At 64.0% G+C, this 112595-nt stretch carries 112 protein-coding genes, 2 tRNA genes and 3 pseudogenes (1 of these 117 running past the window's edge); 77 read left to right on the top strand and 40 right to left on the bottom strand.

The window, feature by feature from the left end; translation table 11 throughout:
- On the top strand, positions 1 to 772 hold the 3' end of the coding sequence (locus C7G41_RS20025) for a caspase family protein (protein ID WP_106944172.1). Its footprint begins 1079 nt before the window's first position; 772 of the gene's 1851 nt are visible here — the last part of the coding sequence; its start codon lies beyond the left edge, outside the window; the stop codon is at positions 770 to 772.
- A 196-nt stretch (positions 773 to 968) separates the two neighbouring features.
- Here C7G41_RS20025 and C7G41_RS20020 read toward each other — a convergent pair whose 3' ends face one another.
- From C7G41_RS20020 to topA, 10 genes are all read right to left on the bottom strand, one after another.
- Positions 969 to 1886, bottom strand: a complete 918-nt coding sequence (locus C7G41_RS20020; protein ID WP_106944361.1) for an NADP-dependent oxidoreductase — start codon at positions 1884 to 1886, stop codon at positions 969 to 971.
- Between the two features lie 547 nt (positions 1887 to 2433).
- Positions 2434 to 3675: an acyltransferase gene (locus C7G41_RS20010; RefSeq protein WP_106944171.1), complete on the bottom strand. Its 1242-nt coding sequence runs from the start codon at positions 3673 to 3675 to the stop codon at positions 2434 to 2436.
- 112 nt (positions 3676 to 3787) lie between these two features.
- Positions 3788 to 4456, bottom strand: coding sequence for a helix-turn-helix domain-containing protein (locus C7G41_RS20005; RefSeq protein WP_106944170.1), 669 nt, complete (start codon positions 4454 to 4456; stop codon positions 3788 to 3790).
- 194 nt (positions 4457 to 4650) lie between these two features.
- The gene (locus C7G41_RS20000) at positions 4651 to 5205 is read right to left on the bottom strand and encodes a hypothetical protein (protein ID WP_199198489.1); all 555 of its coding nucleotides are present in this window, start codon (positions 5203 to 5205) and stop codon (positions 4651 to 4653) included.
- Between the two features lie 243 nt (positions 5206 to 5448).
- Positions 5449 to 5616, bottom strand: a complete 168-nt coding sequence (rpmG, locus tag C7G41_RS19995; protein ID WP_007603295.1) for a 50S ribosomal protein L33 — start codon at positions 5614 to 5616, stop codon at positions 5449 to 5451.
- Between the two features lie 124 nt (positions 5617 to 5740).
- Entirely contained in the window at positions 5741 to 7066 is a 1326-nt protein-coding gene (locus C7G41_RS19990; protein WP_106944169.1) for an LLM class flavin-dependent oxidoreductase, read from the bottom strand.
- Positions 7067 to 7225: 159 nt separating this feature from the next.
- Positions 7226 to 7978: an NUDIX hydrolase gene (locus tag C7G41_RS19985; protein WP_106944168.1), complete on the bottom strand. Its 753-nt coding sequence runs from the start codon at positions 7976 to 7978 to the stop codon at positions 7226 to 7228.
- Between the two features lie 32 nt (positions 7979 to 8010).
- Positions 8011 to 8445 carry a DUF983 domain-containing protein gene (locus C7G41_RS19980; RefSeq protein ID WP_106944167.1) on the bottom strand — a complete coding sequence of 145 codons (435 nt, stop codon included), beginning with the start codon at positions 8443 to 8445 and terminating at the stop codon, positions 8011 to 8013.
- A complete protein-coding gene (gene rnr / locus C7G41_RS19975; protein WP_106944166.1) occupies positions 8439 to 10790 on the bottom strand; it encodes a ribonuclease R in 2352 nt (783 codons plus the stop codon). Before rnr ends, C7G41_RS19980 begins: the two co-directional genes overlap by 7 nt.
- 7 nt (positions 10791 to 10797) lie before the next feature.
- Complete coding sequence (topA, locus tag C7G41_RS19970) at positions 10798 to 13542, bottom strand: type I DNA topoisomerase (protein WP_106944165.1); 2745 nt, start codon at positions 13540 to 13542, stop codon at positions 10798 to 10800.
- A gap of 226 nt (positions 13543 to 13768) precedes the next feature.
- On the opposite strand from topA, the gene C7G41_RS19965 reads away from it, so the two are divergent.
- Positions 13769 to 14008: a hypothetical protein gene (locus C7G41_RS19965; RefSeq protein ID WP_106944360.1), complete on the top strand. Its 240-nt coding sequence runs from the start codon at positions 13769 to 13771 to the stop codon at positions 14006 to 14008.
- Positions 14009 to 14296: 288 nt separating this feature from the next.
- On the opposite strand, the gene C7G41_RS19960 is transcribed toward C7G41_RS19965, so the two are convergent.
- Entirely contained in the window at positions 14297 to 14767 is a 471-nt protein-coding gene (locus C7G41_RS19960; RefSeq protein ID WP_106944359.1) for a helix-turn-helix domain-containing protein, read from the bottom strand.
- 121 nt (positions 14768 to 14888) lie between these two features.
- Between C7G41_RS19960 and C7G41_RS19955 the strand changes: the two genes are divergently transcribed.
- Both C7G41_RS19955 and C7G41_RS19950 read left to right on the top strand, forming a co-directional pair.
- Positions 14889 to 15662, top strand: a complete 774-nt coding sequence (locus tag C7G41_RS19955; protein ID WP_199198488.1) for an SDR family oxidoreductase — start codon at positions 14889 to 14891, stop codon at positions 15660 to 15662.
- Positions 15663 to 15837: 175 nt separating this feature from the next.
- Positions 15838 to 16020 (top strand): hypothetical protein, encoded by a 183-nt coding sequence (locus C7G41_RS19950; protein WP_106944163.1) that lies wholly within the window; start codon positions 15838 to 15840, stop codon positions 16018 to 16020.
- Between the two features lie 72 nt (positions 16021 to 16092).
- On the opposite strand, the gene C7G41_RS19945 is transcribed toward C7G41_RS19950, so the two are convergent.
- Positions 16093 to 16701, bottom strand: coding sequence for an FMN-dependent NADH-azoreductase (locus tag C7G41_RS19945; RefSeq protein WP_106944162.1), 609 nt, complete (start codon positions 16699 to 16701; stop codon positions 16093 to 16095).
- An 83-nt stretch (positions 16702 to 16784) separates the two neighbouring features.
- Here C7G41_RS19945 and C7G41_RS19940 point away from each other — a divergent pair, with 83 nt between their 5' ends.
- A complete protein-coding gene (locus C7G41_RS19940; RefSeq protein WP_106944161.1) occupies positions 16785 to 17195 on the top strand; it encodes a helix-turn-helix domain-containing protein in 411 nt (136 codons plus the stop codon).
- Here C7G41_RS19940 and dprA read toward each other — a convergent pair.
- Positions 17192 to 18333 (bottom strand): annotated as a pseudogene (gene dprA, locus C7G41_RS19935) (DNA-processing protein DprA). The gene C7G41_RS19940 and the pseudogene dprA overlap by 4 nt on opposite strands.
- An 84-nt stretch (positions 18334 to 18417) precedes the next feature.
- Positions 18418 to 19389: an ABC transporter substrate-binding protein gene (locus C7G41_RS19930; RefSeq protein ID WP_106944160.1), complete on the bottom strand. Its 972-nt coding sequence runs from the start codon at positions 19387 to 19389 to the stop codon at positions 18418 to 18420.
- A gap of 172 nt (positions 19390 to 19561) precedes the next feature.
- Between C7G41_RS19930 and C7G41_RS19925 the strand changes: the two genes are divergently transcribed.
- On the top strand, positions 19562 to 20806 hold the full coding sequence (locus tag C7G41_RS19925) for an amidase (RefSeq protein WP_106944159.1): 1245 nt from the start codon (positions 19562 to 19564) through the stop codon (positions 20804 to 20806).
- Here the strand turns inward: C7G41_RS19925 and C7G41_RS19920 are convergent.
- The 4 genes from C7G41_RS19920 to C7G41_RS19905 form a co-directional block, all read right to left on the bottom strand.
- On the bottom strand, positions 20798 to 22006 hold the full coding sequence (locus tag C7G41_RS19920; RefSeq protein ID WP_199198487.1) for a patatin-like phospholipase family protein: 1209 nt from the start codon (positions 22004 to 22006) through the stop codon (positions 20798 to 20800). The genes C7G41_RS19925 and C7G41_RS19920 overlap by 9 nt on opposite strands.
- Positions 22007 to 22151: 145 nt before the next feature.
- Positions 22152 to 22748, bottom strand: coding sequence for a glycerol-3-phosphate 1-O-acyltransferase PlsY (gene plsY, locus C7G41_RS19915; RefSeq protein ID WP_106944157.1), 597 nt, complete (start codon positions 22746 to 22748; stop codon positions 22152 to 22154).
- 47 nt (positions 22749 to 22795) lie between these two features.
- Positions 22796 to 24097 (bottom strand): dihydroorotase, encoded by a 1302-nt coding sequence (locus C7G41_RS19910; RefSeq protein WP_106944358.1) that lies wholly within the window; start codon positions 24095 to 24097, stop codon positions 22796 to 22798.
- Positions 24098 to 24102: 5 nt separating this feature from the next.
- Positions 24103 to 25050, bottom strand: coding sequence for an aspartate carbamoyltransferase catalytic subunit (locus tag C7G41_RS19905; protein ID WP_007603315.1), 948 nt, complete (start codon positions 25048 to 25050; stop codon positions 24103 to 24105).
- Between the two features lie 179 nt (positions 25051 to 25229).
- Here C7G41_RS19905 and C7G41_RS19900 point away from each other — a divergent pair, with 179 nt between their 5' ends.
- Positions 25230 to 25988, top strand: coding sequence for a M15 family metallopeptidase (locus C7G41_RS19900; RefSeq protein WP_199198486.1), 759 nt, complete (start codon positions 25230 to 25232; stop codon positions 25986 to 25988).
- 47 nt (positions 25989 to 26035) lie between these two features.
- Positions 26036 to 26806 (top strand): CPBP family intramembrane glutamic endopeptidase, encoded by a 771-nt coding sequence (locus C7G41_RS19895; RefSeq protein ID WP_106944155.1) that lies wholly within the window; start codon positions 26036 to 26038, stop codon positions 26804 to 26806.
- On the opposite strand, the gene C7G41_RS19890 is transcribed toward C7G41_RS19895, so the two are convergent.
- Both C7G41_RS19890 and ruvX read right to left on the bottom strand, forming a co-directional pair.
- Entirely contained in the window at positions 26803 to 27726 is a 924-nt protein-coding gene (locus C7G41_RS19890; RefSeq protein WP_106944154.1) for an AEC family transporter, read from the bottom strand. The genes C7G41_RS19895 and C7G41_RS19890 overlap by 4 nt on opposite strands.
- A gap of 3 nt (positions 27727 to 27729) precedes the next feature.
- Positions 27730 to 28221 carry a Holliday junction resolvase RuvX gene (ruvX, locus tag C7G41_RS19885; RefSeq protein ID WP_007603328.1) on the bottom strand — a complete coding sequence of 164 codons (492 nt, stop codon included), beginning with the start codon at positions 28219 to 28221 and terminating at the stop codon, positions 27730 to 27732.
- A gap of 47 nt (positions 28222 to 28268) precedes the next feature.
- On the opposite strand from ruvX, the gene C7G41_RS19880 reads away from it, so the two are divergent.
- Positions 28269 to 28487, top strand: coding sequence for a hypothetical protein (locus tag C7G41_RS19880; RefSeq protein ID WP_106944153.1), 219 nt, complete (start codon positions 28269 to 28271; stop codon positions 28485 to 28487).
- Positions 28488 to 28538: 51 nt separating this feature from the next.
- On the opposite strand, the pseudogene C7G41_RS19875 reads toward C7G41_RS19880, so the two are convergent.
- Both C7G41_RS19875 and C7G41_RS19870 read right to left on the bottom strand, forming a co-directional pair.
- Positions 28539 to 29475: pseudogene (locus C7G41_RS19875) on the bottom strand (cyclase family protein).
- 214 nt (positions 29476 to 29689) lie between these two features.
- Positions 29690 to 30580, bottom strand: a complete 891-nt coding sequence (locus C7G41_RS19870; RefSeq protein WP_106944152.1) for a LysR family transcriptional regulator — start codon at positions 30578 to 30580, stop codon at positions 29690 to 29692.
- A 95-nt stretch (positions 30581 to 30675) separates the two neighbouring features.
- Between C7G41_RS19870 and C7G41_RS19865 the strand changes: the two genes are divergently transcribed.
- The 9 genes from C7G41_RS19865 to C7G41_RS19810 all read left to right on the top strand — a co-directional run bounded on the left by C7G41_RS19865 (position 30676) and on the right by C7G41_RS19810 (position 39535).
- A complete protein-coding gene (locus tag C7G41_RS19865) occupies positions 30676 to 31650 on the top strand; it encodes a nitronate monooxygenase family protein (RefSeq protein ID WP_106944151.1) in 975 nt (324 codons plus the stop codon).
- Positions 31651 to 31667: 17 nt separating this feature from the next.
- Positions 31668 to 32744, top strand: coding sequence for a nitronate monooxygenase family protein (locus C7G41_RS19860; protein ID WP_106944150.1), 1077 nt, complete (start codon positions 31668 to 31670; stop codon positions 32742 to 32744).
- 76 nt (positions 32745 to 32820) lie between these two features.
- The gene (gatC, locus tag C7G41_RS19855; RefSeq protein ID WP_106944149.1) at positions 32821 to 33108 is read left to right on the top strand and encodes an Asp-tRNA(Asn)/Glu-tRNA(Gln) amidotransferase subunit GatC; all 288 of its coding nucleotides are present in this window, start codon (positions 32821 to 32823) and stop codon (positions 33106 to 33108) included.
- A gap of 83 nt (positions 33109 to 33191) precedes the next feature.
- Complete coding sequence (locus C7G41_RS19850) at positions 33192 to 33407, top strand: hypothetical protein (RefSeq protein WP_014494728.1); 216 nt, start codon at positions 33192 to 33194, stop codon at positions 33405 to 33407.
- Positions 33404 to 34879, top strand: a complete 1476-nt coding sequence (gene gatA, locus C7G41_RS19845) for an Asp-tRNA(Asn)/Glu-tRNA(Gln) amidotransferase subunit GatA (protein WP_106944148.1) — start codon at positions 33404 to 33406, stop codon at positions 34877 to 34879. Before C7G41_RS19850 ends, gatA begins: the two co-directional genes overlap by 4 nt.
- Positions 34870 to 35175 carry a hypothetical protein gene (locus tag C7G41_RS19840; RefSeq protein ID WP_106944147.1) on the top strand — a complete coding sequence of 102 codons (306 nt, stop codon included), beginning with the start codon at positions 34870 to 34872 and terminating at the stop codon, positions 35173 to 35175. Before gatA ends, C7G41_RS19840 begins: the two co-directional genes overlap by 10 nt.
- The gene (locus tag C7G41_RS19835) at positions 35172 to 36068 is read left to right on the top strand and encodes an FkbM family methyltransferase (RefSeq protein WP_106944146.1); all 897 of its coding nucleotides are present in this window, start codon (positions 35172 to 35174) and stop codon (positions 36066 to 36068) included. Before C7G41_RS19840 ends, C7G41_RS19835 begins: the two co-directional genes overlap by 4 nt.
- On the top strand, positions 36065 to 37549 hold the full coding sequence (gene gatB / locus C7G41_RS19830; RefSeq protein WP_106944145.1) for an Asp-tRNA(Asn)/Glu-tRNA(Gln) amidotransferase subunit GatB: 1485 nt from the start codon (positions 36065 to 36067) through the stop codon (positions 37547 to 37549). The genes C7G41_RS19835 and gatB overlap by 4 nt, the downstream gene beginning before the upstream one ends.
- A gap of 1719 nt (positions 37550 to 39268) precedes the next feature.
- A complete protein-coding gene (locus C7G41_RS19810) occupies positions 39269 to 39535 on the top strand; it encodes a hypothetical protein (RefSeq protein WP_106944143.1) in 267 nt (88 codons plus the stop codon).
- A gap of 150 nt (positions 39536 to 39685) precedes the next feature.
- Here the strand turns inward: C7G41_RS19810 and C7G41_RS19805 are convergent.
- Positions 39686 to 39778 (bottom strand) — tRNA-Ser (locus tag C7G41_RS19805).
- A gap of 412 nt (positions 39779 to 40190) precedes the next feature.
- Between C7G41_RS19805 and C7G41_RS19800 the strand changes: the two genes are divergently transcribed.
- From C7G41_RS19800 to C7G41_RS19785, 3 genes are all read left to right on the top strand, one after another.
- Positions 40191 to 41531, top strand: a complete 1341-nt coding sequence (locus C7G41_RS19800) for a hypothetical protein (RefSeq protein ID WP_106944142.1) — start codon at positions 40191 to 40193, stop codon at positions 41529 to 41531.
- A 479-nt stretch (positions 41532 to 42010) separates the two neighbouring features.
- On the top strand, positions 42011 to 43579 hold the full coding sequence (locus tag C7G41_RS19790; protein WP_106944141.1) for a porin: 1569 nt from the start codon (positions 42011 to 42013) through the stop codon (positions 43577 to 43579).
- A gap of 124 nt (positions 43580 to 43703) precedes the next feature.
- The gene (locus C7G41_RS19785) at positions 43704 to 44153 is read left to right on the top strand and encodes a MarR family winged helix-turn-helix transcriptional regulator (protein ID WP_158268020.1); all 450 of its coding nucleotides are present in this window, start codon (positions 43704 to 43706) and stop codon (positions 44151 to 44153) included.
- Between the two features lie 65 nt (positions 44154 to 44218).
- Here the strand turns inward: C7G41_RS19785 and C7G41_RS19780 are convergent, their stop codons facing one another.
- From C7G41_RS19780 to C7G41_RS19765, 4 genes are all read right to left on the bottom strand, one after another.
- Entirely contained in the window at positions 44219 to 45034 is an 816-nt protein-coding gene (locus C7G41_RS19780) for a zinc/iron-chelating domain-containing protein (RefSeq protein WP_106944139.1), read from the bottom strand.
- Positions 45035 to 45149: 115 nt separating this feature from the next.
- A complete protein-coding gene (locus tag C7G41_RS19775) occupies positions 45150 to 45530 on the bottom strand; it encodes a hypothetical protein (protein ID WP_106944138.1) in 381 nt (126 codons plus the stop codon).
- A 99-nt stretch (positions 45531 to 45629) separates the two neighbouring features.
- Positions 45630 to 46783, bottom strand: a protein-coding gene (locus C7G41_RS19770; RefSeq protein WP_106944357.1) for an IS3 family transposase whose coding sequence is annotated in 2 segments (ribosomal slippage) — positions 45630 to 46534 and positions 46534 to 46783 — 1155 coding nt in all. Because the reading frame shifts where the segments join, the coding sequence is not laid out codon by codon here.
- A gap of 445 nt (positions 46784 to 47228) precedes the next feature.
- Complete coding sequence (locus C7G41_RS19765) at positions 47229 to 49652, bottom strand: lytic transglycosylase domain-containing protein (RefSeq protein ID WP_199198510.1); 2424 nt, start codon at positions 49650 to 49652, stop codon at positions 47229 to 47231.
- 295 nt (positions 49653 to 49947) lie between these two features.
- Here C7G41_RS19765 and dapA point away from each other — a divergent pair, with 295 nt between their 5' ends.
- Genes dapA through C7G41_RS19745 form a run of 4 tightly spaced genes read left to right on the top strand, consistent with a single transcriptional unit; the run spans position 49948 to position 52440 of the window.
- Positions 49948 to 50838: a 4-hydroxy-tetrahydrodipicolinate synthase gene (gene dapA, locus C7G41_RS19760; RefSeq protein ID WP_007603384.1), complete on the top strand. Its 891-nt coding sequence runs from the start codon at positions 49948 to 49950 to the stop codon at positions 50836 to 50838.
- A gap of 54 nt (positions 50839 to 50892) precedes the next feature.
- Positions 50893 to 51309, top strand: coding sequence for a large conductance mechanosensitive channel protein MscL (mscL, locus tag C7G41_RS19755; protein WP_199198509.1), 417 nt, complete (start codon positions 50893 to 50895; stop codon positions 51307 to 51309).
- Positions 51310 to 51368: 59 nt separating this feature from the next.
- Positions 51369 to 51842, top strand: coding sequence for an SsrA-binding protein SmpB (smpB, locus tag C7G41_RS19750; protein WP_027518360.1), 474 nt, complete (start codon positions 51369 to 51371; stop codon positions 51840 to 51842).
- Positions 51843 to 51846: 4 nt separating this feature from the next.
- Positions 51847 to 52440 (top strand): peroxiredoxin, encoded by a 594-nt coding sequence (locus tag C7G41_RS19745; protein WP_106944135.1) that lies wholly within the window; start codon positions 51847 to 51849, stop codon positions 52438 to 52440.
- On the opposite strand, the gene C7G41_RS19740 is transcribed toward C7G41_RS19745, so the two are convergent.
- Positions 52437 to 53111: a uracil-DNA glycosylase gene (locus C7G41_RS19740; RefSeq protein WP_106944134.1), complete on the bottom strand. Its 675-nt coding sequence runs from the start codon at positions 53109 to 53111 to the stop codon at positions 52437 to 52439. The genes C7G41_RS19745 and C7G41_RS19740 overlap by 4 nt on opposite strands.
- On the bottom strand, positions 53092 to 53739 hold the full coding sequence (locus tag C7G41_RS19735) for an NYN domain-containing protein (RefSeq protein WP_106944133.1): 648 nt from the start codon (positions 53737 to 53739) through the stop codon (positions 53092 to 53094). The genes C7G41_RS19740 and C7G41_RS19735 overlap by 20 nt, the downstream gene beginning before the upstream one ends.
- A gap of 329 nt (positions 53740 to 54068) precedes the next feature.
- Here C7G41_RS19735 and rpoZ point away from each other — a divergent pair, with 329 nt between their 5' ends.
- The 13 genes from rpoZ (at position 54069) to C7G41_RS19670 (ending at position 68217) form a co-directional block, all read left to right on the top strand.
- Positions 54069 to 54461, top strand: coding sequence for a DNA-directed RNA polymerase subunit omega (gene rpoZ / locus C7G41_RS19730; protein ID WP_007603391.1), 393 nt, complete (start codon positions 54069 to 54071; stop codon positions 54459 to 54461).
- A gap of 209 nt (positions 54462 to 54670) precedes the next feature.
- On the top strand, positions 54671 to 56956 hold the full coding sequence (locus C7G41_RS19725) for a bifunctional (p)ppGpp synthetase/guanosine-3',5'-bis(diphosphate) 3'-pyrophosphohydrolase (RefSeq protein WP_106944132.1): 2286 nt from the start codon (positions 54671 to 54673) through the stop codon (positions 56954 to 56956).
- 45 nt (positions 56957 to 57001) lie between these two features.
- Complete coding sequence (locus C7G41_RS19720; RefSeq protein WP_106944131.1) at positions 57002 to 57754, top strand: pyridoxine 5'-phosphate synthase; 753 nt, start codon at positions 57002 to 57004, stop codon at positions 57752 to 57754.
- The gene (gene acpS / locus C7G41_RS19715; protein ID WP_106944130.1) at positions 57751 to 58170 is read left to right on the top strand and encodes a holo-ACP synthase; all 420 of its coding nucleotides are present in this window, start codon (positions 57751 to 57753) and stop codon (positions 58168 to 58170) included. Before C7G41_RS19720 ends, acpS begins: the two co-directional genes overlap by 4 nt.
- A 248-nt stretch (positions 58171 to 58418) precedes the next feature.
- A complete protein-coding gene (lepB, locus tag C7G41_RS19710; RefSeq protein WP_106944129.1) occupies positions 58419 to 59183 on the top strand; it encodes a signal peptidase I in 765 nt (254 codons plus the stop codon).
- Complete coding sequence (gene rnc, locus C7G41_RS19705; RefSeq protein WP_106944128.1) at positions 59180 to 60046, top strand: ribonuclease III; 867 nt, start codon at positions 59180 to 59182, stop codon at positions 60044 to 60046. Before lepB ends, rnc begins: the two co-directional genes overlap by 4 nt.
- Complete coding sequence (gene era, locus C7G41_RS19700; protein ID WP_007611165.1) at positions 60036 to 60962, top strand: GTPase Era; 927 nt, start codon at positions 60036 to 60038, stop codon at positions 60960 to 60962. The genes rnc and era overlap by 11 nt, the downstream gene beginning before the upstream one ends.
- A gap of 21 nt (positions 60963 to 60983) precedes the next feature.
- On the top strand, positions 60984 to 61364 hold the full coding sequence (locus C7G41_RS19695; protein ID WP_106944127.1) for a hypothetical protein: 381 nt from the start codon (positions 60984 to 60986) through the stop codon (positions 61362 to 61364).
- 114 nt (positions 61365 to 61478) lie between these two features.
- The gene (recO, locus tag C7G41_RS19690) at positions 61479 to 62231 is read left to right on the top strand and encodes a DNA repair protein RecO (RefSeq protein WP_106944126.1); all 753 of its coding nucleotides are present in this window, start codon (positions 61479 to 61481) and stop codon (positions 62229 to 62231) included.
- Positions 62232 to 62331: 100 nt separating this feature from the next.
- The gene (locus C7G41_RS19685; protein ID WP_106944125.1) at positions 62332 to 62616 is read left to right on the top strand and encodes a hypothetical protein; all 285 of its coding nucleotides are present in this window, start codon (positions 62332 to 62334) and stop codon (positions 62614 to 62616) included.
- A 61-nt stretch (positions 62617 to 62677) separates the two neighbouring features.
- A complete protein-coding gene (gene parC, locus C7G41_RS19680) occupies positions 62678 to 64936 on the top strand; it encodes a DNA topoisomerase IV subunit A (RefSeq protein ID WP_106944124.1) in 2259 nt (752 codons plus the stop codon).
- A 181-nt stretch (positions 64937 to 65117) separates the two neighbouring features.
- The gene (locus C7G41_RS19675) at positions 65118 to 66668 is read left to right on the top strand and encodes an ABC transporter substrate-binding protein (protein ID WP_106944123.1); all 1551 of its coding nucleotides are present in this window, start codon (positions 65118 to 65120) and stop codon (positions 66666 to 66668) included.
- A gap of 4 nt (positions 66669 to 66672) precedes the next feature.
- Positions 66673 to 68217: a GMC family oxidoreductase gene (locus C7G41_RS19670; RefSeq protein WP_106944122.1), complete on the top strand. Its 1545-nt coding sequence runs from the start codon at positions 66673 to 66675 to the stop codon at positions 68215 to 68217.
- A gap of 929 nt (positions 68218 to 69146) precedes the next feature.
- Here C7G41_RS19670 and C7G41_RS19655 read toward each other — a convergent pair.
- On the bottom strand, positions 69147 to 69560 hold the full coding sequence (locus C7G41_RS19655; protein WP_106944120.1) for a hypothetical protein: 414 nt from the start codon (positions 69558 to 69560) through the stop codon (positions 69147 to 69149).
- Positions 69561 to 69667: 107 nt separating this feature from the next.
- On the opposite strand from C7G41_RS19655, the gene C7G41_RS19650 reads away from it, so the two are divergent.
- Positions 69668 to 70603, top strand: a complete 936-nt coding sequence (locus tag C7G41_RS19650) for a LysR family transcriptional regulator (RefSeq protein WP_106944119.1) — start codon at positions 69668 to 69670, stop codon at positions 70601 to 70603.
- Between the two features lie 63 nt (positions 70604 to 70666).
- Here the strand turns inward: C7G41_RS19650 and chrA are convergent, their stop codons facing one another.
- Together chrA and C7G41_RS19640 are read right to left on the bottom strand one after the other, a co-directional pair.
- The gene (gene chrA / locus C7G41_RS19645; RefSeq protein WP_106944118.1) at positions 70667 to 72052 is read right to left on the bottom strand and encodes a chromate efflux transporter; all 1386 of its coding nucleotides are present in this window, start codon (positions 72050 to 72052) and stop codon (positions 70667 to 70669) included.
- Positions 72052 to 72870: a chromate resistance protein ChrB domain-containing protein gene (locus C7G41_RS19640; protein ID WP_106944117.1), complete on the bottom strand. Its 819-nt coding sequence runs from the start codon at positions 72868 to 72870 to the stop codon at positions 72052 to 72054. The genes chrA and C7G41_RS19640 overlap by 1 nt, the downstream gene beginning before the upstream one ends.
- A 195-nt stretch (positions 72871 to 73065) precedes the next feature.
- On the opposite strand from C7G41_RS19640, the gene dmeF reads away from it, so the two are divergent.
- Together dmeF and C7G41_RS19630 are read left to right on the top strand one after the other, a co-directional pair.
- Positions 73066 to 74016, top strand: a complete 951-nt coding sequence (gene dmeF, locus C7G41_RS19635; RefSeq protein WP_106944116.1) for a CDF family Co(II)/Ni(II) efflux transporter DmeF — start codon at positions 73066 to 73068, stop codon at positions 74014 to 74016.
- Positions 74017 to 74098: 82 nt separating this feature from the next.
- Entirely contained in the window at positions 74099 to 74947 is an 849-nt protein-coding gene (locus C7G41_RS19630) for an N-acyl homoserine lactonase family protein (RefSeq protein WP_199198485.1), read from the top strand.
- Between the two features lie 5 nt (positions 74948 to 74952).
- On the opposite strand, the gene C7G41_RS19625 is transcribed toward C7G41_RS19630, so the two are convergent.
- On the bottom strand, positions 74953 to 75144 hold the full coding sequence (locus C7G41_RS19625) for a hypothetical protein (protein ID WP_106944115.1): 192 nt from the start codon (positions 75142 to 75144) through the stop codon (positions 74953 to 74955).
- A gap of 31 nt (positions 75145 to 75175) precedes the next feature.
- Positions 75176 to 76333: an MFS transporter gene (locus C7G41_RS19620; RefSeq protein WP_106944114.1), complete on the bottom strand. Its 1158-nt coding sequence runs from the start codon at positions 76331 to 76333 to the stop codon at positions 75176 to 75178.
- A 163-nt stretch (positions 76334 to 76496) separates the two neighbouring features.
- Between C7G41_RS19620 and C7G41_RS19615 the strand changes: the two genes are divergently transcribed.
- Positions 76497 to 77756, top strand: coding sequence for an adenylate/guanylate cyclase domain-containing protein (locus C7G41_RS19615; RefSeq protein ID WP_106944113.1), 1260 nt, complete (start codon positions 76497 to 76499; stop codon positions 77754 to 77756).
- 115 nt (positions 77757 to 77871) lie between these two features.
- Here C7G41_RS19615 and C7G41_RS19610 read toward each other — a convergent pair whose 3' ends face one another.
- Positions 77872 to 79116: an MFS transporter gene (locus tag C7G41_RS19610; protein ID WP_106944112.1), complete on the bottom strand. Its 1245-nt coding sequence runs from the start codon at positions 79114 to 79116 to the stop codon at positions 77872 to 77874.
- Positions 79117 to 79283: 167 nt separating this feature from the next.
- Here C7G41_RS19610 and C7G41_RS19605 point away from each other — a divergent pair, with 167 nt between their 5' ends.
- A complete protein-coding gene (locus C7G41_RS19605) occupies positions 79284 to 80636 on the top strand; it encodes an Nramp family divalent metal transporter (protein ID WP_106944111.1) in 1353 nt (450 codons plus the stop codon).
- A gap of 122 nt (positions 80637 to 80758) precedes the next feature.
- On the opposite strand, the gene C7G41_RS19600 is transcribed toward C7G41_RS19605, so the two are convergent.
- From C7G41_RS19600 to hemB, 3 genes are all read right to left on the bottom strand, one after another.
- Positions 80759 to 81535: an arginyltransferase gene (locus C7G41_RS19600; protein WP_027518334.1), complete on the bottom strand. Its 777-nt coding sequence runs from the start codon at positions 81533 to 81535 to the stop codon at positions 80759 to 80761.
- A 149-nt stretch (positions 81536 to 81684) separates the two neighbouring features.
- Positions 81685 to 82224, bottom strand: coding sequence for an RDD family protein (locus C7G41_RS19595; RefSeq protein WP_106944110.1), 540 nt, complete (start codon positions 82222 to 82224; stop codon positions 81685 to 81687).
- A gap of 284 nt (positions 82225 to 82508) precedes the next feature.
- On the bottom strand, positions 82509 to 83570 hold the full coding sequence (gene hemB / locus C7G41_RS19590; RefSeq protein ID WP_106944109.1) for a porphobilinogen synthase: 1062 nt from the start codon (positions 83568 to 83570) through the stop codon (positions 82509 to 82511).
- Between the two features lie 122 nt (positions 83571 to 83692).
- Between hemB and C7G41_RS19585 the strand changes: the two genes are divergently transcribed.
- The 12 genes and pseudogenes from C7G41_RS19585 to C7G41_RS19530 all read left to right on the top strand — a co-directional run bounded on the left by C7G41_RS19585 (position 83693) and on the right by C7G41_RS19530 (position 94259).
- A complete protein-coding gene (locus C7G41_RS19585) occupies positions 83693 to 84190 on the top strand; it encodes a DUF6163 family protein (RefSeq protein ID WP_027518332.1) in 498 nt (165 codons plus the stop codon).
- Between the two features lie 452 nt (positions 84191 to 84642).
- On the top strand, positions 84643 to 85161 hold the full coding sequence (gene ldtR / locus C7G41_RS19580) for a transcriptional regulator LdtR (protein ID WP_007603420.1): 519 nt from the start codon (positions 84643 to 84645) through the stop codon (positions 85159 to 85161).
- 202 nt (positions 85162 to 85363) lie between these two features.
- A pseudogene (locus C7G41_RS19575) lies at positions 85364 to 85599 on the top strand (hypothetical protein).
- A 49-nt stretch (positions 85600 to 85648) separates the two neighbouring features.
- Entirely contained in the window at positions 85649 to 85870 is a 222-nt protein-coding gene (locus C7G41_RS19570) for a hypothetical protein (RefSeq protein ID WP_106944108.1), read from the top strand.
- Between the two features lie 252 nt (positions 85871 to 86122).
- Positions 86123 to 87421: a serine hydroxymethyltransferase gene (gene glyA / locus C7G41_RS19565; protein WP_106944107.1), complete on the top strand. Its 1299-nt coding sequence runs from the start codon at positions 86123 to 86125 to the stop codon at positions 87419 to 87421.
- Positions 87422 to 87450: 29 nt separating this feature from the next.
- On the top strand, positions 87451 to 87933 hold the full coding sequence (gene nrdR, locus C7G41_RS19560; protein WP_007603426.1) for a transcriptional regulator NrdR: 483 nt from the start codon (positions 87451 to 87453) through the stop codon (positions 87931 to 87933).
- Positions 87930 to 89078, top strand: coding sequence for a bifunctional diaminohydroxyphosphoribosylaminopyrimidine deaminase/5-amino-6-(5-phosphoribosylamino)uracil reductase RibD (gene ribD / locus C7G41_RS19555; RefSeq protein ID WP_106944106.1), 1149 nt, complete (start codon positions 87930 to 87932; stop codon positions 89076 to 89078). Before nrdR ends, ribD begins: the two co-directional genes overlap by 4 nt.
- Positions 89078 to 89701, top strand: coding sequence for a riboflavin synthase (locus C7G41_RS19550; RefSeq protein WP_106944105.1), 624 nt, complete (start codon positions 89078 to 89080; stop codon positions 89699 to 89701). Before ribD ends, C7G41_RS19550 begins: the two co-directional genes overlap by 1 nt.
- Before the next feature lie 72 nt (positions 89702 to 89773).
- Positions 89774 to 90265 carry a 6,7-dimethyl-8-ribityllumazine synthase gene (ribH, locus tag C7G41_RS19545; protein WP_106944104.1) on the top strand — a complete coding sequence of 164 codons (492 nt, stop codon included), beginning with the start codon at positions 89774 to 89776 and terminating at the stop codon, positions 90263 to 90265.
- A gap of 2 nt (positions 90266 to 90267) precedes the next feature.
- Complete coding sequence (gene nusB / locus C7G41_RS19540) at positions 90268 to 90765, top strand: transcription antitermination factor NusB (RefSeq protein WP_007611091.1); 498 nt, start codon at positions 90268 to 90270, stop codon at positions 90763 to 90765.
- A 138-nt stretch (positions 90766 to 90903) separates the two neighbouring features.
- On the top strand, positions 90904 to 91902 hold the full coding sequence (gene thiL / locus C7G41_RS19535; protein ID WP_106944103.1) for a thiamine-phosphate kinase: 999 nt from the start codon (positions 90904 to 90906) through the stop codon (positions 91900 to 91902).
- A 236-nt stretch (positions 91903 to 92138) separates the two neighbouring features.
- On the top strand, positions 92139 to 94259 hold the full coding sequence (locus C7G41_RS19530; protein ID WP_106944102.1) for a sodium-translocating pyrophosphatase: 2121 nt from the start codon (positions 92139 to 92141) through the stop codon (positions 94257 to 94259).
- Positions 94260 to 94530: 271 nt separating this feature from the next.
- Here the strand turns inward: C7G41_RS19530 and C7G41_RS19525 are convergent, their stop codons facing one another.
- Positions 94531 to 95532, bottom strand: a complete 1002-nt coding sequence (locus C7G41_RS19525) for a tripartite tricarboxylate transporter substrate binding protein (protein ID WP_106944101.1) — start codon at positions 95530 to 95532, stop codon at positions 94531 to 94533.
- A 79-nt stretch (positions 95533 to 95611) separates the two neighbouring features.
- Positions 95612 to 96097 (bottom strand): outer membrane protein assembly factor BamE, encoded by a 486-nt coding sequence (locus C7G41_RS19520; protein ID WP_199198483.1) that lies wholly within the window; start codon positions 96095 to 96097, stop codon positions 95612 to 95614.
- 98 nt (positions 96098 to 96195) lie between these two features.
- Between C7G41_RS19520 and C7G41_RS19515 the strand changes: the two genes are divergently transcribed.
- The 22 genes from C7G41_RS19515 to C7G41_RS19400 all read left to right on the top strand — a co-directional run bounded on the left by C7G41_RS19515 (position 96196) and on the right by C7G41_RS19400 (position 112456).
- Positions 96196 to 96747 carry a ubiquinol-cytochrome C chaperone family protein gene (locus C7G41_RS19515; RefSeq protein WP_106944100.1) on the top strand — a complete coding sequence of 184 codons (552 nt, stop codon included), beginning with the start codon at positions 96196 to 96198 and terminating at the stop codon, positions 96745 to 96747.
- Positions 96744 to 97307 (top strand): DUF177 domain-containing protein, encoded by a 564-nt coding sequence (locus C7G41_RS19510; RefSeq protein WP_106944099.1) that lies wholly within the window; start codon positions 96744 to 96746, stop codon positions 97305 to 97307. The genes C7G41_RS19515 and C7G41_RS19510 overlap by 4 nt, the downstream gene beginning before the upstream one ends.
- Positions 97308 to 97605: 298 nt before the next feature.
- Positions 97606 to 98667 carry a phosphate acyltransferase PlsX gene (plsX, locus tag C7G41_RS19505; protein ID WP_106944098.1) on the top strand — a complete coding sequence of 354 codons (1062 nt, stop codon included), beginning with the start codon at positions 97606 to 97608 and terminating at the stop codon, positions 98665 to 98667.
- Positions 98664 to 99644, top strand: coding sequence for a beta-ketoacyl-ACP synthase III (locus tag C7G41_RS19500; protein ID WP_106944097.1), 981 nt, complete (start codon positions 98664 to 98666; stop codon positions 99642 to 99644). The genes plsX and C7G41_RS19500 overlap by 4 nt, the downstream gene beginning before the upstream one ends.
- A 133-nt stretch (positions 99645 to 99777) precedes the next feature.
- Complete coding sequence (locus tag C7G41_RS19495; RefSeq protein ID WP_018456841.1) at positions 99778 to 100119, top strand: integration host factor subunit alpha; 342 nt, start codon at positions 99778 to 99780, stop codon at positions 100117 to 100119.
- Positions 100120 to 100146: 27 nt separating this feature from the next.
- A complete protein-coding gene (locus tag C7G41_RS19490) occupies positions 100147 to 100725 on the top strand; it encodes a MerR family transcriptional regulator (RefSeq protein ID WP_007611070.1) in 579 nt (192 codons plus the stop codon).
- A 117-nt stretch (positions 100726 to 100842) separates the two neighbouring features.
- Positions 100843 to 100920: transfer RNA gene (locus C7G41_RS19485), tRNA-Pro, on the top strand.
- A gap of 160 nt (positions 100921 to 101080) precedes the next feature.
- Positions 101081 to 101836 carry a helix-turn-helix domain-containing protein gene (locus C7G41_RS19480; RefSeq protein ID WP_106944096.1) on the top strand — a complete coding sequence of 252 codons (756 nt, stop codon included), beginning with the start codon at positions 101081 to 101083 and terminating at the stop codon, positions 101834 to 101836.
- Between the two features lie 34 nt (positions 101837 to 101870).
- Positions 101871 to 102194 carry a hypothetical protein gene (locus C7G41_RS19475; protein WP_106944095.1) on the top strand — a complete coding sequence of 108 codons (324 nt, stop codon included), beginning with the start codon at positions 101871 to 101873 and terminating at the stop codon, positions 102192 to 102194.
- Entirely contained in the window at positions 102194 to 102514 is a 321-nt protein-coding gene (locus C7G41_RS36975; RefSeq protein ID WP_146159780.1) for a hypothetical protein, read from the top strand. Before C7G41_RS19475 ends, C7G41_RS36975 begins: the two co-directional genes overlap by 1 nt.
- A complete protein-coding gene (locus C7G41_RS19465) occupies positions 102514 to 103569 on the top strand; it encodes a hypothetical protein (protein WP_106944093.1) in 1056 nt (351 codons plus the stop codon). Before C7G41_RS36975 ends, C7G41_RS19465 begins: the two co-directional genes overlap by 1 nt.
- A 41-nt stretch (positions 103570 to 103610) precedes the next feature.
- The gene (locus tag C7G41_RS19460; protein WP_146159779.1) at positions 103611 to 103877 is read left to right on the top strand and encodes a hypothetical protein; all 267 of its coding nucleotides are present in this window, start codon (positions 103611 to 103613) and stop codon (positions 103875 to 103877) included.
- Positions 103878 to 104163: 286 nt separating this feature from the next.
- Positions 104164 to 105363, top strand: a complete 1200-nt coding sequence (locus C7G41_RS19450) for a phage portal protein (RefSeq protein ID WP_106944090.1) — start codon at positions 104164 to 104166, stop codon at positions 105361 to 105363.
- Complete coding sequence (locus C7G41_RS19445; RefSeq protein WP_106944089.1) at positions 105360 to 105869, top strand: HK97 family phage prohead protease; 510 nt, start codon at positions 105360 to 105362, stop codon at positions 105867 to 105869. Before C7G41_RS19450 ends, C7G41_RS19445 begins: the two co-directional genes overlap by 4 nt.
- 3 nt (positions 105870 to 105872) lie before the next feature.
- A complete protein-coding gene (locus tag C7G41_RS19440) occupies positions 105873 to 107042 on the top strand; it encodes a phage major capsid protein (protein WP_106944088.1) in 1170 nt (389 codons plus the stop codon).
- 37 nt (positions 107043 to 107079) lie between these two features.
- Entirely contained in the window at positions 107080 to 107508 is a 429-nt protein-coding gene (locus tag C7G41_RS19435; protein WP_106944087.1) for a hypothetical protein, read from the top strand.
- Between the two features lie 122 nt (positions 107509 to 107630).
- Positions 107631 to 108224 (top strand): hypothetical protein, encoded by a 594-nt coding sequence (locus tag C7G41_RS19430; RefSeq protein ID WP_106944086.1) that lies wholly within the window; start codon positions 107631 to 107633, stop codon positions 108222 to 108224.
- Complete coding sequence (locus C7G41_RS19425) at positions 108221 to 108619, top strand: hypothetical protein (RefSeq protein WP_106944085.1); 399 nt, start codon at positions 108221 to 108223, stop codon at positions 108617 to 108619. Before C7G41_RS19430 ends, C7G41_RS19425 begins: the two co-directional genes overlap by 4 nt.
- Positions 108620 to 109056: 437 nt before the next feature.
- Positions 109057 to 109491, top strand: coding sequence for a phage terminase small subunit P27 family (locus C7G41_RS19415; protein ID WP_106944084.1), 435 nt, complete (start codon positions 109057 to 109059; stop codon positions 109489 to 109491).
- Positions 109491 to 111092: a terminase TerL endonuclease subunit gene (locus tag C7G41_RS19410; protein ID WP_199198482.1), complete on the top strand. Its 1602-nt coding sequence runs from the start codon at positions 109491 to 109493 to the stop codon at positions 111090 to 111092. The genes C7G41_RS19415 and C7G41_RS19410 overlap by 1 nt, the downstream gene beginning before the upstream one ends.
- A 13-nt stretch (positions 111093 to 111105) precedes the next feature.
- Entirely contained in the window at positions 111106 to 111888 is a 783-nt protein-coding gene (locus C7G41_RS19405; protein ID WP_106944082.1) for a hypothetical protein, read from the top strand.
- A 58-nt stretch (positions 111889 to 111946) separates the two neighbouring features.
- Complete coding sequence (locus C7G41_RS19400) at positions 111947 to 112456, top strand: hypothetical protein (protein WP_106944081.1); 510 nt, start codon at positions 111947 to 111949, stop codon at positions 112454 to 112456.
- The last annotated feature ends 139 nt before the right edge of the window (positions 112457 to 112595 follow it).

The following is a 112595-nucleotide window of genomic DNA, read 5'->3' as shown; positions in this document are numbered from 1 at the left end:
GAAGGCCAAACAGGCCGAGGAGGCGAAGGCGACCGCTGCGGAGCAGCGGCGCAAGGAAGCCGAGGCTGCTGTTGCCAAGGCGCTGGCCGACAAGCTCGCCGCCGAAAAGGCGCTCGCCGACAAGATTGCATCCGACAAGGCGGCGGCCGAGCTCGCCGCCAAGCAGGCGGCGGAAAGGAAAACGCAGGCAGACGGCGAACAGAAGATCGCCGCTGTTGCCCCGACCGTATCGCAGCCCGGCATGTCTGCGCAGGAGACGGCGAAGTTGCTGCAATCTGAATTGCGCCGGGTGGGATGCTTCGCAGCGACAGCCGATGGGGACTGGAGCGCGTCGTCGCAGCGCTCGCTGACATTGTTCAACAAGTACGCGGGCACCAAGTTCGACGCCAGGCTGGCAAGCTTCGACGCGCTGGACGCGATCAAGGCGAAGCCGGGTCGGGTCTGTCCTCTGGTGTGTGATCGCGGCTTCAAGGCCGACGGCGACGCCTGCCTGAAAATCGCGTGTCGCTCCGGCTATCGGGTCAACGACGACAACGAATGCGAGAAGGTTCAGGAGAAGAAGCCGGTTGCTACAAGGGATGAATCGAAGGCACGGGACGAGCAGCGCAAGCAGGTCGAGTCCGCGCCGGCAAAGCCGCAGGCGACCGGCCAGATGTTTTGCAATGGAGCAGGGTGCAGGCCCGTGCGGTCCGGCTGCAAGCTAGTCCCCGGCGGCTCTGGTGCGGCTTCTGGCGATGGCAAGCCTAGAGCGATGATGGAGATCTGTGGTTAAGGTCGGCAGTCGCTTCGGATATTCAGTCGCGAAAGTCGAGCGTCTCGGTCGCGGCCGATCGTGAGAGCCCTTTCGCCGAGATGGTCGGCGCGCTTGACGTACGCTCATGAGCGTCCGCTTTGGAGTTTGCAGCGGACGCTGCGCTTGCTTGGTCGTGACCGCCCGCCGGCTGCGTGCATCAATGGGCGTGCGTCTCTCAGGGACGAATGCGGATAATCGTATTCCCCTTGCGTCGCTTGGTCGGATTTAACGCGGCGACGGCATCGTCGAGGGTCGAGACGTTGCCGATGTTCGTCCGCAGTCGTCCGTCCCGCACCCGCCGCACGATCTCACTCAGTTGGGCACGATCGGACTCGACGACGAAGTCGACCGCCAGGCCCTCGGAGGGCCGCGTCTCGGCCGGCCCCACGATCGTCACCAATGTTCCTCCGGCTCGGATCAGTGCTGCGGATCGCTTCTGGATGTCACCGCCGATGACATCGAACACCAGATCGACTTTGCCCACGTCCTTCAGGGTGTCGTTGTCGAGGTCGACGAACTCCTTCGCGCCGAAGTCGAGCACTGTCTGACGGTCGGCGGCGCGTCCAGAGCCGATGACGTAGGCGCCAGCCTCTCGTGCGAGTTGCGTCACCATTGACCCGACTGCGCCGGCCGCGCCGTGTGCGAGGACGCTTTGCCCCGCCTGAAGGCGGCCGTGTTGGAACAGCCCTTGCCACGCCGTCAGGCCCGAGATCGGCAGACTCGCACCCACCGTAAAGTCGACGTCGCCCGGCAGCGGTGCAAGGTTGCGTGCCTCGATCGCCACATACTCGGCCAGCGTGCCGTCGCGATACCAGTCCGCGAGGCCGAACACCCGCTGTCCCACTGATAGCCCCGTCGTGCCATATCCGAGGGCGGAGACCACTCCGGCCAGCTCGTGCCCAGGGATCGACGGTGTTCGGTCACGTTCGCGGCGATCGGTCCAGGTCGAGGGCCACGAAAGCTCAGTCGGTACAAACCCCGACGCATGAACCTGAACGACGACGTCGTTTATCGCTGCCTGCGGCTCGGGCCGGTCCATCAGCTTCATCCCGGCCGTTCCTGCGGCCTGGTCCGTTACAACGATCGCCTTCATGGGAATTATCTCCTCTGTCATTTGTCTCTTGGTCGAATCATGCAGAGAGCGTGGACGCACCGGCTATCTACAGAATGCCAGGCTGTGTGGAACTCCTGTCTCCGTGTCCGCATCTCCGCTGTCCGCATTGATCGGGGCTGCCACTCATCCTGGTGGATCGGGATCGCTCCGGTCGCCGGTGTCAGCGAATAGATGCGTTGCGCCCGGCTATAAAACAGTACCAAGAATGCCGATTTTGGCTGTACCAAGCGCGACGTCCGCCTCCCGATACAACTCGATTGTGCCAAACGGGCTCCATTGGCTGCCGAGACTTGCTCGGTGATCGAGAGCGCCTTTAGACGGCGAACAGGAATCTGGATTGCGGCGGGCTTCAGTCTTTCGAGCGCAGCCCCGCTTCGATGCGCTGGATCAGTAGCTCCCGCAGCGCAGGCACCAGGTTGCCGAGGACGACGAAGGTGCGGACGATAGGGTGCGCTGCAGAGCCGGGGCCCACGCCTCTGTATCGTGTTATGTTGCTTTCTGGGTCCCAGCTCTGCGCAGCAGCGTTTCACGCTGCGGCGCGTGCGGGAGACGAGAGGGAACGTGCGGGGCGTAGTCGCAGTCCGCGAGCCAACGCCGGGCGCCTCGCCGCCGGCTGCCTTTGCGGAAGCTTTCCGAAATGCGAAAGGGTTTGCGTCAGCGCGCCTCTGACGGCCGGTTCGATCTTCGCGCAAATGAACCAGCAGACCAAAACAAGCATGCCCAGCGCGATCCAGAGGGCCGAGGTGGCATCCCAGCCGGCATCGACCAGGGCACGAATGATCGCCGTGCCAATGACGTTGTGCGTGAGATAAAGCGGGTAGGTGATTAGTCCGAGCGTTCTCAAATAGGCTGGTGCTTCAGGAGAAGCTCTGCCCGCAGAGCGCCTGCTTCGCCTCGCGGCAATTGCAATGAGGAGCACCGCGGCCGCCCAGACCATGATCGGCACGAGAGCCGATTGATCCGCGATGGCGGGGATCGACGTCAAGAAGAACGAGGCGAAAAAGTAGATTTCCGCCGCGCCCGAAAGACACGTGACAGCAACCGCCACCTGTTCGAGTGCCGTCAATTGTCTGTTCGCGGAGATGAACAGCCAGATTCCCAGCGCAAAGAAGCAACCATGCGTCAGCAGGAATGCCGCGCACGGCACCCGAAACATCAGAATGACCAGATAAGGCAAGTCGGATGGCGTCGTGCATGACAGCACGAGCAGCGCGATGGCATTGAAGATTGCGCTGTAGATGGTGAGACCCCAGGCCAGGTGCCGCAGGGTGACCTTCTTGGTGAGCATCGCGCAGAACACCAGACCATAAAATGCCGTCTCGGCTGCCAGCGTCCAGTAGACTTCGTCTAGCCACTGACCCGTGACTCCCTTGGGAACCATCAGCATGGCGTGGATGTAGGGCAGAACGAATTCGGACGCCGGTCCGCTCCCGAAGAGGAGCAGGACGAGGAAGGTCGCGGTCGCGCAAACCCAGACCGCCGGATAAATCCTGAGCGCACGACCGAGAAGAAACTCGCCCGGCGAAGATGTGCTCGCGGAATTCGCGATGACGAAACCGGAAATGACAAAGAAGATTTCAACGCCGACCCAACCGAACCATGTGAAGGGCGCGGCGGACGGGTAGAGAACATCGGCGGCGACGGTGCGCTCGAAACCCGGGACGCCAATCGAAACCCAGGCCCAGGACCAGAACATCTGGTGAAACACGGCGACGCCGAGGGCGGCGGCGAAGCGCAGCGGATCCAGCAACGGCAAATGGCTCTTCACGGGAATGGACCAGGTTCATGCAACGATCCCGTTGGAGATATTGAAACTGGTCAAGGCGCTCTGCGAGGTGGGTCACACTTGCTCTGCTCCGGGCCAAATGCATCGATTCCGCTTATTGATCGAAATCGGTCAGTCTTGCTCGATCTCGCAATACGATTTGTCGTTGGGACTGCCCGATGAAGCTGAGAATGTCACGGTCCCTGAGTTGCGACAGGGCACGCGAGACCGTCTCCAGCGTCAGCCCCAGATAGTCGGCGATATCGCGACGGTTCATGGGAAGGCTCATGACTCCGGCCGCAGTCAAGCGGACGTCCATTTCGATCAAGAAAGCGGCGACTTTCTCGATTGCCGTTTTCCTCCCGAGCAACAGCATGTGAGTTTCGGCATGTTGAAGGCTGCCCGTGACGAGCCTGAGCACATTGTTCGTCGCGGTCGCGCCGCCGCATTCTTGCTCGACGACGTTCTGGCGATCGGTCAGACGGACATTCGTTTCGACAATCGCCTCGGCGGTAAATCTATGAACTACACCGTTCTCGACGCCGAAGATGTCACCGGGCAGATGAAAGGCCATGATCTGCCTGCGACCGTCAGCCAACAATTTATAGCTTCGAACCGCCCCGCTCTTGACCTGGTAAAGATATTGGATCGGCTCCGCCTCTCCGAAGATCTCGGTGCCACGCCGATATTTGAATTCACTGCAAAACACAGTGTGCCCGGCGAGCGCGTTCAATTCGCTCGAGCTTGGTCGTTGGGGCGGAATTTGTTGCTTCCTTACGAGCATTCGTTCATCCCCCCGCGTTGCGCGGAACCCAACTGAGGCTATGGGAGAATCCGGCAAGCAAGATTGAGGGAGATCAAATGCGATGTAGTGAGCGCAGCGTTGCTGGAGCAAGGCGAAGAGAAAAGCCGCCAGCTCTTGGGGCGCTGGCGGCCCATTGGGGGAAGTAGCTGTGTTCGCTACGCGGACGGTATGGACTAACGCGTGCGTCCTGACCGCTTGAGATCGGCGACCTTGAACCTGTTGCCGGCGGCCAGGCTGCTGCACAACCAGTGGGCCTTGTTTCGGTTTTCGCCCAGAAACGTCTTGGTTTCGACGCAGTCCAGGTAGGATTTGTGGGTGATGGTGTCTCGGCAGGTCGGCGAGAAAGGTCCGTACTCTATGTTGCCGCCCGACTCGCTGCATCCAACCCAGGGCTCCTTGCCCTGTGGGAAGCTTGATGCGCAGCCACCGTTGCAGCTGCTTGCAACTTTCTCCAGGCTGGCAATCCTGCCCATCACAGAACCCGGCGCATACGAAGGCGTGCGCGCGGCTGACGTTCGAGCTGTTGGCGCCGTCCGACGCAGCGCCGTCGTGTTTGCTTCCCGCTCCGACACGTGCGGCCTTGCCACCTGTTTCGGCGCGTCGACGGTGACAGGGGGAATCGTGGCGGCGGAGCCGGTTGGGATTTGCGACGCTGCCGGCGCGCACAGCAAGATTGTTGACAAGGCAGCGACGGCTGAAGGCACGACAAGGCTTGATGAGAATCTCATGACCATGTCCTTCCAGATCCGGGACGGAAATTCCGCCCGGCAAGTACACGGTAACATACATTTTGAGGTGGGCAACCGAGGGTTGATGAAACGCCTGCGGATGACTCACCGCGCAGAGCTCAGCTCTCGTGCCCCGGACGCGGCGCAGCAGTGCGTCCGGGACACGAGAGGGAGGGCAAAATAAAAACGGGGCCCGAGGGCCCCGTCAAAGTCTGTAACGTTCCGCGATCTGATTTGATCTTCTTACTTGATCTTGGCTTCGCGGAATTCGACGTGCTTGCGCGCCACGGGATCGTACTTCTTCTTGACCAGCTTGTCGGTCATGGTGCGCGAATTCTTCTTGGCGACGTAGTAGAAGCCGGTGTCGGCCGAGGACACGAGCTTGACCTTGATGGTGACCGCTTTGGCCATGTTCAGAACCTCAGGAATGAAGGGAATCTGGAGCCGGCCAAATGGCCCGCGTTGGCCGGCAACCTAGCCAGAAACCGCCTGATGTCAAGATTTTAGGGGTCGAAAACCGCGCAAATCGGCCCGATTACCCCTCGAAGAACCGGTTTTTCGGCCGCGGCAGTCCCAGATTCTCCCTCAAAGTGGGCCCTTCGTACTCTTTCCTGAAAATCCCGCGCCGCTGCAGCTCCGGGACCACCTTGTCGACGAAATCGTCGAGGCCGGCGGGCAGGAACGGGAACATGATGTTGAAGCCGTCCGAGCCGCGCCCGACCAGCCATTCCTCCATCTGGTCGGCAATGGTTTTGGCGGTGCCGACGAAGGATAGCCCGCCATAGCCGCCGACGCGTTGGGCGAGCTGGCGCACGGTGAGCTTGTCGCGCGCGGCGAGATCGACCATGCGCTGGCGGCCGCTCTTGCTGGCATTGGTCTCGGGGATTTCGGGGAGAGGGCCATCCGGATCGAAGCCGGAGGCATCCGTGCCGAGGACCACCGAGAGCGAGGCGATGGCGCTGTCGTAATGCACGCGGCTATCGAGCAGCGCGCGCTTCTCCCTGGCCTCGTCGACGCTGTCGCCGACCACGACGAAGGCGCCGGGGAGAATCTTGAGGTGTTCGGGGTCGCGGCCGATCTTCTCCATGCGGCCCTTGATGTCGGCATAAAGCTTTTGGCTGTCGGCGAGGCTGCCGCCGCCGGTGAAGACGGCTTCGGCGGTCTCTGCCGCAAGCTGCCTGCCGTCCTCGGAGGCGCCGGCCTGCACGATCAGCGGCCAGCCCTGCACCGGGCGAGCGATGTTGAGGGGACCGCGCACTTTCAGATATTTGCCCTGATGGTCGAGCACATGGATCTTCGCGGGATCGACGAACACGCCGTTTTCGACGTCGCGCACGAAGGCGTCGTCGGCGAAGGAATCCCACAGGCCGGTGACGACGTCGTAGAACTCGCGGGCGCGCTTGTAGCGCTCGGCGTGCTCCATGTGATCGTCGAGGCCGAAATTCAGCGCTGCATCCGGGTTCGAGGTGGTGACGATGTTCCAGCCCGCACGGCCGCCGCTGAGATGGTCGAGCGAGGCGAAGCGCCGCGCGACGTGATAGGGCTCGTCGAACGTGGTCGAGCCCGTTGCGATCAGGCCGATCCGCTCGGTGACGGCCGAGAGCGCCGACAACAGCGTGAAAGGTTCGAACGACGTGACCGTGTGGCTGCGCTTGAGCGCGTTGACCGGCATGTTCAGCACGGCGAGGTGATCGGCCATGAAGAAGGCGTCGAACTTGCCGGCCTCGAGCTTCTGGATCAGCGTCTTGATGCGGCCGAAGTTGAAATTGGCGTCCGGCCATGCCCCGGGATAGCGCCAGGCGCCGGTGTGGATGCTGATCGGGCGCATGAACGCGCCAAGCTTGAGTTGCCGTTGTGCCATCGCCCGGTGTCCGTTCTTGGTGTCGTTCCGGAAGACATAGGCATGCCGCGGAACTCCGCCATCGGGGGAGGCGGGAAGATTATTTTGTTTTTCGATGCGCTCTCAGCACATTCGCGTCATTCGCGGGGCGCGCACCAAGGCGCGAGCCGGACGGACAGATCAGCCCAAAATATCCTTCTGCATCTTGCCGCCGTAGAAATGGAAGAACGGCACCGGCGCATCGTGGCGCAAGGGGCCGGTGGCGAGGCGCGCGTCGAGCTCGTTGAGCACGTTGCGCGTCATCGGATGCAGATCGGCGAGCGGCTTCGAGCCGAGCTCGACCCAGACCAGTTCGACAAGCTCGGCATCGGCATGGATCACGCCGTCGACGCGATGGGTGATCGCGGAGGCGTCAGCCGTGAAGAAGCGCGTGTCGAACCGCTTGACGCGGCCGGGCGGGGTGATCGCGCGCGCGATCAGGAACAGGCTGGAAGGATCTGGCAAAAGGCCGGCATCCGCGAACGGCTTCCAGTTGCCGTCGAGCTTGGGTACCTTGCCCTCGACCTTGCGCCCGAGGCAGAGGCCGGTCTCCTCGCAGGCCTCGCGGATCGCGGCGATCGCCAGCGACTTCGCGCGGGAGGCCGGCGTCTTCGGACTGCCCCTGGCGAGATTGGCTTCCAGCTCGGCGGTGACGGGCGCCGCGCACGGCACGCGATAATCGTCCTTGTCGACACGGCCGCCGGGGAAGACGAACTTTCCGGGCATGAACACCACGTTGTCGTGGCGCTTGCCGACCAGGACTTTTGGAGTTGTGCTGCTGCGGTCGACCAGGATCAGTGTCGCCGCATCCCGCGGGCGGAAATAGGGATGGTGGTCCGCTTCCTTGCCCTCGTGGATTTTGGCCTTGTCGGCTGCCTGCGCCGTATCCGTCATGTCCTCACCCAAACTACTTTTGCTTTTTTGGCTTACACCGGTGGAATACCATCCGTCGGGTTCTCGTCAAACCCGTGCATGCGCAGAGCCCATTGCAATCCGACCACGGCTCCCTTCACCGGCTGCAGGAGTGCGAGCGAAGCGACGAAGGTGAAGGGCAGATAGGCCGCGAAGCTGATCCAGACCGGCGTGGTGTAGTTGGTCTCGATCCACAAAATACTCGGCACCACGATGTGACCGACGATGACGATGACGAGATAGGCGGGCAAATCGTCGGCGCGATGCGGCGTGAAGTCGAGGCCGCATTTTGAGCAATTGTCCGCTGTCTTCAGGAAGGCGCGGAACAGTTTTCCCTCGCCGCAGCGGGGGCAGCGGCCGCGAAAGCCGCGCCTCATCGCAGCAAAGACGTCGCGCTTCTCGACGAGGCCGGTCTCGCGGGTCCAGATCTTCGGGGCCGTGCTCACCATGCCTTGCCCTTCTGGCCCTTGCCCTTGCTTTTTCCTTTGGCCTTTTTCGCCCTGCCGGGCTTCGGCTTGTCCGGCTTGCGCTTCTTGTCGGGACTGCGCCCGGGATGGGCCTTGAACGAGGGGCGGCGTTGCGGACCGGATCCCCTGCGGCCCCGCGGCGCGGTCTCGCCGGACGATGACAGCAGCTCGAAGCGCAGCGCGCCTGCGATGGGAGCCGCTTCGATCAGGCGGACGTCGACGACATCGCCGAGCTGATGCATGGTGCCGCTGCGCGTGCCGACCAAGGCGTGGCGGCCCTCGTCATAGTTGAAATATTCCGTGCCGAGAGATCGGATCGGGATCAGGCCGTCGGCGCCAGTCTCGGCGAGCTTGACGAACAGGCCAGCGCGCGTAACGCCGGAGACGCGGCCCTGGAAGCTCGAACCGATGCGGTCGGCGAGGTGATGGGCGATCAGGCGGTCGACCGTCTCGCGCTCCGCCTTCATCGCGCGGCGCTCGGTCACCGAGATATGGGCTGCGACCTCGCCGAGAGTTTCCGGCGTCTCGGTGTCGGGCAGCGCGCCTTCGCCGAGGCCGAGCGCACGAACCAGTGCGCGGTGCACGACGAGGTCGGCATAGCGGCGGATCGGCGAGGTGAAATGCGCATAGCGGCGCAGGTTCAGGCCGAAATGACCGTAATTCTCCGAGGAATATTCGGCCTGCGCCTGGGCGCGCAGCACGACCTCGCTCACCAGCGGAAAGTGGTCGTGGCCTTCGAGCTGGGCCAGCACGCGGTTGAACAGAGCGGGGCGCAACGCGCCGCCCTTTGCGAACGGAACGTCCAGCGTGGCCAGGAATTCCGCTAGCGCGTGGACCTTTTCCAGTGTCGGCTCGTCATGCACGCGATAGATCAGCGGCAGCGATTTCTTCTCGAGCATCTCGGCCGCCGCGACATTGGCGAGGATCATGAACTCCTCGATCAGCTTGTGCGCGTCGAGCCTATCGGGCACGACGACGCGGTCGACCGTGCCATCGCTTTTCAACAGGATCTTGCGCTCGGGCAGATCGAGATTGAGCGGATCGCGCTCGTCTCGCGCGCGCTTGACGCAGGCATAGGCGGCATAGAGCGGCCTCAGGATCGGATCGAGCAGGGGGCCGGTGGTGTCGTCCGGCCTCCCGTCGATCGCGGCCTGCGCCTGCGCGTAACTCAGCTTGGCCGCGGAGCGCATCAGGATACGATGGAAGCTGTGCGAGCGTTTGCGCCCGTCCGGAGCGATGATCATCCGCACCGCGAGCGCGCCCCGCGGCTCGCCCGGCACCAGCGAGCACAGATTGTTGGAGATGCGCTCGGGCAGCATCGGCACGACGCGGTCGGGGAAATAGACCGAGTTGCCGCGATCGAGCGCGTCGCGGTCGAGCGCGGTGCCCGGCCGCACATAGAAGCTCACGTCGGCGATGGCGACATCGACGATGAAGCCGCCCTTGTTGTTGGGATCGGGATCCGGCTGGGCGTGCACCGCGTCGTCGTGATCCTTGGCATCTGGGGGATCGATGGTGACGAGCGGCACGTCGCGCCAGTCCTCGCGCCCCTTCAAATTGGCCGGCTCCGCCGCTTCGGCCTCGCGCTCTGCCGCGGGGCGGAATTGCAAGGGGATGTCGTGCGCGTAGATCGCGATCAGGCTGATCGCCTTCTCCGACTTGACCGAGCCGAGCTTCTCCTTGACGCGGCCTGACGCCAGCCCAAAGCCGCGCGAGCGGATGATGTCGACGCTGACGAGATCGCCGTCCTGCGCGCCGTGGGTCTCGGTCGAGGCGATGTTCAGCTCGCGGTCGGCGGACTTCTTGTCGACGGGAATGATCCGTCCGCCGCCTTCGGGCAGGCTGCGGAAGACGCCGAGGATGCGGCTCTTGGTCTTGTCGAAGACCTTGATGATGTGGCCGCGATAGGCCGGGCCTTCTGTCTCATCCGAGCGCTCGATGCGCAGCAGCGCGCGATCGCCGACGCCGGCCGCGGTGCCGGGCTTGGGCCGGCGCGGCATCGTGATGAGGATCTTTGGCGGTTCGCCGCTTTCGACCTCGTCCCATTCGGTCGGGGAGGCGACGAGCTCGCCGTCGGCGTCGCGGCCGGTGATGTCGGCGACCAGCGTCGGCGGCAGGCTGTCCGGTTCGGAAATCGTGTGGCGCTTTTTCTTGACGAGGCCGTCGTCGGCGAGCTCGCGCAGCATGCGCTTGAGCTCGACGCGATCGGCGTTCTTCAGGCCGAACTCGCGCGCAATTTCGCGGGTTCCGACCTTTCCGGGATTTGCCTTGATGAAGGCGACGATGGCTGCCCGGTCGGGAAAGCCACGGTCATTCTTGCGTTTCACTTAACCTCTATTTGGTGCCGGCACTTTTCTTGGCCGGAGCTTTGGCGCCAGCTGCCTTGGTCGGCGACGTTTTGGCCGACGACGACACGGCGGCGCGCGCCTTGCTGGTGGATTCGGATTTTGGTTTGGCCGCCTTCTTCGCGGCCGGCTTTTTGGTTTTTGGCGCGGCGTCATCGCCGTCGGCGGCCTTGGCCGCAGCCTTCTTGGCCTTGGCGGGCTTCGCCGCCTTCTTCGGCTTCTTGCCGCCGCCCTTGGCCGCGCGCTCGTCGATCAGCGCGATCGCCTGCGGCAGCGTGATGGCATCTTTCTCGATGTCGCTCGGGATCGTCGCATTGACGCCGCCGGCCGTGACATAGGCGCCGTAGCGGCCGCCCTTCACCGTGACGGTGCCGAGGGTGGGATGATCGCCGATCGCCTTGCCGGGATCGGCGCCGAAGCGTCGGCTCGGGCCCTTGGCGATCTTCTCCGCGATCAGCGTCACCGCGCGGTTTATGCCGATGTCGAACACTTCGTCGCCGGCCTCGAGGCTGGCATAGGTCTTCTCGTGCTTCACGAACGGCCCGAAGCGGCCGAGACCTGCGGTGATCGGCTCACCGGTTTCCGGATGCTTGCCGATCTCGCGCGGCAGCGACAGCAGCTTGAGCGCGAGATCGAGCTCGACATCTCCAGGGGAAGTCCCCTTCGGAATGCCCGCGCGCCTGGGCTTCTCGCCCTCCGCATAATCCTTCTGCTCGCCGAGCTGGATGTAGGGGCCGAACCGGCCGGCCTTGACCCAGACATCGCGACCCGTATCAGGGTCCTGGCCGAGCGAACGGTCAGCGGTGGCCTCGCCGTCGGCGGCGAGCTGACGGGTGTAGCGGCATTCCGGATAGTTCGAGCAGCCGACGAAGGCGCCGAACTTGCCGGCCTTGAGATTGAGCCGTCCGTTGCCGCAGCTCGGGCATTGCCTGATGTCGCCGCCATCGGTGCGGGGCGGGTAGATGTGCTGTCCGAGCATGTCGTCGAGCACGTCCAGCACCTGCGCCACGCGCAGATCCTTGATCTCGTCGACCGCGCCGATGAAGCCGGTCCAGAAATCCTTCAGCACCTGCTGCCAGGAGATCTCGTTGTTGGAGATGCGGTCGAGCTGCTCTTCCAGATTAGCGGTGAAGTCGTATTCGACGTAGCGGGCAAAGAAGCTTTCGAGGAACGCGACCACGACACGGCCCTTGTCCTCGCCGTGCAGGCGCTTCTTCTCGAGCTTGACGTAGCCGCGGTCCTTGAGGACCTGGAGGATCGAGGCATAGGTCGAGGGCCGGCCGATGCCGAGCTCTTCCATGCGCTTGACCAGCGAGGCCTCGGAGAAGCGCGGCGGCGGCTCGGTGAAGTGCTGGGTGACGGCGAGCGACTGCCGCTTCAGCGCGTCGTTCGGGCTCATCGCGGGCAGGCGGCGGGAATCCTCGTCCTCCTCGTCGTCGCGGCCTTCCTGATACAGTGCGAGGAAGCCGTCGAACTTGACGACCTGGCCGGTGGCGCGCAGGTCCAGCGTGCGGCCGCCGACCTTCGCCGTGATGTCGACCGTGGTGCGTTCCAGCTCGGCCGATTCCATCTGGCTCGCGATGGTGCGCTTCCAGATCAGTTCATAGAGTCTCGCCTGATCGGACTCGAGCTTGCGGCTCATGCTGTCGGGACGCCGCGACATGTCGGTCGGCCGGATCGCTTCGTGGGCTTCCTGGGCGTTCTTGGCCTTGGCCTGGTACTGGCGCGGCGCGTCCGGCACATAGGCGTTGCCGTAATCCTCGCCGATCACCTTGCGTGCCTGGGTGATCGCGGACGGATCGATCTGCACGCCGTCGGTACGCATATAAGTAATGAGTCCGGTGGTCTCGCCGCCGATGTCGATGCCTTCATAGAGCCGCTGCGCGATGCGCATGGTGTGCGCCGGCGCAAAGCCGTATTTGCGGCTGGCTTCCTGCTGCAGCGTCGAGGTGGTGAAGGGCGCCTGCGGATTGCGCCGGGCCGGCTTGGCATCGACCGTGGTCACGGCGTAGCTGGCGGCTTCCAGCGCCTTCTTGAAGTCCTCGGCTTCCGCGCCGGTGCCGATGTCGAGGCGCTGGATCTTCTTGCCGTCGGCGCCGACGAGACGTGCCTCAAAGGCGTCGCCGCGCGGCGTCAGCAGGGTCGCGATCAGCGACCAATACTCGCGCGCAACGAACTTTTCGATCTCGAGCTCTCGGTCGCAGACCAGCCGCAGCGCCACCGATTGCACGCGGCCCGCCGAGCGGGCGCCCGGCAGCTTGCGCCACAGCACGGGGGAGAGGGTGAAGCCGACCAGATAGTCCAGCGCGCGGCGCGCCATATAGGCGTCGACCAGCGCACCATCGATCTGGCGCGGATTCTTCATCGCGTCCGTGACCGCCTGCTTGGTGATGGCGTTGAACACCACGCGCTCGATCTTGTGGTCCTTGATCGCGCGCTTCTCTTTCAGGACCTCCAGCACGTGCCAGGAGATGGCCTCGCCCTCGCGATCAGGGTCGGTGGCGAGAATCAGGCGGTCAGCGTTCTTGAGGGACTTGGCAATGTCGTTGAGCCGGCCGGCCGCCTTGGGGTCGATCTCCCAGATCATCTTGAAATTGGCGTCGGGATCGACGGAGCCGTTCTTCGCGGGCAAGTCGCGGACATGGCCAAACGAGGCCAGAACCTCGTAGGACGAGCCCAAATACTTGTTGATCGTCTTGGCTTTCGCCGGCGACTCCACAATGACGATATTCATGTAGTTCCAGTAACTTATGGGGAAATTTGGGGCCGAATTCGATGAGATTCGGGTCGGCCCTTTCGTCCCGAACATGGGTGGTGAGGCCGTCGCTGTCAAATCGAGGGGTGTTGAAAGCCATTCCGATGGGAAAAGTTTCATATCGAGAAAGTTGCAAAATACCACCTTTGAGTTGCGGTCGATGTGGGCGTAATGCTTCTGCGGGGCATGGATTCGGGTGGGGCTGGTGACTAAGCCAGGAAAGAAACGGGCGGGCGCCGCATCGCGCGCGGCGGGAGGTTGGCGTCACGAGGAACCGGGGGAGGGCGGCGTCGAGGAGGCGGTCGCCTTCATCGCCGAGCAGGTCGGGGCACTGCGCAAGCTCGCCGAGCGGCACAAGCTCGACGTGCTGCATTATCTCCTGGGAATGACCAAGCTCGAGGCCGACGAGCATCTGCGGCTGCGGAGCAAGCGCAGGCTGTCGTAGCGGCACCGGCCAGTATCAGACCCGTCATCCCCGCGCGAGCGCGTAGCGCTCGTCGCTGGAGGCGTGAGTGGCCTCGAAGGATGAGCGGCCGGGATGCAGCCGGGCCGTCGTCCTTCGAGGCTCGCCCTGCTTTGCAGGACGAGCACCTCAGGATGACGGCGAGAGACGGGAGCACGCTGCACCAAAGTTGTCATTGCGAGCGCAGCGAAGCAATCCAGAATCCCACCGCGGAAAGACTCTGGATTGCTTCGCTGCGCTCGCAATGACGGTTGGGGTGGCGGTGTATCCTTATCCCGCCGACCGCCGGCGCGGCGCCGGACGCGGCTTCAGCATCGTATCCGCGGTACTGAGCAATCGCCCATCCTCGGCGCGTAGTTCGAGCTTCTTCACCGGTCGGCCTTTGGCGCGGTCGACCAGGATGGTCGCGATCTCCGACGGCCGATCGTCGAATTCCTCGCTCCATTGCCGCAGGGCCACCAGGATCGGGAAAGTGCCGCGGCCCTTTTCCGTCAACACATATTCCTGGTAGGCGCTGCCGTCGGAGGCGGGGGCCGTGGTCAGGATGCCGTGGTCGACCAGCGCGCGCAGCCGGGCCGACAAGATGTTCTTGGCCATGCCGAGCTTGCTCTGAAACTCGCCGAAGCGGCGCAGGCCGAACAGCGCCTCGCGGATGATCAGCAGCGACCACCAGTCGCCGATCGCTTCCAGCGAGCGTGCGATCGGGCAGGCATCGCCCTCGAAGCTCGTCCTTTTCACCATGGTCCGGTCCTTTCGCGATCGCACGGCCTTGTCGCCGATCACGCGCTCGTGTGGTTGCATCATAAAACCAGATGGCCTAGATGGCAATCATCGTTTTATGATGCAACCACTGGAGGCGAACGTGAGACTGAAGAACAAGACGGCCCTGATCACCGGCGGCAATAGCGGCATTGGACTGGCAACGGCAAAGCTGTTCGTGGCCGAGGGCGCCAAGGTGGTGATCACCGGACGCAACAAGGAGACGCTCGAGGCGGCCGCGAAAGAGCTCGGGCCGAACGCGCTCGCGCTGGCGGCCGACGCCACCGACATTGCCGCGACCGAAGCCGCGATCAAGAAGGGCGCCGAAAAGTTCGGCAAGTTCGACATCGTGTTCGCCAATGCCGGCATCGCCGGCGGGACGCCGCTGGGTTCGGCCACGCTGGAGGTTTTCGAGAAGGTCATCAGCACCAATCTGACCGGCGTGTTCTTCACCGTGCAGTCCGCGCTGCCTTATCTCAACGACAACGCCTCGATCATCCTCAGCGGCTCGGTGATCTCCGTGCTCGGCATTCCCGGCTATTCGGCGTATGGCGCCGCCAAGGCCGGCGTGCGGGCAATGGCGCGGATCATGGCCTCGGAGCTGTCGCCGCGGGGCATTCGCGTCAACGTGGTCGCGCCCGGTGCGATCCGCACGCCGATCTGGGGACCTGCGACTGCCACACCGGAAGCCGAGAAGGCATTCGAGAAGCGGATCGCGCTGACGACGCCGCTGGGGCGCATTGGTGAAACAGATCACGTGGCGAAGACGGTGCTGTTCCTCGCCTCCGACGATTCCGCGCATGTGCAGGGCGAGGAAATCTTCGTCGACGGCGGCGCGGTGGCCTCTCCAAGCGGCGCGCCGATCTATCGCGGCTGATCAATTGAAGTGAAAATTGAATCGGTCGGCGCACGCAACCGGTTGCGCCGGCCGGTTCCCACGCCTCGCGAGCTGTATTTTCTGAACCTTGCGTGAGGCGTTGAACCTTCGCTTGGGCTGCCAAGACCCTTTTATGGGCAGGGGTCGCGAAGACTCATTTTCAAGGGAGCCCGATATGCCAAAGGCAGCTCGTATTATTTCCCCGATTTCAGCACCGCGTATTTACACCGAAAACTCCGCCATTCCCGCCAAGCGTTCCGACACTTCCGAATTCATCGGGGTCGCTCTTTTTGCCGGCATTGGCCTGTTCGTCTCGCTCGTCGCCGTCATCCTCGGCATTCAGGGCGCCTGGTTTTAGCTTCGCCGATCGCGCACCCGTCGATCAGCCGCCGCAGGCGATGTTGCGGCGGCTGACGATGTGCGCGCTGGCTCAGGCCGCGCGCAGGGCGGTTGCCGCCTCGAGCGCGCTTGCGAGCGACTTCTCGCGATGCTCCGGCCCGACCTGGATTCCATCGGCGCTGATGAATTCGGGATGATGGATGCCCATGAAGCCGAACACGCCGCGCAGATAGCTTTCGAGGTGCTCCAGCGACGCGGCGGGCGAGCCTGCGCCGTAATAGCCCCCGCGCGAGATCGCGAAGATCACGCGCTTGGCGCCGGCAAGGCCCTGCGGTCCGTTCGCGCCGTAGCTGAATGTCTTCCCCGCCACCAGGACCCGGTCGATCCAGGCCTTGAGCTGGCTGGGAATCGTGAAATTGTACATGGGCGCCCCGATCACGACGATGTCGGCGGCCAGGAATTCGTCAAGCGCGGCCTTGCTGGCGGCGAGGTCGGGGCCGAGTTCCGCCGGCGCGGGCGCGCCTTGCGCGGCCGCCAGATGCGAGCCGGAGAGATGGGCGAGCGGGCTCTGCGTCAGGTCGCGATAGACGATGTCGAGAGATGGCGTCGTCTGCCTGAGACGGTCGACGATGGCGGCGGAGACCTGCCGGGAAACGGAGTGGGGGCCGAGCACGCTGGAGTCGATGTGGAGGAGTTTCATTCGGGGTCACCCTGGTATAAGTTTGTAACCAGAGCTACATGAGTGACTATTGAAATCCCCGCAAGAACGCACCTTTTTGAGCCATGGGCACATCCTTGAAACCTGCGCACATCGATTTGACTGCGACGCCGATGCCGGATCGCGACCACGCGGACTGCCGTGGCGTCGCCTCGATCCTCGCGCGCGTGGGCGACAAATGGAGCGTGTTCGTCATCATGATGCTGAGTGATGGACCCAAGCGCTTCAACGAGCTCAAGCGCATGATCAACGGCATCTCACAGCGGATGCTGACCTTGACGCTGCGCGGGCTCGAACGTGACGGTCTGGTCACCCGCACGATCTTCCCGACCATTCCGCCGCGCGTCGATTACGAGCTGACCGATCTCGGCCGCGGCCTGCAACAGCCGGTGAAGGCACTCGGCGAATGGGCGATCACGCATCAGGAGCAGATCGCCTCGGCGCGCACGCGCTTCGACGAGCGGAACACTCCTTAAAGCAGCGAGACCAAGCCGCCGCCGTGGCGTTCGAGCCGGCCGGCGAGCTCGAGCTCCAAGAGCACGGTGCGCACGATGGCAGGCGAGGCGCCGGACATCCGCACGAGATCATCGATCGTGACAGGGGCAGGGCCGAGCAGGCCGGTGATCTGATCGCGGTCGTGTCCTTGCGGATCGCTTTCGAACGGCTCGCTGTCGGGCTCGCTCGCGGTGCGCATCAGCGGCCGCTCCATGATCGGTGCGACCGCGTCGACGACGTCGGCGGCTTCGGTGACGAGCGTCGCGCCCTGCTTGATCAGATCGTTGGTGCCCGCGGCGCGCGGATCGAGCGGCGAGCCCGGCACCGCGAACACTTCGCGTCCCTGTTCGGCGGCCATGCGCGCGGTGATCAGCGAGCCCGAGCGGTGCGCCGCCTCCACCACGACCACGCCGAGCGCGGCGCCCGAGATCAGCCGGTTGCGGCGGGGGAAGTCGCGGGCGCGCGGCTCGTGGCCGAGCGGCATCTCGGAGATCGCGGCACCCTTGCGGTCGAGGATCGAGGCCAGCAGATCGCCATGCTCCGGCGGATAGATGCAGTCATGGCCGCCGGCGAGCACGGCGATGGTCCCGCTCTCGACGCTGGCGCGGTGCGCGGCCTGGTCGACGCCGCGGGCGAGGCCGGAGATGACGACGAAGCCGGCTTCGCCAAGCTCGCGGGCGAGCTGACCGGCAATTTCAAGCCGGCACCGGAGGCGTTGCGCGAGCCGACGATCGCGATCATCGGCCGCATCAGCGTCGCAGTGTCGCCGCGCACGGCGAGCAGCGGCGGCGCATCGTCGAGCGTTGTCAGCCGGGCCGGATAGCCGTCCTCGCCGGGGGCGAGCCAGGCAATACCGAACTTGCGGCTCGCGGCGAGCTCGGCTTTCGCCTCGTCGGCGCTACAGATGCGCGCCGATCGCTGCGCGCCGCCGCGGCGTGCGAGATCCGGCAGCCGCTCCAGCGCTGCGCGCGCCGTGCCGAAATGATCGACCAGCGACCGGAAAGTGCGCGGCCCGACATTGTCGGACCGGATCAGCCGCAGGCGGTCGACCCTGTCGGCCTCGGTCAGCTCCACGCTTGGATTGATGGCGTCCACGGCGGCTCCTTGCAGGCGCAGCATGGAACAACCTGAGGGCGTTGCGCAACAGGGGTGCCCTTGTTTTTGTCGCCCCAATCATGGACGGAGGAGGAGAAGTCGGCGCTACTATTCGATGACCTCGTCCGCGCGCACCTGCATCGACTGCGGTATCTCGAGGCCCAGCGTCTTGGCGGTCTTCAGGTTGATGACCGTCCTAAACAGGGTCGGCTGCTCAATCGGGATGTTGGCCGGGTTGGCGCCCTTCAATATCTTGTCGACGAAAACAGCGGCACCGCGAAACATGGCGGTGAAATCCACCCCGTACCCGAGCAGCGCGCCCGCCCGGGATGCGACGACGGGTGCGGCAATCGACGGCACGCGGCACTTGTCGACAATCGCGGCGACCAATGACGAGTTGGTGACAAACGCATTGGCGTCGGTGACCACGAGACCGTCCATAGCGGTGGAGCCGACGATGGCCAATGCGTCGTCGAGGTCGCCGGGGATGCCAACCTCGATCGGTCGCAACTCCACCTTCATTGCCGACGCGGCGGTCGCCATGGCACTGATTGTGCCGTTATTCAGGGGGTTGCCTCGTTGCATGAGCACCCCTACGCGGGTCATCGAAGGAGCTATGCTCGCAAGCACCTCTAACCGCTTGGCAGCTAATTCTGTGAGGAAAAAGGTTTGTCCCGTCGTGTTGCCGCCGGGATGAGCCATGCTGGCCGCGAGGCCCAAGGTCACCAGATCGGGGCCCACGATCATCACGGTCGGAACTGTGGTCGTCGCACGGTGCGCGGCGAGAATCCCTGGAAATGTGGCTGTCACGAGAACGTCGACGCCGAGCGCGACCAGTTCAGCAGCCAGCGCAGGAAGCCGGTTGTCGTCGCCGTCGGCGTCGCGATATTCAACGTGAACATTCTCGCCCTCAACCCAACCGAGACCGCGAAGCGCCACGAGGAATGCGTCGACCTCCGAATTTCGCGGTGGCGGCAGGAAAAGGCCGACCCGCGGGATGCGCTTGCCTTGCTGAGCGCGCGCCACCGTGGCCCAGGCCAATGCCCCGCCAGAGAAAGTGATGAATGCGCGTCGTTCCATGCCACGTTTGATCGCTGTTACTCCGGCGGAAAGGCCGCATTTTTCGACATTGGTCCAACCAGGTCAATGACCAGGTCGAGTCACAGGGCATGATGGCTGAGTGGTGCACTCAGGTCTGCTTGCGCAACCACCTTGCGATGCTAAAAGCAAGGCCCATACCAAGGGGCTTGCCATGATCTCACTCGCCGACCTCCAGCGCCGCATCGAAGCGGGCGAGCTTTCGCCTGAGGCCGCCATCGCGCAATCGCACGCGGCCATCGAGGCCAGGGAGCAGGAGGTCCACGCCTTCGTCCGTCACGACAAGTCTGCAAAGGCGCAAGCCTCCGGCCCGCTGCGCGGCATTGCGGTCGGAATCAAGGACATCATCGACACCGCCAATATGCCGACCGAGATGGGCTCGGAGATCTATCGCGGCTGGCAGCCGCGCGCGGACGCGCCTGTTGTGATGATGCTGAAGCGGGCGGGCGCCACCGTGATCGGCAAGACCACGACCACGGCGTTCGCCTCACGCGATCCGACCCCGACGCTCAATCCGCATAATCTCGGCCATACGCCGGGCGGCTCGTCCTCAGGCTCGGCCGCCGCCGTCGGTGCCGGCATGATCCCGCTGGCGCTGGGTACCCAGACCGGCGGTTCGGTGATCCGGCCTGCGGCCTATTGCGGGACCGCCGCGATCAAGCCGTCGTTCCGGATGCTGCCGACCGTCGGCGTCAAATGCTATTCGTGGGCGCTCGACACGGTCGGCCTGTTCGGCGCGCGCGCGGAAGATCTCGCGCGCGGACTGCTCGCGATGACCGGCCGCACCGAATTCGCCGGAATCGTCCCGGCGAAGGCGCCGCGCATCGGCGTGGTCAGGCAGGAGTTCGCCGGTGCGGTGGAGCCGGCCGCCGAGGAAGGGCTGCAAGCCGCGATCAAGGCCGCCGAGAAGGCTGGCGCCAGCGTGAAGACGATCGATCTGCCGCAGGCGGTGCAGGAGGCCTGGCGCATCCACCCGATCATCCAGGATTTTGAGGCGCATCGCGCGCTCGCCTGGGAATTTTCCGAACGTCACGACGAGATCGCGCCGATGCTGCGCGCCAGTCTCGATGCGACGGTCGGTCTCACACCCAAGGACTACGACGATGCACGCCGGATCAGCCGCCGTGGCCGCCGCGAGCTTGGCGAATTGTTCGAGGGGTTCGACGTGCTGCTCACCTATTCGGCGCCGGGCACGCCGCCGGCCAAGGAGCTCGCGAGCACCGGCGACCCCCGCTACAACCGGCTCTGGACGTTGATGGGCAACCCTTGCGTCAACGTGCCGGTGCTCAAGGCCAACGGCCTGCCGATCGGCGTGCAGGTGATCGCGCGCTTCGGCAACGACGCGCATGCGCTGGCGACGGCGTGGTTCCTGGAGCAGGCGCTGGCGAAATCAGGCTAGCACAGGTTCGAGGGCAACGATGCGCTGGCCGGATGCGGCCGGCGCTGCACTGTGATCTGCATCTTGCCCGAGCCAGCGCCCGGCGGCCTCGCGGCCGCTGCGGTGAAGCGCGCGAATGAAGCCGCGGCCGAGATCGGTGGACGAGCGCTGCGCCAGGCCGTCGACGAAATCCTCTGCGGCGATCCTGGAAAGGCGCAACGACGATGCGGCCTGCGACTGCGCCCATTCCATCGCCGCGATCTCGGCATTGAGGGCGGCGTTGGCCGCGATCTGGTCCAGCCTGCGGTCGATCGCGGCGAGCGTGATCGGCACGTAGCTGTCCCGCGCTGGCGTGACCTGGACCAGCAGGATTTCGCTGCTCGTCGTGTCCTGCACGAGCCGCAGCAGGGGCGGATTGCCGCCGAGGCCGCCGTCCCAATAAGCCTCGCCGTCGATCTCCACCGCGCAATGAACCAGCGGTGGACAGGTCGAGGCCAGCGCGACGTCGGCGGTAACAGCGTCATTGCGAAAGATCTGCTGCTGTCCGTCGCGGATCCGCGTCGCCGCGATCAGCAGCTTGGGGCAGCGCGCGTCGCGCAAGGCGGAAAAGTTGATGTCGCGCGACAGCGCCTGGCGCAGCGGATCGAGATCGAACGGATCGAACTGGCCGGAGCGCAGCGTTGGACCGAACGCGACCGAGCTTCCCGCCGGCGAGAAGCCGCCGATCAGCATCAGCGATCGGAACGAGGCCTCGTGCATCAGCCGGATCCAGAACCGGTTCAGCCGCGCGCGCGCGCCTTCACGGCCGCCCTCGGCGAAACCGGAAGCGAGCAGCAGCGCGTTGATCGCGCCGGCACTGGCGCCGCTGATGTTGTCGATCGCGATGGATGGCTCTTCGAGGAGACGCTCCAGCACGCCCCACGTGAAGGCGGCGAAGGTGCCGCCGCCCTGAAGGGCCAGTGACAATTTTCGCGGCGGCCATTGTCCCGGCGCCCGATCGTGCGTGATGGCGGCGGCCGTAACAGTTTCGACCGGTTTCAGCGCTTCGACGATCGGATCGGGCTCGCGCGGTGGTGGCGAGACGGAAGCAGGCGCTGGTGCGACAAGCGGCGAGGGAACATCGGACCAGATGTCCGTTGTCGAGAGCAGCCGGCTTGCCGCGGTGCAGGCAGCACCTTGCAAATCGCCATCGTCTTGCGCGCTGACAATCTTCTCGCTCATTCTGAGCAACCGCGTAGAGCCATGCCCACGATCAGGGCCAAGCCAGGAACCCGTTCGTCCATACAGCCGTGATTCGGCTGCAAGTTGCGAACATCATTTGCGATATAATGCAGAAGGGGTGCCGCGGTATCCGTGGATTCCCGGCTTATGCCTTCTCGCCGATCCGGCTTTCCTTGCCCGATTGCAGCCGCTTGATGTTCTCGCGATGAGCGTAGAACAGCAGCAGCGTTAACACCGCCCCGAGCGCCGCGAGTGCGGGCTGGCCGAACCACAACAGGAACAGCGGGGTGATGAACGAGGCGACCAGGGCCGAGAGCGAGGAATAGCGGGCGGTGAAGGCGGTCGCCAACCAGAGCAGGCAGAACACAACAGCGGCCGGCCAGAACAGCCCGAGCATGACGCCGATATAGACGGCGACACCCTTGCCGCCGCGGAACTTGAGCCAGATCGGAAAGAGATGGCCGAGGAATGCGCCGAGCCCGGCCAGCATCGCGGCGTTGGGACCGGCGATGTAGCCGGCGATTACCACCGCCACGGTGCCCTTGAGCGCGTCGAGCAGCAGGGTCGCCGCGGCCAGGCTCTTCCGTCCGGTGCGCAGCACATTGGTGGCGCCGATGCTGCCCGAGCCGATCGAGCGAATATCCTGCGTGCCGGCGAGCCTGGTCAGGATCAGTCCGAACGGAATCGAGCCGAGCAAATATCCGATGACGAAAGCCACCGGCAGAAACAATTCAAGCGCCATGTCTGCAAATTCCCTGTCTGCAAATTCCCTGGCTGCAGCTCCGCATGTCAGACATGCTCGTATACCGTCCGTCCGCCGACAATGGTGCGCACCACGCGGCCTGTAAAGCGGGCCTCGTCGAACGGGGTGTTCTTGCAGGGCGATTTGAGGTCGGCGGGATCGACCACCCAGGGCACATCGGGGTCGATCACGATGACGTCGGCCGGGCTGCCTGGACGCAGGGTTCCGCCAGGCAAGCCCAGGATCTCGGCCGGCCGCGTCGACATCGCCCGGATCAGCGTCTTGAGGTCCAGCTCGTCATTGTGCACGAGGCGAAGGCCCGCCGGGAGCATGGTCTCCAGCCCAATAGCGCCGGGGGCTGCTTCCGCGAAAGGCAGACGCTTGACCTCGACGTCCTGCGGATTGTGGTCGGACATGATGACGTCGATCAGGCCGGAGGCGACGGCTGCGACCAGCGCGCGACGGTCGTCCTCGGTGCGCAGCGGCGGCGACAGCTTCAGGAACGAACGGTAAGGGCCGATGTCGTTCTCGTTCAGCGCAAGGTGGTTGATCGAGGCCGAGGCGGTCACGGCGAGGCCGGCGTCGCGGGCGCGCCGGAGGACGTCGAGCGATTCGATGCAGGTCAGCGAGGCCGCGTGATAGCGGCCGCCGGTGAGCGCGACCAGGCGCATGTCGCGCTCGAGCATCACGGCCTCCGCCGCGTTCGGGATACCCATCAGTCCGAGCCGCGACGCGAACTCGCCCTCGTTCATCACGCCTTCGCCGACGAGGTTGGGATCCTCGGTGTAGTGCACGATCAGCGCGTCGAAATCGCGCGCGTAGGTCAGCGCGCGGCGCATCACCTGCGCATTGGTCACGCTTTTGTCGCTGTCGCTGAAGGCGATCGCGCCGGCTGCCTTGAGAAGGCCGAACTCGGTCATCTCCTCGCCGTGCATGCCTTTGGTGAGCGCAGCCATCGGCTGGATGTTGACGATCGCGGTGTCGCGGGCGCGGCGCATCACGAAGTCGACGGTCGCCGAATTGTCGATGACGGGCGACGTGTCGGGCTGGCAGATGATGGTGGTGATGCCGCCGGTCGCAGCCGCTTGGCTCGCGGAGGCAAAGGTCTCGCGATGGCTGAAGCCGGGCTCGCCGACGAAGGCGCGCATGTCGATCAGGCCGGGTGCGACGATCTTGCCGGCGCAGTTGACGACGTCGGTGCCCTCGGGGACGCCGGCAGCGCCAATGCCGCGGCGGGTCTCCCGGATGATGCCGTCGGCAATGAGGACATCGCCGGGGCCATCGAAATCCCTGCTGGGGTCGACGACGCGGGCGTTGGCGAGCAGGATGGGTCGGCGATCGGTCAACATGAGCATCACGCGTTCGGCAGGTTGCGGGCGAGCGCTTCCAGCACCGCCATGCGCACAGCCACGCCCATTTCCACCTGTTCGCGGATCAGGGACTGCGCGCCGTCAGCGACCGCAGTGTCGATCTCGACACCGCGGTTCATGGGGCCGGGATGCATGACGAGGGCGTCGGGCTTGGCGTAGGCGAGCTTCTTCTGGTCCAGCCCGAAATAATGGAAATACTCGGAGGTCGACGGCACGAAGGAGCCGTTCATGCGTTCGCGCTGAAGCCGCAACATCATGACGATGTCGGCGCCGTTGAGCCCCTCGCGCATGTCGCGCGCGACCTCGACGCCCATCCGCTCGATGCCGGGCGGCAGCAGCGTGGAGGGGCCGACGACGCGGACGCGGGCGCCCATCGCGTTGAGCAGGATGATGTTGGAGCGGGCGACGCGCGAATGCAGCACGTCGCCGCAGATCGCGACCACGAGGCCTTCGAGCCGGCCCTTGTTGCGGCGGATGGTCAGCGCATCGAGCAGGGCTTGTGTCGGATGCTCATGCGCGCCGTCGCCGGCATTGATCACGGAACCGTCGACCTTGCGGGCCAGCAGTTCCACCGCGCCGGAGGCGTGATGGCGCACCACCAGGATATCCGGGTGCATGGCGTTGAGCGTCATGGCGGTGTCGACCAGCGTCTCGCCCTTTTTAATGGACGAGGAGGACACCGACATGTTCATGACGTCGGCGCCCAGCCGTTTGCCGGCGAGCTCGAACGAGGATTGGGTCCGGGTGGAAGCCTCGAAGAAGAGGTTCACCTGCGTCCGTCCACGCAGGACGGTGCGCTTCTTGTCAACCTGGCGGTTGAGCTCGACATATTCTTCCGACAGGTCGAGGAGGCCGGTGATGTCGGCCGCGGAAAGGCCCTCGATGCCCAGCAAATGCCGGTGGCCGAGGACGAAGGTCGATTTCGATGTCATTAAAGCGAGAGCTATAGGCGGGGATGGCTGGGGGGGCAAGGGCCAAAGCCGGGGCGGGGAGTTATCCCCCGATCTGTCGGTCTCTTGCCGTCATTCCGGGGCGATGCGAACCATCGAACCTGGAATCTCGAGATTCCGGGTTCGCCCTTCGGGCGCCCCGGAATGACAGGGGAGAACGAATGCGCTTCGTTAGACCAATTTTGATTTCATTTCTCGCGATCACTTCATTCGTGCCAGCCCACGCCCAATCGCTTCCCGGCGGTTTCGTCTATTTGCACGACATCGACCCCGGCATCATCCAGGACATCCGCTACGCCACCTGGAACAATTTCGTCGGCCGTCGGCTCGCCGGCTACGGCGCCGGCGAATGCGTGGTGAAGCGGGAGGTGGGTCTGCGGCTGAAGGCGGTCCAGCTGGAACTGGCGACGCAAAATCTCTCGCTGAAGATGTTCGACTGCTACCGGCCGGCACGGGCCTCGCTCGACATGGTCAGGTGGTCGCAGAACGGCCACGAGACGGCCGCCGAGCGGCGTTACAATCCGAAAATTCCCAAGACCGAGCTGTTCCGCCTCGGCTACATCGCAAGCCGCTCGCAGCATTCGACGGGCGCGGCGCTCGATCTCACGCTGGTCGATCTCAAAGCCGACAATTCGGGCAAATACGACCCATCCAAGGCCTACGCCGACTGTACCGCGCCGGTCGAGGCGCGATTGCCGGAGGGCAGTGTCGACATGGGCACGGGTTACGATTGCACCGACATGAAAGGGCACACCGCCGCGCCGTCGATCAGTCCGGAGCAGCGCGCCTGGCGCAAGCGGCTCGTCGCTGCGATGGCGAGGCAAGGCTTTGTGAACTATGCGAAAGAGTGGTGGCACTTTTCCCTGCCGGGGGCGGGCGGGGCGGCCTATGATTTCCCGATTCCGCCGCGGACGAAGTAGATCGCAATCCGACCAGCCCGGAATGCTTCCCCAATGAAAGCGCTTTGATGGACTCGCTCAATCCCGATCATCCGCCGTTGACCGTGACGCCTGCGCACGAGGCGCCGCGCGTCTGGAAGTTTTGGGGCACGGCGATATGGGGCATAGTCATTTTCGCTGCGATGTTCGTCGGGCAGATCAGCGCCATGGTTCTGCTGGTGGTGCAGCGTGGCCTGCCGATGGACCTCGCCTCGCTTCAGCTCGTCGGCGGCGAGCCGCAGGCGCTTGCGCTGTCGGTGATCATGGGCCTGCCGGCGACGTTTGCCGCGGTCTGGCTTGCCATCCGCATCAAGAAGGCCTCTTTCGCCGACTATCTCGCGCTGCATTGGCCGTCCTGGAAGCAACTCCTGTTCGGCGCCGTCGGCCTTGTCCTGATCGTCGTGGCCTGGGAGACGATGTCGCGGAGCCTCGGCCGCGAGGCGACGCCGGGCTTCATGACAGATCTGTTGAAAACCGGCCGCGACAAGGGCGCAGCCTTCTTCCTGCTGTTCGCCTTCAGCGTGGCAGCGCCGATGTCTGAGGAGGTTTTGGCGCGCGGCTTCCTCTATCGCGGCTGGTCTGCGAGCTTCCTGCGCGTGCCCGGCGCGATCATCCTGTCGTCGCTGCTGTGGACGGTCGTGCACCTCCAATACGACCTGTACTTCCTCGCCGAGGTCTTCTCCATCGGCCTGTGGTTCGGCTACATGCGCTATCGCAGCAACTCGCTCTGGCTCACGATCGTGCTGCACGCGCTGAACAATCTCACGGCGGTGGTGCTGACGATGTGGTTGGGGAGCTAGGCCACCAGTGCGATCGCGATCGGCATGGTGATCGCCGCCAAAATCGTCTGCAGCGTGATGATCTGCGCCAGCAGCGGGGCATCGCCGCCCATCTGGCGGGCCAGCACATAGGCGCTGGTCGAGGTCGGCACCGCGGCGCAGATCGCGACGATCACGAGGCTGTCGCCGGACAGTCCGAACCAGACGGCGAGCCCCAGCGCAACCATCGGCATCAGCACCAGCTTGAACACCACGCCGATAGCGGCGCCCACGCTGGGTCGGAGCAGGCCTTCAAGATGCAGGCCGGCGCCCGTGACGAGCAGGCCGATGGCGAGGGAGGAGCGGCCGAGTGCGTCCGCCACCTCATGCCAGATCTTCGGTAGCGGCAGGTGGACGACGTTGATGACGAGACCGATCACGCAGGCCCAGATCAGGGGATTCCGGACAACGGTCACGACAACGGTGCGCGCGGATTGCTTCTCCGGCGCTGCGTAGTGCGCGAGCACCGCGACGCTGAGGACGTTGACCAGCGGGATGATCGCGACCATCGCGACGGAGGCGAGCGCCAGCCCGACCTCGCCGAACACGTTGGCGGAGACGGACAGCCCCACATAGGTTTGCCAACGGATCGCGCCCTGGAATATCGAGGAGAAGGCGGGACCGTCGATGGCGAGCCGCGCGAGAGCCGGGCGCAGCGCGAGGCAAAGCAGCGACATCGCCAGCGCCGACAGCAGCAACGCGCCGCCGACGCCGGCGACCGGCACCCTGGACAGGTCGGCCTTCACCAGCGTCTGGATCAGCAGCATCGGGAACAGCACGAAATAGGTCAGCCGCTCCAGCCCGTGCCATTGCGTGTCGAGCCGCATCAGGGTGCGCTTCAGCACCACGCCGAGCACGATGAGGATGAAGACGGGGATGAGCGCCGCGATCACGACGGCCATGGATCAGTCAGGCCCCGGGGCTGCGCGCAGATTGGCGAGGCGGTCGAGCGCGCCTTGCAGGATGAAGATCGCGGCGTGCTCGTCGATCACTTCGGCGCGCTTGGCGCGGCTCACGTCCATGCCGATCAATTCGCGCTCGACCGCCGCGGTCGACAGGCGCTCGTCCCAGAGGCCGATGGGCAGCGCGGTCAGGCCGGCGAGGTTGCGGGCAAACGCCCGGGTCGATTGCGCGCGCGGGCCTTCGCTGCCGTCCATGTTGATGGGCAGGCCGAGCACGAAGCCGACGGCCTTGCGTTCACTGGCAATCGCGAGCAGCCGGGCGGCATCCTGCTTGAACGCCTTGCGCTGGATCGTCTCGACGCCGGTCGCTAACCGGCGGTCCGGATTGGAGACGGCAACGCCAATGGTCTTGGTGCCCAGATCAAGGCCGACCAACCCGCCGCGTTCGGGCCAGTGGGTTGCAGCATCGACGAGAGGCAGGATAAGAGCCGGCATGGTGTTAGCGCATATCACGCGTCGCACTGCGGAGTGAACCCGGAACAATGGATGCTCTGACTTTATTCGGCCTGTTCGCCGTGACCGCGATGCTGGTCTGTTATGCGATGGAGGACCGCAGCCCCTGGTTCGTGCTGCTGTTCGCGATGTCCTGCGTGCTCGGTTCGGCTTACGGCTTCCTGCAGGGGGCCTGGCCGTTCGGCGTGGTCGAGGCGATCTGGGCCTTGGTTGCGTTGCGGCGGTGGTCGATCAGGCCAGAGAGATAGGCCGGGCGAGGCGTCTGCGTATGGTAGGCGGCTCCTCGCCCGGGTATCGGATCAGCGAATCGCGATCGGGTTGATCATCGCCTGCACGCCGCCGGTCCAGCGCGGTTGTCCCAGAACGAACAGGAATTCATACCCCTTGTCCTTGGCAAGCGCGGCCGTGTCCATGTTCTCGAGGATGTAGGTCCCGTTCATCGCGAGCAGGATCTGGTGCACCTCGAACACGTTCTTGGACTCGAACGGCAGCACCTCGAGCGCCCAGGTGTCGGCACCGATCGCGACGACGCCCTTGCTGGTCAGGTATCTTGCGCCCTCGACGCCGAGACCGGGCTCGCCCGCCGAGTAGCGCTTGTCGTCCTTGCCGATCAGGCTGAGCCAGCCGGTGTGGAAGATGACGACGTCGCCCTGGCGGATTTCGACGCCCTGCTTCTTGGCGACTTCGTCGATCTCCTTGACGTTGAAGGCGGTACCTTCCTTCACGATGTCGGTGTTGTAATAGGCCGCCATGTCGAGCAGCACGCCGCGGGTGACGATCGGCGGCACCTTCTCGATCCCGAGCTTCTTCAACCCGTTCGGATCGGCGAAGTCGGCAAGCTTGTTGCCGTTGTAATAGACGTGCTCGACGCCGAGATGCCCAAGCCCGTCGATCTGGCTGCCGATGCCGACCCAAGTGTCGAGGATATCGTCGTTATAGGTCGCCTTGTTCGGTCCGAGGGCCCGGGATGCCGGCCTGTCCGGGTTGCACGATGGTGAGCTTGAATGCACGCGGCGGATAGGCCGGCGTCTGCGGCGTGACGGGAATGCCGAGAGCATAAGTCTTTCCGGTCTTCACCAGAGATGCGGCCTTCAGCACGAGTTCGGGCGTCATGTAATTGGCGGCGCCGATCTCGTCGTTCGGTCCCCATTTCGATTTGGTCCAGTCCTGTGCGCTTGCTGTTTCGATCGTCGCCGACAACGCAGCGACACAGCACAACACGAGCGTATTGCGCATCGATAGTCCTCCCGATGTTTTTGTCGATGTTTGGCTTCGTTACGGTTTTGCGCTGGCCAGTCGCTCATCCTAACGTAGAAAAGTCGCAGGATTCAAAGCTTTTCGAGATGCGATGCTGCGGCGGCTGAACGCAGCATTCGCGACGCGCAGCGTCGATTGAATCGAGTACGACAGATTTGTGACAATGAATTTCGCGCGATGGAACGCGCGCAGGTCAGGCCGCGATGACGTCGTCGTCTTGATTCAGGCAGGAGGCAAACCCGCTCAGCGCACTGGTTTGATGTCCGGCACGACGCTGGATGAAGAGCGTCTCGACGTGCGCGTGCGAATGGCTCAGCGCGTGGATCGACACGCTGCTGTTGATCGCGCTGCGTTCGACGACGGCGCGCGGCAGCAGCGTCACGCCCATGTCGGCGGCGACACAGCCGATCATGCCGTCGAGCGTGCCGAGCTCGAAGCGTGCGGCTGACGGCCAGCCGAACTCGACAAAGATCTGTTCCAGACGCTGACGGTAGGTGCAGCCGGTGCGGAACGCCAGCGCGGTCGGGCCAGATTCCGGCGTGCCGGCGCGCAGCTCGGCGAGCGTGGCCCAGCGCCGCGCGCTGACCAGCACCAGCTCTTCGCGGAACGCGCTTGTCGCGGTGAGATCTGCATGCGCGATCGGACCTGCGACGAAGGCGCCGTCGAGCGTGCCTTCGAGAACGCAAGCGACGAGGTCGGCGGTGGGCGCGGTGCGCAGGCTCAGCCGGACGGCGGGAAAGCGTCGGTGAAAGTCGGCCAGCAGCGGCGGCAGCCGCACCGCCGCGGTCGTTTCCATCGAGCCGATCGCGAGCGGTCCCTTGGGCTCGCCGTCGTCGCAGGCGGCGAGCACGGCCTCGCGGGCTAATGCGGACATCCGTTGCGCGTAAGGCAAAAGGCGCTTGCCTGCGCCGGTCAAGGTCATGCCGCGGCTATGGCGTTCGAACAGTGGCGTGCCGAGTTCTGCTTCGAGCGCCTTCACGCGCTGGGTGACGTTCGACTGCACCGTGTTGAGCTCTTCGGCCGCGCGGGTGATGCCCCCGGTACGGGCGACCGCGGCGAAGGTCTGGATGTCGCTGAGTTCCATGGCATCGTTTCTCTTTTGAGATGGCAGCGTTCGCTAGAATTCAATTTTAGAGAATGGTATTCTGGCTTAATCCCGCTGTCGAGAGTGGAGGAGCCATGCCGATCACCACGCCGCTGACCCAGCTCCTGGGGATCAAGCATCCGATCCTGTTGGCTCCGATGGACACGATCTCCGGCAGCCGGCTGACGCGGGCTGTCAGCGAGGCCGGCGGCTTCGGCATCCTGGGCGGTGGCTACGGCGATCAGGAGCGGCTCGAGGCCGAGACCAGGCAACTGAGCGGCTTTGCTTCGTTCGGTATCGGCTTCATCACCTGGAGCCTCGCAAAAAAACCAAAACTTCTAGAGATCGCGCTCGACGCCAATCCGCAGGCGATCATGCTGTCATTCGGCGATCCCGCGCCATTTGCGGCGCGCATTAGGGCGTGCGGGGCGCGCTTGATCTGCCAGGTGCAGAGCGAGGACATGGCGAAGCAGGCGCTCGACGCCGGTGCGGACATCCTGATCGCGCAGGGTACCGAAGCCGGCGGCCACGGCGCATCGCGCACCACCGTCGATATCGTGCCTGCGATCGTCGATCTCGCGGCCGGGCGCGTGCCGGTGGTGGCCGCCGGCGGAATTGCCGATGGTCGCGGGCTCGCGGCGATGATGATGCTGGGCGCCTCCGGCGTGCTGATCGGCACGCGCTTCTATGCGAGCGTGGAGGCCAATGGCGCGGAGGAAGCCAAGCAGCGCATTCGCGACGCTGATCCCAATGACACAGTGCGCGGCGTCATCGTCGACTGGTCGCGCAGCCTGTTCTGGCCGGCCCCGTTCACGGCGCGAACGCTGGTCAACGATCATATCAGGCGCTGGACAGGCCGTGAGATCGAGCTGATGCAGCGCGCCGCCGAAGTGACCCTGCAATATGCCGCGGCAAGGGCCGCAGGCAATTTTGAGGTCGCGGCGGTCTTTGCCGGCGAGGCTGTCGGCCTGATCCATGATATTCCGTCCGCCGCCGAAATCGTCGAACGTATCGCGACCGAGGCCGAGCAACTGCTAGCCGGCCGGCGTAATTCCAGCGTGTCCGCCTAAACTGCGAGAGAACAACCATGTGGCCAAACCGTCGACTGATCGATCTCTTCAAGACCGAATTCCCGATCGTGCTGGCGCCGATGGCTGGCGTGATGGACGCGGAGCTGGTGATCGCCGCTGCGCAAGGCGGGGGGCTCGGCTCGCTGCCGAGCGCGATGCTGTCGCCGGACAAGGCGCGCGAGCAGGTCAACATCATCCGGCAGCGCGTCTCCGCGCCGGTGAACATGAATTTCTTTTGCCACACGCCGGTCGAGCTCACGGCCCTGGCGGAGGCGCGCTGGAAGCAGCGCCTCGCGGGCTACTACCGCGAGCATGGCCTCGATCCCGCCGCACCCATCAATGCAGCAAACCGCGCGCCGTTCGACGCCGGCTTCTGCGAGGTCGTGGAGGAGCTGAAGCCGGAGATCGTCAGCTTCCATTTCGGCCTGCCCGAGGCCGCGCTGCTCAAGCGGGTCAAGGCGTCAGGGTGTCTCGTCATCTCCTCGGCGACGACGGTGAGGGAAGCGGTCTGGCTCGAGCAGCACGGCGCTGATGCGGTGATCGCACAAGGTGCGGAGGCTGGCGGCCATCGCGGCATGTTCCTGACCGACAAGATCTCGGAGCAGCCCGGCACCTTTGCGTTGGTGCCGCAGGTGGTCGATGCGGTGAAGGTCCCGGTGATTGCGGCCGGCGGCATTGCGGATGGCCGCGGCATTGCAGCCGCCTTCGCGCTCGGTGCGGCTGGCGTGCAGATCGGGAGTGCTTATCTGCGCTGTCCGGAATCCAAGGTCAGTACGGCGGCCCGTGCGGCGCTCGCCGAGGGGCGGGATGATTCCACCGTCATCACCAATGTCATGACGGGGCGGCCGGCGCGCGGCGTCCAGAACCGCCTGATGCGCGAGGCCGGCCCGATTTCGCCGGATGCGCCGCCATTTCCCCACGCCGCAACGGCGCTGGGACCGCTCAAGGCGGCAGCCGAAAAGCAGGGCAGGGTGGATTTCACCAATCTCTGGGCCGGGCAGGCGATCGCCCTGGGCCGCGAGGTCTCGGCAGCCGAATTGACCCGGGATCTCGCCAAATCGGCCCTGGCTTGCATGAAAGCTCTCGCCGGATAGGTCCCGCCGCTGGTTGCGGCGCAAAAGCGGCCTCTGCTATACGGCAGATAGGTTTTGCCGTGAGAGGCCTTATATAATGTCCGTCGACGCCGCTACCGTCCGCCGCATCGCGCATCTCGCGCGCATTGCGGTTTCCGAGGGCGAGGTTCCGCATCTGCAGGGCGAGCTCAACGCCATGCTCGCCTTTGTCGAGCAGCTCTCGGAGGTCGATGTCGAGGGTGTGGAGCCCATGACCTCGGTGACCCCGATGCAGATGAAGAAGCGGCAGGATTTGGTCAATGACGGCGAGATCGCCGACGATATCGTTGCCAACGCGCCCGCGACCGAAGGTCACTTCTTTCTTGTACCCAAGGTCGTCGAGTAATTTACATAGCGTTTTCGAGCGAAGTGGAAGCCCGTTCGCGTAAAGAAAACGCGTCAAACTAAAGAGTTTCAGGACGCTGTCCGATGTGCATGCTTTGCGACGACGAGAAGGCCTATCAGGCTTACATGAACTATCTCGACAAGATGGAGCGGCAGGGCAAGGCTGCCGACCCCAATGTCGCCGTCAATGCCGTGCTCGACGAAATCGAGGCGGCTGCGAACGCTGCCGCCAAGAAAAAAGACGACCCGGCCAACGACAAAACCCTGTCTCCGTTCTTCTGCAGCCCGATCAATAAATGACCGATTTGACATCGCTGACGCTCGCCGAGGCCCGCAAGGGCCTCGCGGCCAAGACTTTCACGTCCCTCGAGCTGACCGACGCGCATCTGAACGCGATCGAAGCCGCGCGAGTGCTCAATGCTTTCGTCATGGAGACGCCGGACCAGGCGCGGACCATGGCGCGCGAAGCGGACGCCAGGATCGGGAAGGGCGATGCGGGGCCGCTCGCCGGCATTCCGCTCGGCATCAAGGACCTGTTCGCGACCAAGGGCGTGCGCACCACCGCGTGCTCGAAAATCCTCGGCAATTTCGTGCCGACCTACGAGTCCACCATCACTTCGCAGCTGTGGCGCGACGGTGCGGTGATGCTGGGCAAGCTCAACAATGACGAATTCGCGATGGGCTCGTCGAACGAGACCTCATGCTTCGGCCCGGTCGGCAATCCCTGGCGGCGCGACGGCTCCAACGCGACGCTGGTGCCGGGCGGCTCGTCCGGCGGCTCGGCCTCCGCCGTGGCGGCTCTGCTCTGCATGGGCGCGACCGCGACCGATACCGGCGGCTCGATCCGCCAGCCGGCGGCGTTCACCGCGACCGTCGGCATCAAGCCGACCTATGGCCGTTGCTCGCGCTGGGGCATCGTCGCCTTTGCCTCCTCGCTCGACCAGGCCGGTCCGATCGCGCGCAGCACGCGCGATGCCGCGATGCTGCTGCGCTCGATGGCCGGCCACGATCCAAAGGACACGACCTCGGTCGACATGCCCGTGCCGGACTACGAGGCTGCGATCGGCAAATCTGTGAAGGGCATGAAGATCGGCATTCCCAGGGAATACCGTCTCGACGGCATGCCGGCCGAGATCGAAAAGCTTTGGGAAGCGGGCGCGGCCTGGCTGAAAGCGGCAGGCGCCGAACTCGTCGAAGTGTCACTGCCTCACACCAAATACGCGTTGCCCGCCTATTACATCGTGGCGCCGGCGGAGGCGTCCTCCAATCTCGCGCGCTACGACGGCGTACGCTACGGCCTGCGCGAGCAGGGCCGGAACATCAACGAACTCTACGAGAACACCCGCGCCGAAGGTTTTGGCGCCGAGGTGAAGCGCCGTGTCATGATCGGCACTTACGTGCTCTCGGCCGGCTATTACGACGCCTATTATTTGCGCGCCCAGAAGGTGCGCACGCTGATCAAGAAGGACTTTGAGGACTGCTTCGCCAAGGGCGTCGACGCGATCCTGACGCCGGCGACGCCGTCGGCGGCCTTCGGCATCGGCGAGAAGGGTGGCGCGGACCCCGTCGAGATGTACCTCAACGACATCTTCACGGTGACCGTGAACATGGCGGGCCTGCCGGGCATCGCGGTGCCCGCCGGCACGGACGCGCAGGGCCTGCCGCTTGGCCTGCAGCTGATCGGCCGTCCCTTCGACGAGGATACGCTGTTCTCGCTCGGCGAGGTGATCGAGCAGGCCGCCGGCCGATTCACGCCGGCGAAATGGTGGTGAAGATGGCGGCGTATATCGCCAGCCTCGACGGCGCCGCGCCGCCGCCGGATCTCAGCGCTCCGCTCGCCGCACTGTGGTGGGCCGCCAAGGGCGACTGGGATCAGGCGCACAAGATCGTCCAGGACGAGAGCGGCCGCGAGGCCGCCTGGGTGCACGCCTATCTGCACCGGGTCGAGGGCGACCTCGGCAATGCCGGCTATTGGTACCGCCAGGCGGGCCAGCCCGTGGCCAAGGATTCGCTTGAAGCAGAATGGCAGCGCATCGCCGATACGCTGGGTGGGAGTGCATCCGCATGAGCGAGCCTGATTTCAGGGGCCCGAAGGCGAAGCCGGAGGATTTGTTCGGCCGTTTTCGCGAGATCGTTTCCGATCCGCTCAACCTCCTGATCGAACGCGTCCCGATGGCAGGCCTCGTCGAAGGCGATCAGGTCTATCTGCATAACGGCTTGAAGGTTCCGGGCATCGGACCCGGAGCCTATTACGGCCCTTTCAGCAGCGTCCTCATCATCAATCGCGGCGTCCACGAGCCGCTGGAAGAATATGTCTTCCAGGAATTGCTGAAGCGGCTCGGCGAGGCGCCCTCGATGATCGAGCTCGGCGCCTATTGGGGCCACTATTCGATGTGGCTCAAGAAGGCGCGGCCCAAGGCAGAGGTCGTCTTGGTCGAGCCGGATCCCGCTTGCCTGAAGACCGGTCAGGATAATTTCGCGCGCAACGGACTGCGCGCCGAGTTCGTCAAGGCCTTCGTCGGCAAGGGCAAATTCGAGGTCGATGCCTTCTTCAGGGACAGGAAGATCAAGCATCTCGACATCTTGCATGCCGATATCCAGGCCTTCGAGGTCGAGATGCTGCAGGGCGCGGAGAGCGTGCTTGCGAAGCGCCGTGTCGATTATCTCTTCATCGCAACCCATTCGCAGGCCCTCCATCAAGAGGTCGTCGATCGTCTCAAGGCGCACGGCTATCGCGTCGAGATCTCCAGCGATTTCGAGGAGCAGAGCACGTCGTTCGAGGGCTTCGTGTTCGCCTCCTCGCCGGAGGTCGACGCGCTGTTCGGAGAGATCGAGGTGATGGGCCGCCGCGAGATCGCGCTGCGCCAGCCGGCCGATGTGCTTCGGTCGCTCAACGGGCTTCTCGAAGCCGGTGAAGCGCGAGCGGCCAAGGGACCAATAAAGGAACCAGTCAAGCCATGAACGCACCTGCCACACCCCACAAGCTTCTCAAGGGCTCAACCGGTGACTGGGAGATGGTCATCGGCCTGGAGGTCCACGCTCAGGTGACGTCGAACGCGAAGCTGTTCTCCGGTGCCTCCACCGCCTTCGGCGGCGAGCCAAACACGCATGTGTCGCTGGTCGACGCCGCGATGCCGGGCATGCTGCCCGTCATCAACGCGGAATGCGTCAGGCAGGCTGTCCGAACCGGGCTCGGGTTGAACGCGCAGATCAATCTGCGCTCGGTGTTCGACCGTAAGAACTATTTCTATCCGGACTCGCCGCAGGGCTACCAGATCAGCCAGTACAAGTCGCCGATCGTGGGCGAGGGCGAGGTCGTGGTCGAACTGGACGGCGGCAAGACCGCCACGATCGGCATCGAGCGGCTGCATCTGGAGCAGGACGCCGGCAAGTTGCTGCACGATCAGTCGCCGACAATGTCCTATGTCGACCTCAACCGCTGCGGCGTGGCGCTGATGGAGATCGTGTCGAAGCCCGACATCCGCGATGCCGAGCAGGCCAAGGCCTATGTGACCAAGCTGCGCTCGATCCTGCGCTATCTCGGCACCTGCGACGGCGACATGGAGAAGGGATCCCTGCGCGCCGACGTCAACGTCTCCGTGCGCAGGCCGGGCGCGCCGCTCGGCACCCGCTGCGAGATCAAGAACATGAACTCGATCACCTTCATCGGGCAGGCGATCGAGTACGAGGCCCGGCGCCAGATCGAAATCCTCGAGGACGGCGGCGCGATCGACCAGGAGACCCGGCTCTACGATCCCAACAAGGGCGAGACGCGGTCGATGCGGTCCAAGGAGGAGGCGCACGACTATCGCTACTTCCCCGATCCCGACCTGCTGCCGCTGGAGTTCTCGCAAAGCTTCGTCGACGAGCTGAAGGCTGAGCTGCCCGAGCTGCCGGACCAGAAGAAGACGCGCTTCGTCGCGGATCTCGGCCTGTCGGCCTACGACGCCAGCGTGCTGGTCGCTGAGCGCGAGAGCGCGGTGTTCTACGAGACCGTGCTGGAGAAGCTCGCCAACCGCGCGCGCGACGGCAAGGTCGCAGCGAACTGGGTTATCAACGAGCTGTTCGGTCGTCTCAACAAGGAAGGCCGGGATATTACGGACTCTCCGGTCGATGCGGGGCAGCTCTCAGGGATCATCGACCTGATCGGCGAGGGTACGATCTCCGGCAAGATCGCCAAGGATCTGTTCGAGATCGTCTGGCAGGAGGGCGGCGATCCCCGCGCGCTGGTCGAAAGCCGCGGCATGAAGCAGGTCACGGATCTTTCGGCGATCGAAAAGGTTGTCGACGACATCATCGCGGCCAATCCCGACAAGGCGGCGCAGGTCAAGGACAAGCCGCAATCACTCGGCTGGTTCGTCGGCCAGGTGATGAAGGCGTCCGGCGGCAAGGCCAATCCGCAGAGCGTCAACGATCTGCTCAAGTCCAAGCTCGGCATCTGACCTCGCACCTTCGAACGAGGTGACGGACAGGCGTCGTCACCTCGCTTTCGGTTCGCGATGCGACGCTCGCGCGCATCCTCTGCGACGAACTTCATCCCGATCGAACGCGGTACGCCGACCGAATCGCCGTCACGCGATTCGCGCAAAACGGCGACTTGCACACGCTCCGACGAGCGCTCGCGCCGTTAATCATGAAAATATTTTCGTTGCCAAAAGTCGCGACTCAGAGTCCGCGAAGCGCCTTCGCGAGGCGCTCGCGCGATCGGCAGGATGCATCATTGCAACGACCGCGCGCGATGGATGCGTGCAAGAAAATACTTTCTGCATAGTGTTTTTCTGCAATCGCATCTCTCGCAAAGGTCGATGCTGCGGGCACTCTCCGCGATCGCAAGCGCAACTCATGCAGACCGCTTGCATCGCGTTCGCCAAGCGCAGGCGCGTTGCGTCGTCAACACTTCTTTAAGCGAGACGCTGTTTTTTTCGTTGTGTTGGTGTATTCGGGATGAGTGTGCACTCGATCCCCGACTGCATGCAGCGATTAAGCCATCTCAAACATCGGAGGGCAACATGGCCAAGAAAGCTAAGAAGGCGAAGAAGGCGAAGAAGGCGAAGTCCGCAGTGAAGAAGACTGCGAAGAAGACCCGCAAGGTCGCCAAGAAGAAGTAACTTCGCTTTTTGAAGTTGCCGGCTCCTAGAGAGCCGGCACGTCATCAGCGCCTTCTCGAAGGTTCTGGTCGACGATAGAGGGTGTCGGCGAGACATCAGGTCAACGGTCGGATCGTTCTCTTTCGTGGGTTCGCTCGCCAAAGGCCGGTCCGGCAGAAGAAACAAGTTTTCTTCGTTCGTGCGGTTCTCCGTAAGGGGCTCCGCAATTTCACAAGTGGCCTTCGGGCCAACGTGGAAGCTGGTCCTGACGTGTTCGCCGACGCCCTCGTTCTCTTGAGGCCGGGGTATTGCCGGCATTCCCATATCCCGACATTGCTGATCTGACCGCGACGTCGCTGTTATGCCTTGAGCAGGCAGGGCTATCGCATATGAGGTCTCAGCGGCGCCTGAGCGAGCGCCTCGTCCTTCGAGACGACCGCTTCGCGGTCTCCCCGGGATGAGGCTCAGCTATCTGCGTTGAAATGCTGCCGCAGATTCATCCCTCATCCTGAGGGCCCGCCGCAGGCGGGCGTCTCGAAGAATGGCCGCAGTCGAGCTTCCAGCCATATGTGTCTTCATATCCGCGCCCTGCTTGGGCGGGGAGGCTGCGGCGCAACTGCTCGCTGTTCGCGCGCCGCTTCTCCATTCGACCTGTCATCGCCGGGCTCCGACCCGGCGATCCAGTTCGCCGCGGCTCCTCATGAGACAGTTGCTGTCCCTGGAGTACGGTGACGACAGCGGGCGGGGACGCCGCAGGACGCGCGTCGCCGTGCGTGATGGTTATCGTTCTCCCAAAATCCCAAGGTAAACCGAATCTGACGAATTGCAGATGTGCCTGCAAAACAAGGACTTCTTGCATTTGTGGCACGCGTCTGGCGCGGACGCGTTTACGTCTGCTTCATCGCGATACTTAAACTGCCATTCAAATTTTCCCGCCATCATTACCTCCAACAAGCCGGCAAACGGCATGGGCAAAAAAGTCTCGGCAAAGAGTCTTGGGGATGAGTTGAACAGTTGATCGGACGGGAGCCGCGCTCGGGGGACGAGGCGGCATAAGAAAAAAGGGGATGCGTTATGTTTCAGGGTACTTTCGATCTGGAGACCGCGACGCCGATCGACGCAGGCGCGCTGTCGGACGTGCTGTTCGAGCGCGGCCTCTATTGGGCGAGCGGACGCTCCGGTCTCGTCGATCTCGTCGCCGCGCACAAATGGTTCAACCTCGCCGCGCTCAAGGGCCGCAAGGACGCCGTGACGCTGCGCCAGGAAGTCGCCGGGCAGATGTCGGAGGCCGATATCTCGGCCGCGCAGCGCGAGGCGAGGGCGTGGGTCTCCGCCCACTGAGCGGAGAATCACGTTCCCGGCTTCGCAGGTGAAAGCTGATCTTCGCTGAGTCAGGTTCCCTCGTGGTCCGCCAACCGGATTCGGAGCGGCATGAGGCCACCGTCGCGTGTCAGGTGAAGGAACGCGCAGATCTCTGATTCTGCCGCGGAGTGGCGGAGAGGGAGGGATTCGAACCCTCGATACAGCTTGAGACCGTATGACGCTTTAGCAAAGCGTTGCCTTCAGCCACTCGGCCACCTCTCCGGTGCGAGCCTTATGCATCTAATTACTTGGGCTGGTCAATTTGGAAGCGTGTGTTTTTGCTCGAATATTCCCAGCGAATTCCCAAACCAAGCGGTTTGCTCCCGGGGCGAGAACGTAACGCCGCGATAACAGAGGCAAAGCCGGAGGTTCTGGCGCCTGTACTGTGAGTGGTTATGGCGCGGATGAAAGCTGCCTTCATCTACATAAATGATTGATTTTACTAGCAGATTTTAGAGGGAGGGCTGACCCGGGAACGCCTGCCTTCGCCGCCGGCTCTAACCAGCGATTGATTTGCAAGTGATTGATTTGGTTGTCGCTTTCCGCGATTCGCCACAAACCATGCAGCCGTGGTCGCCCTCAGATCGGCCGACAGGGTCCCGTGTCAGCCTGCGGGACAGGCGCTCTTGCAAAGATGAACCTGTGCAATTGGGACAATCTGGACGAACAGATCGGCCGGTTGACGGCAGCGATACGGCTCGGGAAGGCCAATAGCTCTCCCTTTGCTTTGCTGTCCCTGACCGATTCTCCCGATGATCAGCTCATCTGCGCCAGGACTTGGGTGAGGGCAAAGCTCCCGCATGTCTCCAAAACGAGGTCGGGGGGTGAAATCCGTCGGCACGACAAGATTCGGGTCGGATATGTTTCACCTGATTTTCGCAAGCATCCGGTCGGGTACCTCACCGCCGGGATCTTCGAGAGTCACGATCCCGACCGCTTCGAGACCTATGCGTTTTCAATCGGTCCTGACGACAACAGCGATCTGCGCAAGCGGCTCGAAAAGTCATTTCATCGCTTTGTCGATTGCGAGCACAAGCTCGACGGTGACGTCCTGAAAGCGATCGACGATGCGCAGATCAATATTCTTGTCGATCTTGCAGGCCATACGCACAATGCCAGGCTGTCGTTGTTCGCGTCCAGTCCGGCTCCGATCGTCGTCAGCTATCTTGGGTTCGCGGGAACGTTGGGGAGCAGGGAGCTCTTCGATTACATCATTGCCGATCACATCGTGCTGCCAGATCAAAACCGCCAATTCTTCGACGAGAAGGCCGTTCGTTTGCCCGGCAGCTTCATGCCGCGTGATAATCACGTCGGGACAATCGACGGTGCTGCGCCCAATCGGGCCGATCACGATTTGCGGCAGGAATGGACCGTGTTTTGCTGCTTCAACAATGCCTACAAGATCAATCCGACTGTCTTTGACTCCTGGATGAATATCTTGAAGGGCGTGGACCAGTCGATCTTGTGGCTGTCCGACGTGGGCGAGATCGCAAAATCGAATCTGCGGAAGGAAGCCAAAATTCGCGGCGTCGATCCGGATCGCCTGGTGTTTGCAAGGCGCGTTGCGTCTTCATCCGAACATCTGGCGCGCCATCGCCTCGCCGACCTCTTCCTCGACACGCTGCCCTACAACGCACATACGACGGCCAGCGATGCGTTGTGGGCTGGTCTGCCGGTGGTGACTCATATCGGGAACAGTTTCGCCGGCCGCGTGGCGGCGAGCTTGCTGAGCGCGGTCGGCCTGCCTGAGCTGATCACGCGAACGCGTGCGGATTATGAAGCACTCGCGATCGAGCTGGCGCTTGATAAACAGAAGCTGGCGGATATTCGCGGAAGGTTGCAAGGGAGCCACCTGACCGCATCACTGTTTGATGCGGCGCTCTACGCAAGGCGGCTGGAGACGGCTTACGAGGCTATGTATCAACGACATCAGGCAGGCTTGCCGCCGGATCATATCGACGTTCAAGCGCGCTGATGAGGACGACCGTCGCGGCCGCTTGCTAGTCCAGGCCAGCCAATTCCCGAAGGGTTGGGCCGCGCCGAGTCCCTGGTTGATTCCACGATTCGGACGCCTCCGATCAACAGTGGACCGCCTCCGCGAATGTCGGAGCCCGCGCCGGAACTTTTGACGGCAAATGGAACCTGTCAAAAAAGCATAATAGATTCAATGTGTTGCAGGGCCGCTTCGATCACATCTGCGTGTTATTTGTGCAACACCCGTCGGAAAACACGCTTCATCGGCTCGTTCTGCAGCGTTCTGTTGTTGTGTGTGCAAGGGCGTTCGGTAATTGTGACTGAGCGACGGAGGGGGGCATCCCGAGGTCGTCCCGTCTTAGGTGGTTCGCTTAAGTAGACCATCGATACGAGGATGCGTTGATTTCCAACGTCTTTTCGCGGGTAGCTCAAACGGCTTTGTACGAAGATTTGTACGGGGCTTCAACTTGGAGGTTTAACATGAAGTTCAAGGGCCTTTTGCTCGGTTCCGCGGCAGCGCTGCTCGCCGTTGGAGGAGCACAAGCGGCTGATCTTCCCGTAAAGGCCAAAGCGGTCGAGTACGTGAAGATTTGTTCGCTCTACGGAGCGGGTTTCTACTACATCCCCGGCACCGACACCTGCATCAAGCTGGGTGGTTATCTGCGCGCTGAAGTCGCGATCAACACGAACTCGGACTATAGCGGTCAGTTCACCGGCAATAACGGTTCCCGCAACCGTCTGACGAACTACTACACCATGCGCGCTCGTGAAGATTTCAACATCGACACGCGCACCGCGACCGAGTACGGCGTCGTCCGTACCTTCTTCGACGGCGTGTTCTCCTGGACGACCGGTAACTACAACGGCACCGGTAGCGCCACGGGCGGCACCGCCTACAGCAGCACGCTGGCCCTCAACACCTCGGGTGCGGCCCCGGCGCTCGTTGGTGGGTCGATTAACGGAAACGACGGCGGCACCTCGGGCGGCTCGCTCGGCGTGTACTACGCCTTCATCCAGTTCGCTGGCTTCACCATGGGTAAGGCCGTGTCGCAGTTCGACGCGCCCTGGACCAACTATCCCGGCAATAACTACGACGGTCTCGTGGGCGGCGGCGGCACCGTTACCGGTGTCAACCAGTTCTCCTACACGGCTGACTTCGGCCAGGGCATCACGGCAGCGTTCTCGGCTGAAGATAGGGCGGCCTACTATGACGCCGGCAACCTGAACATGACCGGCGCGTCTGCGGCTGGCATTCTTGGTGGTTCGTATGGCACCAACGCCATCGGCGGCACCCGCTCGCCGAACCTCGTCGCTATGATGCGTGTCGACCAGGCTTGGGGTCTCTTCCAGGCGTCGGTGGCTGCGCATGACAACCACGTTGCCTACTACGGCGCGACCGAACCCACCGGTCATCCCGATGACAAGTGGGGTTGGGCGGCTCAGCTCGCTCTGTCGATCAAGAACATCCCGACCGGTGCGGGTGACGTGATCAACGTTCAGGGTGTCTACACCGACGGTGCGACCCGCTACAACTTCCAGAACCTCGCGGGCAGCAGCTACTCGATGTTCGGAGGCTCGAATGTTGCCTACGGCAGCGTCGGCTTCGCCAATGCTCCTGACACGGTGTACGTGACCGGCTCGTCGCAGGAAACCGTCAAGACCTGGGGCTTCCGTGGCGCCTACACCCACAACTGGGATCCCTACTGGAACACCGCGATTTACGGTGCTTACGGTCAGGCCCAGTTTGGCTCCCTGGCTAAGGACACGATCTGCGGTGCTGGCGGCAAGTTCGCTGTCGGTGTCGTCGCGGGCGTGACTGGTTGCAACCCCGACTTCGCGATCGAACAGGCGGGTATCATCACTCGCTGGACCCCGGTCAAGAACCTGACGTTCTCGGCTGACCTCACGTGGACCCGCGTTGACCAGAAGTATTCCGGTATCGTTAGCACTCTCGCTCCGTCCGGGACGACTGCCAAGCCGGTTGCAAGCTACGAGCTGAAGGATCAGGACACTGTGACCCTGCTCCTCCGCGCTCAGCGCAACTGGTAACGTTCGGTCTTACGACCTGACCTCCAAGAGCCCTCGGCGGGAAACTGCCGAGGGTTTTCTCTGTTCTGTCGACATGGCGAAGTTTATGGCTCGTGCTTCAACGGATCACCCTCGACGACCGGACGTGGTCGAACAAATGGTTCGGGTGCTGAGGTCATTGAATTGCTTGATCTCGGATGTTCAGGCCATTTGGGCGAGCGCGTTGAAGCTGAGCGTGCCTCAGTGGAACATTCTGGTCACCATCGCGGATGCCGACGATAAAGGGATTCCGGTCAAGGCTGTCGCCGAAGCATTACGGGTGAATTCTTCGTTCATTGTGCATCAAACAAGGCCACTGGAAGACCTTGGGTTCATTGAAAGGACAGGTTCGAGCACTGACAAGAGGGTCGTCTATCTTTCAGCCACGCCAAAGGCGCGACGGGAACTCGCCAAATTGGCTGAGAGCAGGGCGGCTGTAAGTGCTTCTATCAAAGAGGAACTGGGGGAGGCCGCCGCACTGCACACTATAGAATTATTGAAGGACCTCGACCGTTGTTTCCTCCGCTGCCGACTAAGGTTGCAGATCGAGGATTAAGGGGTTCTACTCTTCCCGCTTGGCGCCAGGAACCCAAGCCTTTGCCGACCTGCAGGGCTCCAAGTTCATGAGAGGTTTGACCGGAGCAGAGCCGGTCGATAGGGCGGGTAGGGATCATCATCTGGTTCATCGGGAATCGTGCACGAGCCGAATTCCAACCTGATCCGCTCGATCTCCGCGATACGCTCGTGCAGCCGCTGCAGGTGCTCCGGGGATTTCGCCCGCCAAAATCGGAACGTCTCAGCCGTGAGAGGCACGAACGCTGTTCCGAATAGCGTCGGTTCAGGAACGATAGTCTGTCCAAGCAGCAAAAACCTATCCGCGCCGGACACGACGAGGGTGGCGTAACCGCGGTTTCCGATTCTCCTGATGCCCTTCAGGGACCATTCGCTGAGTCTGCTGAAGTAGGGCTCCTCGCGCCAGCGGTTGAGGCAGTGATCATCCACGGTGACGTTGACCGCATCCTGGCTAAAATGCACGATGATGCCCGATTTCGCGGGAAACCAATCGTCGTCAAGATGACCTTGGAGCCAAGCGCAAACGAAGGAGCGGCACATCTGCGGTCGGCGGTCGTAGATTGTGCATCCCGTGCCTGCGTGCCAATGCCTGCAGAGCTGATTCACAGGCTTCTCGGCGGCCGCCACCTCAAGGATATCGCAGCAGGCGTTGCACGATCCGCATTGACGATTAGGCGGCCCTGCTTCGGGCAGTACGGTAGCCCTAAAGCCTTGGCCTTCGCGGACCAGAAGCTTCTGCTTCTCCAGCGCATTCAACGCACGTTCGATTTTGAGACGAGAGAGGCCGGTGGCCTCCTTCACGCCCTTCATCGTCACCGCGCCTGCTTCTACCGCACGGATGACGCTCAACAATGACTGCTCCATCTTTGTTGTACTTAAGCCCGTAGTTGGAACATCCGGTGCCGCGCGGCGCGAACACTACCCGCAAAAGCGTGTTCGGTAAATCCTGGAATGGCTTCTAAGCCAAACCGACCAATGCTCAATCATAGCCTCGACCAAAAGTCTCTTTGAGCTTGTCGTTGAATCCTTTGGTATCGCCATATCGATCAACGAACTTGGCGGCCTCCGAAGTGTACCCGCCCTGTTTCACGCAGTCATCATACAGCGCTAGAATCTCGTCGGTCAGCTTCCGCGCAGCTTCGGCGTCTCGCTCAGCCACCCATGGCGTCGGAAGCGCCCGACGGAGCGAGGCCCGCAGGCTGTAGCCGTCAACGTCGTCATATGGATGGTCAAGCTGCCTCCGCCACTCGTTCACCGCGAAGATGTGCTTCTGGTAAGCGTCCTTGGTCGCTTGATCGTCTGGGTGTTGCCTCATCTGATCTGCGTAGTCGCGTTCGCGAACATGGACGTAGCGATCCATCGTTTGGAGAAAGCTGTGGTACAGGTCGAGCCCGATCAGACGTACCAGCGGGCGCGCGATTTCCTTTCTTGAGCTGCTGCCGGTTTGATGGACACCCGGTTAAGCTAATCCTACCTTGCGCTCGAACTCAACAGGGCTGAGGTATCCGATCGTCGAGTGACGGCGGACGGCATTGTAGAACCGCTCGATGTAGTCGAACACATCCGCTCTTGCCTCGTTCCTGGTGCGATAGGTCTTGCGCTCTGTGCGCTCTGTCTTCAACGACGAGAAGAAGCTCTCCATCGCCGCGTTGTCCCAGACGTTGCCGGACTGGCTCATGCTGCAAACGATACCGCTGTCGGCCATCAGGCGCTGAAACTGTTCGCTGACGTATTGGCTGCCGCGATCGGAGTGATGCATCAGGGCGTCCGGCTTGCCGCGCCGCCAGACGGCCATCAGCAGTGCGTCCGCAACCAGCTGGGCTGTCATGCTTGTGCTCATCGACCAGCCGACCACCCGTCGCGAGAACAGATCGATCACGGCCGACACGTAGAGCCAGCCCTCGGCGGTCCAGATGTAGGTGAAGTCGGCGATCCACTTCTGGTTCGGCCGCTCGGCCACAAACTGACGATCCAGAAGGTTCGCCGGCACGTTCGCGATCTGGCGGTCGCCCTCGTCTTTCGGCAGGCGCCGGCGGCGTGGCCGCGCCCGCAAGGCCTGCAGGCGCATCAGCCGCTCGATCCGATGCAGACCGCACTCGACGCCGTCTGCCAGAAGGTCTCTCCAGACGCGCCGGGCCCCGTAGGTCCGGTCGCTGGCAAGGAAGCTTGCCTTGACCTGCTGGCCGACCTTCTCGTCGCTTCGGGATCTGGCGCTGGGCGATCGGTTCAGCCAGGCATGGAAGCCCGATCGCGATACGCCCATTGCTTCGCACAGCCATGCCACCGGCCAGATGGTCCGGTGCTTCGCGATGAAGACGAACTTCATGTCGCTTCCTTCGCGAAGTAGGCAGCGGCCTTTTTTAGGATATCCCGCTCCGCCTTCAGCTTGGTGACCTCGCGCCGTAGCCGCTCGATCTCCAACTGCTCAGGCTTCATCTGCCCGTGGCCAGGGAAAGCCTGCTGAGAATCCGAGCCGAACTCCTTCACCCATTTGCGCAGCACGTTCTCATGGACGCCCAGGTCTCGGCCCGCTTGCGCCACCGACACCCCGCGTTCCCTGACAAGCTTGACCGCCTCGACCTTGAACTCTCGGCTGAACTTCCGTCTCTGCATGACCACCTCCGGCTTGATAAAACACCCAATCTCGGTGTCCATCAAACCGGCAGCAGCTCATGGCGACCTGGTCGAAGCTGCTGCGGGAGAGGGGACTCTCTGCGTTGCACGCTGTCCCAGACCGAGGCGCGCGGTTCTGACCGCCGTTGACGAACGCGGACCTGTGAACCCCGCCACCCAGCGTTCATCCAGAAGGGATCGCCGCCTTCATCTTCGAGCCGCCGGGCAACGGAGAACTCGCCAATCTGACGCGACCCTGCGCTCCAAAGAGCTTGGCAGCCCGCAAGCTTCTGGCGGTCTCCAGGATTCTGGCAGCCCCCAACTGGCGTGTCGAGAAAGCCCGACTGACGAACGCACCCCAGCTCTTCCTGGGTGGCTCAAGTCCCGGCGACGATGGCGCTCGCCACCAAGGGGCTTCCCGGCAGCGAGTCGAGGAGGATGACCGCTATTCCACGCTGCCGGCGCCGCGGCGCAAATCGGCTTCGATCTGCAACCGCGTGCCACCGCCGAAGCGGGCGCGGTAGACCTGAAGGTTCTCCATGATCCGCTGCACGTAGTTGCGTGTCTCGGAGAACGGGATCAACTCGACCCAGTCGACCGCGTCGACCTTGGGGTCGCGCGGATCGCCGTAGCGATCGACCCACTTCTTCACGCTGCCGCGGCCGGCATTGTAGGCGGCGAAGGTCATGATGTAGGAGCCGCGATAGTCCTCGAGCAACCCACCGAGTTCGGCCGAGCCGAGCGTGGCGTTGTAGGCCGAATCGTTCTTCAGGCGCCCCAGATCGTAGGTCCCGCCGTGCCGCTTGCAGACATAGCGCGCGGCGTCCGGCGTCACCTGCATCAGCCCATAGGCCTGCGCCGGCGAGACGACCGAGGGATTGAAGGCGCTCTCCTGCCGCGCGATGGCATAGATGATGCTGCGCTCGACCTCGGGGCCGATCGGCGTGAATTGCGGAATGCCGTTGACGGGATAGGCGTAGAAATCGAACGGCAGCCCGCGATTGAGCGCGGCCTTGCCGAGCAGCAGCATGCCGCGCGCGTCGCTGTAGCGCTGGGTGAGATCGCCGAGGCCGGCAAGCGCTTCGGGATCGCCGTTCTCGCCCATGTCGGCGAGAACAGGCACCGCCATCTCACGCTCGTCGAGCTCGTAGAGCAGCTGCGCGGCGCGCACGATCTCCAGCCGTTCGGCACCGCGGCTGCGCGGCTGAGCGTTGAGTTCGATCTGCGGCAGGCCGAGCTTGGCGCGTGCGAGCTGGCCGTAATAGCTGGTGGATTGCTCGGCTGCCCGCGCGTAGGCATTGCGCGCCTCCTGCTGGCGGCCTGCAGCTTCCGCGGCGCGGCCCTGCCAATAGCCGGCGCGCGCCAGCGTGGTCGGATTGACGCTGCCGATCCCGATGCGGGCAAAATGCTGCGTGGCGGCCGCGGGATCGTTGAGGAAGCGCAGCGCGATCCAGCCGGCCGTGAACTCCTGCTCGGTCTTGTAGATGTCGCGCGAGGGCAGGGCCGCATCGCGCGCGATCAGATAGGCGCTGCGGAATTCCTCGGTGTCGATCATCTTGCGCGCCAGGAGGCGCCGCTCGATCCACCATTCGTCGAGATTGTAGAGCCGGCCCGGATCCTTCGGTGCCGACAGCATGAGCTGGGCGGCTTCCGCAAATTTCTCCTCGCGGCGCAGCAGTTGGATCTTGCTGAAGACGAAGCCGGGATCGCCGTGCAGCTCGCGCGGCACGGCTTCGAGCAGCGCACGCGCGTTCGGCGCTTTCTTGAGGGAGGCGATGCGGGCCTTGGCGAGTGCGACATAGCCGGCCCCGAGGCGCTTCGCAGCACGCAATGCGGCCTCGTTCTCGCTGCCGTAGAGCAGCGTGTCCATCCGCGCCTTCTGATCGCCGGGCGTCAGCAGCGCGCCGAACTGGTCGAGTGCGTTGTTCTCGGTGTCTTCCGACATCGGGTCGCTGCGCCAGGCATCGCGCACCAGACGTTCGGCGTTGGCGCGGTCGCCGCGCGCCAGCATCGCCTTGGCGAGCGTGAAGCGGCCCTTGGCGGACACGGGGGATTCGTTCTCGAACCACGACCACGCGACCTGGTCGTCGCGCCGGTCGTCCCACATCGCGGCCTCCAGGCGCCGGCGCAGGAAGGTCTGCGACGGCCAGCTCGGATTGGCGGACAGGAAGGCGCGGTAGCGCTCCACAGTCGCGCCATTGTCCTCGCTGCGCAGGATGATCCATTCCGAGAGTTTTCGCGCGACGGGATCGGAGATCGTGCCCGCGGCGTTGGTGGCGTCGCCCGCCTTGCGCTTGCGCACCAGCTCGATCACGGTCTCCAGCGTGTCCTTGTCGGCTTGTGACGTCGAGGAGGTCGCAGCAACCGCAGCCGGTGTGACCGGCTTGCGCGGGGCGGCATGCTGGCGGGTCGCCGGAGCCAGGACAGGAGCCGCGACGGGCTTGGCCGGGGCAGGCGCCGTCGGTCTGACGATGGCCGTCGCAGCCGGTGCGGGGGCCGTCTTCGGGACCGAGCCGCCAGCGGTCGGCTGAGATTTCGGCGCGGGAGCCGTAGGCTTCAGCTTGTCCTTCGCCGGTTCCCTGCCTGCGTTCTTGCCAGCGTCCTTAGTAGTATCCTTGGCAGGCTTCTTCGCGGCATCCTTCGCCGGGCTCGGGGGGACTCCCTTGCCCGCTCCCTTCGCAGCGTCTTTGGTGGCGCCGCTCCCTTTATCCGTCCCCTTATCCGTCCCCTTGGCCGATCCTTTGGCAGGTCCCTTCGCGGTGTCCTTGGCGGCGGGCTTCGCGGCTTCCTTCGCGGTTTCCTTGGCGGTCTCCGCGGTTGTCTCATTGGATTTGGCCCAGGCGGCGCAGCCGGCCGAGAGCCCTGCCATCAGGCACACGACCAGACCGGTGGATCGCCATGCGGCGTGCGGAAAAGAGATCACGGCGTTTCGTCGCCCCGAATCAGTCAATTGGCTCAAGACCTAGCTGTACAAGATCTGGCTGTATTTGATTGAATATGCGGACAAAATACCAACAGCCGCTTACCGTGGCCGGGTTTGCACCACCACCGCGGCAAAATCGCGGCCTAAATGGTGGGTCACGCGGAGGCGGGTCTTTTACCGGCGGGATAGACCCGATATGAATGCGGCTTGCGCTCAAGATTGCCGCGTACGGAGGAAGTCCATGGCAGCCAAGACGAAATTCCGGGGATCTTTCACCGCCTTGGTCACGCCGTTCAAGAACGGCTCGCTGGACGAGGCGGCGTTTCGCTCCCTGGTCAACTGGCAGATTTCAGAGGGCACCAACGGCCTGGTCCCGGTCGGCACCACCGGGGAGAGCCCGACGCTGAGCCATGACGAGCACAAGAAGGTCGTCGAATGGTGCATCGAGGAAGCGAAAGGCCGCGTGCCTGTCGTCGCCGGCGCCGGCTCCAACTCGACCAAGGAGGCGATCGAGCTCGCCCAGCACGCCGAGAAGGCGGGCGCGAACGCGGTTCTGGTCGTGACGCCCTATTACAACAAGCCGACCCAGGAAGGCATGTACCAGCACTTCAAGGCGATCAACGACGCGATCGGGATTCCGATCATCATCTACAACATCCCGCCGCGCTCGGTGATCGACATGTCGGTCGACACCATGGCGCGGCTGTGGGAGCTGAAGAACATCGCCGGCGTCAAGGACGCCACCGCCAGCATGGTCCGCGTCTCGCAGCAGCGCGCGGCGATGGGCGAGGACTTCAACCAGCTCTCGGGCGAGGATGCGACCATCCTCGGTTACATGGCCCATGGCGGCCATGGCTGCATCTCGGTGACCTCGAACGTCGCGCCGCGGCTGTGCTCGGAGTTCCAGGCCGCCTGGGCGAAGGGCGATCATGCCACCGCGCTGAAGCTGCACGACAAGCTGATGCCGCTGCACAACAACCTCTTCATCGAGAGCAATCCGGCGCCGATCAAGTACGCGCTGTCGCTGCTCGGGAAGCTGGACGAGACGCTGCGGCTGCCGATGGTGCCGGTCACCGAGCCGACCCGCGTTGCCGTGCGCAGCGCGATGGTTCATGCTGGCCTCATCAACTGAGGCGCTAGCCGATCGGGGGAGCTTTTCATGGCGATCGAGGAAAGAGGCACGCGGATGCTCAGGGAGTTCCGCGAGTTCGCCATGAAGGGCAACGTCGTCGATCTCGCGGTCGGCGTCATCATCGGCGCGGCCTTCGGCGCCATCGTCACATCGCTGGTCGGCGACGTGATCATGCCGATCATCGGTGCGGCCACCGGCGGCCTCGACTTCTCGAACTACTTCACGCCGCTTTCGAGCAAGGTCACCGCCGCAAATCTCGCGGACGCCAAAAAGCAGGGTGCCGTCTTGGCTTGGGGCAGCTTCCTCACGCTGACGATCAATTTCATCATCATTGCCTTCGTGCTGTTCCTGGTGATCCGTGCCATGAACAAGTTGAAGCGCAAGGACGAGGCGGAGCCTGCCGCTCCGCCAAAGCCTTCGGCCGAGGTCGAGCTGCTGACCGAGATCCGCGATCTCCTCAAGAAGTCTTGACGCGCGCGCTTCATCCAAACTGTTAGCGTCCTCGCGCATCTCGATCAGGTTTGTCTTCCATGGCCGACAAGAACGAACGTCCGATCAAGGTCATGGCGGAAAATCGCAAGGCCCGCTTCAACTATGCGATCGAGGATACGATTGAGGTCGGCATTGCGTTGACCGGCACCGAGGTCAAGTCGATCCGCAACGGCAAGAGCACGATCGCGGAATCCTACGCCGATTCCAAGAACGGCGAGATCTGGCTGATCAACGCCACCATTCCGGAATATCTCCAGGGCAACCGCTTCAATCACGAGCCCAAGCGGCCGCGAAAACTGCTGCTGCATCGCAAGCAGATCAACAAGCTGATGGGTGCGGTCGACCGCGAAGGCATGACGCTGATCCCGCTCAAGCTTTACTTCAACGAGCGTGGTCGCGCCAAATTGCAGCTCGCGGTTGCAAAGGGCAAGAAGCTGCACGACAAGCGCGAGTCCGAGAAGAAGCGCGACTGGAGCCGGGAGAAGGGCCGCCTGATGCGGGCGAGGGGATAGCGGGATGACTCAGAGAAACCTGCTCGAGGTCGATTGGACCCGGATTCCCGCACCTGCGGATGACGGTGGCGCCGCGCACCTGAAAGGCATGACGCTGCCGCCGGTCAGCCTGCTCGCCACCGATGACACGTCAGTCGCGCTGTCGGCGCTGCGTGGCCGGACCGTGGTGTTCGCCTATCCGCGCACCGGCGAGCCCGGCAAGATCGCGCTGGTCGACGATTGGGACATGATCCCGGGCGCGCGCGGTTGCACGCCGCAGACCTGCGCGTTTCGCGATCTGTTCGCCGAGTTGAAGGCCGCCGGCGCCGCGCAGGTGTTCGGCCTCTCGACCCAAAGCAACGCGTACCAGACCGAAATGGCCTCGCGGCTGCATCTGCCGTTCCCGGTGCTCTCGGACGAGAAGCTGGCGCTCACGCACGCCCTGAATTTGCCGACAATGGAGGTCGCGGGCCTGACGCTGATCAAGCGCCTCGCGCTGATCGTCGACGACGCCACGATCACGCATGTGTTCTATCCGGTGTTTCCGCCCGACCGGAACGCCGGCGATGTCCTGGACTGGCTGAAGGCCAATCCGGCCAAGGGCCTGTCTAAGGATTAGTCGAGGTCGGCCTTCACCTTCGCGAACACGGAGCGGAACATGTCCGGCGTCAGCACGCGGGTGTTCGTGTTGTAGCGGGAGCAGTGATAGCTGTCGTAGAGCCTGAATGCGCCGGCCTGATGCACGGCGCCGTGGCCGAAGGGGGCTTGCGATCCCTTCAGGTTCAGCGGCTTGAGTACGGTGTCGTGCGCAATGCGCCCGAGGGCGACGATCGCGCGCAGGTTCGGCATCGTTGCGAGATTCGCCGCGAGAAACTGCCGGCAGGTGTTGATCTCGACCGGCAGCGGCTTGTTCTGCGGCGGCACGCAATGCACCGCATTGGCGATCCGACAGTCGACCAGCTTCAGGCCGTCGTCGGGACGCGCCTGATATTGGCCCTTGGCGAAGCCGTATTCGAGTAGCGTGGCGTAGAGCAGATCGCCGGCATAATCGCCGGTGAAGGGACGGCCGGTGCGGTTGGCGCCCTGCATCCCCGGCGCAAGGCCGACGATCAGCAGGCGCGCCTTGATGTCGCCGAAAGGCGCAACCGGTGCATTGTGCCACAAGGGCTCGCGCGCGCGGTTCGCCTCGCGAAAGGCGACTAGGCGCGGACAGAGCGGACAGTCACGGTCGGGGACGAGGCTGAGAGGCTGGCGGCTTGACCGGGCCGCCTCACTCCTCGAAGTCGTCATCGCCCCTCGCCGGCGCCATCGTGGTCGCGCGCTGGAGGAACTGCGGGGCGTGGTGGCGCGCCTCGCGATCGCCGCGGTCACGCGGGGCGGGGCGTTCGGACGGGTCGCGGCCGAGCTTGGACTGCAGCTCGACGAGGTCGGTGAAGACGTCGGCCTGGCGGCGCAACTCGTCGGCGATCATCGGCGGCTGGCTGGCGATCGTGGAAATCACGGTGACCCGCACGCCGCGGCGCTGGACGGCTTCGACCAGGGAGCGGAAGTCGCCGTCACCCGAGAACAGCACCATCTGGTCGATGTGCTCGGCGAGCTCCATGGCGTTCACGGCGAGCTCGATGTCCATGTTGCCTTTGACCTTGCGGCGGCCGGAGGCGTCGATGAACTCCTTGGTCGCCTTGGTGACGACGGTGTAGCCGTTGTAGTCGAGCCAGTCGATCAGCGGCCGGATCGAAGAGTACTCCTGATCCTCGATGATGGCGGTGTAGTAGAACGCCCTCAGCAGCGTCCCGCGGCTCTGAAACTCCTTCAGCAGGCGCTTGTAATCGATGTCGAAGCCCAGAGTTTTCGCCGTAGCGTAGAGATTGGCTCCATCGATGAAGAGCGCGATCTTGTCGGAAGAGGAAGGTGACATTCAGTTTGCTCGCGTAGAGTTCGTGATTGATCGTTTATTGTTGGCGCGGCGACAGCAAGCCGCGCACTTCTAAAGTCCCGCCGAAACCCGTCGAAACCGCAAATCCGGAGAAGTCGGGGCAATCAAGGTATAGTTATGGCCAACTTGCACATACCCGGCGCCGCCGTCGCTGGCAGCCCGGGAAACCACCCATCCCAGCCCCAATGTGGGGGTAGCAGAGCCGTTTGGCGAGGCCAAATCACAAATTGGCCTTGCGAAACCCTCCCGGCCCCTATAACTACCGGCATTCATCCACATATTTCGTCTCACCCACAACGGAGCGACAGTCGATGGCTCGCGTCACCGTAGAAGATTGTATCGACAAGGTCGACAACCGGTTTGACCTGGTCCTGCTGGCCGCCCACCGTGCCCGCATGATTTCGTCTGGTTCACAACTAACGGTTGACCGCGATAACGACAAGAACCCTGTTGTGTCTTTGCGCGAAATTGCTGAGACCACCATCTCGCCGGAGGACCTCCGCGAGGAGCTGGTGCACTCGCTGCAGAAGTTCGTCGAGGTCGACGAGCCCGAGCCGGACACCGTACCGCTGATCGGTTCCGCCGGTGCAAGCGTGGATGCAGACGATACCGAAGTCGCCGTTGAGCGCATGACGGAAGAAGAGCTCCTGAAGGGTCTCGAAGGCCTCGCGCCGCCCGAGGAGCAGCCCGAGGAGGACGAGTAAATCGTCCCATCGCGCTCATCGACTTCTTTGTGATCTTATCAAAGGCCCGAACCGTTGTTCGGGCCTTTGCTTTTGTTGGCGTTTTCGTGGTTACCATAGTGTGCTCGGTTCGCGCCTGTCCCTGTCACTGAATTGATCGGACACGCGCGCGATCGGAGCTAAGATGTATGCAACGGGCTGTGTCGTGGTCCGTTTGAAGGCAGGACGGCATGGTATATCGACGCCGCACACCAACGCAGATGCAGGCCGCAACCGAATCGGTTGCCGTGGCCCCGACTGCGCCGGTGGCGCGCCCGGCGAAGCCTCGCGCACGCATGATGCGTCAATATGACCTTGTCGAGCGCGTCAGGTCCTACAATCCCAACACCGACGAAGACCTGCTGAACCGGGCCTATGTCTACGCCATGAAGGCGCACGGCTCGCAGACCCGCGCCTCGGGCGACCCATACTTCTCTCATCCACTCGAAGTGGCGGCGATCCTCACCGACCTGAAGCTTGACGACGCCACTATCGTGGCCGCGCTGCTCCACGACACGATCGAAGACACCGAAGCGACGCGGGCCGAGATCGACCAGATCTTCGGGCCCGAGATCGGCGCGCTGGTCGAGGGCCTGACCAAGCTGAAGCGGCTGGAGCTGGTATCGCGGGAGGCCAAGCAGGCCGAAAATCTGCGCAAATTGTTGCTGGCCATTGCCGACGACGTCCGTGTGCTCCTGGTGAAGCTCGCCGATCGCCTGCACAACATGCGCACGCTGGACTTCGTGCCGACGGAATCGCGACGGCGGATTGCCGAGGAGACGCTTGACATCTATGCGCCGCTGGCCGGGCGCATGGGCATGCAGGAAATGCGCGAGGAGCTGGAGGACCTGTCGTTCCGGACGCTGGACCCGGAAGCCTATTCGGTGGTGATGCAGCGGCTCGATGCGCTGGCCGAGCGCAACCGCAATCTGATCGGTGAGATCGAGGACCAGCTCTCCAACAATCTGCGCCACCGGGGCCTGGGCGCACGGGTCTATGGCCGCCGCAAGAAGCCCTTCTCAATCTGGACCAAGATGGAGCGCAAGTCGGTCGGCTTCGAGCAATTGTCCGACATCTTCGGCTTCCGCGTCGTCGTCAACGACATCGAGGCCTGCTATCGCGCGCTCGGCATCGTCCACACGAACTGGCCGGTCGTGCCCGGCCGGTTCAAGGACTACATCTCGACGCCGAAGCAGAACGACTACCGCTCGATCCACACCACCGTGATCGGCCCCGGCAACCAGCGCGTCGAACTGCAGATCCGTACCGAGGCGATGGACCAGATCGCCGAGCGCGGCATCGCCGCGCACGCGTTCTACAAGGAAGGCGCGGGCTCGCCGACCGAATTCCTCAAGCGCGAGTCCAATGCGTTCGCCTGGTTGCGCCACACCATCGGCATCCTCTCGGAGAGCGCCAACCCCGAGGAATTCCTCGAGCACACCAAGCTCGAGCTGTTCCACGACCAGGTGTTCTGCTTCACCCCGAAGGGCAAGCTGATCGCGCTGCCGCGCCATGCCAACGTGATCGATTTCGCCTATGCCGTACACACCGACGTCGGCAACAGCGCGGTAGGCTGCAAGATCAACGGCCAGTTTGCGCCGCTGTCGTCGGAGCTTCAGAACGGCGACGAGGTCGAGGTGCTGACCTCGGAAGCGCAAGCGGCGCCGCCGTCGGCCTGGGAAACGCTCGCGGTCACCGGCAAGGCTCGCGCCGCGATCCGCCGCGCCACCAGGACTGCGGTGCGCGATCAATATGTCGGTCTCGGCCGGCGCATCGTCGAGCGTCTGTTCGAGCGCGCCAAGATCGAATACGCCGACGACAAGCTCAAGGGCGCGCTGCCGCGACTCGCGCGGACCTCGATAGAGGACGTCATGGCGGCCGTGGGACGCGGCGAGATCAAGGCCTCCCACGTCGCGCGTGCGATGTATCCCGACTATAAGGAGGAGCGCATTGCGCGTTACGGGGTCAAGAAAGGGCTCGCCGGCAAGCTCAAGGAGAAGTCGTCCGAACCGCCGCGCAGCCCGGTCGCGATTCCGATCCGCGGCATCAATTCCGACCTGCCGGTGAAGTTCGCGCCGAATGGCGGCGCAGTGCCCGGTGACCGCATCGTCGGCATCGTCACGCCTGGCGAAGGCATCACCATCTACCCGATCCAGGCGCCGGCCCTGAAGGATTTCGAGGAAGAGCCGGAGCGCTGGCTCGACGTGCGCTGGGACATCGAGGACTCCGCGCCGCAGCGCTTCCCGGCCCGTATCAAGGTCGAGAACGTCAACGAGCCCGGCGCGCTGGCGCAGATCGCGACCGTGATCGCCGAGCACGACGGCAACATCGACAACATCAGCATGCAGCGCCGCTCACCGGACTTCACGGAGACGACGATCGATCTCGAAGTCTACGATCTCAAGCATTTGAGCGCGATCCTGGCCCAGCTGCGCGCGAAGGCGGTCGTCGCCCGCGCCGAACGTGTTAATGGATAGACGCCTTCCGTCTTGGTCTATCCCTGTGATTCCGTGAGTCCTGAAATGCCTGCACCTCCGCTCCGCCTCGGCGTCAATGTCGACCATGTCGCGACCCTGCGTAACGCGCGCGGCGGCCGCAATCCCGATCCGGTGCGCGCGGCGCTGCTGGCGATCGAGGCCGGTGCCGACGGCATCACCGCTCATTTGCGCGAGGATCGCCGGCACATCCGCGACGAGGACATGGCGCGGCTGAAAGCCGAGATCTCCAAGCCGCTCAATTTCGAGATGGCGGCGACCGACGATATGATGCGCATTTCGCTCGCCACCAGGCCGCACGCGGTGTGTCTCGTGCCGGAGCGGCGCCAGGAGGTGACGACCGAAGGCGGGCTCGACGTCGTCGGCCAGCACAATGCGCTGGCGCCCTATATCGCGCGACTGAACGATGCCGGCATCCGGGTGTCGCTGTTCATCGCGGCCGATCCCGCCCAGATCGAGATGGCGGCGCAACTGCGCGCCCCCGTGATCGAGATCCACACCGGCGCCTGGTGCGACGCCGTCGTCGATGGTCACGCCGACAAGGCCGAGGCCGAATGGCGGCGAATCGTGGCGGGGGCGAAGCTGGCGAGGGAAGCGGGGCTGGAGGTTCACGCCGGACACGGGCTGGATTATGCGACGGCGGAGACGATCGCAGGCTTGCCGGACATCATGGAGCTCAACATCGGCTACTACATGATCGGCGAGGCCCTGTTCGTGGGTCTCGCCGAGACGGTACGCAGCATGCGCGCGGCGATGGACCGCGGCCGGAGCCGGGCATGATCATCGGCATCGGCTCCGATCTGATCGACATTACCCGTGTCGGCAAGGTGATCGACCGCCATGGCGAGCGCTTCCTCGACCGCATCTTCACCACGGCCGAGCGGGCCAAGGCGGAGCGGCGCGCCAAGAACGAGAAGATGGTGGTGGCAACCTACGCCAAGCGCTTCGCCGCCAAGGAGGCCTGCTCCAAGGCGCTCGGCACCGGCATCAGGCGCGGCGTGTGGTGGCGCGACATGGGGGTGGTCAACCTGCCGGGAGGGCGGCCAACCATGCAATTGACGGGCGGGGCGCTGGCCCGGCTCCAGGCCCTGACGCCGGAGGGGTTCGCGGCCCAGATCGACCTGTCGATCACCGATGACTGGCCGTTGGCGCAGGCCTTCGTCATCATTTCCGCCGTGCCGCTGGCCAAACCCTGACGGTACTCCGATCATTTTATAATTCGCATTCAAAATCAAACGCTTATGCAGTTTTGATGCGATCCTTGATTGCGTGGCCTCCGACAACCGTCTAAAAGTCCGCGGACGCAAATCAGGCTGGGCGAATTCGGCTTTACGCCGGAATTGGCCCTCATTATCAGAATCAGGACAATCTCCTTGGGCCGCGAGCGATGGGCTGCTCGCGCGAGGAGGGCGCTCTGTGACCGCCGGCCGGAATAGAGAGAGCAATGAGCGTGACTTCAGGAACGAAAACTGAGAGCGGCGTCGGCGAAACGATCCGGGTCGTGATCCACGCTCTCCTGATCGCGCTGGTGATCCGCACCTTCCTGTTCCAGCCGTTCAACATCCCATCCGGCTCGATGAAGGCGACACTGCTGGTCGGCGACTATCTGTTCGTCTCGAAATATTCCTACGGCTACAGCCACTACTCGATCCCGTTCTCGCCGCCACTGTTCTCGGGGCGGATCTGGGGCTCGGACCCGAGCCGCGGCGACATCGTCGTATTCCGCCTGCCGAAGGATGACTCCACCGACTACATCAAGCGTGTGATCGGCCTTCCCGGCGACCGCATCCAGATGCGGGACGGGCTGCTCTACATCAACGACACGCCGGTCGAGCGGCAGCGCATGAGCGAATTTGTCGGCGAGGATCCCTGCGGCGCTGAAGGCAGCGGCGTCTCCCGGGTGAAGCGCTGGAAGGAAACGCTGCCGAACGGCGTGTCCTACGAGACGCTGGACTGCGCCGATAACGGCTACGTCGACAACACCAACGTCTACACCGTGCCGACCGGCCACTTCTTCATGATGGGCGACAACCGCGACAACTCGACCGACAGCCGCTTCCTTGGTCAGGTCGGCTACGTGCCGCAGGAGAATTTGATCGGGCGCGCCCAGATGATCTTCTTCTCGATCGCCGAAGGCGAACATGCCTGGATGTTCTGGCGCTGGCCGTGGGCGGTGCGCTGGAATCGCTTCTTCAAAATCGTCCGATGAAAGACGAAGCCAAGGACATCGCGACCCTGCCGACCGAGGCGCAAGCGGGCCCCGACGGCGAAGCTGCGACCAAGACCCTTGAGAACAAGAACCTTGAGATCAAGACGCCTGAAAACAAGACGCCTGCAAAGAAGAAGCGGGTGCGGAGCAGCAAGGCCAGGGGCTCGGATGCGAATGCGGGGCTCGAGGCACGCATCGGCTACAGCTTCGCCGATCCGAATCTCCTGATGCAAGGCATCACGCATGTCTCCGCGCTGAAGTCCGGGCGCAAGCGCGGCGACAGCTATCAGCGGCTGGAATTCCTCGGCGACCACGTTCTCGGGCTCGTCGTCTCCGACATGCTCTATCACGCCTTCCCGAACGCCGATGAAGGCGAGATGTCCAAGCGACTTGCCGAACTTGTGCGCAAGGAGAGCTGCGCCGATGTCGCCAAGTCGCTCGGTCTGCTCGACGACATCAAGCTCGGCTCGGTTGGCCCCAGCGCCGACGCGCGCCTGCGCAAGAGCGTGCTCGGCGACATCTGCGAGGCCGTGATCGGCGCCGTCTTCCTCGACGGCGGCTACGCGGCGGCGGCCGAGTTCGTCAAGCGCAACTGGACCGAGCGCATGCACAAGCCGCGGCGTCCGTTGCGCGATCCCAAGACAGTTCTCCAGGAATGGGCGCAAGGCAAGGGATTGCCGACGCCTGTTTACCGCGAGGTCGAGCGCACCGGCCCGCATCACGATCCGCAATTCCGCGTCGCGGTCGACCTGCCGGGGCTAGCGCCGGCGGAAGGCATCGGCGGCAGCAAGCGCGCGGCAGAAAAGGTGGCAGCTTCAGTGATGATCGAACGTGAAGGCGTTGGCGGCGGCAATGACGGTTGAAGCAAGCGGCGAGGCGCCCACTGCTACGCGCTGCGGCTTCGTCGCGCTGATCGGCGCGCCCAACGTCGGCAAATCCACGCTGGTCAATGCGCTGGTCGGGGCCAAGGTCACGATCGTCTCGCGCAAGGTGCAGACCACGCGCGCGCTGATCCGCGGCATCGTGATCGAGAACAACGCACAGATCATCCTGGTCGATACGCCCGGCATCTTCCTGCCCAAGCGCCGGCTCGACCGCGCCATGGTCTCGACCGCCTGGAGCGGCGCGCATGACGCCGACCTCGTCTGCGTGCTGCTGGATGCCAAGGCCGGCATCGACGAGGAAGCCGAGGCGATCCTCACCAAGGTCGCCAGCGTCAAGCACGAGAAGATTTTGGTCATCAACAAGGTCGACCTGGTCCAGCGCGAGAAGCTGCTGGCGCTGGCGCAGGCCGCCAACGAGCGCATGGCCTTCGCAAAGACCTTCATGATTGCGGCGATCTCCGGCGACGGCGTCGACGACCTCAGGCATACACTGGCCGAGATCGTGCCGCCGGGGCCGTTCCTCTATCCCGAAGACCAGATGTCGGACGCGCCGATGCGGCAGCTTGCGGCCGAGATCACGCGCGAGAAGATCTTTCGCAAGCTGCACCAGGAATTGCCCTACCAGTCCACGGTCGAGACCGACAAGTGGGAGGAGCGCAAGGACAAGTCGGTGCGCATCGAGCAGACGATCTTCGTCGAGCGCGAGAGCCAGCGCAAGATCGTGCTCGGCGCGGGCGGCGCCACCATCAAGTCGATCGGAGCGGACTCGCGCAAGGAGATCGGCGAGATCCTGGGCGTGCCGGTGCATCTGTTCCTGTTCGTCAAGGTGCGCGAGAACTGGAGCGACGATCCCGATCGCTACCGCGAGATGGGCCTGGAATTTCCCAAAGAATAACCAAGAAAAGATCGGTCAGCGATGAGCGTACCCAGCAACGTACGGCGCTTCGAAGCGTTGCTCTATGCATCGTTGATGCTGGATGCCGTGTCGGTGGCGGTGCAGGACCGCACGCCCAATGCCGAGACGACCGAGCAGATGATCATGACGTCGACGCTGCTCGCCGGCGGCATGATCCTGCTGCTGGTCTATTTCGTCAGGCTGGCCGCGCGCGGGCGCAAGAACTGGCCGCGCTGGGTGCTGGCGGCAGCGCTCGTGCTGTCGGTGATCTCGCTCGGCCAGATCATCGGCGAGAAGGGCATGGAACTCGACAGCGCCATCGAGATCGTCTCCTGCGTGCTGACGGGGATGGGATTGTATTTCTCGTTTCGCGGCGATGCGCAGGGCTGGTTCAACGCGTGAGGCCGTGTCGGGTGGATTGGCGGCGCGCAATTCACCATCCAGGCGCGATTGGCGGATAAGGCCTTCGGCCAATCCGCCCTACGATTGAAGACCGGAATCCGCTAGACTTCACCCATGGAATGGACCGACGAAGGCATCGTGCTGGGGGTGCGGCGGCATGGCGAGAGCAGCGCCATCGTCGAGCTGCTGACCCGCGCGCACGGCCGCCATCTCGGTCTCGTCCGCGGCGGCGCCGGCTCTCGGATGCGGCCGTTGCTGCAACCCGGCAACAGCCTCAGCGTGGTGTGGCGGGCGCGGCTCGACGAGCATCTCGGCACCTACGCCATCGAGGGCCTCAAGCTGCGTGCGGCGACGCTGCTGGGATCATCCCACGGCGTCTACGGCATCACCCATCTCGCTTCGATCGCACGGTTGCTGCCGGAGCGCGATCCGCACGAAAACCTCCTGGCGCTGCTCGAACATGCGCTGGACGATTTCGACGACATCGGCAGCGCCGCCGTACACGTGATCCATTTCGAGCTGGCGATGCTCACCGAGCTCGGCTTCGGGCTGGCGCTGGAAAACTGCGCCGTGACCGGAGAAACCACCGACCTGATCTACGTCTCGCCGAAATCCGGCGGGGCGGTGTCGCGCGGGGCGGGTGAGCCGTGGCGCGACCGCCTGTTGCGGCTGCCGCCGTTCCTGCGCCAGGGCGAGGTGCAGGGCGACCTCACCGACGAGGATCTCCAGGACGGCTTTCGACTGACCGGCCTGTTCCTGCTGCGCCACGTGCTGGAGCCGCGCGGGCAGGGCCATTCCGACGCGCGGGCGGGCTTCATCAACGCGCTGACGCGACAGCAGGCAAAGGCTGCGATTCCCGCGCCATGAGCCTGACGCGGCTCTGCCTTGCCCCAATGGGCCGGTCAACATTGGAACAAAACCGGGTTTCCTGGACTTGCCCTCGGGGTTCCAATCCGGGGATAGCCTGATGCTGATCAAGGGACTTGTGATATCGGCAGCGCTGATCGCGCTGGCGCCGGACGCCCTCGCGGGCGAACAGCCGGGCGTCTTTCGCCGTGCCTCCTGCACCGTTGTCAGATTCTATGTGGCCAAATATTCCGCTGCAGCCGCAGAGGCATGGGCGAGGTCCAAGGGCGCGACGGAGGCCGAGATCGAGACGGCGCGGCGGTGCGTGACCAATGCCCCGGCCACTACGCAGGCCAAAAACGCGCCACCCACCCAGACATTTACCGCAGGCTGGGCCGGCCAGTAGGCCGCCCACAGGGAACCAATCCATCCTTGCCCGATTCGCTTCCACGGTTTAACCGGGCGGCATGGGAAAACGATTGATTCCGCCGGAGGAACCGGCCGAAATTCACGAGGTGCCGCTGCGTGAGGCGCTGGAAGAGCGCTATCTCGCCTATGCGCTCTCCACGATCATGCACCGCGCGCTGCCGGATGCGCGCGACGGCCTGAAGCCGGTGCACCGGCGCATCCTCTATGGCATGCGCTTGCTCCGGCTCGACCCGGGCACGGCGTTCAAGAAGTCCGCCAAAATCGTCGGCGACGTGATGGGCTCGTTCCATCCGCACGGCGACCAGGCGATCTACGACGCCATGGTGCGTCTCGCCCAGGATTTCTCCTCGCGCTATCCGCTGGTCGACGGCCAGGGCAATTTCGGCAATATCGACGGCGATAATCCCGCCGCCTACCGCTACACCGAAGCGCGCATGACCGACGTCGCGCGGCTTCTGCTCGACGGCATCGACGAGGACGGGGTCGAATTCCGCCCCAATTACGATGGCCAGTCGAAAGAGCCGATCGTGCTACCCGGCGGCTTCCCGAACCTGCTCGCCAACGGTGCCCAAGGCATCGCGGTCGGCATGGCGACCTCGATCCCGCCGCACAACGCCGCCGAACTCTGCGAGGCCGCGCTGCATCTGATCGAGAAGCCCGACGCGAAATCCAAGGCCTTGCTGAAATGGGTCAAGGGGCCGGATTTCCCGACCGGCGGCATCTGCGTCGATTCCAAGCAGGCGATCGCTGAAGCCTACAGCACCGGCCGCGGCTCGTTTCGTGTCCGCTCCCGATGGGAGCAGGAGGAGGGCGCGCGCGGCACCTGGGTCGTCGTCGTCACCGAGATACCCTTTCTGGTGCAGAAGTCGCGGCTGATCGAGAAGATCGCCGAGCTTCTCGACCAGAAGAAGCTGCCGCTGGTCGGCGACATCAGGGACGAGTCGGCCGAAGACGTTCGCATCGTGATCGAGCCGAAGTCGAAGAACGTCGATCCCGCGCTGATGATGGAATCGCTGTTCCGGCTGACCGAGCTCGAGAACAAGATTCCGCTGAACCTGAACGTGCTGATCAAGGGCCGCGTCCCCAAGGTGGTGGGACTCGCGGAATGCCTGCGCGAATGGCTCGACCATCTGCGCGACGTGTTGATCCGTCGCACCAACCATCGCAAGGCCGAGATCGAGCGCCGGCTGGAGATTCTCGGCGGCTTGCTGATTGCGTATCTGAACATCGACGAGGTGATCAGGATCATCCGCAACGAGGACGAGCCGAAGCCGGCGCTGATCAAGGCGTTCAAGCTCACCGAGGTGCAGGCCGAAGCCATCCTCAACATGCGGCTGCGAAGCCTGCGCAAGCTCGAGGAAATGGAGATCCGCAGCGAGGACAAGGATCTTCGCAAGGAGCTGAAGGGCATCGAGGGACTGCTGGCGTCCGAACCCGAGCAGTGGAAGAAGGTCGCCGAGCAGGTTGGCAAGGTCCGCGACATGTTCGGACCGAAGACCCCGCTCGGCAAGCGCCGCACCACCTTTGCGGACGCGCCCGAGCACGATCTCGCCGCGATCGAGGAGGCCCTGGTCGAGCGCGAGCCTGTGACGGTTGTCGTCTCCGACAAGGGCTGGATCCGCACCCTCAAGGGCCATGTCGAGGATCTCTCGGGGCTTGCCTTCAAGCAGGACGACAAGCTCGGGTTCGCGTTCTTCGCGGAAACGACCTCGAAGCTGCTGCTGTTTGCCACCAACGGAAAATTCTACTCGCTCGATGTCGCAAAACTTCCGGGCGGCCGAGGTCATGGCGAGCCGATCCGCCAGTTCATCGATCTCGAGCCGGAGGCCGCGCCGGTCACGCTATTCGTCAACAAGGGCGGCCGCAAATTCCTGGTCGCGAGCCACGAGGGCCAGGGCTTTGTCGTCAACGAGGACGATTGCGTCGGCACCACCAAGAAGGGCAAGCAGGTCCTCAATGTCGACATGCCGAACGAGGCGCGCACGGTCACCGAAGTGCTCGGCGACACCGTCGCGGTCATCGGCGAGAACCGCAAGATGCTGGTGTTCCCGCTCGACCAGGTGCCGGAGATGGCCCGCGGCCGCGGCGTGCGTCTGCAGAAGTACAAGGACGGCGGCCTCTCCGACATTGCCGTGTTCGACGCCAAGACGGGCCTGACCTGGAAAGACTCCGCGGGACGCGAATTCTCCGCGACGATGAAAGAGCTCGCCGAGTGGAAGGGCACCCGCGCCGACGCCGGTCGTCTGCCACCGAAGGGATTCCCGAAGTCGAACAAGTTCGGCAAGGCGATCGGGTAGGGCTGGGCCGTCGCCGCACGACAGCTGTCATGCCCCGGTCAAGCCGGGCGATGACAGCGAGGGTATGGCGCGCAAACGCGCGGCAGATAGCCGTGAGCGCATGAGTGCCTTGCTCGAATGGGCACGAACATTGCCTTTTCCTGGCGACAGCAAACAGCTCGTCAACAGGCAAAAGGCACCAATGTCCAAACTGAAGGCTTTCATTCCGGCGCTGTTCGCCTTGGCGCTGACCGCGCCGCCGGCGCACGCGGCGGGCAATCTCGTTGCGGTGCTTGAGGCGGAGATCGTCACGCTCGATCCGCATTTCTCCACGGCCTATATTTCGCGCACGTTTGGCTACATGGTGTTCGACACGCTGTTTGCGAAGGATTCCAAAGGCGAGATCAAGCCGCAGATGGTGCAGGACTGGAAGGTCTCGGCCGATGGCCTGACCTACAGTTTCACGCTGCGCGACGGCCTGAAATGGCATGACGGCCAGCCGGTCACCGCGGCCGATTGCGTGGCCTCGCTGCGCCGCTGGGGCACCCGCAGTGCGCTCGGTCGCCGCATCTTCGCGATCACGGCGTCGCTCGAGCCGACGGACGCAAAAACATTCGTGCTGACGCTGAAGGAGCCGTCCGGTCTCGTCATCGACGCGCTCGGCAATCCCGTCAGTCCGGTCGCCTTCATGATGCCTGAGCGCATCGCGAAAACGCCCGGCGACCAGCGCATCACCGAGATCGTCGGCTCCGGCCCGTTCGTCTACAGCAAGGCCGATCACCGCACCGGCGACCGCATGGTCCTGAAGAAGTTCGCCGACTATGTGCCGCGCCCCGAGCCCGCCGATTTCCTCGCCGGTGGCAAGCGCGTCAACCTGGACACGCTCGAGATCCGTGCCATTCCGGATGGCGCGACCGCAGCCTCGGCGCTGCAAGCCGGCGAAGTCGATTTCATGCAATACGCGCCGTTCGATCTGCTGCCGACCATGGAGAAGAATTCACGGGTCAAACTCGTCAATTTCACCGGCGGCAACATGTTCGCGGGCGCCTATCGCCTCAACGCCGCATCGAAGCCGTTCGACGATCCCGCGATCAGGCGCGTGCTGTGGAAGCTGGTCGATCAGCGCGAAGTGCTGGATGCGCTCGGGCTCGACGCCAAATATGCCACACCTTGCGCGACGTACTTCACATGCGGCACCACCTATGACAGCAAGGCCGGCATTGAAGCCGCAGCAAAACCGTCGATCGAGGCGGCGAAGGCTGCGCTGAAGGCGACCAAATATGCCGGCGAGCCGGTCGTCGTCATGGAAGCCAACGATCTCGAAGCCCCGCGCGTCTCGGCGCAGGTGCTGGCCGAGCGGCTGAAGCAGGCCGGCTTCAACGTCGATCTGCAAGTGATGGACTGGGCGAGCGTGCTGGCGCGCCGCGCCAAGAAGGAGGGCTGGAGCGTCTATGGCGTCCACGCCGGCGGTTTTGACCTCGGCTCGCCCTTGACCAACGTCATGGTCGCCTTCAACTGCGCCGATTTCACCGGCTGGCAATGCGATGCGCGCATCACGCCGCTGATGGAGGCCTTTGCCAAGGCGCCCGCCGAGGAGGATCGCAAGAAGATCGCAAGCGAGATCCAGACCGTCATGTACGATCAGGCGCCCGCGATACCGTGGGGCCAGTTCGCCCAGCCCGCCGCCTCTCGCGCCACTTTGCGCGGTCTGATACCGTCCGCCATCCCGGTTTTCTGGAACGTTGAGAAGTAGCGCGATGTACGATGTCATTGTTGTCGGCGGCGGCTCAGCCGGCGCCGCTGTTGCGGCGCGGCTCTCGGAAGATCCCGCACGGCGCGTCCTGCTGCTCGAGGCGGGCCTCGATTGGCGCGCCGACGAGGCGCCTTGGGAAGTGAAGACGCCGAATCCCATCCCGATCATCCACAAGCGGGAGTACCAGGAGAAATGGCAATGGCCGGATCTTCTGACGCGCCGTGTGGCCGGCCAGGAGCCGCGCTTCTACTGGCGCGGCAAGGGGCTCGGCGGCTCCTCGATGATGAACGGCCAGATCGCCATCCGCGGCGTCGCCGATGCGTTCGACGAATGGGCCGCCAATGGCTGCACCGGTTGGTCCGCCAAGGACGTGATGCCGTTGTTCTCTGTGATCGAGGATGATCTGGAATTTGGCGACGCCGCAGGCCATGGCCGCGGCGGACCGCTGCCGGTCTATCGGGCGCCGCCGGAAAAATGGGGCCCGATCGATCGCGGCTTGCGCGATGCGGCGCTGGCGAGTGGCTATCCCTGGTGCGCCGACGTCAATGGTCCTGACGGCGAGGGCGTCGCCTGCTATCCCATCAACAGCCGCGACAACCGCCGCATCACCACCAACGAGGGTTATCTGGAGCCCGCGCGCGGTCGCGCCAATCTGGAAATTCGCGGGCACGCGCTGGTCGATCGCGTGCTGATCAGCGACGGCCGGGCGACCGGCCTTCGCGTTCACATCCAAGGGCAGGGCACCCAGGAGATCAGCGCGCGCCAGATCGTGCTGTGCGCCGGCGCCATCCACAGCCCGGCGATCCTGCTGCGCTCGGGCATCGGACCTGCCGATGAGCTGAAGACGACGGGGATTGCGGTTGAGAGGGACCTGCCGGTCGGCCGGCACTTCTTCGACCATCCGCTGTTTCGCGCCACGGTCCAGCTCCACGAAAATCTGCGGCCGACCGATCCGGATACGCGTCATACCAATTGCTGCGTGACCTATTCGTCGGGCCTCGCCGGCGGCGGCAAGCGCGACATGATCTTGATCGCCTTCAACCATCGCGGCATCGGCGCATCAGGGGCGATCGGCGCCGGGCTGTTCAATGCGTATTCACGAGGCACGCTCAAGCTGGCCTCGACCGACCCTGCGATCGATCCTGTTGTCGAGGAGAACATGCTGGCCGATCCCCGCGACATGCTGCGCATGATGGATGCGGTGAGGCGGCTGGCCGTGATCACGGCGCAGCCGGCGCTGTCAGGCATCGCCGACTGGATCAGGCTCGCCGACACGGATTTGAGCTTGCCCCAGGCTGCCGCCTTGCCCGATCACGAACTCGACGCGGTGTTGCGGCGCGAGACCGGCGATATCCAGCACGCCGCCGGCAGCTGCCGGATGACCGGCTTCAATGACGCCGACGGCGTGGTCAATCCGGATGGTACGGTGAAGGGCATCGCGGGCCTGCGCGTCGCGGACGCCTCGATCATGCCGTCGGATTGCCGAGCCAACACCCACTTCACGACGGTGGTGATCGGGGAAGCGATTGCGCGGATGATGATGCGGTAGAGCGACAACGACGGTGTCATACCCCGCGAAGGCGGGGCATCCAGTACGCCGCGGCCCTTCTTCTTCACCGTCATTGCGAGCGGCGCGAAGCAATCCAGAATCTTTCCGCGGAGATAGTCTGGCTTGCTTCGCTCCGCTCGCAATGACGGAGCCAGCGGCGAGGCCATCGCTCTCCAATTGACATTTCAAACAGCAGACACGCCATCGCCGTCTCGCGGCATGTTGTGCCCGAGGTTTCCTGTCCGTTTCGCGCCACCTTCAAGGAAAGGGCGCAGGGAAGGCCGGGCGCCGGCTGGCACCCGCAGGTCCGTGCGCGATAGAAATGCACACGGGGTGGACCACAGGTGCGCCGGATCGCCCGGCCTTCCCTGCGCGATGGTTTTAACGTGTCCTTCGTGCTCTCCCCGGGGAGCGATGCACTATTGCCCCCGTCGCCATGCGGATGACTGATGCGTGTGCCCGGTCGGGCCGCCACATCACCGCAGGACTTGACGCACAGACCCCGGGCGTCAGGACCACACGACTTGTTCGTCCGCGCACGTCCTCGCATGTCGCTTCGAGTGCTGGCGTGTGCTCGTGCCCGAAGCCATGCGAAGACGCTGTCGGCGCCGTGTCGTAGGCACGAAGGCGATTGCTCACAGCCGAAGCCGCCCTGCAATGCCTGTTATGCCCGACGCCGTCGCGTCCATCGCTGCCCAGCCCGCGGTTCGTGACGATCGCGATCCGCCCCTTGTGACGGGCCAGGGTGTGTCGCTTGTACGTCAAATCCGAATTTCGGTAAAGTGGAATCTTTTGTGATGTGGAGCTTGACAGGCGGTGAGGCGGAAGTGGTCGCGGCTGTTTTGCCCGACGGGCACGGGGAGGTGCTCAAGGACAAATTCCAGATAAGCTCCGTTAAGGCAAATGCTGAGGCCGTTGCCTCAATGCGTTCACATCGCCTTGGCTAGCGCGAAAAGCCGGAAATTCTCGAGCGCCGCGTGCCGATGCGGGGCGGCTTCGCGCCGGTAAGTCTCGGTGTCGACGATCGAGCGGAAGGTGGCGAAATCGCCGTATTCATTGATCGCCGCTTCGTCCCAGCGTTCGCCTGGCGAGCCGACGAGGCTCGTTAGGACCGGCCCGGAAAACATCCGCACGAGCGGCTTACCGGCCGCGAGACGCCGGAATGCCGGCCTATAGCGTTCATGAAAGGCTTCGCGGCCCGAGCAAGGCGCGGCGTCGAATCCGTCTTCGTAACGCGCATGCACGCGGTAGCAAAGCAGATTGAGCATATAAACCGGCTGGCCGGGTGGAATCGCGCGCTCGGCGACGTCTAAGGCTTGCAGGGTGATTTCGATAGGGTTCATGGGACTTCCCGCGTTTCCAGCGCCGCAGAATGCGGGCTGACGCTCCCTGTTTAGCCGTTCGGGAATGGCACTTGTAGTGCCCCCGCAGCCATGACTATGTGGACTGCATGTCCACAACGACTTTACCGCCCGACCTTTCGCGTCTCCTCGCCTTCGTCCGCGTCGTCGAGGCGGGCTCCTTCGCCGAAGCCGCGCGGCGGGCGGGGACGACCACCTCGGCGATGTCCAAGGCGGTCGCCCGCTTTGAAAAGGCTCGCGGGTTGCGGCTTTTGCATCGCTCCACCCATTCGTTGGCGCTGACCGAAGAGGGCGACAGGCTGATGGTGGCGGGACGCGCGTTGGTCGAAAGTCTCACCCGTGTCCAATCCGCGCTCGGCGAGGTCGCGCGCGACGATGGCGGACGGGTGCGCGTGACCGCCCCCGCCTCGTTCGCGCGCGCCTGCATCCTGCCGCGACTGCCCGCGTTCCTGCGGGAACGGCCGGAAATCGAGATCGAGGTCAAATTCCGCAACGAGATTCTCGATCTCGCGGCGGAAGGCGTCGACGTCGCGATCCGTTCGGGGCCCCTCGACCGCGCGCCCGGCCATCAGGCGCGGCGGCTGTGCACGTTCTCCTGGATCGCTTGCGCCTCGCCTGCCTATCTGAACGCGCGCGGCGCGCCGGCGACTCCATACGAGCTTTCCGCGCACGACCACGTCGGCTTCCGGAATCCCGCGAGCGGTCAGATCCTGACCTGGCGCTTCGCCGACCCGCGCGGCAAAGGACCCATCCGCATCACGCCCAAGCCCAAGCACATTTGCGACGACGCGCACGCTTCGCTCGCTTTGATCGCGAATGGGTTTGGGGTCGGCTGGGGGCCAGCATGGCTCGTTGACGAAGACCTTCGCGCCGGCCGGCTGGTCGAAGTGCTTGCGCCCTGGCGCGCGTCTGGGGAACCCCTATGGATGCTTCGCACCTCCGACCGCCGTCCGCCCCTGCGCACACAGCGCGTCATGTCGTTCCTCGCCACGCTTCCCGCCGCGTTCAGCGACAAGGCGGTGTGAAGCCTCGGCTTAGTGACGCCTTCCACTGGCAAACCGGATGTGATGAACCAATCAGTCAGCGTCCTAGATCACCCCCGCCAGCCGCAGCGCCACGCCCGCGGCGCAGCTGCCGGCGAGCACGGTGAGCATGCCGAGCTTGAACCGGAAGATCGCGGTTGCTGCCGCGATCGACAGCACGAGCGCGGGGATGTCGACACTGGTCAGCACCGGCATGTCGAAGGCAAACGGAAACGCGTGCACCGGCACGGTCTCGCGGAATAGCGTGTGCAGCGCGAACCAGATCGAGAGGTTGAGGATCACGCCGACGACGGCGGCAGTGATCGCGCTGAGCGCACCGCCAAGGCCCGTGTTGCCGCGCAGCCGCTCGATATAGGGGGCGCCGACGAAGATCCAGAGGAAGCAGGGCGTGAAGGTGACCCAGGTCGCGAGCAATCCGCCGAGCGTCGCAGCCAGCATCGGCGACAGGCCGCTTGGATCGCGGAAGGCGGCCATGAAGCCCACGAACTGGAGCACCATGATCAGCGGGCCCGGCGTGGTCTCGGCCATGCCGAGACCGTCGAGCATCTCGTGCGGCTTCAGCCAGTGATAATGCTCGACCGCCTGCTGGGCGACATAGGCCAGCACCGCATAGGCACCGCCGAAGGTGACCAGCGCCATTTTTGAGAAGAACAGCGCGATGTGACTGAAGACATTGTCTTGTCCAACAGCGAGCAACAGCGCGATCACCGGCACCAGCCAGAGCGCTAGCCACAGTGCGCCGACGCGGATCGCGCGGCCCGTATCAGGTCGGACATGATCGGGCACGGCGTCGCCGAGCATGCTGTCGATCACGGCGCTGCTGCCGCCAGAGCCATGACCCGCCGGCGCGAACTCCGGACGGCCGCTTCTCGCGCCGGCATAGCCGATGATGCCTGCGGCGATGATGATGATGGGGAAGGGGACGGCAAAGAAGAAGATCGCGACGAAGGCGATCGCGGCGAGCGCGATCATGATGCGGTTCTTCAATGCGCGCTTGCCGACGCGCACCACGGCTTCAATGACGATGGCGAGCACGGCGGCCTTGAGCCCGAAGAACAGCGCCTCGACGAAGCTGACATTGCCGAAGGCGGCATAGACGTAGCTGAGGCTCATGATGGCGATGATGCCGGGCAGGATGAACAGCCCGCCGGCCATCAGCCCGCCGGCGGTGCGATGCATCAGCCAGCCGATATAGGTCGCGAGCTGCTGCGCCTCCGGGCCCGGCAAGAGCATGCAGTAGTTCAGCGCATGGAGGAAACGGCCCTCCGAGATCCACTTCTTTTCCTCGACCAGGATGCGGTGCATCACCGCGATCTGGCCCGCGGGCCCGCCAAAGCTCAGGCAGGCGACACGGAGCCAGACGCGAAAGGCTTCACTGAAGCTGACGCCGTGACCGGCATCAGCTCCTGGTTCGGTCGTACGGGTATCCATCAAGCCTTCGCCTTGTTGGTCGGCCAGTTGTGGGTCTCGGACGTAGCGTCGCGGCACCAGCGGTAGAAGGCATCGTAGAGCAGCATGCCGGCCTCGAGCTGTTCGAGGTCGTCATCATACATCCGCGACAGCCCGAGCGAAGCCGCGAGCAGACCGGGGGCCTCCGGCGCGAGGTCGGGTCGCGCGGTGTCGGCGCCGCGCACCAGCGTTGCCAGCCGGAGCAGCGCGGGCGCCGCAATCCCGAACTCCTCGATCATTACGTCGAAGGTGCAGAGCTCACCACGGTGGCTCCAGAACACGTTCTCGATGTCGAACGGGGCTGCATTGAAGCGTTGCCCGACCGCCACCACTTCCGAAGGCGCCACGAACAGGAACACGGCCGTGGGATCGACGAAGCGTCGGATCAGCCAGGGGCAGGCGATGCGGTCGACCTTGGGGCGCGCCCGCGTCACCCAGACGGTTCGTCCCTTGGCGTCGCGCGGCGGCAGCTTGCTTGTGTCGACCAGCGGCAGTTTTGCCGCCTTCCAACCCTCGAAGCCGCCCTCCAGCGTCTCGGCTTGCACACCGAGCTGCCTGAGCCAGGCCGCTGTGCCCTGCGCGAGCTTTTCGCCGCGCAGGCACGAGACGATCGCGGAACGGCCGGCGAAGTCGGCGCCCCAGTCGGAAACATTTCCGTGGCTGAGCTTGATCGAACCGGGGATCAGCCGCCGGTCGGCGGCAAAATCCTCGTCGGTGCGCACGTCGATCAGGACAGGGGCATTTGCCGTGCCGATCAGCCGTGCCATTTTTTCAGATGATATCGTCGTGTAGGAAGACATGATGCGCCCTCGTAAGAACAAACGGGACGCGATACTTGGGCATGTCGCCTCGTGGGGAGATCGCTCAAATCCCCATGACCTTTATTACATCGAAACGGCACCCACCTGTCAATCGGCTCGTTTCGCCGATTTTGTCCGAGGACCTCGCAGGTCTATATTGCGGGTCAACGGACCAGACCTTCCGGAGAATTCTCGATGCATTCCCGTTCCATCGAACAATGGACCCATGACCACGCCTTTCTGGGCGACAGGCACGACCAGAACGAGCGGCGCACCTGGCTCGTCGTCATCCTGACGCTGGTCATGATGGTCGGCGAGATCGTCGCCGGCTCGCTGTTCGGCTCGATGGCGCTGCTCGCCGACGGCTGGCACATGGGCACGCATGCGGCGGCGCTGGGGATTGCCGCGTTCGCGTATCGGTTTGCGCGGCGGCACCTGGGGAGCTCGCATTTCACCTTCGGCACCGGCAAATTCGGCGATCTCGCCGCCTTCGCCAGCGCGATCATCCTCGGCCTGATCGCGGTCGAGATCGCCTATGAGAGCGTGCTGCGGCTGATCACGCCGGTGCCGATCGTCTATGGCGAGGCGATCGCGGTCGCCGCCCTCGGCCTGTGCGTCAATCTCGCCAGTGCCTGGCTGCTCCGCGACAGCCACGATCACCACCATCACGGCCATGCGCATGATGATCACGGTGATCATGGCCATGATCACCACCACCATCATCACGACAACAATCTCCGTGCGGCCTATGTCCACGTCATGGCGGACGCGGCGACCTCGGTGCTGGCGATCGGCGCGCTCGTGGCCGCGATGTATTCGGGATGGGCCTGGGCCGATCCGGCGGTCGGCCTGATCGGCAGTGCCGTGATCGCAAGCTGGGCGTTCGGTCTGATCAAGACATCCGGCGCGGTGCTGCTCGACGTGCGCGCCGACGAGAAGCTCGAGCGCGTGATCCGGGCGCGCATGGAGATCGGCGAGGACCGCGTCACCGATCTGCATCTGTGGCAGGTCGGCCCCGGCCATTGCGCCGTGCTGCTTTCGGTGGTGTCGGACCAGCCGAAGCAGCCGGCCGTCTACAAGAGGCGGCTTGCCGGGCTGAAGGGGTTGAGCCACGTCACGGTCGAGGTCGAGACCTGCGCACATTGACGCGGGAATTCTGTGGACTGGCCGGGGTTGATCCTCGGTCACAGCCGACATGGTAGTAGACATGGCTGCAAGGGAGGAACGAATGATGCCTGGGATCAACAGAATCAAAAGGATCAAGCTCGCTGTCGCCGTCGCTGCACTCGTTCTGTCCGGTGATGCGGCGCTCGCGCAGTCCGAAAAGACCGGTGTCGAAAAGCTCTACGTGCTCAATTGCGGCGAGGGCACCGCCGGTGACATCTCGCGCTGGACGCCCGGCCTGAACGAGGGCAAGACGATGGACTTCGTCGACAGCTGCTATCTCGTCAAGCACGCCAAGGGCTTGTTCCTGTGGGACACCGGCATCGCCGACGCAGTTGCCGCGATGCCGAATGGCCTCGCGCCCGCCGATCCCAAGGCCGTGACCTGGCGCCGACCGAAGACGCTTGCCGCGCAGCTCGAACAGCTTGGCCTCAAGCCGGACGACGTCAAGATGATGGCCGTCTCACACACCCATCCTGACCACACCGGCAATGTCGAACTGTTCCCGCAGGCCATGCTCTACGTGCAGAAGGCCGAATATGACTGGCCCGGCGCCAACAACGAGCCGCGCTTCAAGCCGTCACATCCGGTCGAGCTGCTTGCTGGCGACAAGGACGTGTTCGGCGACGGCAGCGTGACCATCCTGTCGACGCCCGGCCATACACCGGGACACCAATCGCTGCTGGTGAAGCTGCCGAAGACCGGCGCGGTGGTGCTGTCGGGCGACGCCGTGCATTTCAAAGACAATTGGGACAATCGCCGCGTGCCCAGCATGAACGCCAACAAGGACCAGAGCGCGGCCTCGATGCAGAAGATCGCCGACACGCTCGGCAAGGAAAAGGCGCAGCTCTGGATCAACCACGACAAGGTCCAGCGCGACAGCCAGAAGATGGCGCCGGAGTTTTACGACTGACGCGGCTAGCCTTTCGGTGCGGTCACGGCGGGCGGGCTCGCTTCGGGCGCCTTCTTCGGTTTCAGCGAGCCGGCGTAGAAGGAGATCAGCCAGACCAGGATGATGGCGAGGAGATAGACACCCCAGGCCTGCGGCGGTGTGGTCGCCCAGCGCAGGAGGCCTTTGAATGTGCGGGGCGGGCGCGTGTCTTCGGTCATGCTCCGCTTGTGCGCGAAAGCTCCCGCCCGGTCAATCCGGCCGCGGTTGCGCGCGGATCATGAACAGCGCGGCCAGCGCCGAGAGGCTGAGCGCGGACGAGACGATCAGCACCTTGGCGCCCATGACGTCGATGAGCAGGCCAAAGGCCAGCGGCGCCACGGCCTGCGCCATCCGTGCCGGCGCGCCGATGATGCCGAGGCGATAGCCGAAATCCTTGGGGCCGAAGATCGACAGCGGCAGGGTACCGCGCGCGATGGTCAAAATGCCGTTGCCGGAGCCGTGGAACAGCGCAAACGCACTGGCCGCGGCGCCGCCGAAGATCGCAACGACCACCGCGCCGATCGGGTGGGTGAGGCAGGCGAGCCGCGTCGACCACAGCGGATGAAAGCGGCTGAGGAAGCCTGCTTCCAGAACCCGCGCGGCCACTTGCGCAGGCCCGATCAGCGCACCGGCCGCGATCGCCTCGACCGGCGTCGCGCCTGTGGACTCCAGGATGCGCGGAAAATGCGCGGCCATCGCGCCGGTGACGGTCCAGACCGCGGCGAAGACGAACGCGAGCAGGATCATGGTGCGGTCGAGCGGCAGATGCGGCTTCACCGCTGTCGCTGCGGCCTGCTTGGCGCCCTTGATCGTCGGCAGCAGGAAGAAGTTGAGCGGCAGGCCGATCAGGACATTGGCAGCGGCCCAGGCGAAGCAGGTGTCGCGCCAGCCGATATGGGCGAGGCCCCAGGCGGTGAGCGGCCAGCCGACGGTCGATGCAAAGCCCGCCATCAGCGTGATGCCGGTGATCGGCCTGCGGGCCTCGGTGCCATAGATGCGGCCGAGCGCGGCGAAGGCGGCGTCGTAAAGCCCCATCGCCATGCCGACGCCGAGCACGAGCCAGGCCATCGCCATCACCGCCACGGATTGCGAGAGGCCGAGCAGAACGAGGCCGGCGGCGATCGTCAGGTTCGACACCGAGAGGACCTGCCGGCCGCCGACGAGATCGATCTGTCGCCCGATGCGCGGGCCGAGCAGCGCCGAGATCACCAGCGAGGCCGAGAACGCGCCAAAGACCCAGTTGGAGGAGATGCCGAGATCGCGCGCCATGGGATCGGCGAGCAGCGCCGGCAGATAGTAGCTCGAGGCCCAGGCCAGGGTCTGCGTGGTACCGAGCGCCAGGATGATCGGAAGCTGGCGCTGGCTCATTTCCCCGTATTTCTGATCGGCGGTGTCATCATTCGCATTTGCCGCCCGAGGCGGGAGCGCGTCAACAGCGTCCGCGACATATGCGACCCGCCGCGGGTGGGAGCCTTGGCGCAAGGTCCGCGCCCCGCCTTTCGCTCGTCACGAATGCACGGCATAATGGCGCATGCAATTGACCTCGCGCCTTGCGCTGATGAACTGGTTGGCCGGCCAGGGGCTCACCGGCCTGCCCGAACCCGAACTGCTGCGCGGCTTCTGCGAGCGCTGCCGCGCCGAGGGGCTGGAACTCTCGCGTGGGCTTGTCGTCATCGATACGCTGCACCCGATCTACGAGGGGCGCGCCTTCCGCTGGAGCGACACGCCGACCAACGAGAGCGACGTCGTCGAATACGGCTCGACGGCCGAGGGCGACGCGGCCAACAATTGGCGCCGGTCAGTGTTCTACCATTTGCTCGAGCATGGTCACGACGAGATGGTGATCGACCTCGCCGACGCGCCCTCGCTCGATTTCTCGCAGATCGGCGAGCTCGCCGAAACGGGTCACCGCCATTTCCTGGCCTTTGTGCACCGCTTCGGGGAGACCGGAGCGCTCGGGCAGATGGACTGCCTCTACTCCTCCTGGACAACGCGACGCGAGGTTGGCTTTAGCGACGCCGAGCTCGCCGCGCTGCGCGATCTCGTGCCGGTGCTGGGTCTCGCGATCAAGTCGGCGCAGCAGGTCGACATCGCGCGCACACTCGGCCGCGTCTATCTCGGACGCGATGCGTCAGAGCAGGTCTTGAGCGGACGTATCTCGCGCGGCGTCACCGAGCGCATCGACGCCGTGCTCTGGTATTCCGATCTGCGCGGCTCGACCGGAATCAGCGAGAGCATCGGCCCCGACGAGATCATCCCGTTCCTGAACGACTATGCGCAGGCCGTGATCGATGCGATCCACGACGCCGGCGGCGACGTGCTGAAGCTGATCGGCGACGGCGTGCTCGCGATGTTCACCGGCGAGGACATGGCGCATGCCCGGCGCGCGGCGCTACGCGCCGAGCATCTGTTCCGCAAGAACGTCGCGGCGCTGAACCTGCGGCGGGGCGCCGAGGGCCGTCCCACCACGTCCGCCTATATCGGACTGCATGTCGGCGAGGTCTTCTACGGCAATATCGGCAGCGAGGACCGGCTCGACTTCACCGTGGTCGGTCCGACCGTGAACGAGGTCAGTCGCATCGCCTCGATGAGCCGTTCGGTCGATCGCGAGCTACTGGCCTCGGCGGAGTTCTACAAGGGCCTCGATGCCGCCGGGCGCCGCTACCTCGTCTCCACTGGCCGCTACGCGCTGCGCGGCATCGGCCGCGCGCAGGATCTCTACACGCTCGATCCAGAGGTGGATGCGAGCGAGCCCGTGACGGGGAGCTACGAGCGGTATCTGGCGAACTAGGCCCGGCTGCTTCCACATACTCCGTCATTGCGAGGAGCTCTTGCGACGAAGCAATCCAGACTGTCTCCGCGCACGGATTCTGGATTGCTTCGCTTCGCTCGCAATGACGGTGCAGCTAGCACCGCGCCACCGCCTCATCGCCCACCATGTCCGGCTGCCGGTCCAGCGCCACCGCAGGCGAGAGCCAGATCACCAGCGCCTGTACGCCGAACACGGCCGCCGCGAGATAGAGGCATGCTTCCGCGCTCCAGAGGCCACCGACGATCGCGCCCAGCGCCGAGCCGACCGGGCGGGCGCCGTAGCTCATGATGTTGATGGCGGAGACGCGGCCGAGCAGGCGCGGCGGCGTCACCGACTGGCGCAGCGTCGTGGTCGAGATCACCCACAGGATCGGCCCGACGCCGAGCAGGAAGAAGCTCAAGGCCGCAAGCCAGGTCGAGGGGACCAGCACCGTCAGCGCCATCACCATAGCGGCGACGAAGCCGGTGACGGGGCCGAGGCCGACAACCGTGCCGAACGCGACGCGCTTCATCACGCGCGTGGCGAACAGTGCGCCGATCACCATGCCGACACCGTACATCGTCAGCACCGTGCCGATGCCCGCGGCGGTCAGGCCGAGGTGACGTACGGCGTAAGGCACGAACACCGCGATCTGCAGGAACCATCCGGTGTTGAAGATGAACTGGGTGATGAAGACCGGCCGCAGCAGCGGGTGGTGAAACACGAAGGCCGCGCCTTCGCGGATGTCCTGGAACGGATGCCGCCGGGGGGCCGGCGTGCGGGCGGGCTCGTAGATGCCGGAGAGCAGCACGACCGCGACGGCCGAGAGCGCTGCCGCAAAGCCGAAGGCCGGGCTCGCGCCCCACCACCCCACCAGCACGCCGCCGAGCGCAGGGCCGCTGGCGAAGGCGATGGTGCGTGCGAGCTCGATCCGCGCATTGGCCGCCGGTAACAGGTCCGAACTCACCAGCGAGGGCACCAGCGCCGGCGCGGCCACGCTGTAGACGACGGTGCCGCACACGGCGGCAAAGCCGAGCAGCGCCAGCAGCGGCAGATTGAGCGCGCCGAGCGCGAGCAGCAGCACGATCGCTGCAAGGGCCGCGGCCCGCAGCGCCTCGGCGCCCGCCATCAGCGAGCGGCGGGAGATGCGGTCGGCCAGCAAACCGGCCGGGATGGCGAAGAGGACGAATGGCAGGGTCAGCGCGGTCTGGAGCAGGCCGGTCTGGCCTTCGGCGACGCCGAGCGTTAGCACCGCGACGATGGGGGCCGCGGCCAGCGCGATCTGTTCGGCCGACTGGGCCGCCAGGTTCGACCAGGCGAGCCGGTTGAATGTCTCGGGGAGGCGCGGGGGATTTGACATGGCTCATTTCCTGCAAAGTCGAGTCGGCGCCACTATCCGCCTCGGGAGGCCGCCAAACCCACCCGCTTCCCGACAGGGGCGACAAATAGCGACCGCCGTGGAAACCACGTGGCTAGATGCAGTTGCAAATGAGTTGCAATAAGGCTCGACTTCGGTATTCTCGCCCGATGGATGCTCGCTCTCCCGATCTGACCCGAGATGCCGCCGGCTGGCACAATGATGCGCCGACCACCAAGAGCCTGGCCGAGGTGAATGCCACGGTGGCGATCCCGATCGCCGGGGTGTGGTGGCGGCGCCTGCTCGCCTTCGTCGGCCCGGGCTATCTGGTCTCGGTCGGCTACATGGACCCCGGCAATTGGGCGACCGACCTCGCCGGCGGGTCCAAGTTCGGCTACACGCTGCTCTCCGTCATCCTGCTCTCGAATTTGATGGCGATCCTGCTCCAGTCGCTCGCGGCACGGCTCGGCATCGTCACCGACCGCGACCTCGCGCAGGCCTGCCGCGCGACCTATTCGCCGGCGGTGAACTTCATGCTGTGGCTCGCCTGCGAGGCGGCGATCATCGCCTGCGATCTCGCCGAGGTCATCGGAACGGCGATCGCGCTGAAACTGCTGTTCGGCATTCCCCTGATCGGCGGCGCGCTGATCGCTGCGCTGGATGCCTTCTTGCTGCTCATCCTGATGAATCGTGGCTTCCGTTTCCTCGAAGCCTTCGTCATCGCACTGCTCGTTGTGATCGCAATCTGCTTCACGGTCCAGCTTGCCGCGGCGGCACCGCCGGTCGCCGAGATGCTGAGGGGATTTGTGCCGAAGACCGAGATCTTCACCAACCCCGAGATGCTCTACATCGCGATCGGCATCATCGGCGCCACCGTGATGCCGCATAATCTCTATCTGCATTCCTCGATCGTGCAGACGCGCGCCTATGAGCGCAACGATACCGGCCGGCGCGAGGCGATCAAATGGGCGACGACCGACTCGACCATCGCCCTGATGCTGGCGCTGTTCATCAATGCCGCGATCCTCGTCGTGGCTGCCGCAACCTTCCACAAGAGCGGCCATTCTGACGTCGCCGAGATCGGCCAGGCCTTCGAGCTGCTGTCTCCGTTGCTCGGGCTCGGCATCGCCTCGACGCTGTTCGCGGTGGCGCTGCTCGCCTCGGGCCTGAATTCAACGGTGACAGCGACGCTCGCCGGCCAGATCGTGATGGAAGGCTTTCTCGATTTGCGCCTGCCGAGCTGGGCGCGCCGGTTGCTGACGCGCGGCATCGCAATCATTCCCGTGATCATCGTCACCGCGATCTACGGCGAGCGCGGCACGGCCGATCTGCTGGTGTTCAGCCAGGTCGTGCTGTCGATGCAATTGCCCTTCGCCGTCATCCCGCTGGTCCGCTTCGTCTCCGACCGCCGCAAGATGGGCAAGTTCGTCATACCGGTATGGGTCGCGGCGATCGCCTGGATCGTCGCGGGCATCATCGTGGTTTTGAACGTGAAGCTGCTGGCGGATACGCTGTTCGGGTGACCCCACCCCGGCTGTCGTCGTCCGGCTTGACCGGACGACCCAGTATTCCAGAGAAAGTCGTGACTGAGCGGAGGCGCCGCGGCGTACTGGATGGCCCCGCCTGCGCGTGGCATGGCGGAGAGCTAATCCTGCGGCTCGGACGCGGCGTCACCTTGCGCGTCGATGCGCAGCCAGCCTGACGGCGCGAGGCGCTGCTGCGGCAGGAAGCGGGCCTTGTAGTCCATCTTCTTCGAGCCTTCGATCCAGTAGCCGAGATAGACGTAAGGCAGTCCTTGCCGGCGAGCCCGGGCGATGTGGTCGAGGATCATGAAGGTGCCCATCGAGCGGCTGACTTCGCCGGGCTCGAAGAACGAATAGACCATCGACAGGCCGTCGCTGAGCACATCGGTCAGCGCGACCGCGATCAGCTGCTCACCACGGCCGGTGATGCCGCTGTCGGGACCACGCTTGCGGTACTCGATGATGCGGGTCTCGACATGGCTGTCCTCGACCATCATGGCGTAGTCGAGCACGGTCATGTCGGCCATGCCGCCATGGCGGTGACGGGAATCGAGATAGGCGCGGAACACCGAATATTGCTCGGAGGTCGGCACCGCGCTGCGCTGCTCGCCGATGATGTCGGCGTTGCGCGCGATCACCTTGCGGAAGTTGCGGGAGGGGCGGAACTCGTTGGCGATCACCCGGACCGAGACGCAGGCGCGACATTGGTCGCAGGCCGGCCGGTAGGCGATCGACTGGCTGCGACGGAAGCCGCCATGGGTCAGGAGGTCGTTGAGGTCGCCGGCGCGCTCACCCACGAGGTGCGTAAACACCTTGCGCTCGTGCCGGCCCGGCAGATAGGGGCAGGGGGAGGGCGCCGTGAGGTAAAATTGTGGGGTGTCGCGCGAGTGCTGGGTCAAGGGACGTCGTGGGCCTCCGAAATGTGCATCAGCATCGCGCTACGAAAGCCCCCGGTCAATCGGTCTACTCGGCAGATCAGATCGGTCAGCTTAGCGGATCCAGGTTGATAGGTTCTTGATCCGGGTTCGTTGATCAGTAGGTCCTTTGATCAGTAGGTTCTGGCGCCCTGCGGCACCGGCGCACGAACGGAATTGTTGATCACGACCGTTCCCAGCACGAAATCATGCAGTAAGCGCCGGCGGCCGTTGAACAGGCCGACCAGGACCACGAAGGGCGACAGGAACGAGAACGTCACCCAGAACAGCACGGCGTGGGTGGCGCCGAGCACGAAATAGCCTGATGCGCCGTACCAGGTGCGCAACTCCAGATCCATCACACGCATGCCGATGGTCGCGGAGGACGGACCGCCGATGCAGGCGCCGTAATAGACGATGGCCCAGATCACGGAGGCCGGCCAGGCCAGCCAGAACAGCGCCCAGCCGATGCCGAGCGTGACTACGCCGAACACCGCGATGAAGAGGTAGCCGAGGATCACCGGCACCGAGATCACGACCATGTCGATCAGGAAGGCGAACACCCGCCGCGTCGCAACGCCGCGGAACAGTTCCGGGTGCAGATAGGGATCGTAGGCATGCGGCTGCGACCCGCCGTCATTGCGCCAGGCATTGCCCGAGTCCGAATACGACATGACCGTCCTCCCGAGGGAAACTCCCGTGGCAGGACATGGGAACAGGCTGTCCGCGTGCCAAGGGCGCAGAGATTAACAAGCCGAAATATTCCGGCGATTCGGGGGCGGGGGAGGTGGTGGCGGCGCCACACCAATATTGTCGTCCCGGCGAAGGCCGGGACCCATAACCACGGAGAGCAGTTTGGCGGAGACTCGGGGTTGATCGCTTTCCCGGTACCAATACCGCGCGTTCTCGTTAGATCACGCGGTATGGGTCCCGGCCTTCGCCGGGACGACCTTGGGGTTTACCCCTGCGCGCGCAGCTTCTCCGCGGCCCTCGGCGCGAAATAGCTCAGCACGCCGTCGGCGCCGGCGCGCTTGAAGGCGAGCAGGCTCTCCATCATGGCGCGATCGCCGTCGAGCCAGCCGTTGTTGGCGGCTGCCGCGATCATCGCGTATTCGCCGGACACCTGGTAGGCGAAGGTCGGCATCGCGAACGTGTCCTTCACGCGGCGGACGACGTCGAGATAGGGCATGCCGGGCTTGACCATCACCATGTCGGCGCCCTCGGAAATGTCGAGCTCGACCTCGCGGAGCGCCTCGTCGGTGTTGGCGCTGTCCATCTGGTAGGTGCGCTTGTCGCCGGTGAGCGTCTTGGCCGAGCCGATGGCGTCGCGGAACGGGCCGTAGAAAGCGGAGGCGTATTTTGCCGCATAGGCCATGATCTGTACGTCAAGCAGACCGGTGCGATCCAGGCCCTCGCGGATCGCGGCGACGCGACCGTCCATCATGTCGGAGGGCGCGATGATGTCGCAGCCGGCTTCGGCCTGCACCAGGGCCTGACGCACCAGCACGGCGACCGTCTCGTCGTTCAGGATCTTGCCGTCGGAGATCAGGCCGTCATGGCCGTGGCTGGTGAAGGGATCGAGCGCGACGTCGCAGAGAATGCCGATCTCCGGAAACTCCTTCTTGATCGCGCGCACCGCCTGGCAGACCAGATTGTTCGGGTTGGTGGCTTCCGAGCCCTCCTCGTCGCGCAGGGACGGGTCGGTGTAGGGAAACAGGGCGAGGCAGGGGATGGTGAGCTTCATTGCGCGCTCGGCGTCGCGCACGGCCTGGTCGACGCTGAGACGCTCGACACCCGGCATCGAGGCGATCTGCTCACGCTTGTTGTTGCCGTCGATCAGAAACAGCGGCCAGATCAGATCGTCCGTCGTGAGCACGTTCTCGCGCACCATGCGCCGGGCCCATTCCGCCTTGCGGTTGCGGCGCGGGCGGACGGTCAGATCGAGGGCAGGGGGGGCCCCAGTGCCGTCCCGGCGCGAGACCTCGCGCAATTCGATCGGACGCCCGTATTTAATCGCCATCACTCTTCCTCCGGCTGGAATTATTCTTATACCAGCTCGCACGGTTCCCGTCACCGCGGCTTGACGTGCCGCAAAAGATGGCAGCCGATTGATTTTGCGGGGCAAAGCAGCCAGAAGGGGGCATGTCCGAGATCTCCACCCGCGATGCGGCCCGCGACAGTGCCAGGGACGCCGTCCGAGACAATGCCAGAGACAGCGCAATGTCGGTGGCGGCGATCTCGTCGGAGCGGGCCGAGTCCGACGACAATGTCTGGACGCGCCGGCTCGTGCTGTTCCTGCGGGTGATGGCGCTGCTCTCCATCCTCAAGGGCCTCTATCATTGGGCGCAGGTGACGGGCTTCGTCGGCGGCGAGGACGAGGCCTTCGAGAACCAGTCCATGGCCTGGCAGGCCTCGACCATTTACTTCGCCGTGATCGAACTCGTTGCCGCGGTCGGGCTGTGGCTGGCGACGCCCTGGGGCGCCGTGGTGTGGCTCACGACCGTGGTGTCGATGGCGGTGATCGAGCTGATGTTCCCGGGCATCTACGGCGGCAGCCTGATTGTGGTCGGCGTCGAAGCCTTCATGCTGGCCGCCTATCTCGCGCTCGCCTGGATGGCCGCACGCGAACGGCCGCCATAGGCGAAGTCTCGTGCCCCGGACGCAATGCGGCGCGGCGCACTCGCGGCGTGATGCATTGCAGAGCCGGTCCCGGATCTTCGCTGCGCTCGTCCGGGACACGAGAATGTTGCGTTTGGTTGACCGTTGGTTGCCTAAAATTCGAGGTAACTTTTCGTTGACTCCGTGCATTCCGCCACAGCTCTTACGCGGCCGTTTCGAAACGGGGCGGGGCTGTTCTGGAATGCGACAATCGCGGCGGACGGAGGGTGAACAGGACCTTGCGAGAGTCAACAGACAGTTGCGAAAAGTGCTTGTGGCACAGGCTTAATCCGCAATTCACTGTCTTAAATTCATGATCTCTTTATTCTCTTATTTAAGCCGATCTTCAAACGAGCCCCTTAAGTTGCACCTATCAGACGGGACACAAGTTTCGTCGAATGAGTGTCGATAAAAACGACAACAGGGGAAGTGTCATGATGAAAGCCGTCGCAACTGCGGCAGATACCGCAGAGCGCGTCTCCGGCCAGCAGGGTTCGGTGCAGACGCTCTATCTGGAAGCCTTGACTCTGGTGGAGCGGCTGCATCGCCGGCTGCTCGACGTCATCAAGGACGAGTTCGATCGCCGCGGCCGTGCGGACATCAATTCGGTGCAGGCGCTCCTGCTCTACAACATCGGCGACAAGGAGCTGACCGCGGGCGAACTGCGCACGCGCGGTTATTACCTCGGCTCCAACGTCTCCTACAATCTGAAGAAGCTGGTCGAACTCGGCTTCCTCGACCATCAGCGCTCGCGCGTCGATCGCCGCTCGGTGCGCATCCGCCTGACGCCGCAGGGCCAGGAAGTTCGCCGCATCGTCGACTCGCTCTACCAGAAGCACGTCAAGACGGTGGAGCAGGTCGGTGGCATCTCGGGCGAGGAGTTCTCGACCCTCAACAAGTCGCTGCACCGCCTCGAGCGGTTCTGGACCGACCAGATCTTGTATCGTCTCTGAGCTTTTTCGACGGGACTTGGCCAAGCCGGCCCACAACAAGACCGGCAAGCCTCCCAAACGTGCCTGAGCTTCCCCAAGCGCGCCGGCCCGGCTGTGTTCGGACCGGTGCGTTTTTTCCATTTCGCGGGTGCGAAAAAAATCCCCAACCGCAGGGAACGAGTTCCCGGTTCGCCGCTTATCTCCTCCGGATCGGAGGCTGACGATGCTGGTCGAGCGTGGCGTGGGGTGATGAACGTGGAACTCGTGAGCGAGGCCTATGCCATCGCCGCGAACTATCTTCGCCGCTCCGGCGCGATCCGGGACACCCTTGTCACCGACGAACGCCTGCTCGAGATCGTCATCAAGCTGCTCCAGCACGGCGAATTCAACAAGATCAGGTTGGCCAACAAGGCCATCGTCAGGTTCGAGGCGCAGTCCGAGGCCAAAGCGGTTGCCTGATCTCAACTCCCAAACGCGGCAAGAAAATCGCCAAGAACCAGAGGGTGCCATGGAAGCTGCCATCGACCGGATCATGCATACCTATGACCTGCTCGCCAACCGCACGTCGGCTGCGAGTGCCGAGGCGAGGGCCAAGGTCACGAACTACCTCAATACCTTGATGGAAGCCGGGGAGAAGGACACTCACAGGTTGACGGTTTGCGGCCTGACCTATCTGCGGCAGCTCGACGGCAGCGTGGATCCCGTGAAGGCGGGGTATACCGGACTTTAGAGGGCCGCCGGCCGGTCGCGCCCGCGCCGCATTTAGAGCCCAAAGCGGACCTTCCCGGACATTGGACGACCGGATGCCACCCGGTCGCCCAAATCCCCCAATCCCACCATATCTTGCATAAATCACCGGTCCGACCCGCAACTACTTGGCCTGTTGCGGGCGATGTGGTAGATCGCGCTCGCCGCTTCCGATCGCCACACCAGACCCGCCCGTAGCCCACCAAACGGCTGCGGCGGTGGAGATATTCGCAAGATGACCTTCGCCAAAACCGCCTCCGCGCCCGATTCGTTTTTCACCGCCTCGCTCGAGCAGGCTGACCCGGAAATCGCAGCCGCCATCAAGGGCGAGCTCGGCCGCCAGCGTCACGAGGTCGAGCTGATCGCCTCCGAGAACATCGTCAGCCGTGCCGTGCTGGAAGCGCAGGGTTCGGTGATGACCAACAAATATGCGGAAGGCTATCCGGGCGCGCGCTATTACGGCGGTTGTGAGTGGGTCGACGTCGCCGAGAACCTCGCGATCGATCGCGCCAAGAAGCTGTTCGGCGCCAAGTTCGCCAACGTGCAGCCGAACTCCGGCAGCCAGATGAACCAGGCGGTGTTTTTGGCGCTGCTTCAGCCCGGCGACACCTTCATGGGCCTCGATCTTGCGGCCGGCGGCCATCTCACCCACGGCTCCCCCGTCAACATGAGCGGCAAGTGGTTCAAGGCCGCGCACTACACGGTGCGCCGCGAGGACCAGATCATCGACATGGACGCCGTCGCCAAGCAGGCCGAGGAGGTCAAGCCAAAGCTTATCGTGGCCGGCGGCTCGGCCTATTCGCGCGCCTGGGACTTCAAGCGCTTCCGCGAAATCGCCGATAGCGTCGGCGCCTACCTCCTGGTCGACATGGCGCACTTCGCCGGTCTCGTCGCCGGCGGCGTACATGCTTCGCCCGTGCCTCACGCGCACATCACCACCACCACGACGCACAAATCGCTGCGCGGTCCGCGCGGCGGCCTGATGCTGTGGAATGACGAGGCGCTGACCAAGAAATTCAACTCGGCGATCTTCCCGGGCCTGCAGGGCGGCCCCCTGATGCACGTGATCGCGGCGAAAGCAGTCGCCTTCGGCGAGGCGCTGCGTCCGGATTTCAAGGTCTATGCCAAGAACGTCGTCGAGAACGCCAAGGCGCTGGCCGAGGCGATGAAGAGCCACGGCTTCGATATCGTCTCCGGCGGCACCGATAACCATCTGATGCTGGTTGACCTCCGGCCGAAGGGCCTGAAGGGCAACGCCTCGGAGAAGGCGCTGGTTCGCGCCGCCATCACCTGCAACAAGAACGGCATTCCGTTCGACCCCGAGTCACCGTTCGTCACCTCCGGTATTCGTCTGGGCACGCCGGCGGCGACCACGCGCGGCTTCGGCGTCGCTGAATTCCAGCAGGTCGGCGGCATGATCGCCGAAGTCCTGAACGCGATCGCGCAATCTTCCGACGGCAAGGCGCCGCTGGTGGAAGCCGCGATCAAGGAACGGGTCAAGGCGCTCACCGACCGTTTCCCGATCTATCAGTAAGGCTCAAGAAAACCGGTCAAGGTCAACGGATGCGCTGCCCGAACTGCAACAGTCTCGATACGCAGGTGAAGGACTCGCGTCCGACCGAGGACTCTTCCGTGATCCGCAGGCGGCGCGTGTGCGTCGCCTGCAATTTCCGCTTCACCACCTTCGAGCGCGTGCAGCTGCGCGAGCTCACGGTGATCAAGCGCAACGGCCGCCGCGTGCCGTTCGACCGCGACAAGCTGATGCGCTCGGTGTCGATCTCGTTGCGCAAGCGGCAGGTCGAGCCGGAACGGGTGGAGAAGATGGTCTCCACGATCGTGCGCGAGCTCGAGACCGGGGGCGAGGCTGAAATCTCCTCGGAGGTGATCGGCGAGACCGTGATGGAGCATCTGCGCACGCTCGACGACGTCGCGTATGTCCGCTTCGCCTCGGTCTACCGCAATTTCCGCGAGGCCAAGGATTTCGCCGACGTGCTCGGCGAGCTCTCCGGCGAGGAGGAAGCGCGGCTCGCCGCGATCCGCAAATGATCTTCCGCATCCTGGAGGATCAATTCGCGCAGAAGGCGCGCGAGTCCAGGGATGCCGACCGGCGCTTCATGGAGCTTGCGCTGGCGCTCGGCAGGCGCGGGCAGGGACGCACCTGGCCCAATCCCGCCGTCGGGGCCGTCATCGTCAAGGACGGCGTGATCGTCGGCCGCGGCTGGACCCAGCCTGGCGGACGGCCGCATGGCGAGCCTGAAGCGCTGCGGCGCGCAGGCGATGCCGCGCGCGGCGCCACGCTCTACGTCACGCTGGAGCCGTGCTCGCATTTCGGCAAGTCGCCACCGTGCGCCGACGCAGTGATCGCCGCCGGCATCAAGCGGGTGGTGGCAGCGATCGAGGATCCCAATCCGGAAGTCGCCGGTCAGGGCCACGCACGCCTGCGCGCGGCCGGCATCATGGTGGATGTGGGTCTGTGCGCGCGCGAAGCCGCCTTCGACCACGCCGGGCATTTCCGTCGCATCAGGGATCACCGCCCGCATGTGATCCTGAAGCTCGCGGTCTCGCCCGACGGCAAGATCGGCGCGGCCGGGGGCAAGCCGATCGCGATCACCGGCGAGGCGGCGCGCGACCGGGTGCACCTCCTGCGCGCCTCGAGCGACGCCATCCTGGTCGGCATCGGCACGGTGCTGGCGGACGATCCGCAGCTCGACTGCCGCCTGCCGGGCATGGCCGCGCGTTCGCCGGTGCGCGTGGTGCTCGATCAAAGCCTGCGCATTCCCGGCGCGAGCAGGCTCGTGGGCTCAGCGCGCGAGATTCCGCTGTGGGTGGTGGGTTCTGAGCTCGCGGAGGCCGCGGCCGCCACGCGGCTCGGTGCTGCCGGCGCGCAGGTGATCCGCGTGCCGCCCGGCAATGCCTCGGGACTCGATCTTGCGGCCGTGCTGCATGCATTGGCCGGGAAGGGCATCACACGGCTAATGGTCGAGGGCGGCAGCCGCGTTGCGGCGTCCTTCATCGCCGCCGACCTCGTTGACGAGATCTGGCTGTTCCGCGGCGCGCAAGCGGTGGGTGCCGACGGGGTGGATGCGCTCGCTGCATTGCCCCTGTCGAAAATCACGCAGTCGCAGGCCTACAAGGTTCATGCTAGCGAGACCTTCGACAAGGATACTCTCACCATCTACGAGCGCGCGTAATGTTCACTGGCATTGTCACCGATATCGGCGAGATCGTCGGCTTCACGCCGACGGCGCAGGGCCAGTTGCACCGGCTGCGCATCGCCTGCCGCTACGATCAGACCACCATTGCCGACGGCGCCTCGATCGCCTGCAATGGCGTCTGCCTGACGGTGGTTGCTTCCGGCGTCGAAAGCGGCAAAGACTCTGCTCAAAGGACCTGGTTCGACGTCGATGCCGCGGCCGAGACGCTGGCGCTGACGACGGCAAAGCACTGGAGGGTCGGCGCCAGGCTCAATCTCGAGCGTGCGCTCAAGATCGGCGACGAGCTTGGCGGGCATATCGTCGCCGGCCATGCCGATGGCATCGCAACCCTCGTCAGCCGCGAGGACCTGCCCGACATGGCGCGGTTCGAGCTCTCTACGACGCGGGAGCTGGCACGGTTCATCGCGACCAAGGGCTCGATCACGCTCGACGGCGTGTCGCTGACGGTTAATACGGTGAAGGACGTGACCTTTTCCGTGCTGATCATCCCGCACACCCTGACAGTCACGACGATCGGCGGCTGGAAGGCCGGGGATGAGGTCAATATCGAGGTCGATCTGATGGCCCGCTACGCGGCGCGGCTGACGGAAATGAAGTGACGGCGTCTTTAAACTTGGCTTACCCGCTAGTGGCGACTACATAGCGCCAACCCCTGTGGAACGGATTTGACTATGGCAGACGCGCGGCGCGCACCCCTGAAGGACCAGACCGACGTTTCCGGCGCACGCGCGCTGATCGTCGAGGCGCGGTTCTATGACGATCTCCAGGACGCGATGCTTGAAGGTGCGGTGGCCGAGCTGAAGGCGGCCGGTCTGACCCATGATGTCATCACGGTTCCCGGTGCGCTGGAGATCCCGGCGGCAGTGGCGATCGCGGTCGATGCCGCGGCTGCCAATGGCAAGCCTTATGATGCCGCGATCGCGCTCGGCTGCGTGATCCGCGGCGACACCATTCATTTCGAGATCGTCTCGCAGGAATCCTCGCGCGCGCTGATGGACCTGGCGGTGGCGCGCAAGCTGCCGCTCGGCAACGGCATCCTCACCGTCAACACCGAGGCGCAGGCCTGGGCGCGGGCGCGCGCCAGCGAGCTGAACAAGGGCGGCGATGCCGCGCGGGCCGCGATCGCGATGCTGCGCATAAAGCGCCGGCTGGCGCGGGCTTGATCATGGCCGATAACAACAAGAAGCCGCCGGCTGGCACGGAGAAGAAGGCGAACCGGCGCGGTGCGGCGCGGCTCGCAGCCGTGCAGGCGCTGTACCAGATGGATATCGGCGGTGCCGGCATCAACGACATTTTTGCGGAGTTCGAGAGCCACTGGCTCGGCAACGAGGTCGAGGGCGACACATATCTCCCGGCGGAAGCGGCGTTCTTCCGCGACGTCGTCTCCGGCGTCGTGCGCGACCAGAAGAAGCTCGATCCGCTGATCGACGAGGCGCTGTCGAAGGGCTGGCCGTTGAAGCGCATCGAAGCGATCCTGCGCGCGGTGCTGCGGGCAGGGGCCTACGAATTGGAACACCGCAAGGACGTGCCGGGCCGCGTCGTCGTGTCCGAATATGTCGACGTCGCCAATGCCTTCGTCGACCGCGAGGAGACCGGCATGGTCAACGCGGTGCTCGACCAGATCGGCCGCCAGTTTCGCGGTGACGAGTTCGGGCGGGGGTAGATATACATCCCGCTGTCATCACCCGCGAGGGCGGGTGATCCAGTACGCTGCGGCAGCGGTTATGGATATTGGGCGTCTCGGCGTACTGGATCGCCCGGTCAAGCCGGGCGATGACAGTGGAGTTTGGGGCTAGCGCCGATGACGAACGCACCAGAAACCTCCGCCGAAGACTCCCTCATCGCGCGCTATTTCAAGCCGCTGGCGACTGATCCGGGCGCGTTGGGCCTGGTGGACGATGCCGCCATCTTGCAGGCGCTCGGCAGCGACATCGTCGTCACCACAGACGCGGTGGTCGAGGGTGTGCATTATCTTGCCACCGATCCGCCCGATACCATCGCGCGCAAGGCGCTGCGGGTGAACCTGTCCGATCTCGCTGCAAAGGGGGCCGTGCCGGCCGGCTTCGTGCTGACACTGGCGTTGCGCAGCAAGGAAGACGCCTGGCTCAGGCCGTTCGCGGACGCGCTCGGCGAGGATGCGAAAACCTTCGCCTGTCCGCTGCTCGGCGGCGACACGGTGTCGACGCCGGGGCCGCAGATGATCTCGATCACCGCCTTTGGCCGCGTGCCACAGGGGCGGATGGTCGGCCGCACCGGGGCCAAGCCGGGCGACCGTATCCTGGTCACGGGGACGATCGGCGACGCCGCGCTTGGCCTCGATGTGCTCAAGGGCGGCGCGGTGGCGAATGCGCTGGTCTCCGATCCGCACGCGCGCAAGACGCTGATCTCGCGCTATCGCGTGCCGCAGCCGCGCAATGCTCTCGCGCAGGCCGTGCGTGATCATGCGACGGCTGCGATGGATGTCTCCGACGGCCTTGCCGGAGATCTGACCAAGCTCTGTGCGGCATCAGGCGTCTCGGCCACGATCGACGTGACCAGCGTACCGCTCTCGGCTGCTGCCGCCGGCCTGATCGCGCGCAACGTCGTTTCCGTTGAGACGCTGCTTGCCGGGGGTGACGATTACGAGGTGCTGTGCACCGTTCCGCCGGCGCAAGGCGACGCGCTGATTGCCCTGGGGCGGGCGGCAGGCCTTGCCGTCACGGCCATCGGCACGATCGTCGCGGGCCACGAGCGGCCGCGCTTCTTGGACGGGCAGGGCCAGGAGCTGGTGTTGAAGCGGCTGTCCTACAGCCACTTCTAGGAATTGCTCCAAACCGGCGTCCGGGCTGCCAAGACTCGCTAAATACCTGCCGAGATCAGCTTTTCGGCCTTATCTGGCGTTGCACCCTCAATTTGATTTTGGCAAGGTCGTGACCGACTAGGGCCGCGCCTTCGGGCAAGGAGCGGCCCTGTTCAAAATCAAGGCGCCGCACCGCAAGACGGAAAAACAAAAGGCGCCGGGGGTACGTTCATCAAGGATCTGAGGCAAAAAATCACATGACAGCATTATGGTTGATTGTGCTCTGCGGAGTGCTTTCCGTCGTCTACGCGATCTGGGCGACGTCTTCGGTTTTGAGCGCGGATGCGGGGTCTCCGCGCATGCAGGAAATCGCGGCAGCGGTGCGCGAAGGCGCACAGGCTTACCTGCGGCGTCAGTACACCACGATCGGTATGGTCGGCATCGTCATCTTCGTGCTGCTTGCCTATTTCCTGGGGCTCTATGTCGCGATCGGTTTTGCCATCGGCGCGATCCTGTCGGGGGCGGCCGGCTTCATCGGCATGAACGTCTCGGTCCGCGCCAATGTGCGCACCGCCCAGGCGGCGACGACGTCGCTCGCGGGTGGTCTCGAGCTTGCCTTCAAGGCGGGCGCCATCACCGGCATGCTGGTGGCGGGTCTCGCGCTGCTCGGCGTGACCCTCTATTTCGCCTTCCTGGTCCATTCGCTGAAGCTTGCGCCTGACAGCCGCGTCGTCATCGACGCCATGGTGGCGCTCGGCTTCGGCGCCTCGCTGATCTCGATCTTCGCCCGTCTCGGCGGCGGCATCTTCACCAAGGGTGCGGACGTCGGCGGCGACCTCGTCGGCAAGGTCGAGGCCGGCATCCCCGAGGACGATCCGCGCAACCCGGCCACGATCGCCGACAACGTCGGCGACAATGTCGGCGACTGCGCCGGCATGGCCGCCGACCTGTTCGAAACCTATGCGGTGACCGCGGTCGCCACCATGGTCCTGGCGGCGATCTTCTTTGCCAAGACTCCGATCCTCGCCGACATGATGACGTTGCCGCTCGCCATCGGCGGCATCTGCATCATCACCTCGATCATCGGCACCTTCTTCGTGAAGCTCGGGCCGAGCCAGTCGATCATGGGTGCGCTTTACAAGGGTCTGATCGCGACCGGCGTCCTGTCGCTGGTCGGCATCGCCGGCGTGATCTATTACCTGATCGGCTTCGGCAAGCTCGCCGGCGTCGACTATACCGGCATGGCGCTGTTCGAGTGCGGCGTGGTCGGCCTCGCCGTCACCGCGCTGATCATCTGGATCACCGAATACTACACCGGCACCGACTATCGTCCCGTGAAGTCGATCGCCCAGGCCTCGGTGACCGGCCACGGCACCAACGTGATCCAGGGCCTCGCCATCTCGATGGAGTCGACCGCGCTGCCCGCGCTCGTCATCATCGCCGGCATCCTGGTCACCCACAGCCTCGCCGGCCTGTTCGGCATCGCGATCGCGACCGCCACCATGCTGGCGCTCGCCGGCATGGTCGTCGCGCTCGACGCGTTCGGTCCGGTCACCGACAACGCCGGCGGTATTGCCGAGATGGCGGGCCTGCCGAAGGAGGTTCGCAAGTCGACCGATGCGCTCGATGCGGTCGGCAACACCACCAAGGCGGTGACCAAGGGCTACGCGATCGGCTCAGCCGGTCTCGGCGCCCTGGTGCTGTTCGCGGCCTACAACGAGGATCTCAAGTTCTTCATTGCGGACTCCGCGCACCACGCCTACTTCGCCGGCGTCAAACCGGACTTCTCGCTCAACAACCCCTACGTCGTGGTGGGTCTGTTGTTCGGCGGTCTGTTGCCGTATCTGTTCGGCGCGATGGGCATGACCGCCGTGGGCCGCGCGGCGAGCGCGATCGTCGAGGAGGTCCGCCGACAATTCCGCGAGAAGCCGGGCATCATGCAAGGCACCGACAAGCCGGATTACGGCAAGGCGGTCGACCTTTTGACCAAGGCGGCGATCAAGGAAATGATCATCCCCTCGCTGCTTCCGGTGCTGTCACCGATCTTCGTCTACTTCGTGATCTATGCGATCGCGGGGGGCGGGGCGGCCGGCAAGTCGGCGGCGTTCTCGGCCGTGGGCGCGATGCTGCTCGGCGTGATCGTGACGGGCCTGTTCGTCGCGATCTCCATGACTTCGGGCGGCGGCGCCTGGGACAACGCCAAGAAGTACATCGAGGACGGTCATTTCGGCGGCAAGGGCAGTGACGCCCACAAGGCGGCCGTGACCGGCGACACCGTCGGCGATCCCTACAAGGACACGGCCGGCCCGGCCGTGAACCCGATGATCAAGATCACGAACATCGTGGCGCTGCTGTTGCTCGCGGTGCTCGCGCACTGAACCGGAGGCAGCTTTCCTGCGACAAACCCGCGGTGCAAGCCGCGGGTTTTTTGCTATCCGCTTTGCGGGACCGTCGCCATGAAGTTCGAGACGACCAGATGTATCCAGTGCGGCTGCGACATGTTGGCGGCCGACAGTGTCTGTCCAGCTTGCGGCAAGGCGCAAAGAGGCTCCCGGCAATCCGGGCCTCGTACAATGTTGGCAGTCGCGCTGGCGGCGGTTGTCCTCTTGGCCTTCAACTGGTTCAAATCCCCTGCGCCACAAGCGGGGCCTACTGCACGTCCATCTGCAGCCCTTCCTTCTGGATGATGCCGGCGAACTTCTTCGTCTCGGCGTCCACGAAGGCGGCAAACTGGTCGGGCGTGCCGTAGTCGGCGCGGGCGCCCATGGCCACGATGTTCTTCTTGATGTCGTCGCGCTCGAGCATCGCCTTCACTTGAAGATTGAGCGCTTCGACAATGGCGGGCTGCACACCCTTCGGCAGAAAAACCGAGAACCACGACGAGACGTCGAAAGCCGCAAGCTCCGGCGCGCTCTCGCGCATGGTCGGCAGGTTCGGCGCGAGGTCGCTGCGCTCGGTCGTGGTGACGCAGAGGCCGGTGAGGGTGCCGTTCTGCACCTGCGGCAGGCTCGGATAGAGGTTGTCGAACAGGATCTGGATGTCGCCGGCGAGCGCCGCCTGGAGCGCGGGACCGGCGCCGCGGAACGGGATGTGCGTCATCTTCAGGCCGGTGAGTTGCAGGAACCAGGCGCCGGTGAGGTGAGGGCTCTGGCCGACGCCGGAGGAGGCGTAGCTGAGCTTGTCCGGATTGGCCTTGAGATAGGCGACCAGCTCGGCGATCGACTTGATGCCGGTCTTGGGATGCGCCGAGACGATGTTCGGGATCCGGATCATGTTGGAGACCGGCTGGAGCTGGTCCGGCTTGTAGGTGAGGTTCTTGAAGATGCTGTAGGCGATCGCGTTCGGGCCGGGATTGCCGATCAGTATGGTGTGGCCGTCCGGCTTGGCGCGGACCACCTCGGCCGTGCCGATCGTGCCGCCGCCGCCGGAGCGGTTTTCCACCACGGCCGATTGGCCCCAGGCGGTCTGCAGATGCGCGGCCAGAAGCCGACCCATCACGTCGGTCGAGCCGCCTGCGGCAGCCGGCACGACGAGGCGGACGTTTTCGGTGGGCTTCCAGTCCGCCAGGCTCGATCGCGGCAGGATCGCTGCGGCCGAGAGGGCAGCAGCACCGGTGAGCACGCGACGGCGAGACAGCAATTTATTGGGCACGAATCCACTCCCTGCGTCTTGTTTTGCAGGGAGCGTATGGAACCGGACGCGCAACGGCAAGCCGCACGAAGCCGCAGGCTCAGTTAAAGCTGAGCAGCTTGAAGATCGGCGTGAGGTAGCTCATCTCCTGGCCCGACGTCGGCGTGGTGCGGCTGATGAAGTCGAAGATCTTGCCGTCCTGCAGACCGTAATTCGCAAGGCGGCGCACGCGCCGGTTCTTGTCGAAATAGACCGCGATGACACGCTGGTCGACCACCCTCTGGTTCATAAAGGCGACAATGCGCTCTGAGCGCTGCGAGATGTAATAGAACACCTCGCCGTCGAGGGTTGCGACGGTGGAGGGGGTGCCCATCACGATCAGCACCTGGTCCTGGCTCGCGCCGATCGGGATCTGCTCCAGCGCGTTGGGCGGCAGGATGTAACCCTTCTGGAATTGCTCGCCGGTGCAGCCCGCCAGCGCAGCGCCAACCAGGGCCGCGGCCGCGAACAGGCGCAAGCCGCGCCAACGTGCTTGAAGGCCGTGCCGCTTGTCTGCACGCAGGCTGGTCTGGTTCGTTATCGTCATAGCGGAACTGATTCCGTCCCCTTGCGTCGCGCGAGGCGCTGAAGTACCGGGCGGAGGCTCTGAATGCAACACGCGCGCGCCCGCTTGCGGAAACCACAATGCTTTGGCCGTTCAATCACTTCAGGAAACCCCGCCTAGCCTCGCCGGGCACCATTGAAGCCATCTATGGCATGATCGTGACGCAGGCGCGAGAACCCATATTTTACCGCGACTTAGGCGTGCCGGATACCGTTAACGGACGTTTCGATCTGTTGCTGCTGCACCTCTGGCTGCTGCTGCGCCGCCTGCGCACGGTTCAGGGCGCCACCGAGCTGTCGCAGGCGCTGTTCGACCGCTTCTGCGAGGACATGGACGACAATCTGCGCGAGATGGGGATCGGCGACCAGACTGTGCCGAAGCGGATGCGGGCTTTCGGCGAGGCCTTTTACGGCCGGGTCCAGGCCTACGATCAGGCCGTTGAAGGCGGCGGCGAGGCGCTGGCATTGGCGATCTGCAAGAATATCTTGAATGGGGCCGGCATGGACCAGGCGCAGCGGCTCGCGGCCTATGCCAGGGCCGCCGAGGCCGAGCTCAGCCGGATCGGCGAAGCCGCACTGCTGGGTGCGTCCTTCAAGTTTCCCCCAGCGCTCCCTGAGGATGTCACGCCATGAACCGACCGATACCAGCATCCGTGTCCGATCCCTGGCGGGTGCCCGTCATCGTTGCACAGATCCCGGACACCGGCCTGCATCGCAAGCTCGAGGCCTCGGCCGCCGAGCGGCAGGCCATGGCCGAGACGGCAGGCTTGCGGGAGGTTGTCTCCGTCGAGGCCGCCTTCGATGTCGTGCCGAAAAGCGGCAACCGGATCCAGGTCACGGGGCACGTCCGCGCCCGGATCGGCCAGACCTGCGTGGTCACGCTTGACCCCATGGAGAGCGAGATCGACGAGGAGGTGGACCTGATATTCGCCCCCGAGGCCGAGGTCCGCCGCCTGGCCGACCTGATGGAGGAGGGACACGACGATAACGAGCAGGTCGCCGACCCGCCGGAGGCGATTGTCAACGGCATCATCGACCTTGGCCGGCTCGCCACCGATGCGCTGTTCCTGGCCGTCGATCCCTACCCGCGGAAGCCGGGGGTCGTGTTCGAGGCCGAGGTCATCGCCCCCGATCCGGAGGACCACCCTTTTGCGATCCTGAAGGCACTTCAGGACGGGAAGAAAGACCAATAGGTGCCGTCTGCCCCATAGGACCGCTTTGCTACGGGGCGCGAGGTGTTTGCGATGGTGGTTTGAAAGGCCAAATTATCTATTTGATTTTCATGTATTTCTTGTGAATTAGTCCGTCCGCAGCCGGATGTTCCCGAATGCAAAAGGCTGGGGGCAAGAGGTTGTTTCGGGATAACAAAACGCTATTGTCGCGCCCCGGTCCGGGTGCGGCGTGGCGCTTGACCGGCCGCCATGTTCGTGGCGACCCCATTTTGCGGCCCGCTCGTTCAAGACCGCACCAGACCAGGTTTCCAGGACTTTTATGCCAAGCAAGGTTCGCATCGCGCTTGACGCCATGGGGGGCGACGCCGGCGCCGCGGTGGTCATCCCAGGCGCCGCCATCTCGCTTCACAGGCATCGCGAGATCGAATTCCTGCTGATCGGGGACCGCGCCAAGATCGAGCCCGAGCTCGACCGCCACCCCGCGCTGAAGGCCGCCTCGAAGATCATCCACACCGAAGTCGCGGTCAGCGGGGAGGACAAGCCGAGCCAGGCGCTGCGGCGCGGCCGCAAGACCTCCTCCATGTGGCTCGCCATCGATGCGGTGAAAAAGGGCGAGGCGGATGTTGCGGTCTCCGCCGGGAATACCGGCGCGCTGATGGCGATGTCGCGCTTCCACCTGCGCACGCTGCCGGGCGTCGACCGTCCGGCGATCGCCGGCATGTGGCCGACCAGGCGCGGCGATTCCGTCGTCCTCGACCTCGGCGCCAGCATCGGCGGCGATACGCACCATCTGGTGTCGCTCGCCATCATGGGCGCGGCGATGGCCAGCGTGTTGTTCAACAAGAAGCGTCCCACGGTCGGCCTGCTCAATATCGGGGTCGAGGAGATCAAGGGGCACGAGGAGATTCGCGAGGCCGGCGAGATCCTGCGCGCCAGGAACCTGCCCGAGCTCGAATATCTCGGCTTCGTCGAGGGCGACGGCATCGGCAAGGGCGTGGCAGACGTCGTCGTCACCGAGGGCTACAGCGGCAACATCGCGCTGAAGGCCGCGGAGGGAACCGCGCGGCAGATGGCGGAATTGCTCCGCAACGAGATGAAGCGGGGCTTGCTGTCCAAGCTCGGCTATCTCTTTGCGCGCAACGCCTTCCAGGCCCTGCGCAACAAGATGGATCCGAACAAATCCAACGGCGGCGTGTTGCTGGGGTTGAACGGGATCGTGGTCAAGAGCCATGGCGGAATCGCTGCCGAAGGCTTTGCCTATGCGATCGATGTTGGCTATGAGATGGTCAAATTCGATCTCCTCAACAAGATCAATCAGATGCTCAATCGCGAAGGTGGTGCACTCAGTTCCGTGCAGGCCGCGCAGGAGGCTGTTTCGTGACTCAAATTCGTTCGGTCGTGCTGGGCTGCGGCTCTTATTTGCCGGAGCAGGTCGTGACCAACGCCCAATTGGCGGCGCGCATTGACACGTCCGACGAGTGGATCGTGCAGCGCACCGGCATTCGCGAGCGGCATATCGCGGCCGAGGGCGAGTTCACCTCGCACTTAGCGCTCAAGGCGGCGCAGGCTGCGCTCGCCGATGCCGGCGTGGCTGCGCAGTCGATCGACCTGATCGTGCTTGCGACCTCGACGCCCGACAACACCTTCCCGGCGACGGCTGTCGCCGTGCAGCACGGGCTCGGCATCAACCATGGCGCGGCCTTCGACCTTCAGGCGGTGTGCTCGGGCTTCGTGTTCGCGCTCGCCACCGCCGACAATTTCCTGCGCACGGGCGCCTTCAAGCGCGCGCTGGTGATCGGCGCGGAAACCTTCTCGCGCATCCTCGACTGGACCGATCGCGGCACCTGCGTGCTGTTCGGCGACGGCGCCGGCGCGGTGGTGCTGGAGGCGCAGGAGCAGCCCGGCAATGCCGCAACCGACCGCGGGATCGTGACCACGCATTTGCGCTCCGACGGCCGTCACAAGGCGAAGCTGTTCGTCGACGGCGGCCCGTCCTCGACCCAGACCGTCGGCCATTTGCGCATGGAGGGCCGCGAGGTATTCAAGCACGCGGTCGGCATGATCACCGACGTGATCGTCGACGCCTTCGAGGCGACCGGGCTCAATGCCGACAGCATCGACTGGTTCGTGCCGCACCAAGCCAACAAGCGAATCATCGACGCGTCCGCGCACAAGCTCCATATCGCGCCGGAGAAGGTGGTGCTGACGGTGGACCGTCACGGCAATACGTCGGCGGCCTCGATCCCGCTGGCGCTGTCGGTGGCGCGCAAGGACGGCCGCATCAAGCGCGGCGACCTGGTTTTGCTCGAAGCCATGGGCGGCGGCTTCACCTGGGGCTCCGCAATGGTGCGCTGGTAAGCCACAGTCGATAAAATTTTGCCCGAATCAGATCGGATTATCGATGCGCCTGCATTGATGAGCGCTGTTGACCGCCGTATCGTAAGCTCATAATTTCAGACAACAATTGTTCGCCGTGATGTGGGGCAGGGCGATGACCGATCAAAGTAAAACCGTAACGCGTGTCGATCTGTGCGAGGCCGTCTACCAGAAGGTGGGGCTGTCGCGCACGGAATCGTCCGCCTTCGTGGAACTCGTGCTGAAGGAGATCACCGATTGCCTTGAGAAAGGCGAGACGGTGAAGCTGTCCTCGTTCGGCTCCTTCATGGTCCGCAAGAAGGGTCAGCGCATCGGTCGCAACCCGAAGACCGGCACCGAGGTGCCGATCTCGCCGCGCCGGGTCATGGTGTTCAAGCCGTCGGCGATCCTGAAGCAGCGGATCAACGCCCAGCACCGCACCAATGGCGACGCCAGCAAGGCGCAACCCGAGGCGTAATCCGCCCTCCGGATAAGGATTTGGCATTTGGACAAGGCGCCGGATGCGTTCCGAACCATCAGCGAAGTAGCGCAGGAACTCGACATTCCGCAGCACGTGCTGCGGTTCTGGGAGACGCGTTTCTCCCAGATCAAGCCGATGAAGCGCAGCGGCGGCCGCCGCTATTACCGCCCCGACGACGTCGACCTGCTCAAGGGCATCCGCCGTCTGCTCTACGGGGAGGGCTACACCATCCGCGGGGTGCAGCGGATCCTTAAGGAGCACGGCGTCAAGTCGGTGCAGGGCCTCGCCGACAGCGCGGCCGCGGTCTCGTTCGGCGCCATCGAGGACGCCGTCGGCGCCAGCCTGATGGAGCCCGAGGAGGAGACAGGCGTCCGCGGCGCCCGCGACAGCGACGATGACGACTACCAGGGCGAGGAGGAGGAGGGCATCGACTTCCGCTTCTCCGAGACCGACGACGAGGAAATCCTCACCACCTTCCGCAAGGGCGGCACCCCCGCCGCGCCCGCCGGCCCCAGCGCTATCGACCGCGAGCGCCTCGGACGGGTGCTCGCCGAGCTCATCGCCTGCCGCGAGATGCTGGATCAGGCGCTAAAGGACGCCTGACGCCGGACTTACTCAGCTTTGGGGCAGTTCCGGTGCCTTTCGGCAGAGGCACCAATATCCAAAATGGTGTGACCTCGCCTTGCGCAAACCGGCGATCCTAGCTAATGGAACGACGTTCGGAGCGTGGCGCAGCCCGGTTAGCGCACTAGTCTGGGAGACTAGGGGTCGGAGGTTCAAATCCTCTCGCTCCGACCATTAAACCCTTTGACCTGAAAGGGTATTTTCTTTCGATGCTGGCTGCTGCCGGCGGCGAAATGAGAACATATCGGCGCCAGTTTGCACGGTTGGGCGCAAAAACTCCCGAAATAGTCCCGAACGACGTTCTGCAGGCGTTCCCTTCCAGGGATGTCGCTGCATGAGCTGGCAAGCTACCGCCTGGGCCGTAGAGCAAACCACTGGCTCGCCGGGGGCGAAGCTGATGCTGTTGACGCTGGCGAACTACGCCGACGACACCGGCTGCTGTTGGCCGTCTCAGGAGACCTTGGCCCGGGACACCGAGCAGTCGCTCGACTCCGTCCAGCGCTACCTCAGGAAGCTCGAGAAGCTGGGGCTGATCCGGAAGGTCGCGAGGCCGATGGGGCCGGGCCGCTGGTCCAGCCGCACTTACTTTTTGCCGATCGGTGTTGCAAAAAAGACCAAGCCGCAATCTGCGGCACAGTCAGGCAGCGGACCCACTGGGTTCCCCACTGGGCCGGAGCCTCACGAAACGCCACGAAGTGACGCCGGGACCATGCCGCAGGGCGCCCGGGACCATGCCGCAACCAGCCCGGTCACCATGCCGCAACAGAGCGGCGACCATGCCGCACCGGTGCGGCATGAACCTTCACTTGAACCTTCTCTAGAACCTTCACTTGAAGCGTCATCAGCATCTTCTTCCAAACCGAAACCATCGCCGGCCGAGAGACAGAGGGCTTTCAGGGAAGGGAGGAAGGGCGTGGAGGTTCTCCAGAACCAGATCGCCAGGAAGCTAGGAAGCGACGGCTGGGAGATCCTTGGCCTGCTTAGTCCCAAAGAGCTTCAGCGAGCGACTGATCTCGAGGAACGCGGTCGGCTCGATGCCGCTGCGATTGCCGCTCTGCGGCTTCAAAAACTTCAGCGTGTTCTTGCGTAACGATCAAACCTCCGAACCAAAGGGGCAATCCAGAATGAAGCACGGCATCATCAACGAAACCGCGACCGGTGACGATCAAAAGCCGGATCGGCGGCGCGCATCAACTCTTCTCGCCATACTGGCTGACCGCATTGCGGACATCTGCACGGCGTCGGGCTTGGATGGCCTCGCCGAGGGCGTCTACCTCATGGAAGAGTTGGCGAGGACAGACCCGAAACTGTTGAAGGCGATGCGCCCGAAGTTGCTGGGAATCATCGCTGCCGATGATGGCGTTAAAGACGGCGCGGAAGCGATCTTCCATCACGAAGTTGAAATCAAACGAGCCGAACTAGAGCGGCTGATCGCGACGGTGCAGTGATGACAGAAACAGCACCGTCCCCGGAATTTTTGCTTTCCGCCTACACCACCGTTGCCGGCGGCTGGACCCGCTCGTTCCCGTGGTCTCCGTCACGGGCAAAACGAGATTGCTTCGAAACCGTTTACGTTCGCGGAGATGTCGTGCGGCGCGTCCACGTCAATCGAACCTGGATCAAGGACGCGACCGCGGCGATCTTCGATATCAACAACCAGCTGCGCGACGCTCAGCGGCAACGGCACCTGGCTCGCAGCAAGGCAGGCCGGCGCTCGAGGCCGGACAAGCGTACACGTCAGGCATGGCAGGCGGAGAACGCAAGCTGATGCGCAAGAACAGATGCAGGGATCACTTCGAAGAGGTGCTGACGGTCATCGCGAGCGGCAAGCCCCTGACTCTGGCCCTCAAATCAAATGCCTCATTCCCGAAGCTCGGTGCTTTCAAGAGCTACATCGCAGCGACGGAAGAAAATCGGATCCGCTACAACATTGCGAAGGAGGCCGGCTTTGCGATGTTTCCGGCTAAGCACAAGCAGCGAAGAGGAACCGCCGCGAACCACTTCAACGAGATAATCTCAGAGCTGCGCAAAGGGAGATCTCTGACCGAAGTCCTTAGATCGGACGCCCGGTTTCCAACGGAGCCGACCTTTTACGGCTACGTCTACCGAAACCCGCAAAAAATGCAGGAGTATCGGGCAGCGCGTTGGATAGATATCGAGGCCTACTTCCCCAAGCTCCTGAGCCTCATTGTCGGCGGTCTGTCTTGCGAGGAAGCTTGCGCGTCAAGCCCGTCGTTTCCGACGTATTCGCAACTGATTTGGTGGGTTCGCAAGGCGGCAGATCGCAGAGCCAAACTTGATGCGGCAATTGATGAACGTAGCGCAACCTATCGACCGACCATCTACAGTGACAGCGCCTATGATGAGGCGATCGAGTTGGTCCGCTCAGGTTCACCGCTGAGCAACAGGCAGCGTCGCCGCGATTTGCCTCAGCGCAAGATGCTGGAAACTCGGAGTAGGGCTGATCAAGGTTTTGGTGTCCGATACCGTCAAGCTGTCCATCAAGGGCGAAGCGCGAGCAGCAAAAACCATCTCAGGATGGCCCTGCTTCAAAACGATGTCTATCGCCAGATCAATGCCGTGGTGCCCAAGCTAGATCGCGCCGATCGTGAGGACGTTCTCAGCGACATGGTGATGGCAGTGCTCGCCGACGACATCGATCTGACGGATGTGAAGCAGGAAGCCTCGCGTTTCCTTCATTCGCACAATCGACGCTTTCGATACGGGACCGTGTCTTTGGATGCACCAATGTTCGAAGACAACGAGGTCAACATGCTCGATCTTCTTTCGACAAATGACTGGACCGCGGAGGGCGCAATATGAGCTTGATTGGCCAGATGGTACGAGCCGGCGGATCTGCGCCCATGCTTGTCGTGAACACTGATCGAGGTATGGCGATATGCGTGTTCATCGACGGCAATGGCATCATCCGCGAGCGCTCGCATCCATACGAGCAACTCACCCCGCTGTGGCTCTCACTCAGCCCAAAAACAACTTGGCCCGAAACGTCGCGGTTCGATGTTGCCGCAATCGAGCGGGAAGAGGCCGAAGCGAAAGCAGCTCGAAAGGCCGGAAAGAAGATCGCGCGCAAGTCGCGGCGGAGCAACAAGATCAAGCGGGTTTCCCGCTGATGCTGCATCGAAGCCCGGGGCGAACCAATGATGAGCTGTGGGGCGCCAAGGCCATTGCCAGGCACATCGGGTGCAGTGTCGACTGGGTATATCAACTCGCCGCTGATCCAGACGCGCCGGTGTTCAAGCCATGCGGCAGGTACTTCGCTATGAAGAGCGAACTGCGTTCCTGGCTTCGAACGAAACCCGTCGAGAACCAGAACTAGCCAGATTTAGCCAGATTTCAGCAAGTGCGAAAGTTCGTGTAGTTCCGCATGTTGCAGCCGGGTCAATCCGGATTTGAAGTGTGGGCTGGTTTCAGCGAATTTTCCAAGGCGAGACGAAATCCTTCGACGTAGACCAGTGGTCTGCGCTGATCGACACCGGCGCGCGCACCGCGGCCGACATCTACGTTTCGCCGGTGAAGGCCATGCGCCACGCCCCGGTGCAGCTCGGGGTGGGCATCCGCACTGGCACGATGGCCACGCTCGGCGCTCACGTCTACAATCGTGCGGACAAGACGCGGGCCGAAGATCACCCGCTCTATCGCCTGTTGCACGACCGGCCGAACGGTTGGACCTCTTCGACGAGCTTCGTCCAGGAGATGGAGAAGGACTGCGTCCTGGAAGGCCGGGCCTATGCGCTGGCCAACCGGGCCGGCTCCGGCAAGATCATGGAGATCATCAAGCTCGACTTCCACTCGGTCACGCCGGACTGCGATCAGAACCAGGAGCCCATCTACAAGGTTGCCCTGAAGGGTGGCGGGACGGTCACGTATTCCTGGCGCGACATTCTAGACGTGCCCACGCTCGGCAATCTGTCAGCGATCCGGCAATGCCGCGAAGCTATCGGCCTCGCCATGGCGATGGAGCGTCACGCGGCCAAGCTGATGGCGAACGGCGCGCGACCAAGCGGCGTCTACAAGAACAAGAAAAAGCTGAGCGACATCGCCTATGAGCGGTTGAAACGCTCAGTCAATTCCAATTTCAGCGGTGAGAGCGCAGGCGGCGTTGTCCTGCTCGAGGAAGACAGCGACTTCACGCCCCTGACGTTCAGCTCCGTGGACATCCAGTTCCAGGAAATGCGGGCGTTCCAGTTGGTCGAGATCGCCCGGACCTTGGGTGTTCCGCCGAACCTGCTGTTCGACTTCTCCCGGGCGACCTGGGCCAACGCGGAGACCGCGTCGCAGGCCTACCTGACATTCACGCTGATGCCGCGGGCCAAGCTCTGGGAAGGCGCGCTGATGCGCCTGCTGAGCGAGGAAGATCAGGCGGCATACTACATCGAGTTCGACGCCAACGGCTTGGTTCGGGCCGACATCGCGGCGCGCTTCGAGGCCTACGCCAAGGCGGTGGCCGCTCGCATCATGAACCCGAACGAAGCCCGGGCTCGAGAGAACCTCGCCCCGTACAAGGGCGGCGACGAATTCAGCAATCCCAATATCGAGGCCGGCAAGCCGCCCTTACCGGGCGAGCGACCGAAGCCGACTCTGGTGGCAGCATCATGACCGCTCTCTTCGAGTTCAAGGCGGATCTCACCGTCGACGACGCCGGCGCCATCAAAGCCATGGCCTGGCCGTTCGGTTCTGGCGATCGCGTCGGGGATTGGATTCACAAGGGGGCCTTCGCTACGGCCAAGGCGCCGCTCCCGATGCTGTTCGGGCACCGTCCGAATGATCCCGTTGGCGTCTGGAGCGATATTGTCGAAGGGCCGGACGGCTTGCAGGCCAAAGGCCAGCTGCTGATCAACGATGTCGCACGAGCCAAAGAGGTGCACGCGCTGGTCAAGTCCAAGGCGCTGACCGGGATCTCGATCGGCTTCATCACCCGCAAGGCTACAGCCCGCAAGGGCGGTGGCCGTGACATCAAGGCACTCGACCTGGTCGAGATATCGCTGGTCACGGTGCCGATGCACCCGGGCGCACGTATCACCTCATCCAAATCCGCAGCGGAGGCCATCGCGCTCGCCGAGGCGATCAACCGTGCCGCTGCGGCACTAAAACTGAAAGGCTAACCCATGTTTCACCAGCACAAAGCACGGATGCTGTCCGGCGCCATCGAACTGAAGGAGGGCGATGTCGATCCGGCTGCCCTCGTGCAAAAGGCACTGGACGATCTCCAGAAATCAGTCGACGAACGCCTGAAGGCGGTCGAAGGCAAGGGCGTCGACCCGAAGCTCCAGGACCAGATCGACAAGCTCACCGCCAAGATCAACCGGCCCGGCACCGGCACCGACGAGCAGAAGGAAGCCGACGCGGTCGAAAAAAAGGCTTTCGAGACTTTCGTCCGCAAGGGCAAGGAGGCGCTGAGCGCCGATGAAATCAAATCGCTTCGCGTGTCTGACGACACTGCCGGCGGTTTCCTTGCTCCGGACGCGTTCCAGGCCGAGCTCGACCGCAACGTCGTCCTGTTCTCTCCCGTGCGATCGGTCGCCCGGGTGATGCCGACCGGCGCGCCGGCAGTTTTATGGCCGAAAAGGACTGGTGGGATGACCGGCGCTTGGGTGGGAGAGACCCAAGCTCGGTCGGAAACGACTGTCACCTTCGGCCAGAACCGCTATGGCGTCTGCGAGATTGCCGCCTATGTCGACGTCAGCAATGCGATGCTGGAAGACAGCGCCTTCGACATCGGCCAGTTGCTCGCTTTCGAATTCGGTGAAGAGTTCGGCTATCTGGAAGGCGTCGCGTTCGTCAACGGTGCCAGCCAGCTTTCGCCATCGGGCTTCATGCAGGATGCGAACGTTACCTACACGCCGGGCACCGACGCCAGCCTGGTCAAGGGCGACGGCCTGATCGACCTCTACCATGCCATCAAGGCTCCGTACCGCGTTAACGGCACCTGGGGCATGAACAGCACCACGCTCGGCGCGATCCGGAAGCTGAAGGACACGAACGGAAACTATATGGTCGCCATGGCGGGCCTGAACAACACGCCGGTCACGACCTTGCTTGGCCGCCCGATCGTCGAGATGCCGGACATGCCGGACATCGCGGGCAACGCCTACCCGATCATCTTCGGCGACTTCCAGCAGGGCTATCGGATCTTCGACCGCATCAGCCTGAGCATCCTCCGCGACCCGTATTCGCAGGCAACCAACGGCATGACCCGCTTCCACGGTCGGCGCCGTGTTGCCGGCGGCGTTGGCAAGGCTGAGGCCATCCGCAAGCTCAAGATCGCGACTTCGTAAGCAGCAACTCTGCACCCAGCAAAGCCAGGAACATCACATGCGAGATATCGCTTCAAGTCTTCACTTCAAACCGGCGATCGCGCCGATTGCCGCACGCACGGACAATACCGCGATCGTTTCCACCATTCTCGACACCTTGGGCTACGGCGCCGCAACGTTGGCAATGGTCACCGGTACCGAGACTGACGTCGACGCCACCTTCACGACGCTGCTTGAAGAAAGCAACGACTCGGGGATGAGTGGCGCGGTCGCGGTGGCGGACGCTGACATGATCGGCACCGAGGCCCTGGCCAGCTTTCAGTTCGACGACGACGTCGAGTGTCGAAAGCTCGGCTACGTCGGCTCAAAGCGCTACATCCGGGCGACGGTGACGCCAGCCAATAACGCCGCGGGCAACATCTTCATCGCCGGCATTTGGGTGCTGGGCAAGCCGAACAGCGCACCCACCGCAAACCCGCCGCAGTAATCGGCCGCCAACCGATAAGGAGCTGTTCTCGATCAGAACAGCTCTTTGCGGCGGGTGCGGTTCGGATTGCCCCAAGCCTCGTTCCCGCACCCGCCGCGTTCCTTACCTGAGACGAAAGCGCCATGCTCACCGTCATTGACGACAACTCCAATCGAGATTTGACGACGCTCGCCGTCGTCAAAGCCGAGCTTGGCACCACCGAGGTGAGCGACGACCAACTGTCGAAGTACATCACGCAGGCCAGCGACGTCATCGCGCAATACTGCAACCGCGTGTTCGCAGTGGAAACGGTCGCTGAGACCTTCCGCGTGCAGCCGCAGCGGTCCCGGGAATTGATGCTGACACGCTACCCGATCACCGAAGTCGTTTCGGTCGTGGAAGGCGGTACTACACTCACAACCGACCAGTACGAGATCAATCTGCAGACCGGGATTGCCGATCGGATTTCCAGCCATGGGTGTCCAATCTATTGGTGTGCCGGCCAGACCGTCGTCACATACTCCGCCGGCTATGAAGCTACCGACATCCCGCAGGCGGTTCAGCATGCGGCGATCCTGTTGGTAAAGCAGTTCGTCGCCTCAGGTGACCGTGATCCCATGGTCCGGAGCGAAACGTCTGACGGTGTCGGATCGACCGATTACTTCAGCGGCGGCGGCGCTGGCCTTCCACCTGAAGTGCAAGGCTTGATCAGTCTGCACGTAAGGCCGAACTCATGAGCAGCCAGCTTCTCTCGCAGCTGAACCGTTGGATCGCCAGACGCGGCGAGGACGTCACCTTGCGGCGCTATTTCGGGAGTGGGCCAAGCCGGACCAACACTGACCTAACTCTTCCGGCGAAGGTCAAGGGTCTTGTCGCTGAGCAGCTCATAGGCGCGGTCGCTCAGCAGACGTATTTCATTGTGCTGTCCCCGACCCACATCGTCAGCGACGGGTGGCCGCATGTCCCGCCACCTGCACCCGGTAGTGAAGTCATCAGTTCAGACTCTGATGCACGCTTGCCGACAGTCGCGGACAAGGTTCTCGTTCACGCAAAGGAGCGGGCCATCAGTCGCGTGGTTGCTGTATTCGAGCGCGGGCTTTGCGTCCGCATCGAACTGACGGCGACGGGATAGGCCATGCCATACAGTGCGCCCTCGATCAAAGGCTGCGGATGCGTCACCCGCGCTGACAAGCCATGCGAACACCAGCGCGCACGCAAGGCCGCTGCCGATGCGCGGCGTCCATCGTCGTCGGCGCGGGGCTATGGCGGCAAATGGCAGCGCGAAAGCAAAGCTTTCTTGGCCCAGCCAAAGAACCGCCATTGCGCCTGTGGCTGTGGTCGTACCGCCGACATGGTCGACCACAAGGTTCCGCATCGCGGCGATCAGCGCTTGTTTTGGTCGCGCTCGAATTGGCAGCCAATGGCGTCCTCGCCCTGCCACAACAGCCGCAAGCAATCTCAAGAGAAGGCCCCGGGGGTGGTTCAGAACTTCTCAGGGCCTTCCATAGACCGGCGCCTTAGAAGCGCGCGAGATAGGCAAGAATTGGTGTTTTCCGCATCGGTGAAGCCGTGAAGGGCACCAAGCCGCACTTGGTAATCGACAATGGAGCCATCTCCAAGACGGAGCGGGCTCCAACTTTCCTGTCCAAGGATGCGAAAGCGGAGTGGCGCCGCATCATGCCAGCGCTGGTGAAGCGCCGCATCTTGACGGTGGCCGATCTCGGGTCGGTCGAGAACTACTGCCTGGCAATCGGTCAGGTCCGTGAAATGGAGCGGCTTATCCAGGACGAGGGGCACGTCCTGACGGTCTACCGCGAGGGCAAGGAGGGCGGCGAGCCGGTCTGCATCGGGAGCAAGAAGAACCCCGCAGTCGCCGTGCAGGCCGACGCCATGAACAGGGCTCGTCAGCTGGCCGCCGAACTCGGCCTAACGCCGGTCAGCCGGGCACGGCCCGTCATCCGTGACGACGCCGACGACGGCGACCTCGGGGATCTGGACCTGTGATGGCTGACACTTTCCCGCACTGGATCTATGACGGCTCGGAGATCGAGGATCCGCTGGGATACGGCGAGCGCGCAGTCCGGTTTCTGCGGGCGCTGAAGCATCCAAAGAACCCGGCCAAGGGAGGGCGCTTCCAGCTCGACCTCTGGCAAGAGCGCATTGTCCGCCGCATCTATGGCCCGCGCCATGAGGACGGGACTCGCGTGGTCAAGACCGTGGTGCTGCTTCTGCCCCGCGGCAACCGCAAAACCAGCCTATCGGCCGCCCTTGCGCTGCTCCATACCCTCGGGCCGGAACGGATCCCGGGCGGTGAGGTGCTGTCCGCCGCGGCCGATCGCAAGCAGGCGCGCCTGGGCTTCCTCGAGGCCATGGGCATCATCCGCGCCGACAAGCGGCTGAGCTCGGTGACGTCCGCGCAAGACTACAAAAACAGGCTCGTTTCGAAGAACCACGGGAGCTTCTACGAGGCCATATCGTGCGATGCCGGCACCCAGCACGGCAGGACGCCGGTGTTCGTGCTGGCGGACGAGCTGCACGCCTGGAAAAAACGCGATCTCTGGGACGTTCTCCGGTCTGGTCTGGTGAAGGTCAAGGGCTCGCTCCTGGTGGTCGCCACCACCGCCGGCCGGGGTCACGACAACATCGCCTGGGACATCGTCGAGGACGCCAGGCGCGTCGCGCGCGGCGAGGTGGTCGATCCTTCCATCCTGCCCATCATTTTTGAGGCTCCGCGCGATTGCGACTGGCGGGACGAGGCGGTGTGGCACCGGGTCAACCCAGGATTGGCCCACGGCTATCCCGATATTGATGGGCTGCGCCAGCTTGCGATCGAAGGCGAGCGTCGGCCGGGCGATCGAGAAGCCTTCCGGCAGCTCAACCTCAATATTTGGCTAGATCATTCCTCCGACCCCTTCGTCGACATGGACGTCTATGACGAAGGCGCCGGCGCAGTCGACCTGGACGCACTCAAGGGCGAGCCGTGCTGGCTCGCGGCCGATCTCAGTTCGAACAGCGATCTAACGGCCGTTGTGGCGGCCTGGCGCGATGGTGATGACGGCTATTTGGTCCATCCGTGGTTCTTCTGCCCGAAGGATAACCTTCGTGGCCGCGCCGATCGGGATGGTGTGCCGTATCCGCGATGGGCTGAGGACGGCTTGATCGAGCCGACGGTCGGAAACGTGGTCGACTTCAGGGCGGTGGAAGACAAGATCCGCGATCTTTGCGGCGAGTTCGATGTGCAGGAAATCGCCTTCGATCCGCATATGGCGCGCAACATCCTGAACAATTTACTCGAGGACGGTTTCCCAGCCGTCGAAATGCGGCAGGGCTGGGTCACCATGGCGCCAGCGATCAAAGAACTGGAGCGCGCGATCGTCGGGCGTCGGCTCACGCATGGTGGGCATGAGGTGCTGCGCTGGAATTTCAGCAACATCGCCTGCGAGACCGACAAGGCGGGCAACAAGTCATTCCACAAAGGGAAAAGCCGCGATCGTATCGACGGCGCGCAAGCGACCGCAATGGCGGTGGGACGCGCCTCGACTGGCGATAGCAGCCGCTCGATTTACGAGAGCGACGATAGGGCTGATGGGCTTAGGATTATTTAGGAGAGGTTCTCGCGTGACACCCGGCCAACTGAGATACGAAGAAAAGCGAGCGGCAAAAGCTGGACTGCCTCTCGGTGAATGGCTCTCCTGCAAGCGGTCCAGGCTGAGTTCGGCAAACCTACATGCAGAAGAGCAAGAAGAGTCCCATCTCGAATCGCCTGATGAAATATTCGCTCGAGTTGAGCGCGAGATTTGGGGGCTCGGGACGCATACCGCGTGGTTTCACGGCGGCATAGCCGGGTTGAAGGTCGGCGATAAATTGCTGCCGGGGGCGGATGTTGGTAACAGCAACAGCAACCGGGGCCAGTGGGGCTCGGCGCGTTCAGGACTGGACGAGGTCTATGTCACGCCGGATAAAAACCTGGCGCTTCGCTATGCCGTGCATTTTCCCGACAAGAAGGGCGCAATCTATCGCTGCGAGCCTGCCTCGGACGTCGACGTATTTGCCGGACAGAGGGTAATTCTCGATTACCTGATCAGTCATGGATTCAGCTACGAAGAGATCGCGCCTCGGCTGCGCATTCCGTGTCTCGGCTCCGAAACCTTCACATGTTCGGAGGCCAAAATAGCCGAGGAGATCGGCGAGCCTTGGAGCGCGACGAAAGAGGATTGGTTCGCGGCTTCGAACCTACCAGATCGCGGATCGGACACCAAACTGATCGTAAGGGGTATGATCAAAGCGGGCGTGCCAACCCATCTTGCAGCCGCATACAGCAAAGACAATTCCTGGGAGATATTCTTGCGAGCGATCCGGGCGCGGGTCACCGGGGGGTCCAAATCGCGGGGCTCGAGGTGATGAAAGTAAGCGTTGGTGAACCATTGGGCGCCGGCACGGGGTCGACCAAGGGTTTCGCTTGTTTGCCGCCGGCTGGTCAGATCGCAGGCAGGAAATCGTGGCGTTCACAGTCAGCAGTATTGAAGACGCATCGGGCGCGCCGTTCACGTTGGCGGAGAACTCGAACGGATACCAATCCCCCGGCGTCACCTCGGCGGAGAATTTTCAAGGCTTCGGCGGCCCTTTTAGCGTCACCCCGGAGACGATCGATCACGTCGCGGAAACGATCCTGGAGCTTCAGCGCCAGCAGCGTCCCGAGCATGGTGGCGCATACTCGATCGGTGGCCTGGTGGAGCTCGTAGAGGTCACCAGAGAAGGCGTCAGCGCGAAGATCTTAAAACGGTGGCCTGATCAGATCGGTGAACTGATCCAGCCGTCGCCGATGGATTGGGCTGCATGGCGAGCGCGAAAGAAGCAGAAGCATACCACCAGCGCGCTCGCGGCGTCCGGAGTGCAGACGGGCTCCGTAATCAAACTCTCGCGGCACGAACGACGGGCGGCTGAAGCGAACGCCCGCAGCAAAGCATAGGAGAACGGCATGAATTTTCTTCCCTTTCCACTGAGTATGATCGGATCAGGCGCCCTCACGTCGGCAGCGACATGGGATCCCGCAGCCAAAGCGTCCATTTTTACGTTGAGCAACGGCAATCTAACTGCCGCAGGCACGG

Origin of the sequence: Bradyrhizobium sp. MOS002 (assembly GCF_003020115.1) — a bacterium.
Taxonomy (GTDB): domain Bacteria; phylum Pseudomonadota; class Alphaproteobacteria; order Rhizobiales; family Xanthobacteraceae; genus Bradyrhizobium.
This window is presented reverse-complemented; position numbering and strand designations above follow the sequence as displayed.

Coding starts and splice junctions, on each gene's coding strand:
- C7G41_RS20020 (WP_106944361.1), bottom strand. CDS start 1,886: ATGAAGGCGATCGTTGTAACGGACCAGGCCGCAGGAACGGCCGGGATG.
- C7G41_RS20005 (WP_106944170.1), bottom strand. CDS start 4,456: ATGCTCGTAAGGAAGCAACAAATTCCGCCCCAACGACCAAGCTCGAGC.
- C7G41_RS20000 (WP_199198489.1), bottom strand. CDS start 5,205: ATGAGATTCTCATCAAGCCTTGTCGTGCCTTCAGCCGTCGCTGCCTTG.
- rpmG (WP_007603295.1), bottom strand. CDS start 5,616: ATGGCCAAAGCGGTCACCATCAAGGTCAAGCTCGTGTCCTCGGCCGAC.
- C7G41_RS19990 (WP_106944169.1), bottom strand. CDS start 7,066: ATGGCACAACGGCAACTCAAGCTTGGCGCGTTCATGCGCCCGATCAGC.
- C7G41_RS19985 (WP_106944168.1), bottom strand. CDS start 7,978: ATGACGGATACGGCGCAGGCAGCCGACAAGGCCAAAATCCACGAGGGC.
- C7G41_RS19980 (WP_106944167.1), bottom strand. CDS start 8,445: ATGGTGAGCACGGCCCCGAAGATCTGGACCCGCGAGACCGGCCTCGTC.
- topA (WP_106944165.1), bottom strand. CDS start 13,542: ATGAATATCGTCATTGTGGAGTCGCCGGCGAAAGCCAAGACGATCAAC.
- C7G41_RS19960 (WP_106944359.1), bottom strand. CDS start 14,767: ATGGTGAAAAGGACGAGCTTCGAGGGCGATGCCTGCCCGATCGCACGC.
- C7G41_RS19950 (WP_106944163.1), top strand. CDS start 15,838: ATGCCAAAGGCAGCTCGTATTATTTCCCCGATTTCAGCACCGCGTATT.
- C7G41_RS19945 (WP_106944162.1), bottom strand. CDS start 16,701: ATGAAACTCCTCCACATCGACTCCAGCGTGCTCGGCCCCCACTCCGTT.
- C7G41_RS19940 (WP_106944161.1), top strand. CDS start 16,785: ATGGGCACATCCTTGAAACCTGCGCACATCGATTTGACTGCGACGCCG.
- C7G41_RS19930 (WP_106944160.1), bottom strand. CDS start 19,389: ATGGAACGACGCGCATTCATCACTTTCTCTGGCGGGGCATTGGCCTGG.
- C7G41_RS19925 (WP_106944159.1), top strand. CDS start 19,562: ATGATCTCACTCGCCGACCTCCAGCGCCGCATCGAAGCGGGCGAGCTT.
- C7G41_RS19920 (WP_199198487.1), bottom strand. CDS start 22,006: ATGAGCGAGAAGATTGTCAGCGCGCAAGACGATGGCGATTTGCAAGGT.
- plsY (WP_106944157.1), bottom strand. CDS start 22,748: ATGGCGCTTGAATTGTTTCTGCCGGTGGCTTTCGTCATCGGATATTTG.
- C7G41_RS19910 (WP_106944358.1), bottom strand. CDS start 24,097: ATGTTGACCGATCGCCGACCCATCCTGCTCGCCAACGCCCGCGTCGTC.
- C7G41_RS19905 (WP_007603315.1), bottom strand. CDS start 25,050: ATGACATCGAAATCGACCTTCGTCCTCGGCCACCGGCATTTGCTGGGC.
- C7G41_RS19900 (WP_199198486.1), top strand. CDS start 25,230: ATGCGCTTCGTTAGACCAATTTTGATTTCATTTCTCGCGATCACTTCA.
- C7G41_RS19895 (WP_106944155.1), top strand. CDS start 26,036: ATGGACTCGCTCAATCCCGATCATCCGCCGTTGACCGTGACGCCTGCG.
- C7G41_RS19890 (WP_106944154.1), bottom strand. CDS start 27,726: ATGGCCGTCGTGATCGCGGCGCTCATCCCCGTCTTCATCCTCATCGTG.
- ruvX (WP_007603328.1), bottom strand. CDS start 28,221: ATGCCGGCTCTTATCCTGCCTCTCGTCGATGCTGCAACCCACTGGCCC.
- C7G41_RS19880 (WP_106944153.1), top strand. CDS start 28,269: ATGGATGCTCTGACTTTATTCGGCCTGTTCGCCGTGACCGCGATGCTG.
- C7G41_RS19870 (WP_106944152.1), bottom strand. CDS start 30,580: ATGGAACTCAGCGACATCCAGACCTTCGCCGCGGTCGCCCGTACCGGG.
- C7G41_RS19865 (WP_106944151.1), top strand. CDS start 30,676: ATGCCGATCACCACGCCGCTGACCCAGCTCCTGGGGATCAAGCATCCG.
- C7G41_RS19860 (WP_106944150.1), top strand. CDS start 31,668: ATGTGGCCAAACCGTCGACTGATCGATCTCTTCAAGACCGAATTCCCG.
- gatC (WP_106944149.1), top strand. CDS start 32,821: ATGTCCGTCGACGCCGCTACCGTCCGCCGCATCGCGCATCTCGCGCGC.
- C7G41_RS19850 (WP_014494728.1), top strand. CDS start 33,192: ATGTGCATGCTTTGCGACGACGAGAAGGCCTATCAGGCTTACATGAAC.
- gatA (WP_106944148.1), top strand. CDS start 33,404: ATGACCGATTTGACATCGCTGACGCTCGCCGAGGCCCGCAAGGGCCTC.
- C7G41_RS19840 (WP_106944147.1), top strand. CDS start 34,870: ATGGTGGTGAAGATGGCGGCGTATATCGCCAGCCTCGACGGCGCCGCG.
- C7G41_RS19835 (WP_106944146.1), top strand. CDS start 35,172: ATGAGCGAGCCTGATTTCAGGGGCCCGAAGGCGAAGCCGGAGGATTTG.
- gatB (WP_106944145.1), top strand. CDS start 36,065: ATGAACGCACCTGCCACACCCCACAAGCTTCTCAAGGGCTCAACCGGT.
- C7G41_RS19810 (WP_106944143.1), top strand. CDS start 39,269: ATGTTTCAGGGTACTTTCGATCTGGAGACCGCGACGCCGATCGACGCA.
- C7G41_RS19800 (WP_106944142.1), top strand. CDS start 40,191: ATGAACCTGTGCAATTGGGACAATCTGGACGAACAGATCGGCCGGTTG.
- C7G41_RS19790 (WP_106944141.1), top strand. CDS start 42,011: ATGAAGTTCAAGGGCCTTTTGCTCGGTTCCGCGGCAGCGCTGCTCGCC.
- C7G41_RS19780 (WP_106944139.1), bottom strand. CDS start 45,034: ATGGAGCAGTCATTGTTGAGCGTCATCCGTGCGGTAGAAGCAGGCGCG.
- C7G41_RS19775 (WP_106944138.1), bottom strand. CDS start 45,530: ATGGATCGCTACGTCCATGTTCGCGAACGCGACTACGCAGATCAGATG.
- C7G41_RS19765 (WP_199198510.1), bottom strand. CDS start 49,652: ATGGCAGGGCTCTCGGCCGGCTGCGCCGCCTGGGCCAAATCCAATGAG.
- dapA (WP_007603384.1), top strand. CDS start 49,948: ATGGCAGCCAAGACGAAATTCCGGGGATCTTTCACCGCCTTGGTCACG.
- mscL (WP_199198509.1), top strand. CDS start 50,893: ATGCTCAGGGAGTTCCGCGAGTTCGCCATGAAGGGCAACGTCGTCGAT.
- smpB (WP_027518360.1), top strand. CDS start 51,369: ATGGCCGACAAGAACGAACGTCCGATCAAGGTCATGGCGGAAAATCGC.
- C7G41_RS19745 (WP_106944135.1), top strand. CDS start 51,847: ATGACTCAGAGAAACCTGCTCGAGGTCGATTGGACCCGGATTCCCGCA.
- C7G41_RS19740 (WP_106944134.1), bottom strand. CDS start 53,111: ATGACGACTTCGAGGAGTGAGGCGGCCCGGTCAAGCCGCCAGCCTCTC.
- C7G41_RS19735 (WP_106944133.1), bottom strand. CDS start 53,739: ATGTCACCTTCCTCTTCCGACAAGATCGCGCTCTTCATCGATGGAGCC.
- rpoZ (WP_007603391.1), top strand. CDS start 54,069: ATGGCTCGCGTCACCGTAGAAGATTGTATCGACAAGGTCGACAACCGG.
- C7G41_RS19725 (WP_106944132.1), top strand. CDS start 54,671: ATGGTATATCGACGCCGCACACCAACGCAGATGCAGGCCGCAACCGAA.
- C7G41_RS19720 (WP_106944131.1), top strand. CDS start 57,002: ATGCCTGCACCTCCGCTCCGCCTCGGCGTCAATGTCGACCATGTCGCG.
- acpS (WP_106944130.1), top strand. CDS start 57,751: ATGATCATCGGCATCGGCTCCGATCTGATCGACATTACCCGTGTCGGC.
- lepB (WP_106944129.1), top strand. CDS start 58,419: ATGAGCGTGACTTCAGGAACGAAAACTGAGAGCGGCGTCGGCGAAACG.
- rnc (WP_106944128.1), top strand. CDS start 59,180: ATGAAAGACGAAGCCAAGGACATCGCGACCCTGCCGACCGAGGCGCAA.
- era (WP_007611165.1), top strand. CDS start 60,036: ATGACGGTTGAAGCAAGCGGCGAGGCGCCCACTGCTACGCGCTGCGGC.
- C7G41_RS19695 (WP_106944127.1), top strand. CDS start 60,984: ATGAGCGTACCCAGCAACGTACGGCGCTTCGAAGCGTTGCTCTATGCA.
- recO (WP_106944126.1), top strand. CDS start 61,479: ATGGAATGGACCGACGAAGGCATCGTGCTGGGGGTGCGGCGGCATGGC.
- C7G41_RS19685 (WP_106944125.1), top strand. CDS start 62,332: ATGCTGATCAAGGGACTTGTGATATCGGCAGCGCTGATCGCGCTGGCG.
- parC (WP_106944124.1), top strand. CDS start 62,678: ATGGGAAAACGATTGATTCCGCCGGAGGAACCGGCCGAAATTCACGAG.
- C7G41_RS19675 (WP_106944123.1), top strand. CDS start 65,118: ATGTCCAAACTGAAGGCTTTCATTCCGGCGCTGTTCGCCTTGGCGCTG.
- C7G41_RS19670 (WP_106944122.1), top strand. CDS start 66,673: ATGTACGATGTCATTGTTGTCGGCGGCGGCTCAGCCGGCGCCGCTGTT.
- C7G41_RS19655 (WP_106944120.1), bottom strand. CDS start 69,560: ATGAACCCTATCGAAATCACCCTGCAAGCCTTAGACGTCGCCGAGCGC.
- C7G41_RS19650 (WP_106944119.1), top strand. CDS start 69,668: ATGTCCACAACGACTTTACCGCCCGACCTTTCGCGTCTCCTCGCCTTC.
- chrA (WP_106944118.1), bottom strand. CDS start 72,052: ATGGATACCCGTACGACCGAACCAGGAGCTGATGCCGGTCACGGCGTC.
- C7G41_RS19640 (WP_106944117.1), bottom strand. CDS start 72,870: ATGTCTTCCTACACGACGATATCATCTGAAAAAATGGCACGGCTGATC.
- dmeF (WP_106944116.1), top strand. CDS start 73,066: ATGCATTCCCGTTCCATCGAACAATGGACCCATGACCACGCCTTTCTG.
- C7G41_RS19630 (WP_199198485.1), top strand. CDS start 74,099: ATGATGCCTGGGATCAACAGAATCAAAAGGATCAAGCTCGCTGTCGCC.
- C7G41_RS19625 (WP_106944115.1), bottom strand. CDS start 75,144: ATGACCGAAGACACGCGCCCGCCCCGCACATTCAAAGGCCTCCTGCGC.
- C7G41_RS19620 (WP_106944114.1), bottom strand. CDS start 76,333: ATGAGCCAGCGCCAGCTTCCGATCATCCTGGCGCTCGGTACCACGCAG.
- C7G41_RS19615 (WP_106944113.1), top strand. CDS start 76,497: ATGCAATTGACCTCGCGCCTTGCGCTGATGAACTGGTTGGCCGGCCAG.
- C7G41_RS19610 (WP_106944112.1), bottom strand. CDS start 79,116: ATGTCAAATCCCCCGCGCCTCCCCGAGACATTCAACCGGCTCGCCTGG.
- C7G41_RS19605 (WP_106944111.1), top strand. CDS start 79,284: ATGGATGCTCGCTCTCCCGATCTGACCCGAGATGCCGCCGGCTGGCAC.
- C7G41_RS19595 (WP_106944110.1), bottom strand. CDS start 82,224: ATGTCGTATTCGGACTCGGGCAATGCCTGGCGCAATGACGGCGGGTCG.
- hemB (WP_106944109.1), bottom strand. CDS start 83,570: ATGGCGATTAAATACGGGCGTCCGATCGAATTGCGCGAGGTCTCGCGC.
- C7G41_RS19585 (WP_027518332.1), top strand. CDS start 83,693: ATGTCCGAGATCTCCACCCGCGATGCGGCCCGCGACAGTGCCAGGGAC.
- ldtR (WP_007603420.1), top strand. CDS start 84,643: ATGATGAAAGCCGTCGCAACTGCGGCAGATACCGCAGAGCGCGTCTCC.
- C7G41_RS19570 (WP_106944108.1), top strand. CDS start 85,649: ATGGAAGCTGCCATCGACCGGATCATGCATACCTATGACCTGCTCGCC.
- glyA (WP_106944107.1), top strand. CDS start 86,123: ATGACCTTCGCCAAAACCGCCTCCGCGCCCGATTCGTTTTTCACCGCC.
- nrdR (WP_007603426.1), top strand. CDS start 87,451: ATGCGCTGCCCGAACTGCAACAGTCTCGATACGCAGGTGAAGGACTCG.
- ribD (WP_106944106.1), top strand. CDS start 87,930: ATGATCTTCCGCATCCTGGAGGATCAATTCGCGCAGAAGGCGCGCGAG.
- C7G41_RS19550 (WP_106944105.1), top strand. CDS start 89,078: ATGTTCACTGGCATTGTCACCGATATCGGCGAGATCGTCGGCTTCACG.
- ribH (WP_106944104.1), top strand. CDS start 89,774: ATGGCAGACGCGCGGCGCGCACCCCTGAAGGACCAGACCGACGTTTCC.
- nusB (WP_007611091.1), top strand. CDS start 90,268: ATGGCCGATAACAACAAGAAGCCGCCGGCTGGCACGGAGAAGAAGGCG.
- thiL (WP_106944103.1), top strand. CDS start 90,904: ATGACGAACGCACCAGAAACCTCCGCCGAAGACTCCCTCATCGCGCGC.
- C7G41_RS19530 (WP_106944102.1), top strand. CDS start 92,139: ATGACAGCATTATGGTTGATTGTGCTCTGCGGAGTGCTTTCCGTCGTC.
- C7G41_RS19520 (WP_199198483.1), bottom strand. CDS start 96,097: ATGACGATAACGAACCAGACCAGCCTGCGTGCAGACAAGCGGCACGGC.
- C7G41_RS19515 (WP_106944100.1), top strand. CDS start 96,196: ATGCTTTGGCCGTTCAATCACTTCAGGAAACCCCGCCTAGCCTCGCCG.
- C7G41_RS19510 (WP_106944099.1), top strand. CDS start 96,744: ATGAACCGACCGATACCAGCATCCGTGTCCGATCCCTGGCGGGTGCCC.
- plsX (WP_106944098.1), top strand. CDS start 97,606: ATGCCAAGCAAGGTTCGCATCGCGCTTGACGCCATGGGGGGCGACGCC.
- C7G41_RS19495 (WP_018456841.1), top strand. CDS start 99,778: ATGACCGATCAAAGTAAAACCGTAACGCGTGTCGATCTGTGCGAGGCC.
- C7G41_RS19480 (WP_106944096.1), top strand. CDS start 101,081: ATGAGCTGGCAAGCTACCGCCTGGGCCGTAGAGCAAACCACTGGCTCG.
- C7G41_RS19475 (WP_106944095.1), top strand. CDS start 101,871: ATGAAGCACGGCATCATCAACGAAACCGCGACCGGTGACGATCAAAAG.
- C7G41_RS36975 (WP_146159780.1), top strand. CDS start 102,194: ATGACAGAAACAGCACCGTCCCCGGAATTTTTGCTTTCCGCCTACACC.
- C7G41_RS19465 (WP_106944093.1), top strand. CDS start 102,514: ATGCGCAAGAACAGATGCAGGGATCACTTCGAAGAGGTGCTGACGGTC.
- C7G41_RS19460 (WP_146159779.1), top strand. CDS start 103,611: ATGCTTGTCGTGAACACTGATCGAGGTATGGCGATATGCGTGTTCATC.
- C7G41_RS19445 (WP_106944089.1), top strand. CDS start 105,360: ATGACCGCTCTCTTCGAGTTCAAGGCGGATCTCACCGTCGACGACGCC.
- C7G41_RS19440 (WP_106944088.1), top strand. CDS start 105,873: ATGTTTCACCAGCACAAAGCACGGATGCTGTCCGGCGCCATCGAACTG.
- C7G41_RS19435 (WP_106944087.1), top strand. CDS start 107,080: ATGCGAGATATCGCTTCAAGTCTTCACTTCAAACCGGCGATCGCGCCG.
- C7G41_RS19430 (WP_106944086.1), top strand. CDS start 107,631: ATGCTCACCGTCATTGACGACAACTCCAATCGAGATTTGACGACGCTC.
- C7G41_RS19425 (WP_106944085.1), top strand. CDS start 108,221: ATGAGCAGCCAGCTTCTCTCGCAGCTGAACCGTTGGATCGCCAGACGC.
- C7G41_RS19410 (WP_199198482.1), top strand. CDS start 109,491: ATGGCTGACACTTTCCCGCACTGGATCTATGACGGCTCGGAGATCGAG.